Raw genomic sequence first — 115,343 nt, 5'->3', positions numbered from 1 at the left:
AGGCTATTACAGAGCCTCGAAAAACATGATTGATTATAAACCTGGGGCTGACTTCCTTTTGCAACAGTTTCCCGAAACGCAGCTGGTACAAGGTACAAGCGATTCATATGGCCTGGAATTTATGTTTTCAAAGAAAAAAGGAAACCTAACTGGCTGGACAAATTATACATATGCCCGAACGTTCAACCAAGTATATGCCAATACCAATGTGCTGGAATTGGTAAATAACGGCAATCCTTACCGAGCCAACTATGATCGGCCACATACCTTCAATACCTCTATTGACATAGCGGTAGACAAGCATAATTCGTTCTCTTTCAACTTTGTATTGAGTTCGGGAAGGCCATATTCTAAGCCAGTAGGTTTTGTGAGTTTTCAGAATAGTTACTATCCGTTTTATGACGAGCGAAACAATGAGCGAATTCCAACTTACCATCGTTTGGATTTATCATGGAACATATCTAATCCAACCATGAAAGACAGGCGATACGTGGGTAATTGGGCATTTTCGGTATATAATCTTTACGGACATCGCAATGCATATTCTGTATTTTTCAAAACAGAGAATAATAGCATAAAAGGCTATACATTACAAATTTTTGGAGCTCCGATAGTGTCCTTGGCTTACAACTTCAAATTCGAATGATGACTTAAAACCATCATGTTGTCATTGTTTTTTATGACCAAATAATGTGTTTTACCTGCTATCTTTATAGGCCTTATCCGCCTGACTTGCCCTTTTATAGGTAAGTTACTGATGGGTGTTTTTATCGTTTGTCCATTTTTCAATGAGAAAATGTTGCCTTGGTCTGCATCGTACAATCCCATCTGAATATTACACTCGTAAAAATTTCCCATCATCAAAAATTCCCCTTTTTTGTATTCTGAAATACTCTGAGCGGCATAATAAGGCGTAAACTGAGCATTTCCTCCGAGTGCTTGAAGTTCAAAAGTGCCATCGCCTTTGTTTATCAAAACAGCGTTTTCAAAATAATTCGCTTCAAAAATCTCAGCATCACCAATTTTTGCTTTTCCAAATACGTCTTCCAAGCTCGCCTTGGCGAAATCTCTTGAATATATAAATTGCTTTTTTACATATGGCAACTGTTTTTCAATCTCCCGTTTATCAGCAAAAATTGTCTCCTTGCCCATCATATAAATCGTAATGATTTGGTCAAGCCTACCGTTCTCATCGATGTCTTTAACATACATTTTAACAGGTTCCTTTTCTGTAGCATGCAAACGACTATTTTTTCCGAGATTCCCACAAACGAAGTCCATCTTCCCATCTTGGTTAACGTCCATAGGATATACAAAATTCCACCAACCTTTCTTGTTTGTTAGATCTGTTTGTTCATATTTCTTACCAGATTTCTTAAAGGATTTTATACCGCCCCAGTCATAAGCCACCACCAATTCATCTATCTTATCGTTGTCATAATCGGCCCAAACCGCATGCTTTACCATCCCCGATTTTTTCAATTCTGGGGCTAACAGGTCGGTTTTGTCAGTAAATTTTCCACTACCATCATTTACCAATAAATACGAACTCGGCATCTCACCATAAGCCCAAGAAACCCCTCTGGAACCTAAGAACAAATCCGGCTTTTTGTCGTCGTTTATATCTTTTACCAACACCACAGAGGCAGTCATCAATATGCCCGAAAATGCATCATTTTTCTTTATAAAAACGCCTTTTCCGTCATTCAGATAAATTCTGGGGGCCAAATATTCAGACTTTCCATAGTATTCATTTCCACCTGAAGCAACAACCAAATCTAGTTTTCCATCACCGTTGAAATCCGCAAATTGTGCATCAACGTCTTCATAGACACTGTCAGCTTCAATACTTTTTTGCTGGGTTTTTACGAACTTTCCATTCGTATTTTGAACAAAAATCTGTGACTTTGTCTTTTTTGAACTTCCCAAAAATAGGTCTTCCAATCGGTCGCCATTCACATCAGCCACTGCTATGGCCGGCCCTTCTGTTGACATCATATTAGGAATTAATGCCTCCCGGTCAAATTCATTGTATTGGTTTTCTTCATGGCGAATATCTAATCCGACGCTGGCAGCAATATCAACGAATTCAGGCTTTCCTTGATGAAAAACAGTATAGTCAAACTTTGGCAAATTGGTTTTATAGTTGACTGTAAAAGTGGCATTTGACTTTATGTTTTTATACTTTTCAAAGGTATTATCTGGCCAAATAATTAGTACAGAATCTACTTTATCACTTTTACCCAAACCAAAGTTTAGCGGAATTTCCATGGAAGATTGAAAACCTCGAACAGGAATTTTTTCTTGATAAAACTCTTTATCGCCCACATATAAAATGCATTTTGTCCCAATCGCATTATTATTTTTCTCGCTTCCAACCAACTTTATATTCAGGTATTTATTCTCTGGTTTTAAAGTATTGGATTGGTTTTCATACAAAAAAGCCGACTGATTGATATTGTTCGTAATCAAATCGAGATCACCGTCATTGTCCAAATCTACGTAGGCACAACCATTAGAAAATGAACCTACATTGCCATTAATGTTTTCGGCTATATCATTGAAAGCCAAGTCGGTTCCGTTTGAATAAAACTTATTAGGAATCTTTATTTCTGGCAAAAGGTCTACCAAAGATTCATCCGATTCATCAAATCTTTTCTCTGATATTTTCTGTTGGATTTCGTCACTTGACACAAAGTTGATGTAGTCCAAATCATTCATTCGTTTGTTAATTCCATTTGAAATGAAAATGTCCTTTTTACCATCATTTTCAAAATCAAAAAGAAGTGTAGACCATGACCAATCTGTAGCATGAACACCAGAATACATCCCGATTTCAGAAAAATAACCATTTCGGTTGTTGAGTTGAAGGTTATTTCTCGCAAACTGAATGTTATACCCTTGCGAAAGTTTGAATTTAAAGTTGTAAAAAGCATCTTCGCCCTCGGATCTTTTCAAAATTTCGGGATCATAAGGAAGCATATCCAAAGTGAAGATTTCAGGAAAAACGTCATTGTTCAAATCCGCCATGTCGACTCCCATCGAGAATCTACTGGTGTGGTCAATTTTGTCCAGCATTTCATCCGCATATTTCCCATTTTTTTGGTTGATATACAAATAATCATTTTCATGGAAATCGTTAGCAACGTACAAGTCTGGGTATCCATCGAGGTTTATGTCAGAAATACCCAAGCCCAATCCATAGCCAATTGCAGACGAATGAATGCCTACTTCTTTGGTTTTTTCTATGTATTTCCCTTCTATATTTTCAAAAAACCTATCACCCGCCAATGGGTGAAATGTATTTAAAAAAACTTGTCTTTGCCCATAAGTGCCGTTTTGATGCACCGAATGATTGAGTTGAAACATATCCAAATCACCATCCGTATCATAATCAAAAAAAGCCGCCTGCGTACCAAAGCCTACCAAATCCAGGCCATACTGCTTCGATACTTCTTGATATTGTGGTACACCATTCTTATCGATGTTTTGACAAACAAAAAGTAAATTATGGCCTTTCAATACTTCAAAATTTCCAACTCGACTCACGTAAATATCCAACAGGCCATCTTGGTTTATGTCCACTATTGAAACGCCAGTTGACCAACCTTTTTCAGCTTTGAAATTCGATTTTTCAGTAATATCCTCAAATTTCAGCGTGCCTTTATTTAAGAAAATCTTGTTTTGACTTTGGTTGGAAGAAAAAACCAAGTCTGGTTTGCCGTCGTTGTTCAAATCGCCTGCACCTACTCCACCACCGTTGTAAAAGTACATATAGTTGAATATATTAAGGTCAGCAGTTGGCTTTAGATCATTAGAAAAACTGAGGCCGGACTCTTCAGCCGAAATAACTTTAAAAAGCGTTTCTTTTGAATTTGAACAAGAAAGTGCAAAAACACCCAATATAATAAAGGATACTATTCTCATTTTTTAGATTGGGTTATTTCAAAAAACTGCGGTTTCTTGTTGTTTGCAAACGAAATCAAGTAAGGCTTTTTCCCAAAATTCATGAATTTCATATCTCTTACTTCACCCTCTGTCACATAGCCCGTATCTATATTTCTTTGACTTACAAATCCGCCTTTTTTATTGTTTAAAAGCACCACCCCACGGCAGGCATCTAGGCGAGTAAACTGTGGAATAAATCCGACAAAATTGCCTGCCAAAATAATATCCTTGAAACCATCTTGGTTTAAATCTATTGTTTCAATGGCGTTTATACAGCTTATTTGAGCACTCGTTGGTAGTTCTTTTACAGTAAAATTTCCTTTCCCATCATTTATTGCATAAACGGATTTCAAGGTATTTACCTCAGTTTTTTGTGATTTTTTCAGCAGATTCTTGTCGAATAAATCTTCAATCGATCTTTTTGCATATTCCTCATGCTTAAGATTTTGAGCCTTGAGCTTTGGAAACTGCTCCATCATTTCACGTTTTAAGAAAACCGGCACGTCTTTTCCCTCAAAAGTTTTTGTGAAAATTTTATCTAAGAGCTGATTATCGTCAAAATCCCCTACCCAAAGCTTTAAGGGTTCATTTTGCGTAGTTTTCAAGGCAAAATTCTCACCCATATTTCCTAAGATAAGGTCTTTGTCTCCATCATTATCAATGTCTTCAGATTTCAATACACCCCAGAAACCTTTTTGGTTTTCTAGACCCGTTTTCATTTCTGAAAATGCTTTATTTTTTACTTTATAAATTTTGGGGTTCATCCAATCTCCTACCAAAATCAGTTCCTTTATTTTATCTCCATCCACATCTTCCCAAATGGCTTTTCTAACCATTCCAGCATATTCTATTTCCTTAGCAAACGCCTTGGTTACGTTTTTAAAAATGCCTTTTCCGTCATTTTCCAAAATTTGCTGAGGTGGTGTCAATCCATATTTTTTTGGCTGCGATCTATTTCCCACAAAGAGGTCTATATCTCCATCATTATCATAGTCATGTGGAGCTACGCATGAAGTGTTCATTCCACTGAAAGGAATTGCTTTGTTGTTAAAAACGAAATTTCCTTTTCCGTCATTAACATATAATCTATTTATGTATAATCTTTCCTCAGGATTTGACTCATTTCCACCCGTTCCAACAAATAAATCTTGGTCGCCATCTAGGTCAGCATCAAAAAACTCAACCGCAGTATCTTCAAAAAATGCTGCATTGTCAAACTCTTTATTAGGTTTAAGAGTCAATTTCCCATTCTGCTGAATATATAATGCCCCAGCTTGGTTTTTGGCTCCACCCGCATACAAATCCATCAGTCCGTCACCATTCACATCGGCAATGGCGGCATTTGGACCCTCTTTTGAAAGCATCATCGGAATGTTTTTTTCTTCATAAAAGTCTTCATATTCATTCTCGGTGTGTGCTCGGATAGCCATAGAATTATCCATCAAAAAAGACGACATTCCTCTACTTTCAGATTCAAAATGATGATATGTACTTCCATCTTTTATATTCCATGTTTGCAAAGAATTGATTTTCGGGTTTTTGTACATTGACCTCGTATTATTTGGCCAAAAAACTACTACAGAATCTATGGCTTTAGATTGGCCTAAACCAATAGTTTGAACGTATTCTGTACTTGACTGAAAGCCTTTCGATGGGTTAATTTGCTTCACCAAAATCTCCTTGTTGCTGTACACAAATATCTTTGCCCCTACCGCAAAAGTATTATTTTCCGAACCTTCCAATTTAACTTTTATGTAATTGTTCTTTGGGGTCTTCTTTTCTGCATTATTCCTATAAACAAAACATGGTTGGTTTACATTATTGACCAACAAATCCAAATCACCGTCATTGTCTAAGTCTGCATAAGCAGCACCGTTCGAAAAAGAAGGCTCTGTGAAACCAAAAGCTTCTGCTTTTTCTGAAAACTTTAATTCCCCATCATTATGAAAGAAATTGTTGACGATAGGTCTTGATGGCATATGCTTAATGATGTTATCAAACTTTTCTTTTTCGCCAGAAAGAACCATCTTTTGATTAACTTCATTCGCAAAAAAATCGATAAAATCTTGGTCTATAACATCATGAAAAATACCATTACTCACATAAATATCCGTTTTCGAATCATTATCGGCATCAAAAAGTAGAGCACCCCAACTCCAATCACTTGCTGCAACATCGCTATAATTGGCTATTTCGCTGAAGGTTCCATCGGCATTGTTTAACTGTAGACTATTCTGCATGTATTGGTTATAAAAACCTTTGTCATGCTTTAGTTTAAATACATAGTTATTATCGAAAGAAGTAGTGGTTTTAAGCCTAACCTCATCTCTTGGCAACATATCAGTGACAAAAATTTCTTGATTACCGTCGTTGTTAATATCGCCCATGTCAGCACCCATCGAAGCCAAACTGGTGTGTCCTACCCTAGTTTCAAGTTCCTCACTAAACTTTCCATTCTTTTGGTTGATATATAGATAATCTTTTTCGAAAAAATCATTTGAAATATAAATGTCGGGGTAATTGTCGTTGTTAACATCCCCCACAGTTACACCCAATCCAAAACCTATCAAACTTCCATATATCCCAGCTTCTTTAGAAACATCTACGAATTTTCCATTTTCGTTTTTCAAAAGTTTATCCCCACCACCTTTTAGAAAATCCTTTACAGGCCAATCTTCTGCTCTCAAATCACGGTTATTGTCGTAATTGAGCGTATTTACAGGAATAAAACTGTTGTTCAGGATATAACAGTCCAAATCGCCATCTAGGTCGTAATCCAAAAAAGCTGCATGCGTGGAATATCCTTTGTCATCCAAGCCATATTCTGCGGCTTTCTCTGTAAAAGTAAGGTCATGATTGTTTATGAAAAGAGCATTTCCTTGCTTCTTTTTCCATTTATCAATACCTGCATTACAAATATAAATATCCAACCAACCGTCGTGGTTGATATCTACCATTACCACCCCGGTATTCCACTTATCGCTTTCAGCAATACCTGCTTTTGCCGTAATATCCTCAAACTTAAACGACTCACCTGGTTGATTACCTTTATTTATGTAGAGTTTATTTGAACCCATATTGGCTGTAAAAAGCACATCTTGTAGACCATCGTTGTTGATATCACCTACAGCCACACCGGCTCCGTTATAGAAGTTTCTGTAGTTAAAAATATTGAAATTCTCGGAGTTTTTTACTGTATTTATAAAGTCAATTCCCGTCTTTGAGGAATCCAAAAGTTCAAAAATAGCATCTGAAGATTTTTCCTTGCAAGAAAAAAGAAATGCTACAATACCGATAATTAAAAATGATTTCTTCATTTCTTTTTGATTGGAATTTCAATTCCTTTCCCTTCTTCAATATTATAATCTGGCTTTTTCCAGATTATATTTCCTTCAACACTAGATAACGGATCATCTCCAAAAGGTTTCTTTAAATTACCTTTTACATATACAACAAAAGCATCTTTTGAAATATATTTTATCTCAAAAAAACCATCATACAAAACATATCCTTCACCTCTATTTTCTGTTGTATTATTAATCTTTCCCGTTAAAAACGAACCCATTGTAGAAGAAGTTGGGTATCCATCCTTAAAGATAATCTTATATGGCTTGTTTTTAAACCAACTATTGCCTTCCAAGCTTACAATCACGTTTCCCATACTTTGGTCTCTTAGGCTAATTTTTACTCCTTTCTCGTCCACATATCCACCACCTTGAAAAACACTTGTATCTGCATAAAATGACTTCCCGTCAATCTCTAATTCTATTTTTGCTTGATTATCTTTTAACGAAGCCAATGTTGTATTGATTTCTCCATTTTCTGAATTATTGTTTGGAGAGCACGAGAACAGAATCGTTGCACTTAGTAGTGCAATTAAGTATTTCATCATAAGTTTTATAAAGTATTAAACAAAAATACTTCTTTATTGTAAATGAAAAAAGCCCAACCTAAAGGTTGAGCTTTTTTTCTAACAAAAATTTACTAAAATCTTAGTATCCTTTGTTTTGAGTTAAGTTAGGATTAGAAACTATCGCTGCAGAAGGGATAGGGAACAATACAGTATAAGCATCTTTTATCAAAGTACCTGTACCAGTTGTAAACTTACCATAACGAACCTCAACAGTTCTTTTTCCACCTTCCCAATATAATTCACGTCCGATTTCCTCAAACAATGCATTTTCTGTCAAAGAAGCCAAAGGTTTAGCTGCTCTTTTTGCTCTAAGGCTATTAACCAAAGCCAAACCATCAGCTGCCTTGCCACTTCTCAATAAAGCCTCAGCTTTCATCAAATAAGCCTCTGAATATCTCATCAAGATATACTTTCCAGCAGTTGCAGGGTGATATTTGATGGCACGGATACCTTTTTCAGTAGGAGTACCAGCCAAATTTACATCACGAGAAAACTGAAGTGGTTTTTTCGAACGTGAGTCAGTAATAGCTTGTCCTTTGTCATTGATTTGTTGTCCAATTAGGAAACCATAACCAATACCAGAGAATTCTTTACCATCACCTTTAGCTGGAATACCTTTACGAATATCACCAGTTTCAAATGTATCATAAAAATCAGCTAAAGTAGCAAAACCATTCCAACCTGAAGGATTTTGATCGTAGTGCAAAGTCATGAACCAACGGTTAGAAGGAGAACCTTCATCTGAGTTCAAGATTGTCTCAGTAGTAGCACTTGCAGTAAAGTTTTTGAAATAATCATCACTTACTGAATATCCATCAGCAGTAATAGCGTCTACAGCAGCGATTACTTGTGCCATATCTCCAGCAGCATGCGTATAAGGACCTTCTGGAGTAGCTGATTTGTAAACGGCTTTATTCAAATACATCTTAGCAATTAAGAAGTTTGCAGCAGCTTTATTCGCCTTAGGATTAACAGCACTTGGACCCACTTTAGCCAAGTTTGGAAGAGCCTCAGTCAAGTCTTTCAAGATATAATCAAAAGCTTCAGAACGCGTTAAGATTTTAGGATTAACATCCACACCATCTGTAACCTCTCTAATTGGCACTTGTCCCCAGAAATCCATTACGTGAAACATATTGAAAGCTCTTAAAAATTGAGCTTCTGCTTTTTGTGCAGGAGTTGGATTAGATGCAATAATCTCATTGCATTTAAATATCCTTTGGTTCAACTGATTCCATGAGTTAGTAACCCACGAGTGTGTAGCATCCCAAGTATGTTGGTCTAATGTACGCCATACACCATTATCACCCCAGTCAACACCACGTGTTGGTGGAATCATTTCTGCTGTTGTATGCTGTCCAAGAGCATAAATATTTGCTTGGTCAGTAAATGTACCAAGGTCTTTGTAAGCCGAAATCAATAGTTCTGAAGCATTACCAGGTGAGAAACCACCAGTTTCAGCTCTTACAATTGAATCTGTTTCTTCATTTACAAGATCAGTACAAGAAGTAGCGGCAAATAAGCCAATCCCTGCAATTAAAAATCTTTTTAAATTATTATTTTTCATCTTTTATTATTTTGAATAATTACTGATTAAAACGATATGTTCGCTCCAATAGTCCAAGTTTTAGCTCTTGGATAAGCTGTATAGTCTATACCAAACGATGGGATTCCGTTTAATGATTTATTTGTACTAACTTCAGGATCTTGACCACTGTATTTAGTAAATGTCATCAAATTTTGTCCAGTAATATAAAGTCTCATGTTTGTGATATTCTTCATACCTTTTGTTGGAACTCTATAACCAAGGTTAAGGTTTTGTAATCTAACAAAATCTCCTTTCTCTAAGAACCTCGTAGATACATCTGGTGCATTGAAAGGGCCCTCTTTAGTTGCTACTACATCAGCAGTAACGTTACGACCATTTGCCAACGAACCTTTAGTAAAGTATGCATTCGCAGTGTTTGAGTATATATAGTTACCAAAAACACCATTGAAAAATATACTTGCATCGAAGTTACCAAACTTGAAACTGTTGGTTAAACCGGCAGTTACTTTAGCATTTGGATCTGCTCCAATAAATGATTGGAAGTCACCATTAGGGTATAGTGAATTTCCTTCTGCATCGTATCCACCAAACTCACGTAAGAAAAATGCAAACATTGGTTGTCCTTCAGCCAAACGTTGAGCAAAAGCACCCGTTAAACCTTGTCCGTTAATTTCACCTGTATCATATACACCTGAAAGGTTTTTGATTAGGTTATTATTCAATGCACCATTTGCACTAACTTCCCATGTGAAAGCTTTGTTGTCAACAGCAATTACGTTCAATCCTAATTCTAAACCACGGTTTTGAATATCAGTATCTAAGTTTTTCCATGTAAATGGCGTAGGTGCAGGTTGAGCAGAAACTACTTGGAATAACAAATCTTTTGTATGTTTTTCATAGAATTCAATATTACCAGAAACTCTATTGTTAGCTAAAGCATAGTCCAAACCGATGTTCAAAGAAGAAGTAGATTCCCATTTCAAGTTAGGATTGTTAAATGCAACGAAATTTAAACCACCACCAGTAATATTGTCAGCAGCACCGTTGGTACCCCATCCTGAGTATCTTTCTCTTTTGTCATATAGGTTATGAGGAATGTTTTGATTTCCTACAAGACCATATCCAACTCTAAGAGCAAGGTCTGAGAATACATTTTTAGGAACGAAGTTTTCTTCAATCAATTTGTATTTCACAGCACCAGAAGGGAAGTATCCATATTTGTTGTTTCCACCAAACTTAGTTGAACCATCCACACGAAGTGTACCAGTCACCAAGATTTTTCCAAGGTTTAAGTTTACTCTACCAAAATAAGATTGTAATTCGTCATAGTCTCTATTAGAGTTATTCACGATATTACTTCCAACTTTTCCTGCGTTAGCAGATGCCAAGTTGTTTACCATTACATCTAAATTGTTTGTAGAGAAATTAGCCAAACTAGAAGACTTACTATACACGTCGAAGTTTTGGTATGAATAACCTAATACTGCGTTCAAAGTAGTTTTTCCGAATGCTTTGTCGTAGGTAAAGTAGTTTTCCCAAAGCCTATTGCTTATTTCAACATCTCTGATATAAAGACGACCAATTCCAGAAATTCCATCCATTACTAGATCTTTTGAATAAGCTGTTTTTCTTGAAGAAAGAGATTGGTCAAAACCTAAAACTGTTTTAAATTTCAAGCCTTCAAATATTTCTAATTCCGCTGCGATATTTCCTAAAGCTCTTAAAGTATTAGTACGATCTTTAGAAAGATTTACAATAGCCATAGGATTAGGTTCAGGAATACCTGGTTGATTGTAAACACCTGGAGATTTGAAAATTGCCATAGTTGGATTCGTTTTCAAAATAGCTGCCAAAAGGTCTCCTGTATATCCTGAGTTTTCAGAGATAGCAATACCCTTATCTTGGTTGTTAGCCAAATTCACTGATGAAGTAATATTCAATTTATTATTGATAAACTTCTTTGCACCATTGAAACCAACTGAATATCTTTTGATACCTGAAGTTAAAACTATACCTTGTTGATCTAGATAACCCAAAGAGAATCTATAGTTACCAGTAGCGTCTCCTCCACCATAAGATAGATTGTGTTGTTGTGTAGGGGCTGTCCTAAACAACTCATCCTGCCAATTGGTATCCCCTCCTTGATTTTGACTAGGGTTAGCTGCAGCAAATGCTTTTGCATCTAAAAGGTCATACTTTTTGGTGATACTACTCATACCCAATGAGTATCCGTAATCCAATGTACCTTTTCCTTTTCCTTTTTTAGTAGTAATTAAAACTACACCTTGTGCACCACGTGATCCATAAATAGCTGTTGCAGACGCATCTTTAAGGATGTCAATGCTTTCAATATCATCTGGATTCAAGAAGTTCAAAGGGTTTTTAGCTGGTGTACGACCAACACCTTGGTCACCACCACCACTTGAAGTATTATCTCCACTTAATGGCACACCATCAATTACAAATAAAGGCTGATTGCCACCATATACAGAAGAGGTACCTCTAACTCTAACGTTGATACCACCACCTGGCTCACCTGAGTTTTGAGTAATTTGCACACCTGCAACTCTACCTTGCATCAATTGCTCAGGAGAAGTAACGATACCTTTTTGGAAGTCTTTAGTTCCAATGGCATTTACAGCACCTGTAGCATCTTTTTTCTTAACAGTACCATAACCAACAACAACAACCTCTTCAAGAAGAGCGGCGTCATCAGCCAAAGTAACGTTGATAGTAGAACGACCACCAATAGCAACTTCCTGAGAAGTCATTCCAACGAATGTAAAAGACAAAGTTCCGTTAGCAGGAACGCCAGCAATTGAATAAGAACCATTCATGTCAGTGGCAACGCCTTTAGATGAACCTTTCAATTGAACGGTTACACCAGGAAGACCATCACCTGATTTGTCTGATACCTTTCCGCTCACTGTAATGTCTTGAGCAAGAACTGAAAATGAGAAAAACATTGAGATTAAAACTACTAAAGAGCTTTTGCTCGAAAGTTGATTTACCCCAAAGTCGAAGACCATTCGACCGCACTGGTAGAATCTGTTCATCATAGGTTAATTGTTTAAAAAATTAAAGTAAATTAGTTTTGCTTTTCCAAAAAAACATTTCAACATTTTGATTAAATGTTGCACGTTTTTAAGAATCAACCCACAAAACTACAAAAAGAAGTTTCTAAAGTCCAAAATTTTGAAAAAGAAATTTTTTTTATTTAATCATATTTTGATGGTTTTGGTGTTTGGTTTTTACGTCAAATTTCCTAAGATGGTTGTATTTCTTATCGAAATAAATTTTTAGATACTATCTTTGATACAATTTTCTAAATATGATTTTTTGATGAAAAGTATAAACTTCGAAATCCTTAAAAGCAATTTTAAAGGTGAGATTTTTGAAGATAAGGTAATGAGGACCCTTTACGCCACAGATGCCTCTGCTTACAGAGAATTCCCACTGGGCGTTGTTTTTCCAACAGACAACAAAGATATTGAGCAGCTCATTGCTTTTGCTATTGATCACAAAACAACCCTAATCCCACGAACCGCTGGAACATCTTTGGCGGGACAAGTAGTTGGCAATGGCATTATAGTGGATGTATCAAAGACTTTTACAGAAATATTAGAGGTAAATAAAGAAGAATCTTGGGTGAGACTGCAACCCGCAGTGGTAAGAGATGAGTTAAATATGTATCTCAAACCACAGGGATTATTCTTTGGACCCGAAACCTCCACAGCCAACCGTGCTATGGTAGGAGGCATGGTAGGGAACAATTCTTGTGGAAGCAACTCAGTGGTTTATGGCAGTGCAAGAGATCACCTAATGGAGGTACAAGGATATTTAAGCGATGGCAGTTTTGTCACATTCAAAGATATTTCTAAAAAGGATTTTATAGATAAAATCTCGGAAATTAAATCTAAAAATACACTTTCACTTGAAGATAAAGTGTACCAGAATGCATTCAATACGCTTTCTTTAAAGGAAAACCAAGAAGAAATAAGGGAGCAATTTCCCAAAAGGAGTATACCGAGACGTAATACTGGATATGCCATAGACGAACTTTTGGAAACCGAGGTTTTTAATGAAAATTCCGCAGAAAGATTCAATTTCTGTAAACTCATAGCTGGCTCTGAAGGCACGCTGATGTTCATTACGGAAATGAAATTGCACGTAAATCCACTTCCACCCAAGTTTCAAGGGGTGGTGGCGGTGCACTGTGAAACCATTGATGATTCTTTAAAAGCTAATTTGATCGCACTGAAATACAATCCCAGTGCAGTGGAGCTGATGGATCATTATATATTGGAGTGTACCAAAGCAAACAAAGAACAAATGGCCAATAGGTTCTTTGTTGAGGGTGACCCTGGAGCATTACTTTGTGTTGAAATTTCGAGAGACTCCATCGAAGAAGTTAAAGAATTGGCAGCATTTATGGAGGCTGAGATGCGTGCCGCCGGCTATGGTTATCATTTTCCGATACTTTTTGGTGATGATATCAAGAAATGTTGGACATTAAGAAAAGCGGGTCTTGGACTATTATCAAACTTGCCGGGTGATGAAAAAGCTGTGGCAGTAATTGAAGATACAGCCGTTGACGTAAACGATTTGCCAGAATTTATCAGAGAATTCAATGAGATTCTGACCAAAAACAATATGTATAGTGTGCATTATGCACACGCCAGTACCGGTGAACTTCATCTACGACCAATAATCAATCTAAAAACACAAGAGGGTAAATCACAATTCAGACTGATAGCTGAAGAGATTTCTACTTTGGTCAAAAAGTATAAAGGCTCGCTTTCGGGGGAACATGGTGATGGTAGACTTCGAGGCGAGTTTATAAAACAACAGATTGGTGAGAAAAACTATGCTTTAATCAAAGACTTGAAGAAAGTCTGGGATCCAAACAATGTCTTTAATGCCAACAAAATAGTGGATACACCACCCATGGATGAGTTCTTGAGATATTCGGCAGGACAGGTAACGCCAGATTTTGAAACTATGTTTAGGTTCAAAGACCAAGACATTTTGCAACATGCTGAGCAATGCAATGGCTCAGGAGATTGCCGAAAGTCGCACCTGAGCGGCGGCACCATGTGTCCATCTTACATGGCCACCAAAAGCGAAAAAGATACAACTAGAGCAAGAGCAAATATTCTTAGAGAAACGCTTACACAGTCAGATAAGCTCAACAGGTTTGATTCTAAAGAAATAAAAGAAGTTTTAGACCTTTGTTTGGTTTGTAAAGCCTGTAAATCTGAATGCCCTTCAAATGTGGACATGGCCAAGCTCAAGATGGAGTTTATGTATCAATACCAAAAAGAAAATGGTGTGCCATTACGTTCGAAAATGATTGGAAATTATCCAAAAATGTCGGCTTTGGCTTCTTATATCCCTTGGGCTTATAATTTTGTTTTCAAAAACGCATCTTTGAGAAAAATTGCCAACACAGTGGTCGGTTTTCATCCCGACAGAACAATGCCTTTGCTATCGGACACTACCCTTAGGGCTTGGTTTAAGAAAAACTATGGAACCAAAGCTGGAAATGGAAACAGAAAGGTGTTTTTGTTCATAGATGAGTTTACAAACTTCAACGATGTAGAAATAGGAAAAAAAGCAGTCGATTTACTTTTGAAGTTAGGTTATTCAATTGAAGTTCCGAACCATGCCGACTCAGGACGTTCCTATCTATCAAAAGGGATGTTGGACGAAGCAAAAGTTTTGGCAGATAAAAATGTGCGTTTGCTCTCAAATTTAATCAATGAAAACACACCTTTGCTGGGAATAGAACCCAGTGCTATTTTAACTTTCAGAGACGAATATCCCGAACTGGTTTCAGTGGAATTTGCAGAAAAGGCTTTGGAATTATCTAAAAATGTTTTGATGTTAGATGAATTCTTAGCAAAAGAAATGGATGCTAAACGCATAGAAAGTTCCAAATTTAAAAGTGAAAAGCGTTTGATAAAACTCCATGGGCATTGTCAACAGAAAGCGGTGGCATCGATGGTGCCAACCAAGAAAATGCTAAGCCTACCAAAAGGCTATGAAGTGCAGTTGATTCCGAGCGGATGTTGTGGAATGGCGGGCTCGTTTGGTTACGAAAAAGAACATTATGATATTTCTATGAAAATAGGCGAGTTGGTACTCTTTCCTACCGTTCGCCAGCAACCTGAGGATGTACTGATAGCCGCCCCTGGCACCAGCTGCCGCCACCAGATTCATGACGGCACGGGCAAACATGCAAAACACCCGATTGAAATTCTTTGGGAAGCTTTGGCGTAAAATAAAAGTGCACAGACAATTAAAATCCTTAATATTGTCTGTGCAAATTTTAACACCTATCTATTGTCCTACTCCTTTTAATAATCATATCTAAACCTACACCTATCAATAACAAAGGCCAAAGTTCAAATACCGAATTAAGTGAAAACTGGCTCAAATAAGCAGGATAGTAAAAAACAGTGGCTACTATTCCCCAAAAAATACCACTAAAAATTTTACCCTTAACCAACTCTCCGAAAGCTATAAAGACAAAAATAAGCTTCCAGCTGATAAGATTCTTTGGCAATTCAAACCACAACATATCGAAGTTTCTCATTAAAAATAGACTTCCGATAACGATTATAGCTACTGCCCAAATAACTGAAGATGTACTTTTTTGCGTTTTCATAATTGTAATTTCTTTGTTTTTTCTTCAAAATTATGTTCAAAAACAAAACAAGAATAGTGCTTTTCGTTGAATGATAAGCATTTTATCGTTGAATATTTGATTTTTACCGACGAATGGAAACAAGAGATTGAAAACATTTCAAAGTTTTACTAGTTTTAACTTTCAGAGCATCTTTTCGATTTGTATTTATCCAAGTTAAAAGCTCCAAAATATATAATATTTCCAATATAGCGGGTCATTTTTATTCTTCAAGCCCTCTAAATGTTTGTTAGAATCTTCAATAATACTATTTTTGCGACCCCGAAAATGTCAAATTACCTTATGAAATTAGATAGCGGCAGGATGTATGTAGAGGTAAACACTTTAGTAAACGACGACCGACCAGTGTTTTTGTCAGGAAGTTTTTGTAATTGGAACCCAAGAGACACTGATTTTTTGATGAAAAAAGTTGGTAATGGCCAATATCGCTTTGAATTTGAGAAAGATTTTACGCTAGACAATCCTTTAGAATACAAATATACCAAAGGCGGTTGGGAGCATGTGGAGCTTGATAGCTTTGGCAATACCAGCAAAAACAGAACCCTTCTACCTGTTTTTCGTCCGAATCTCGACTACGTACCTCTATGGAGACAAAACGGCTTTACGCCTTACTACAATGAAACCATGCCTTTGATAAAGACCATGGAAGTAGAAATACCTCAATTGAAAAAAGTCAGAACCGTCAGCGTAATTTTGCCCAGTGATTATGCCAAAAATACTGACAAAAAATACCCCGTGGTGTACATGCACGATGCTCAAAACCTTTTTGGTGAAGGCTCAGTGTATGGCAATTGGGAAATAGACAAACGCCTTTCTTTGCTCAAGAAACAAGGAAAATCTGATGTTATTATTGTGGCCATCAACCATGGCGAAGAAGATCGTCAGGTGGAGTTTTCACCATATAAAAATCATGTGAAAGGTCAGGGCATGCGTTATGCCACTTTCATAGTTAGAACCCTCAAGCCACTGATAGACAGCACTTACAGAACGCTACCCGAAAGACAACACACTGGAATTGGTGGAAGCTCAATGGGAGGATTGATCAGTATTTACACCGGTATGATGTACCCCGAAGCTATTGGACGCTTAATGGTTTTTTCTCCTTCACTATGGACTTCTCCGAAAATCTATTTTGATGCAGTCGAATTTTTTAATCCATTAGACACTAAAATTTATCTATATGGTGGTGGAAAAGAAAGTGCAAGCATGTTGCCTAATATTGAAAAACTAAAAGAGACCATTGATAACCAAGGCTTTGATTCAAACAAAATTCAGATTAAAGCCGAACTAGACCCTGAAGGTCAGCACAATGAAAAACGCTGGGGTCAGGAGTTTCCAAAAGCATTGGATTGGTTATATAATTGATGTCTGGTAATAAAATAAAAAGGTAGCAGGAGATTATTTGCTACCTTTTCTTTTTTTGAATATCAGCTCAATTTACCGCACATGATAAACATCAACCAAACTTTTTAACTCTTCAAAAGTTCTTGTTGGTTTTTGATAAGGTGATGGCACAGGCATTTTGCTATATTTCTGAAAATAAACCACCGAAGCATCTCGCCACCAAAGTGCTTCTTTGAGTTGGGTTTTGAGTCTTGCTTCCACATTTTCGAAAGTCTCGGAGTCTATTTTTCCTTTCAAAGAAGCCCAGTCTTTCTGCATGTTTTCTGCAGATTTCACTCCTTCATAATATCGAGTCACCATTTCGTCCCATACCGTTTTGCCATTTTGGAGTTTATGGGTCCAAGGGGCATGGTGAAACCAAAGTAAGAATTCAGGTTGAATAGTATTGATATCGCTATATTTATTTCTTAAGCCAAGGTGATATTGAGCCACTGAATTACTGCCTTTTTCGGTACGGTCAAAACCGATTCCAATGGAGTCTGCTCTGTGATAATATAAAGCCGTCCAGTCTGGACGAGGTGCTTTTTCTACCCAAGGTTCTGGTCCAAAATGATGGCTTTCTCCCATTACATGATGCACGCCAAGCGGATTGGTGTAGTTGGTATATATTTCTCTAGATTCCAGCATCAATTTCTTAATGGTTTCAGTTGATTTTGCATCCGTTCTGAAAGTCATCTTTACCCATTCATCTGCTATTTGGGCGGAGGTTATTTCGTGATTCCAAGCCATTCTACCGAGTGTGTACCAGTTGGCTTGGGCCATCGGATGACCTGTCCAGTTACGGTCTGAACCCGTATTGGCCACGCCAATCATGGAGGTTAATGGATATTTAAAAAGCTGTCCATCAATAACCTTAGCTACTGTAGACCCCTGTCCTTTGGCATAGGTATCAGTTTTTAGAACTTCCTCAAACATAGGAGCTTCATACACCCAATGAGTAGCCCAACCCAAATATTCTTGTGTTAATTGAAACTCCATTGATACGGGTGTTTTTTCCATAGCTCCAAAAAGTGGAGAAATAGGCTCTCTTACTTGAAAATCTATTGGGCCGTTTTTTACTTGAATAATAATATTAGCGTGAAATTCTCCATCAAATCTTTTGAATTCGTTGTAAGCTGCTGCAAAACGGTCGCCTTTCGGATCAAAATTATAGACAAATGCACGCCAAATAATCAGACCATTATGTGGGGCCATAGCTTCAGCAAGCATGTTAGCTCCGTCTTTATGCGTTCGGCCAAAGTCCATCGGACCAGGTTCGCCTTCTGAGTTGGCTTTTACTACAAATCCTCCAAAATCAGGTATAAGTTTATACACTTCGTCGGCTTTGTTTTTCCACCATTGCTTTACTTCGGGATCAAGTGGGTCGGCAGTTTTTAATCCACCCAAAATCTTTGGAGAAGCAAAATTTACGGATAAGAAAACCTTAATTCCATAAGGTCGAAAAACATCTGCAAGGGCTTTTACTTTACCCAAATACTCAGATGTAATAAATCTCGCTGAAGCATTAACGTTGTTTAAAACCGTTCCATTGATACCAATAGAAGCATTTGCTCTGGCGTAATCTATGTATCTGGGGTCAATTCTTTCAGGAAGTTCGTACCATTTCCACATCGACATGCCAGCATAGCCACGCTCAATGGTGCCATTGTTATTGTCCCAATGATTGAGCATTCGGAGTTGTATTTTTGGGGCGGAGGCTATCTTTATATTTTCAAGAGACGCTAATGTTTGCATTCTCCGAATCAATTCAAAAACACCATAAAGCACTCCTTTAGAGGTATTCGCAGTGATATTTATTTGATTTTTAGAACTTATTATTTCAAAAGCTTCAGCATTTTTGTTTGCTATTGAACCAACTTTCAAAACCAAATTGGCTTGAGAAGCACTAGTCATCGTTTTTGATGTAAAGCCCAATAAACCTGAGGTTGCCTTTTGAATTTCAGAAATGGTAACTTTAGCAGTTTCATCTGAAAAATTGGTGGAAACTGTAGTTAACTTTTGAGCATAGTTTTTCCTCAAAGTTTCGTTTTTAATAAGATCATATTTGAGCCAAAGCCGGTAGCCGTCGTCAGCAAATGAACCAAACGAAATCATGCTCAGAAGAAGCAAAATAATAATTCTCATGTTTTTCTTTAGTGATTGAATAGGACAAATATCGGAAGAATTGCCTTTAATTGAATTGAAAATCGGGATTATTTGATCGGATTGGTGAATTCAGCAAACCACACTTTGGACTCTTCGAGTGTGGATTGGCCAGAGGCTATTTTTAGGATGCAAACAACATTAAAATCAGGCAAGAGCCCTAAAAACAGCTTCATATTCTTTAAAGTTTTCCTCTAAAAGTTTATCAAATTCCATGTCCCTTTTCCTTCGTTTAATTTCTTTCATAACATCATTTAATAAAGAATTGACAAATTCAGATTCAACAAGTTCAATCAAGCATTTCTTCAATTCTTCTCTTTCTGCAATTGTCGTCATAATCGCTTTTTTTATTCTTAACAAACAATTCCTATCCAAATATACCAAAATCCTACAAAACCAAAAGTCCCTGCTCACGCATTTCGTTGATAGGTTTGGAGTACCAAAATAGCTCAAAATGCTCAAATTTAGTTTCGAATGAAGATTTTAATTCATTGAAAGTAATGGTTTTAACTTTCCGTACATCCATCAATTTTAAGTTTTCCAAAAACCACTCACCTTTTTCTTTTTCGATGTTTATACTGAAAGTCTCCATTTTTTCATGGAAAGTCAGGTGCAATGCCGGCCCTTTTTTAGTTTTCATTTCTTCTACAATCGGCTGATTTCCAATCCAGATAATCTTGGCGTTCGGTTTTATGAGGCTATGATCTTGCTCCTCAAGACATTCGGCTATAAAATCGGGGCGAATCTTGGTTTTGGGTATTTTGAAATCAAACCAATCTTGCAGCGGATATTCAAAACAAAGCCCATGCATGTAGTTGTATAGAGATTTTTTGAGCCCAAAGCTAAATTTGTCGTGGTCTATACCCGTTGAATCCTTGAATTGGATATCGTTATCAGCAAACGCAATGTCTTTGTAATCAGGCACTATGCCAAATTTTTCGGGATTTAAGCCAACTGGACTGTGGGCTGTTAGTGCAAACTGATGCCAAAAACCTGAGTGCAAAATACCCAACTCAAACATCTGCCGCACCATTTCGAGGCTGTCTACAGTTTCTTGTATAGTTTGGGTCGGATAGCCATACATGAGATAAGCATGCACCATGATGCCCGACTCCACAAAGTTTCGGTTTACTTTAGCCACTTGTGCTACCGTTACACCTTTGTCTATCAATGCCAAAAGTCGGTCTGAAGCCACCTCTAGCCCACCTGAAACTGCTATGCAGCCCGAGGATTTGAGCAAAACACAAAGGTCAGCTGTAAAGCTTTTTTCGAAACGAATGTTGGTCCACCAGGATACCACCAAGCCACGCCTTAATATCTCTAATGCCACTTCTCGCATTAGTGCAGGCGGAGCAGCTTCGTCTACAAAATGGAAACCGTTCTCGCCAGTTTGTTCGATCATCTGCTCCATTCTGTCTACCAGAATTTTGGCGGCAATAGGTTCGTAAAGTTTGATATAGTCGAGCGAAATATCACAAAAAGTACACTTGCCCCAATAACAGCCATGTGCCATGGTGAGCTTGTTCCATCGGCCGTCAGACCAAAGGCTGTGCATTGGATTGGCCAGCTCAATCACCGAAATATATTGGTCCAGAATCAAATCAGAATAGTCTGGCGTACCTATTTCGCTGTGTTTGTAGTCTTTTTGGGTGGAATTATTGATATATTTTACCTCCCGATTTTCTAGGCAAAAAGTTCGTTTAAACTCCGAACTTTCGCTTTTACCCAAAACATTTTTCGCCAGCAATTCTATCGGCAGTTCGCCATCGTCCAACGTGATGAAATCAAAATACTGAAAAACTCGAGCATCCTTTACACTTCTGAGCTCAGTATTGGCAAAGCCACCGCCCATGGCGATTTTTATTTCAGGAAAGTGCTCTTTTAAATAACCAGCACAACGAAAGGCACTGTACAAATTGCCCGGAAAAGGCACCGAAAAACAGACCAATTTTGGCTGGATTTCTACTAGTTTTTGCTTTAAAATCCTGAGTGTGATTTCATCAATAAATGTGGGTTGTTTTTGCACATGGCCGTACAGTTCATCAAACGAATTGGCACTTCTGCCTAACCGCTCGGCGTAGCGGCTAAAGCCAAAGTTTTCGTCGAGACATTCCACTATAAAATCAGATAAATCCTCGAGATATAGCGTAGCCAGATGCTTGGCTTTGTCTTGCATGCCCATGTTGCCAAAGGCCCATTCCAAGTCATTCTCCTGAGAAAACCTCGACGCCTGTGGCAGAAAATTCCCGCTACAAATTTGCCGGGCCAAAGTGGGTTTATGGCCTTGTAAAAAGGCAATTACCTCCTCTATGGTCTGAATATAATCACGCTTCAAACCGAAAATCCGTTGTGAATTTTCTGAAACTCCGTCCAAACTGGCCTTCTCAAAAATGGAAGCCAAACCGGTCTTAGAAAAAAGCTCCAAAATAACCTCAATGCCCAAGTCCATCTGAAATGCGGCAATACCCTTGGTATTCAAAAACCCCTTCAAATAGGCCGTAGCCGGATAAGGTGTATTGAGCTGAGTAAAAGGGGGCGTAATGAGGAGGAGGTCTTTCAAAAGGCTTTTTTTTGTGTAAAATTAGGGATTTGTTTTGGGAATGGTAAAAAACTAAATGCTTTTAGAAATTTTAGATATGAATATTATTCTAAAAAAATTAGCAAATCAATTTTAAAGTTGAATATTGTGATAAAAAGGCATTAAATTTGTATTTTAAAATTATTACTTGACTTTAAGAGAATCCGTCGAACAGTTTCTACATGATTTTAAATTGAAATTAAGAATCTACGATATCATCTTTTTGGACAGCAGAAATAAGAATCTTCAAACTTTAATTGATTTGGAAATAAAGCCATTGGAAAGAAGAAAAGTAATTGAAAACCTAAAAGTGGAGGATTATAGTGTTGGGCCTATTCCTGACCAGAATTTTGTAGGTAGTGACCTTTGGGTATTTGGTAAACAATTGAAAAACAAAGAAATATATATCAAGATTTCCATGGGACTTCCAAACAAAAAGACGATTTGTATTTCATTCCATACTGCAGAATTTCAGATGGAATATCCTTTAAAATAAATCCATTTTCATAAAATCTAAAATTTAGCGAACAAAATGAGAACAATAGAAAGCCCTTTTTCAGATAAGATTTTAACAGTAAAAACCAGATCCAGTCATTTGACTTTCAGGAAGGAGGAATTTGAAATAGTTTACCACTATTTTGAAGATATACTGCCAAATGGAGCGGTTCAGGAGTTCACTACCGACGAGTTAGACGAACTAAACCAAATCCAAATTTATAATCTCTTTCGCGAAAAACACCGTCTGCCTTTTCCTGCCCAGATTATAGAAACTCGCCAAAAATATGGACTTTCGGCCAGTAAAATGTCTGAAATTTTGGGCTTTGGGGCAAATGGTTACAGGCAATACGAAGCAGGTGAAGTTCCTAGTTTGTCGAACGGAAAGTTGATTCAAATGGCCGCAGATCCATTAAAATTTAGGTCTTTAATAGAAATCTCCGACCCACTAGAGCAAAAAGCAAAGGAAACATTACTCCAAAAAATTGACAAACTTTTAGCCATTGAGCAATCAGAAGAAGAAGGATTGGAACACTACTTGTTCAACACCGACTTACCCAACGAATACACGGGTTATCAAAAACCTTATATGCAAAAACTCGCCCACATGGTGATATACTTTGCAGAGAACCTAAAACCTTGGAAAACTCAGCTCAACAAACTACTTTTTTATGCTGATTTTCAGACATTTGCACTTACAGGTTTTTCTATGAGTGGCGTAAAATACCGAGCCATAGACATGGGGCCAGTACCGAATAATTTCAGCAGTATTTTTGAGTATATGTCTAACCAAAATTTGGTGGAGATAAAATGCACAAGTTTTGAAAACGGAGGAATAGGAGAACAGTTTTTACCGAAACCAGAGAATAAATTCAATAAGGAACTATTCACCGAAACAGAGCTAAAAGTATTATTCAACGTTACAGCAACCATCGCCCAGCTTAAAACCCAAGACCTCATAGCCCGCAGCCATCAAGAAAAAGCCTGGATTGAAAATTATCCTACAAAAGGTTTGATTAGTTATAGGTGGGGGTTTGAGATTGTTAACTAAATATTACGTATTAAATTGTCATTGAAGTATTATATATCTATTTAAACTAACGAATAGTACTATTATAACAATTATGAAAATTGAAAGAAATTTGTATTTTGCTTTACTAAATTTGGTAAAATAACGTAGGAATAAAAGATTATTAAGTTATAGAGTTGCATTTCTATTAATTTAAACCTTCAAGACACTTGAAGCTCAAAATTCTTCCATTTCAAGCTCAAAAGTTCAATATTGTGCTACACATACCTCAAAGACAATCATCAAAGACAAAGCCAATCCTATCATATACTCCAAATAATCCTATCATAACAAAAAGATATACTTTTAAACGTATCTTCTTAGACCAACACGAATTTGTAGAAAAAACCTATATTTGAAATAGCTCTTTCAGGATTATTTGAATTTTATTTCTTAAGTTTTTCCACCAATTCTTTTATCAAAAGTGCCGCTAAAGCTCCAATGGCAAATATCGAAAGAAACTGAACGGTGCGTATGTTTTCGTTACCCACTATACGGGTGAAATTACCTACAGAGAGCATTAATAATACTGCAAGAAGGACTAATCTTTTGTTTTTCATGGGCTTAGGGAGTTTGGTTTGTATATCAAATATAGTCATATTTTTTTTTAAACACATAGGCACATAGTTAGCATAGGATTTTTGATAGATTGAAATTTTATTTTGTTGAGGTGTTTTCCTTTTTAAATTGCGATATAAATTTTTTGAAATTACCTATGGGAATCTCTAACGAACTTTTGGCTTTCTTAAAAGACCTGAAAGCCAACAATAACAAAGAATGGTTTACTGCAAACAAAGGCCGATACGAAACCGCAAAGGCGGAGTTTGAAACTTTCATCACCGAACTTTTTGCTCGAATAGCGGTCTATGACCCAAGTATTGGTCATTTAAAAGCCAAAGAATGTATTTTCAGAATTTACCGTGATGTGAGGTTTTCTAAGGACAAGTCGCCTTACAAAACGCATTTCGGGGCTCATATTTCTATAGCTGCTAAAAAATCAGAGATACACACACGTTCGGGTTATTACATACACCTTGAGCCGGGCGAAAGCATGTTGGCTGGTGGGGCATATTTACCGCAAGGTGATTGGCTGAAAGGCATCAGGCAAGAAATTGACTATAATGGTGCCGATTTGGTAAAAATTCTAGAAAATCCAGACTTCAAAAAGACTTTTGGAGAAATAGAAGGCGAAAAATTGGCTAGAATGCCCAAAGGATATCCAGAGGATCATCAATACATTGAACTTCTAAAAATGAAAAGTTTCTTGGCTACTCACAAACTGAAGGACTCCGAACTTACAAAAGTCGATTTTACAGAAACTGCCGCAAAAGTATTCGAAACACTTAAACCATTGGGCGATTTTCTGAACAGAAGCTAAAAATATGTAGCTACATATAATGTAAATGAAAATATTTGCTTTTCTTTGAACTTTAATGTTGGTAAACTTAGTTTGATTAGAGAGTCTTGCTACTCAATGGTGTGTATTTCAACAAAATAGAAAATACCATCTATAGATTTTTTTGGAATAATTCAAATGAATATCTCAAGATTTAGAAGACTTTTGCCTAGCGTCATAGCGACCTAGCGGTTAAATTATATTCAAGATGAAAAGAAGAAATTTCATAAAAGCCTCAGCAGGCATAACCACAATGGCAACACTTAGTTCACTTAAAAATATAGCTGATAGTTTACCCGAAACTGGCCAAAAAATGCCAGTGCTTTTTGTAGGCCATGGCAGCCCCATGAATGCCATAGAAGACAACGAATTCAGCCAAAAATGGCGTCAAATAGCCAAAGATATCCCTAAACCAGTGGCTGTATTGTGTATTTCAGCTCACTGGCTGACACGTGGTACGTTTGTTACGGCTGCTCCTCAGCTCGAAACAATCCACGATTTTGGCGGATTTCCACAAGCACTTTTTAATGTAAAATATCCAGCTCCGGGTTCTCCGACATTAGCCGCTGAAACAAAAAATTTAATAAAGAACACTGAAGTAGGCCTCGACCACGACTGGGGATTTGACCACGGCAGTTGGAGTGTAGTCAAACAAATGTATCCTGAAGCCAACATTCCGATGATACAATTGAGTGTTGACTTCTACAAATCAGGCGAATACCATTATGAATTGGGCCAGCAACTGGCAGCTCTTCGCCACAAAGGCGTATTGATACTCGGCAGTGGTAACATGGTGCATAATCTTCGTATGATTAGCCTCCCCAAAAATGCTGATCCGTCCAAAGGCTTCAATGTTGAATATGGCTTTGATTGGGCTATCGAAATGAACGAATTGTTTAAGAAGCTAATTGCAGACAAAAACCACAAACCGCTTTGGGATTATAAAACTTTGCACAAAGATGCCCATTTGGCTATTCCGACACCCGATCATTATTATCCCTTGCTTTACACTTTAGGTGTTCAAGATGACAAAGACAAAATAGAGTTTTTCAATGACAAAGCCATCGCTGGTTCATTGACCATGACTTCGGTGAAAATAGGTTAACTTTAATATTTAGGGCCAAAATTATGCAAGATTTTGGCTTTTTTAATTACCTAAAAATTCTTTTGGGTACTAAAAATGAAAAAAATGATAAGTTTTTGGGTACTAAAAATGAAAAATAATTAATTTTCTGGGTACTAAAAATGAAAAAAATTATTACTTTTGGGTACTAAAATTGAAAATATGTACTTTAAGAGGTTTATAGACAGCTATTTAATCGAATGGAAAGATTCTTCAGAAAGAAAGCCTCTATTGCTTCGAGGTGCTCGTCAAGTTGGCAAGTCTTCTGCAGTTAAGAATTTGGCTCAACATTTTGACAATTATGTGGAGATAAATTTTGAAGAGAATCCAGGCCTAATTGAATTGTTTGAGGGAGATTTAAACCCTCAATTTTTGATTCAGAACCTTTCTGTTTTTTTGAATCAAGAAATTGTTCCCCAGAAAACACTTTTGTTTTTCGACGAAATTCAGGCTTGCCCAAGGGCATTGGCATCATTAAGGTTTTTTTATGAAAAAATGCCCGAATTGCACCTAGTTGCAGCAGGCTCATTGCTAGAGTTCGCACTTTCTGAACTCCCAACTTTCGGGGTGGGGAGAATACGATCCCTGTTCATGTATCCCTTTTCGTTTGACGAATTTTTAGGGGCTATGGGCGAAGACAAGTTGGTTAATGCAAAAAACACAGCCAATACCAGCACTCCTTTACCAACTGCCATTCATCAAAAAATAAATGATTTTCTTAAGGTTTATCTTTTGGTTGGCGGTATGCCTGAGGCAATTAGCTCTTATTGCAAAACAAAATCTTTGCTTAAAGCTCAAGAAGTATTGGATGATTTAATCGTTTCTATCAAAGCCGATTTTGTGAAGTACAAAAAAAGAGTGCCAGCAGCTCGAATCTCCGAAATATTTGATTCGGTAATCAGCCAAAGTGGTGGTAAGTTTGTGTATTCTAAAGTTGGCCAAAACGTAAATCATGGTCAGATAAAGGAAGCCTTGGAACTGCTGATTCAAGCTGGCTTAGTGTATCCAGTTACGCATACATCAGCAAACGGAATCCCTTTAGGAGCTGAAACAGACCCAAAAAAACGCAAAATGATTCTCTATGATACAGGTATTTTTCAGAGAATTTTGGGTCTTAATATTTCGGATTTTTTGTTTGATACCGATACTTCAGTCATCAACAAAGGTGCTATAGCAGAGCAGTTTTGGGCATTGGAATATTTAAAAAACAGCTTTCCACTGCAAGCAACAAGTTTATATTATTGGCACCGTGAAAACCCAAATGCAAATGCTGAATTGGACTATGTGATTCAGAAAGGGTCGGAAATATTGCCGATTGAGGTGAAATCTTCAGGGAAAGGCAGTATGCAAAGTCTAAGGCAGTTTTTGTCGGATAAAAACATTCCGTTCGGGTATCGTTTTTCTCTAGAAAATTATTCAGAATATCAGCAAATAAAAAGCTGCCCTTTATATGGCGTAAAAGCTTTTTTAGATGAATAATCAAGCCAACAATTCAGCCTCATGATTCATAATTTCTCGAAACCAAACCGTGAAATCTTCGGGATTTTGCAAGATCAGTTCTTTAGTTTCCGAAATCGAAACCCATTTATAATCAGCTACTTCGTCTGGATTAACAATAAACTTATCATTAAAAGTGCCAATATAAACATGATCAATTTCATTCTCAGTAAGGCCATTGTCAAAAAAAGCTTTGTATCTGAAGGTAAATTTGTGAGAGAGAACACAGTCAAATCCCATTTCTTCTTGTAGCCTGCGGTGAACGGCAGCTTCCATACTTTCGCCTTCATTGGGATGCCCACAGCAGGTATTGGTCCAAAGACCTGGAGAATGATATTTGTCAAAAGCCCGTTGATGAATCAGTATTTCTCCCTCATCATTAAAAACCAAAATTGAAAATGCTCGGTGAAGCCATCCTTTTTGGTGAACTTCCAACTTTTCGCCGTGGCCTATGATGTTATCGTCGTCGTCAACGAGCGGAATATTGATTATTTGCGGCATTCTAATGATTTGCATTTAATTGTAAACACAATGTTGCGTTTAAGTGTTTCGAATAATCAAAAAATTAGTAAATTGCCTAAAAAATTCAACCCGTGAAAATATACAATACTACGCAAGGCATTATTGCCGAAAAAGATTCAAAGTTTTTCAAAATTAGCGGCCTAGGTTGGGATGAGCTCGTCAACCAATCTGGATTATTTTCTTTTTTAACCGAGAAAATTCAGACCTCTGCAAGTATAGCTGAACTAGATGAAAGTACCATTTTAGCACCAATAGTTTCACAAGAAATCTGGGCTTCAGGTGTGACTTACCTCAGAAGCAAAACGGCCCGTATGGAGGAATCCAAAGACGCGGGTGGCGGCGATTTCTATGACAGAGTTTACGATGCCGAACGTCCTGAGATATTTTTTAAAGCCACCGCAGCTCGAACTGTTGGCCATTTGCAAAACATCAGAATCCGCAAAGATTCCAAATGGAATGTTCCTGAGCCAGAATTGACGCTATTTGTGAATAACCTAAACCAAATAGCCGGTTATACCATCGGTAATGACGTGAGTTCGAGAGACATCGAAGGTGAAAATCCCTTGTATTTGCCACAGGCCAAAAGCTACGATAAAAGTGCGGCTATTGGGCCATGCATTCTAGTTTTGGAAGAGCCAATAAGCAGAGATACAGACATATCGGTAGAAATTCTTCGTGGTGAAAAAACAGTTTTTGAGGGAAAAACTCAACTTTCTCAAATGAAACGTGAATTGCCCGAATTGGTGGAATATCTGACCAGAGAATGCAGTTTTCCGCAAGGCGTTTTCTTGATGACGGGTACGGGAACGGTACCTCCAGACGATTTCACGATGATCAGTGGCGACGTCGTAAAAATCAGCATTGACAACATAGGTACGCTCATAAATACAGTAGAATAAATGCAAGTTTTAGGAAAAAATCTAATCGGATTCACAGAATCTTCAGAAGGCACAGTCGGTATTCAGGCCATCAATCCAGCCTCAGGCGAGCCGATTGGTCCCTTGTTTTTCAAGGCAACCTTAAGCGAACTTGATTTGGCGGTTCATAAAGCCAATGCGGCCTTCGCCACTTATAGAAAAAAATCAGGTGCAGAAAAAGCCGCATTTCTTGAAGCCATAGCTGCAGAAATAGAAGCATTGGGCGACACTTTAATAGAAAGATACACTGCCGAAAGTGGCCTGCCCGCGGGCAGAGCACAAGGCGAAAGGGGCCGAACAATTGGCCAGCTCAGATTATTTGCCCAACTCCTGAAAGATGGGTCTTGGGTGAATGCCATCATAGACACCGCTCAGCCAGACAGACAACCACTTCCAAAACCAGACATTAGGGCAATGGAAAGACCTCTTGGTCCTGTAGGCATTTTTGGAGCAAGCAATTTCCCGTTAGCATTCTCTGTGGCAGGTGGCGATACTGTTTCGGCATTGGCTGCTGGTTGTCCAGTAGTTTTTAAAGGCCATCCCTCACATTTAGGTACTTCAGAATTGGCAGGTAGGGCTATACTTGCTGCTGCTCAAAAAACCGGAATGCCTGATGGCGTATTCTCCTTGGTTTTTGACGATACCATAGAAATAGGTCAAGCTTTGGTAAAACATCCATTGGTCAAAGCCATTGGTTTTACTGGGTCATTGAGAGGTGGCAAATCACTATTTGACGCAGCTGCTGCAAGACCAGAACCTATTCCGGTTTATGCCGAAATGGGTAGCACCAATCCTGTGTTTATTTTACCAAAAACTCTGAAAGAAAAAGGAGACGCTTTAGCTCAGAACTACATCAATTCCGTAACGATGGGCGTGGGTCAATTTTGTACCAATCCAGGGTTATTGGTTATTGAAAAAGATGAAGCTTTTATACAAAAATTGGAAAGTGTTTCAGCAGCATCAATGGGTGGTGTTATGCTCAATAAAGGCATACAATCGGTTTATCACAAAGGCATAGAGGAATTTGAAAAATACGCCAAAGTAATCAGTTTTGGTAAAAAACCAGAAGGCTTCACTGCCGCACATCCAGCCATTTTTAAGACAGATTATCAGTCTTTTAAAGACAACGAAACACTTAAAGAAGAGGTTTTCGGACCTTCAAGCTTAGTGGTAGAAGCCAGCAGTAGAGAAGAAATAATGGAAGTTGCTCATAATCTCTCGGGACATCTTACGGCCACTGTCTTCGGTTCCCCAGAAGAGTTAGCCGAATATGCAGATTTACTCGAACTTTTGGAACAGAAAGTTGGCAGGTTAATTATCAATGGCTTCCCTACAGGCGTTGAAGTTACGCACGCCATGGTGCACGGTGGCCCATATCCAGCTACTACAGACAGCAGAAGTACATCCGTAGGCACCATGTCCATCACCAGATTTACAAGGCCAGTTTGTTATCAAGATATGCCAGATGCTTTGCTTCCTATCGAACTTCAAAACGATAATACTTTGGGTATTTGGAGGAAAGTGAATGGGGAGATGGAGAAGTAGAAGACGAAAATAATATAATCAAATCGAGAATCCCCGTTTTTTTTAGAAACGGGGATTTTTTTTGTGTTCTACCTTAATCCATTAAGTAATCTAGTTTTAATAAAATTTAAGATTTATCAATTCTACCCACAAGCTTTAAAAAGCATATTATGCTAAATTTCACGGCAAGACACAGCCAATATTTTCACCAATTTTGCATTCCAAAAAATGTGCAAACCAAAAAATGTATCTCAATTGTCATTCATTTTATTCCATGCGGTATGGTACATTGTCGCCAGAAAAACTGGTCGTACAAGCCAAAAATTTGGGTATAAAAAGGCTCGCCCTCACAGACATCAACATCACTTCGGGAATTTTCGATTTTGTAAAAGAGTGCAAAGCTGTTGATATTGAACCAGTGGTGGGCGTGGAGTTTCGCAACGACGACCAACTCCGTTACATTTGTTTGGCACAAAACCATGCCGGATATGCCGAAATCAACGAGCACCTTACTGCACATTTGTTGTCAGAAACCGCCTTTCCTAGTCAATCACCAAATTTTCAAAATGTTTATGTCATCTATCCCCTCGAAACCCTCGACAGCTACCAGCACCTCCAACCCAACGAATTTGTGGGTGTCCGCTACTGGGAGTTCAACAAACTATTTCGTTACAGATCGAAGCTGGATGCCTCGAAACTCGTCCTCTGGCAGCCGGTTACGTTTCTGGACCGCCCAAATTACAACCTGCACCGCCTGCTGCGAGCCATCGACCACAATGTCTTACTGAGCAAGCTCTTACCAAGCAACCACGCCACAGCAAACGAAACATTCGTTGCACCCGAACGTCTAAAAGAGTTGTTTGAAGCCTATCCTGACCTCATAAAAAATTCAGAAAAACTTTTAGAAAAATGCAACTTTGAGTTTGATTTTAAACAAGCCAAGAACAAAAAAATATATACCTGTTCGGAAACGGACGACCTCGAATTGCTCCGAAAACTCGCCTATGATGGTTTGATTTATCGCTATGGAAAAAATCAAAAAGAAGCTAAAAAACGTGTCGACCGCGAGCTTAAAATCATAGAAGAACTGCACTTTGGTTCGTATTTTCTGATTACTTGGGATATCATAAAATATGCTAAATCAAAGGGTTACTACCACATTGGCCGAGGTTCGGGTGCCAACAGCATAGTGGCCTATTGCGTGGGCATTACAGACGTAGACCCCGTAGAGCTCGACCTATATTTTGAGCGATTCATCAATCCCCACCGTACTTCGCCACCCGACTTCGACATCGACTTTAGCTGGGACGAACGAGACGAAATCATTGACTACGTTTTTAAGCGTTATGGCAAAGAACACGTATCGTTGATGGCCACTTACAACACCTTCAAAGGACGCTCCATTTACCGTGAGTTGGGGAAGGTTTTTGGTTTACCCAAACCCGAAATAGACGAACTCGTCAACAATCCCTCGGGCATACACCGCAATGAACATACGCAATACATACTCAAATACGCCCCCATGATGATAGACTTTCCTGAGCATCTGTCTATTCATGCAGGAGGTATTCTGATCAGCGAAGAGCCTCTTACCCACTATTCGGCATTGCAGCCTATGCCGAAGGGTTTTCCAATCTGCCAGTTTGATATGTACGTAGCCGAAGAAATTGGCTTCGCCAAGTTTGATGTCCTGTCGCAGCGTGGGCTTGGACATATCAAAAGTTGTGTAGACATCGTGAAAGAAAACTACAACATCAACATCGACATCCACGCCATACAAAAATTTAAAAAAGACCCTGAAATTCGACGCCAACTCGTAAACCACGAAACCATGGGGGCTTTTTATGTGGAATCTCCCGCCATGCGGCAGCTGATATGGAAACTCCAGTGTGACAATTACCTCACACTTGTGGCAGCCAGCTCTATTATCCGACCGGGGGTATCGTCTAGCGGCATGATGAGCGAGTATATCAAACGCCACCACAACCCTGCAGCCACCACGTATATCCACCCAAAAATGGAAGACCTCCTCAAGGAAACCTATGGCGTAATGGTGTACCAAGAGGATGTTATCAAGGTGGCTCACCATTTTGCAGGACTCACCTTGGCAGAGTCGGACGTATTAAGAAGGGCCATGAGTGGCAAGTTTAGGTCAAAGAAAGAGTTTGACAGAATAGTGGAAAAATGGTATGCCAACTGCAAAGAACTCGGCTACCCCGACGACATAGCTCATGAAGTTTGGCGACAAATAGAAAGTTTCTCTGGCTATAGTTTTAGCAAGGCACATTCGGCGAGTTTTGCGGTAGAGAGCTATCAGAGTTTATATCTAAAAGCTTACTATCCTAGGGAATTTATGGTAGCCGTAATCAATAACTTCGGGGGATTTTACAACACCGAGATGTACGTACACGAAGCCCGCCGCTGTGGAGCAGAAATAGAAACCCCTGACATAAACCGAAGTACCTATCTCACACATATAAAAGGCATCACGATATGGCTGGGTTGGATACACATTCAAGGATTACAAGACAAAATGATAGCAGATTTGCTAGAAAACCGTGAGACAAATGGCGATTTTCTAAGCTTTCAAAATTTTCTTCATCGTGTACACATAGGCTTGGAGCAGTTGATTATCCTCATCCGTGTAGGGGCGTTTAGGTCATTTGGTAATGCTAAAAAAGAGCTGATGTGGGAGGCCCATTTCTTTCACAACAAATCGGCTCGAACGTCGGCATACACCCCTGCATTATTTGAAGAAGAAGAGCAAACTTTTGCTCTTCCACAGCTGATAAGCTATCAGCTCGAAGACCAATACGACGAACTTGAGCTGCTGGGCTTTCCGCTAGAATCGCCCTTTAAGATGATTTCAGAAAACCCATTAAGCCGACTCACCGCCGTTCACCTTGGGCAGCTGATAGGCAAGCACGTAAAAATATATGGCTACTTGGTTAACTATAAATCTATACGTACCAAGAACCACAAAAACATGGCTTTCGGCTATTTTATAGACCACGAAGGCGAGTTTTTTGACACCACACATTTCCCACAAAACATCGAGCGATACCCGTTCAGAGGCAAAGGCGTATATTTTATAGAAGGCAGAGTAGTAGAAGAATTTAGCTTTCCTTCCATAGAAGTCCTCAGCATGCGGAAATGCGGATTGAAGATGGATCCGAGGGCGGAGTGAGGTTAGCTAAATAATAAGAACGTTTAAGCATACTAATCACAAACACTCCCCGCTTTCCACATCACAACGCTCACCAGCTGCTATGCTAGTTTCGGCGGCCATTTCTTGTTGTATCTGACGCAATGTATCTGCCAACACTTGTGGCGGCTGAGCTCCGCTGATACCATATTTTTCGTTGAAAATAAAGAACGGCACAGCACTCACCCCCCTCGACTGAAAATATGAAATCTTGGCTTTTACTTCTTCCAGCATTCCGGTGTTCTCAAGTATGCCATTCACTTTTTCAGCACTCCAGTCAAACTCCGCCACGATTTTTACTATATTTTCGGTCTTGCTCAAATCCGTAGCTTCTTCAAAATAAGCTTTAAAAAAACGCTCTTTTAGTTTGGCTTTAAATCCTTCTTTTTCGGCTTCTAGCATCAGCACATGCAGAGGCAGGGTGTTCATAGTTCGCTCCATTTTACTAAAGTCAAACGCTATCCCTTCTGCATCGCCCACGCTTTCCATGTGTTCAAAAATCTGCTGTACTTTTTCTGCACTTCCAAACTTCGCCTCATAGTAAGGCTTCAAATCCCTTCCCTCTTTCGGCACGGTAGGATCCAACTGAAAAGGCTGCCAAGTAATATCTGCATTGATTTCTGGCACCATGGCCAATGCTTTTTCCAAGCGACTTTTACCCACATAACACCACGGACAAGCCACATCTGAAACAATATCTATTTTAATATTCATATTTTTTACTAAATTTCGCAATCATCTTAATCAACAATACAAAAAAACGATGCGAAAAATTCTATTTCTACTCCTAATTAGCCATTTTTCTTTTGCTCAAAAAGAGAAAATTCAAGTAACAGACCTTACCAAAATCAAAAACGTGGTAGCGATAGTCAGCAACAATGAGAAGGCCATTTATGCCTTAAAAACCATTGAAGCCGCACCAGAAAAGCCTTTGGAGTACGATTACGTAACGAACCTATATCTGATAAATCTCCAAAATCCGCAAAAACACATCGCCCTGACAAGAGGAAATGAGGGTGCTTCTCAGCCAGCTCTTTCTCCAGATGGCAAAACAGTGGCATTTACCCGAACCGTAAAAGATAAATCACAAATATTCATTTTGCCACTAGAAGGCGGAGAACCTTGGCAGCTGACCAATACCAAATATGGAGCAGCCTCACCGCAGTTTAGCCCAGACGGCTCTAAGATTCTGTTTACCTCAAGCCTGAGTTTGAATGAAATCCTGACCGATTCTGTATTTAATGCAAAAAAAGAACTACCAGCGTGGTCTTTCGAAAAACCTGGCTTTAGTTCAAATAGTTTTTTGGTCGAAAAGAAAGGCATAAAAGCCAATCCCGACGGAAATATTGAAGAAATAAGGGCTTATCTCAACAAAGACGTGGTAGACAAAAAAGCCAAAGTCCTCAATCGCCTGAATTTCCAAGGCGAGGCCACTGTAGAGCCTGAAATGCGTTTCAATCATTTATTTGAAATCGAAATTACCGAGAACGCAAAAGCCAGAGCCATTACTTCGGGTTATTGGTCGTTTCAAAACGCCTACTATGCTCCTGACAGCAAAAAAGTATACGCAACCACTGCAAAAGACGCCAATCAACACCCTGACCGTGAACAGGAGAACAAAATTATCGCTATTGATTTGGCCACTTTAAAACAAATCACGGTTTTAGAAAAAGATGGGAGAAGCTTCGGAGGACTGAGTTTGTCGCCAAATGGAAGCAAAATAGCATTTGTAATGAACACCGCCAATGTGATGTCACATGGGCAACTTTGCTTAATGAATATTGACGGAACGAGCTTCAAAGAAATAAACTTTGACAGAATCCCCAACGACATGGAATGGAATCAAGATGAGAAGAGTTTGTTTTTTGCAGCAAATTCCAATGGCGGAGTACCTGTTTTCAAACTTGATTTGACCACTGGGAAAGTAGAAAAACTAACAGACTTTGAGTCAGGAATTGGTGCATTAGAAGTTTTGAGTTCAGGCAAAACGATTTTTGCAAAAAATGATGTTTCTAATCCCCATGAAATTTATATTTCTGATTTAAGCTTTAAGATTCAAACCAAAGTCAGCGATTTAAATACATCTTGGATAAAAAACAAAAAACTAAGTTTCCCAGAAAAACGAACTTTCAAAAACTCCGCTGGTCAAGAGATAGAATTCTGGATAATGAAACCGACCGACTTTGTGGCAGGCAAAAAATATCCACTTTTACTCCAAATGCATGGAGGGCCAACCGCCATGTGGGGGCCAGGAGAAGCTTCTATGTGGCATGAGCTGCAGTATTTTGCAGCACAAGGTTATGGCGTAGTTTACCCAAATCAAAGAGGGTCAGGAGGATATGGAAAGGATTTTCAGTTTTCAAACTATCGTGACTGGGGCACTGGTCCGCAAGAAGATGCATTGGGTGCTTGTAATATTGCAGCCAAAGAATCTTGGGTAGACACCTCCAAGCAGGTCATCACTGGCGGGTCTTATGCTGGATATTTAACCGCTTGGATTGTTGCTCATGACCACCGATTCAAAGCCGCATTCGCTCAGAGGGGCGTATATGACCTAACCACTTTTATGGGCGAAGGCAACGCTTGGAGACTTACGCCAAACTACTTCGGTTTGCCATGGGACGATGAAGCAAAAACTAAAATTGATGCCAATTCACCTTATACTTTTGTAGATAAAATAAAAACCCCCCTACTCATAAAACATGGAGAAAACGACCTTAGAACAGGTGTAATTCAATCAGAAATGATGTTTAAAAGCCTTAAATATCTGGGGAAAGAGGTGGAGTATGTAAGGATGCCAGGAGGAACTCACGAACTTTCAAGGACTGGCAATGTGCGTCAGAGAATAGATAGGATATTGAGAATTTATGAATTTTTTGAGCGATACATTTCCGAAAAATAAAATTTGTGAATAATTAAATTTATTTATTAAATAATATTTTTTATATTTGCAGTATAAGTGAGATTTAAAACATCACCCTTAATACTAAGGTGATTTATCATAGGTTAAAGTATTTTCGTCTTGGAAAGGCATTTGGGTCTCCCGAATGTCTTTTTTATTGTACTAATACATTCATTTACAAGACTAAATTGTTAATTTTGTGTCCAGATAATTGATAATTATGAAGAAATACCTGCTTTTCGTGTGTTTTCTTTGGACGCTTAGCTCATGTATGAGTAAGCTTAGTCCGGCTAAAGAGAGCAAAAATACAGAGAAAATTACAGAGTATTCTGAGGATTTGTCAGTGTTTAGACCAAAATACGAATCGACTCAACCCGCAATCATAGAAAAAACGGAGTCACCAAAAACGCCAAATGCACCGTCAAAGTCAAGTTCTACCCTAAAAAATGAGAACGATGCAGTCGAGGCAATGTTGGTTCATATAAAAGAAACCAACAAAAAACTTGCTGAAGGCAAAGGTTTTAGAATTCAAGTTTTTTCGGGAAATAACAAAGCTGATTTTGAATCGGCAAAAAGTTATTTGTATAGAAATTTCTCAGAACTTGAGCTTTATGAATCTTATAGCCAACCTACCTATAAAATAAAAGTTGGCGACTTTATAAGTATCGATGAAGCATCAAGGTATCAAACAGATCTAAAAACAAAATTCAGCACTGTAAGAATTATAAGCGACAAAATAAACGTAAAAAAAGCACTCGAAATTAAATGAAAAAAGCACTCATAACTGGTGTAACTGGTCAAGATGGAGCCTATTTGGCAGAATTTCTTCTTCAAAAAGGCTATGAAGTTCATGGTATAAAAAGAAGAGCGTCATTGTTCAATACTGATCGTATCGATCACCTTTATAAAGATTTACACGAAACAAACGTAAAGTTCATACTTCATTACGGCGATTTGAGCGATTCGACCAACATCATTAGAATCATACAAGAAGTAAAACCCGACGAAATCTATAACCTTGGAGCAATGTCTCACGTCAAAGTGAGTTTCGACGAACCAGAATATACCGCAAACGTAGACGGAATTGGTACGTTAAGAATATTAGAAGCCGTGAGGCTTTTGGGTCTTACAGATACCTGTAGAATATATCAAGCATCTACATCAGAACTATACGGTTTAGTTCAGGAAGTGCCTCAGTCAGAAACTACCCCTTTTTATCCTAGATCACCCTATGCTGTAGCCAAATTGTATGGCTATTGGATTACGGTAAACTACCGCGAAGCTTACAATATGTACGCTTGTAATGGTATTCTTTTTAACCACGAATCTCCACTCAGGGGCGAAACTTTTGTAACAAGAAAAATAACAAGAGCTGTTTCACAAATAGCTTTGGGACAAGAAGAATGTTTGTTTTTAGGAAATCTTGATGCAAAAAGAGACTGGGGTCATGCCAAAGATTATATTGAAGCAATGTGGTTGATTCTGCAACAAGATGTTGCTGAAGACTACGTAATTGCCACAGGAATAACGACTACCGTAAGAGATTTTGTAAAAATGGCTTTCGGAGAAGTGGGAATTTTACTAGAATTCAAAGGCTCTGAAGACAAAGAAGAAGCTTTTGTGGTAAGTTGTTCAAATCCAGAATTCCAATTGGAAATTGGCAAGAGAGTGCTCGCTGTTGATCCAAAATATTATAGACCAACCGAAGTTGAGCTACTCATAGGTGACCCCACAAAATCTCAAACAAAACTGGGCTGGGTACCGAAATATGATTTGCCAGCATTGGTAAAAGAAATGGTTGCTGCAGATTTAGACTATTTTCAAAACCAACCCGTTTTCAATAAAGCGGGAATAAAAATTAGGTAATCGAGGAGATTTTCAATAAAATATACGATTTAAAAAAATGATTTATCCTATAGTAGCATACGGTGCCCCTGTATTAAGGAAAGTTTGTGTTGATATTAAGAAAGGAGAATTTGACGTCAAAAAAGTATCTGACGACATGTTTGAAACTATGTATTCAGCATCTGGCGTTGGTTTGGCCGGTCCACAAGTAGGTTTGGCTTACAGAATATTTGTGGTTGATGGTGAAATCATGAATAAAGGAGCAGAAACAGAAGATGAAATAGATCAGTCTTTGATAGGCTTCAAAAAGACTTTTATCAATGCCCAAATTTTAGAGGAAAAAGGAGAAAAGTGGGCTTATGAAGAAGGCTGTTTGAGTATTCCTGGCATCAGAGCAGATGTTTACAGGTCAGATACCCTTATTATCAGATACTTAGATACTGATTTTGTTGAATACACTGAAGAGTATTCGGGATTAGCGGCACGGATAATTCAGCACGAATATGACCATATTGAAGGTGTTCTGTTCACAGACCATTTGGCTCCACTGAAAAAGCAAATGCTGAAGAAAAGACTCGGAAATATCCAAAAAGGAATAGTAGATGCCGACTATAGAATGAAATTTGCATAATTTACAATGAATCAGAACCTCAATATTAGCCTGATTCAAACGGATTTAGTTTGGGAAAACCCCCAAGCCAATTTTAGGAATTTCGAAGAAAAAATATATACCCGCACAGATAACCCCGATTTGATAATCTTACCTGAGATGTTCAATTCGGGGTTTTCTATGAATTTTTCAGAAAAAAGTCCTTCGAAAAGTTTGGAATGGATGACAAATGTTTCCAAACAAAAACAGTCGGCAATTTACGGTTCTGTGGCAATCTCCGAAGGCGAGTATTGTTTCAACAGAGGTTGTTTTGTAATGCCCAATGGCGAGCAAACTTTCTATGATAAAAAACATTTGTTCAAATACGGAAAAGAACACGAAACTTATACACCAGGTTCTGAATCTGTCACCGTTTCATACAAAAATTGGAAAATCAAACCTCTTATATGTTACGACTTGAGGTTTCCAGTATGGAGTAGAAATACAGTTCCATACTATGATTTGCTTATCTATGTGGCTTCGTGGCCTATGGCTCGTATAGAGGCCTGGAAAACGCTTTTAAAAGCCCGAGCAATCGAAAACCAATGCTATGTGGTAGGTGTCAACAGACTGGGACAAGACGGCAATGGTCTTTCCTATAATGGGCAATCACTCGTTATTGATTATGCTGGCGAAATCTTATGTGATTCAAAAGAAGATGATGCCTTATTTTCAACTACACTATCACTTGAAAACCTCCAAACCTTTAGATCAAAATTTCCTTTTTTAGCCGACGCCGACCCATTCATACTGAAATAAAATAGGGATTTTTGGCATTAGAAAGGGCCTGACGCTTACTTTTTAAACATTTTTTATTATTATTGCTTTTCGAAAAAGAACCTTTAAAAATTTATACTATAAACCGTTAACAAGTCTATAGCCCTTGAAGATATTTTTACTACTTATTATAATTTTATTTAGCCTAACACACACAAAAGCTCAAAATATTTCAGTCGATATTTTGCAGCAAGGTAATTCTTTTGCAGATTCTTCCTACTATGACATCATAAAAGTAGAAAACAAGTATTGGATTGGCGGAAAGTATGGTATTTTGAAATCTCTAGATGCAGACGGTAGAATAGAAAACATTTCATATCCTTCTGAAGGGTTAGATATTTATAAACTCGAAAACTTAGATGATGAAACAGTGCTTGCAAGTGGAGATAAAGGCACACTGTACATTCATAGCCTAAAAACCAAAACTTGGAAATGTATCAAAGTAAAAAATTACGAAAATGCCTGTTTTTATAACCTAGCGGTTGACTCACAAAAAAACATTTATTTGAGTGGTGGAAATTCCAAAATAGCTCATTCGGGAAAAAGTATTCCAAATGGTTTCGTTTTAGTATCGTCCGATATGGGAAATACTTGGAGACAAATTTACAGAAACACATTTAACATGGTCTGGTGCGTAAAAAACAATCCTTACGACAATAAAATATATGCATTGATGTATTCTCCCAACCGCACCAACCTAATGGTATATGAAAATAAGCAGTGGGTGAAAAAACAAAAACTCGGAAACAGTATTTATCACGAAGTACAATTTGAAGGAGAAAATCAATTTGTTGCGACTGGTGGGTGGATTGGAAAAAAAGGCAGAATTCATAGTACAAATCACAAAAAGGTCTTTAATGATGCTGGATTACTTTGGAGCAGGATAAAAAACGAAAAATATACGCTTTTTACAGGATGTAACGGCAATATAGTTTTAGAAACTTCTAATCATAAGACAATGGTTCATCATACAGATCTCAACAAACCTTTTAGTCTTTATGAAGCGATATTTATTGACCAATCAACCGCATTTGCAATTGGTTCTGGACGCACATTGCTGAAGATTTCTATCACTGAAAATCCAAAATTTCAGGCTAAAAATAACTAAGATTTTGGATTAAAAAAGCTCCAGTCTTTTCTTCTCATTTCTTTCTTTTAAAATAGACTTATTCGTATTTTGGTTATAACTTCTGTGCTATATCTAACAAAATTGTCGCATATCTTTTTATTATACGTTGATATTTGATAAATTTTCCATAGCTTTGCATGGCAAATAATAAAACTGAATTATTTGCCATATGTTAGACTCATCAAAGCTTCTTTTTGAAGCACTTACCTACGACGACGTACTCCTTGTTCCTGGCTATTCTGAGGTGCTTCCAAAAGACACCAACACCAGAACTAAGCTCACAAAAAACATCGAAATAAATATTCCATTGATCTCTGCCGCAATGGACACCGTTACTGAACACGAAATGGCTATCGCTATAGCACAAGAAGGTGGCATTGGGATTATTCACAAAAACATGAGCATACAACAGCAAGCCGATCAAGTCAGGCGTGTAAAACGTTCAGAAAGTGGCATGATAAGCGACCCAATTACACTCAATATCAATGCGGTAGTGGGCGATGCTCTTAAAATCATGCGTGAATTCAAAGTTGGTGGAATTCCAGTAATCGACGAAAACGGGACGTTAAAAGGAATAGTAACCAACCGTGACTTGAGATTTCAGACTGATATGGGTTTACCCATAATTGAAATTATGACCATCAATAACTTGGTAACGGCAAATGAGGGAATCAGCCTAGAAGATGCAGAAAATATATTGATGCATAAGAAAATCGAGAAACTTCCGATAATTGATGCAAACCACAAATTGGTGGGTTTGATCACCTACAAAGATATTCTTAAAAAGAAAAACAAACCAAACGCCGCCAAAGACAAAAGAGGTAGATTGTTGGCAGGTGCAGCTGTAGGTGTAACCTCAGACTTGGAAGAAAGGGTATCTGCACTAGTAAAAGCAGGAGTTGATGTCGTAAGCATTGATACCGCTCACGGACACTCAAAGGGTGTTATAGACGCACTGAAAAGCATAAAAGCTAAGTTTCCTAATTTAGAAGTAATATGTGGCAATGTAGCGACTGGTGAGGCTGCCAAAGCACTTGCTGACGCTGGTGCAGACGGCGTGAAAGTAGGCGTTGGCCCTGGAAGTATCTGTACAACGCGTATTATTGCAGGTATCGGAATGCCTCAACTATCAGCCGTTTATCTTTGTGCCAAAGCCTTAGAAGGAACTGGCGTACCAGTAATAGCCGATGGAGGAATCAGATTCTCTGGTGATATAGTAAAGGCCATAGCAGCGGGAGCAGGTACTATAATGATGGGCTCTATGTTTGCTGGAACAGAAGAATCTCCTGGCGAAATAGTGATTTTTGAAGGCAGAAAATTTAAATCTTACCGTGGAATGGGTTCTGTTGAAGCTATGGAAGACGGTTCAAAAGATCGCTATTTTCAAGATGCTACTGACGATGTAAAGAAATTGGTACCTGAAGGAATTGTAGGTCGAGTACCTTTCAAAGGTTTGGTAAGAGAAATAATTTACCAGATGACCGGAGGATTAAAAGCTGGAATGGGCTATTGTGGAGCTGCAAATATAGCTGCTTTGCAAGAGGCCAAATTTGTAAAAATCACCTCCTCTGGAATGAAAGAATCTCATCCACACGATATTCAAATTACGAAAGAAGCCCCAAACTATTCTACAAGATGATAAAAACAATAACCCCAATTTTCAGGAGAAATTGGGGTTAATATTTTAAAAATATCAACTACATCAAACCAAGAAGTTTGGCGTATTTCATCATAGCGGCAGGATTTGATATTTTTATTTTTCCCATCATCATTGCCATCATTGGATTGGTGTCTCCATTGATTATCGACAACAAATCTTCCTCCTTTGCTGTGATGCTAACTTCTGCTTCATCAGCAAGTCCTTCATTGGCTGTAAGCGTTCCATCTTTTACCACCAAATGCATTTCTTTACCTTTCAAATCAAAATTGATTTTGGTAGAAATCCCTTCCAAATCGGAAGGATTTATCTTTGTAGTTAATTTTTCGAAATAATCGTTAATGGTCATTTTTGCTAAATGTATTATTTTTTACAATATTATGCAAGCATACCTTATTTTCGAAACTTTAGTCCAATTTAATTAAAAAAAAGTCCTTTTTAGTCAATAAAAAAAACTAAAATCAACATAACTATTTACTATTCAATATATAAACTTACCTATATCAAGTATTGCATATCAGATGAATAACAATTAAAAATAAATACTTAATTTTGTATGCTTTCTCTATGGCAATCTTAAAGCCATACTCTGATATCCATACCATAAAGTTACTTTTTTAAAAAAATTGGTCAAAATTGAAGAACTCAAGATTAAATCATCTAAAAGACGAAGAATTAGCCGCCCTTTATGTTGAGACCCAACGTAACCTTTATTTCGAAGAGATTTACGAAAGGTATGCCAACAAAGTTTATAGAAAGTGTTACTCTTTTGTATATAATCAAGCTAAGGCGGAGGATTTTACGCACGATATTTTCTTAAAATTGATTGTAAAAATCGGCACTTTTAAAGAAACTTCTAAATTTTCAACTTGGCTTTATTCGATAACTTACAATTATTGTATGGATCAGATAAGGGTAAACAAGAAAAACATGGAAGTAGCCTTAGAAGGAAATCATGACATAATCGATGACAACGAAGATGACGACCTCATGAATATGCACGAGCATCAACTAGGAAAAAGTCTAGAAAAGATTCCTAGCGATGAAAAAGCATTAATTTTGATGAAATACCAGGATGATTTTAGCATCAAAGAAATAGCGGATACCCTGAATATCACTGAAAGTGCAGTAAAAATGAGGCTATTACGAAGTAAAGAAAAACTCAGAAAAATCTACCTAGAAAACTTAGTGATTTTCGCATTAATAGTATTAAAATTGGTCTTTTTCTGGAAAAAATAAATACAATGGAAGACTTTGATGATGATGATTTAAAAGCCCCCGAAGCTCTAAAGGATATGCTAATATCTGAGATAGAGCTCATCAGAGAAACTATGGTAATCGTCAACATGTTTTTAGGCGAACCTATGAAAGCCACAGTAAATTATTTACAAGAATTCGACCCAAAAAAAACAAAGGATAATGAATAAACTACCCAATTTAAAAGAAATCTTAATTGATACGTTTTCAAAATTAATTGAACAATTCAGCACTTTCACTTCAAATTTCATCAGTGCAATTGTTATATTGCTCATAGGCTGGATAATTGCAAAAACTGCCTCTATTGTTATAAAAAACGTACTTTCAAGAGTTGGGATTGACAAAATAGGTGACAAAATAAAAGACATTGAAGCCATCAAGAAATTCAATCTAGATTTCAAGTTGAGTAATATTGTTGCTTGGATTGTCTACGTTTTCATTATGTTATTCTTGTCAGTTTCTGCTGCTGATAAACTTGGCGTACCAGCCATCTCAAACATGTTTTTGATGTTGGTTAACTTCATTCCAAAAGTCATAGTAGCTGGTGTAATGACCCTAATTGGTTTGTTCCTATCAGATCTCGCACGAAATTTCGTCGTGGCACTCTGCAAATCATTTAACATAGCCTCAGGAAAGCTCATCGGTATGGGTATTTTCTTTTTTCTATTGTTTATTACAGTCATATTGGCTTTGGGCCAGGCAGGAATAAACACTGCTCTATTGGAGTCAAGTTTTAACATCATTGTAGGAGGAATGGTACTAGCTTTTTCTATCGGATATGGCTTTGCTTCAAAAGAAATTCTGTTAAATATCTTAAGCTCATTTTATTCTAAAAATAAATTTGTAGAAGGCCAAATAATAGAAATTCTAGATGTAAAAGGAAAAATTCTAAAAATTGATAATACGAGTATTGTATTAGAAACAGAAGGTGGGCAAACAATTTTCCCTCTTAAAGTTCTTCAATCAGAAAAAGTGACTTTATTCAATTAATTCAGTCGAAAAGGCCAAGTTAACCAAACATATAAAAATGAAAAAACTTGTACTATTCATAATTTTCAATCTCGTAGCGGCTAGTTTATTTGCTCAAAAACCTGAGAAACCAATCTTAAAAAACATCGAAGATTCGCTTAAATATGGCTATTGGACAAAAGGAACTCAACTTGGAGCCAATTTAAGCGGTTCAGCTTTTAGTCAATCTTGGCAAGGTGGTGGTGTTAATAACGTTGGCATGGGTGCTGTTTTCAGTAACAAAGCCCAGTATTTTCGTGGAAAAGGCGTCTTCACGAATGACTTACAACTTCAATTGGGCTTTTTGAATAACCTTCCAAAAGTTAACGGGAAGGTAGAAAGAGAGTTTAGAAAAAACTTAGACCGTTTGTTTTTAGATTCTAAATATGCTCGAAAAATTAACCCAAAACTTAATTGGTACGCAGGATTAAATCTTCTGTCACAATTTATCAGAGGTTATGACTACGCCAATACCAGTAAACCTGTGATTTCTAATCTATTTGCACCAGCCTTTTTGTCAGAAGGCTTGGGTTTAGAATATAAAGCAACACCTCATTTGTTGCTATCTTTTGGTGGTGCCACCTTGCGTCAAACTTTTGTGCTAAATGATGAGGTATTTGAAAATACCAAGAAGGCAGGAAAGAATAAAGCGGGCAAAGATACATTTTACTCTTATGGTGTTGAGCAAGGCAAAAAAATGTTATTCGAAGCTGGTTTTCAAGGCGTAGCAGCTTATGATAAAAACATCACTAAAAATTTGAATATCAAAGGCAGATGGCAATCATTTTATGCTTATGCTCCAGTATCAAAAGCCGTAGACCACAATGTAAACCTCATAGCAACTGCCAAACTAAACAAATATGTTAATGTCAATTTTGGATTGATAGGGATTTTCGACAGAGATCAAGTATCGAAAGCAGAAGTTGATGCTAATAAATTCAATAGCACTTGGCAGCTAAATGGAGGAGCTAATTTAGGCTTCGGAATTCAATTGTAACCTATTTTTCACTAAAAATAATATAGAAATGATAAAAGAATTTAAGAATTTTATAATGACAGGCAATGTGATTGACCTCGCAGTCGGTGTCATTTTAGGTGCGGCCATTGGTGCGGTTGTAAACGGTTTCGTAGCGGATATAGCCATGCCATTCATCGGGCATTTTACGGGCGGTGTTGACTTTTCAGAACTCAAATATGTTTTGGACGAGGCTGTAATTGGCACAGACGGAGCAATAGTAACACCTGAAAATGCGATAAAATTTGGTTCTTGGATCAATACAATTATCAAATTAATAGCAGTAGGTTTTGTATTATTTTTAATTGTGAAAGTTTACAATAAAACTAAAAAAGCGGTTGAAGCAGCTCCTGCAGGTCCATCAGAAATAGACCTACTCACTGAAATTAGAGATGCTCTGAAAAAATAAAATTCTGTCGTGATTTTTCAAAAAGGGGAAATCAAGCGAGATTTCCCCTTATTTGTTTTCGATTCATTATATTTTAGAATAATTGCTAATTTTTTCAGAATTAATAATTTATTTTTGTTTTGAAAACATTTAGTTTTCTACGTGCTAATAATATAAAATTCTATTTCGATGATTCACTTCAAGTTGAAGAACCATCTGCAAGGCGACAAGCAGATATGGTGGATATTATTGCTTTTGTCTCTCATTAGCATTGTGGTGGTTTACAGCTCAGTTAGTGCTCTTGCATACCGTAAAACGGATGGAAATACAGAATTTTTCCTACTTAAACACACCTTTTTCCTACTTATCGGTCTTTCGATTACCTTCATCATTCATAAGTTTGACTTTACACAATATGCTGGTCTTGCCCATGTTTTTCTCTGGTTTACACCTTTTTTGATTCTATATACCTTGATGTTTGGTATCAGTGTGGGAGGAGCTAGACGCTGGGTTTCCATTCTTGGCTTCTCTTTCCAAACCTCAGATTTTGTACGGTTAGTTCTTATAACCAACCTTTCCGCCATGCTAGCAAGGAGGCAGCATATTGAATACAAAGCCAATGACCTTTGGATTATGATATTTTGGTCAGGTTTGATAGTTGGTCTTTTATCTATTTCAAGTTTTTCTACATCTGTTATTTTAGGTATAACCTGTTTTCTTATTATGTGGATTGGTCGTGTACCCAATCGCTTTTTGGTAAGAATGGTTATAGTATTGGTAGTTGGCTTGGCCAGTATACTCACCCTCGGCCTAGTAGTAAAACGAGCTACAGGAACAGAGCTTGGACGTGTACAAACGGTTATAGACCGAACAGAGAGTTTTATAAACAAAGATCTCGATGGCGACGATGCTGTTGGTGGTGAACATGGAAGTGTAAGTGAACAAAAAAACTATGCCCTGATAGCAATAGCCAGAGGCGGCATATTTGGCATTGGACCTGGAAACAGCAGCCAGAAAAATATTCTTCCAGATGCTTTTTCAGACTTCATTTATTCTATTTTGATCGAAGAATGGGGCTTAATTGGAGGAATGGTGGTAATGGGTTTATATCTGTGGCTATTATACCGCGGCGTTTGGAATATTGAAAACACCAAAAGAGCCTTTGGAGGCTTGCTAAGTGTAGGTCTAACTTTGAGTATCGTACTCCAAGCCTTTGCACATATGTTTATTAATGTGGGATTAGGACCAGTAACGGGTCAGACACTCCCCTTAATCAGCATGGGAGGTACCTCAGCATTGTTTACTTCCGTAGCCATTGGGATTGTTTTAAGTGTTACCAAAAACGTGGATAAGGCATGAAAAACGAATTAAGGATTGTCATATCTGGCGGTGGTACTGGTGGGCATATTTTCCCAGCTGTAGCCATAGCCAATGAGATAAAAGCTCAAAAACCTGAAGCAAAAATTCTTTTTGTAGGGGCATTGGGCAAAATGGAAATGGAAAAGGTGCCAAAAGCGGGATACGAAATTATTGGTTTACCCATAGCGGGATTTAATAGATCTAATATGTTGGCCAATGTCACTTTCCCTTTTAAATTGTTAAGAAGTCTATTTTTGGCTCACAAGGTTTTAAGAGGATTTAAGCCTGATATAGCTATTGGGGTTGGTGGTTTTGCGAGTGGTCCAACTTTAAGAGTGGCCAATCTTCTCGGCATAAAAACACTAATTCAGGAGCAAAATTCCTATGCTGGCGTAACGAACAAAATCCTGTCTAAAAAAGCTGAGAAAGTTTGTGTGGCGTATCCAAACATGGAAAAATTCTTTGAAAAAGATAAGATTGTTTTCACTGGTAATCCTGTAAGAGGCGATTTGGCTAAAATAAGCATAAGTCCTTATGAAGCAAAAAAATCTTTTGGATTAGAGCCTGACAGAAAAACCTTGCTTATTATAGGGGGAAGCTTGGGAGCATTAAGTATCAACAAGGGAATAGCTAGCGGACTGAAAAATTTGCTGAATGCGGATTTACAGATAATCTGGCAAACAGGAAAAACATTTGTAGAGCAAGCCAAAGAAACGGTTGCCAATCTTCAGAGTCAAAGAGTATATGTCTCCGATTTTATTTATGAAATGGACAAAGCATACGCTGCGGCTGACTTGGTAGTTTCTAGAGCTGGAGCATTATCCGTGTCGGAGCTATCCTTGGTTGGGAAAGCCGCTATACTCGTTCCCTACCCTTTTGCAGCTGAAGATCACCAGACACAAAACGCCCTTAGCCTTACTTCCAAGGAAGCAGCTATACTTGTAAAAGATAATGAAATAGCCGACCATTTAGTAGAATCTGTAGTTGAATTGGCGGAAAATGCAACAAAGCTCAGAGTATTGTCAGAAAATATACTGAAATTTGCAAAACCTTTCGCTGCTAAAGAAATAGTAGATGAAATATTTAAAATTACCCAAAAATGAAAGTCTTTTTTTCAGAGAATAATGTCGACTACGGCACTTATACCTTCAACTATGCCATCTACGCTCAAAAAGAGTCGCAGGAAGAGTTGACTGAAATTTACGAGAAGGGCTTTTTACCTTACACAGGTAATACTAATATTGAAAGCGAGTTATTCTACCTTGCGAGAAGTTTAAGAGTTAATCTCGAACACTTTGAGGATACTTCAGAAAATAGACGAGTTAGTAGGCTAGTTGAACCTCTTGATATAAAATTGGAAATTTTAGACAAAACCAATTTTGATACAAAAAATCCGGAATTTGTAGCTTTTTGTTCGAATTATATCAACGAACGCATAGGCGAAGACAACATGAGCCTTGAAAGATGGGATTATATTTTAAAACAAGAGACAGGCACACACTTCTTCAAATTCAGCAATTCAGAAAAAACATTGGGATACGTTTTAGCGTGTGTAAACGAAGAATTGGTTCACTATTGGTTTGCGTTTTTTGACACAGAGTACATGCGTACACACTCTCTTGGCAAATGGATGATGTGGAGAGTAATACGCTGGAGCAAAGACAATAACAAGAAATATACTTATTTAGGAACAGCCTACAAACCAGCCGCTCTATACAAAATAAGAGACCACAAGGGCTTAGAGTTCTGGGATGGAAAGAAATGGAATACAGACGCTAAAATCCTTAAAGATTGGTGCCAGACAGATTTGGATTCCAAAGCCGCAGATAGGTTTAAATTATTAGAAGAACCCAATAAATTTTTGAGTGAGCTATGAAAATACCAAAACTTAAAAAAACCATAAATTATGTAATTGGAGGATCGTTGGCGGCTTTTGCTATATTTTTGATATTGGCAGCAACTAAAAACAACGCCCAAAGAAGATGTCAAGGACTTGAAACCAAAATAAAAGATAATTCAGAGCAGTTTTTGGTTACGAAAGAAGACATAGATAAATGGGTGACACAGTATGGAAACGACCCATTTGAAGGAAAAATAATCGAAAACATTAACCTGGAGAAGGTCGAAAAGCGTGTTATGGAAAGTGGGACCATAAAATCTTGCAAAGCTTTCTTTGACCTTCAAGGATTTTTGGTTTTAGAAATAGAAGCTTACAAACCAGTGGCAAGGATACTCAATCCCTACCAAACCGGGGATAAATTTATCGATAATGAAGGCAATATTTTCCCTTTTTCACAACACTTTAGCCCTACTGTTTTGCTTATAAGTGGTGACTATGTAAGTCGGCTTAAAAGTCTGAAGTCTGAGAAAAATAGCGATTTGCTAGAACTTATAAACAGAATTAGTGAGGACGAATTTTGGTCGGCTCAAATCACTCAAATCGACGTAAACAAGAATAAAGAGGTAAAAATGCTTCCATTGATGGGAAAAAATATCATAGAATTTGGGAGGCCAGAAAACATAACTTCAAAATTTGAAAAACTGTTGGTTTTCTACAAACAGATTTTACCTCAAAAAATCTGGGGGGACTTTTCGACAGTAAGTGTAAAATATGAAGGTCAAATAGTTTGTAATTAAGTGATTTTAAATAAGTTTGTATAAATATTAGTTTGCAGTTCAATAATATAAATCTGACATGGAAGAAGATAATCTGGTAGTAGGACTCGATATAGGTACCTCAAAAATAAGTGCCGTGGCAGGTTCATTGCAAAAAGATGGAAGCATTAAAATCAATGGTTTTGTAGAGAGATCTGTGGTTCCAAAGGATGAAGTGCTTAGAAATGGGGAAATCGAAAATGCTCACCGTACTATCGAAATAATTGATGAGGTTCTTGAAGAGCTTTCTGACAATTTGACCATCAACCTTGAATCTGTAAATGTTAATATTTCGAATCCTGAAATCAGCGGCCATTTTCATAAAGGAAAGGTAACAAAATCCGGAGAAAATAAGCAGATTCAGCAAGCTGATGTAGACAAACTTGCCGACGACGTAAGAGTAACTTTTAAAGCGTATCCTGGGCGAACAGTACTACACGCCATGCCACAAGATTTCTATGTAAATGATGTAAAAGCTGGTGAAAAAGTAGTTGGGAAATTTGGTGTACAAATAGGAGGTGACTTCTTTTTTCTAACCTCAAAGTCTGAAAGTCTAGAAAACCTGTATTACACGCTGAAAAGTGTAAAAGCAAAAACTGACGATCCAAAACAACCTTTTATCCAAATCGACAGTGTTTTGCTAAGTTCAGTGGCTGATTCATTTGCCTTGCTAGACAATACCATTGACGACAAGCGAAATGGTGTAGCGATAGTTAATATTGGAGCCGAAATGATGGAGATGTGTATATATCTCAAAAACGGTATCCGATTCTTTAAAGCCTTACCAATTGGAGGAAATTCTATAACCAAAGATCTTGCTGATACTTTCCATATTAGTTTTGAGGAAGCAGAAATTCTTAAAAAAATATGTGGAAATATTCCAGCTTCAAGTATCAGTGATTCTGAGGTAGCCATCATTGAACGAAAAAAAGACCTTGCTCCTGTAGAAATAATTCTGAAAAATGCTTCTACAGTAGTGGAGTGGCGTTTAAAAGAGATGGCGGCAATCGTGAAAAGTGAGTTGACAAGGTCTGGCTACGATGGCATGCTTACCAATGGAATTATACTAACAGGAGGTACAGCTTCTATGGGAATCATCAAAGAGATTTTTGTGGAAGTTTGCAAACTGAAGAGCATAAGAAAAGCCAAGATTAGTAATAAAATCAATTTCAATGGTCATGAATTTCTGAATAAACCTAAATATTCTACCATGCTTGGGCTTTTAATGGCACCTAACTACCATTTTGACAGTAGACTTGACAACAGAATACTCAAACATGCTTCTGTAAAAGCCGTTGAGGTTGAAATTCCTGAGAAAAAAACTATACATAAATCAGAACCAAAAACACCTAAAAAACCGATTTTTGAGATGTTAAAGGATTTGATCATCGATAAAAAAATGAACGATGAATACATAAATTAAGGCCAAAAAAGAATTGGCAAACTATGGTATTAGAACCTAAATATAAAATTGAATTTAAGTCCAGTATGGAAAAAATAATAAAAGTAATTGGTGTAGGTGGTGGTGGCGGGAACGCCATGCTTAACATGTACAACCAAGGAATGCACGATGTTGATTTTGTAGCTTGCAATACTGATGCTCAGGCACTTAAGCAATTTCCTGCTGATGTTATTCAACTCCAGTTGGGAGCAGAACTCACTAAAGGATTAGGTGCCGGCACAGACTGGAAAGTAGGTAAGCAAGCAGCCATTGAAAGCGAAAAAAGCATAAATGATATACTTGCAGACCCTACAGAAATGGTCTTCATAACCGCAGGTATGGGCGGAGGAACTGGTACGGGTGCCGCTCCGGAAATAGCCCGATATGCAAAGTCTAAAAACAGATTGACGATTGGAGTGGTTACAGATCCATTTAGACATGAAGGCTTGGACAAGTTTGAACAAGCTTCAAATGGTATTGCCAAACTAAAAGAATATTGCGATACTGTTTTAGTAATCAAGAATGACCGCTTGGTAGAAATGTATGGCGACCTTGATATAGAATCTGCCTACAAAAAAGCCGACGAAGTTTTAGCAAATGCTGTTAGAAGTATAGCTGAACTTATCACTCGACCAGGTATAGTAAACCTAGACTTTGCTGACGTAAAAACGGTACTTGGAGATGCTGGACATGCCGTAATGGGATCTGCTGAAGCTACTGGGCCAGACAGAGCGTCCTTGGCCATAGAAGCCGCCTTAAATTCTCCGCTATTGGAAAACAACAATATCAAAGGTGCCAAGCGAATTTTGGTTTCGATAGCTTATTCTGATGAGTTGCCAGAATACAAAATTAAAATGTCGGATCAAGCCAAGGTGACTGATTTTGTAGAAAGCCAGATTAAGTCAAGAGCGAAGATATTTAAACATGGTTTTGCTATTGACAGAACACTCAAAGATAGGGTTAGAGTGACAATAGTTGCTGCTAGGTTTGACGACACTGTGGAAGAACCCGAAATCATTGAGCCTCCAAAAGTTGAGGAACAACCATTAGTAGTGGGCAAAGGAATAAATGCAATTATCCCTGAAAAACCTGCAAAAGTAATCGTTCCTAAACCAAACAATCAAATTGGACTTTTTGAACAAGAGGATAAGTTTTTGATGGGCTTAAATGATTTCACAAAAAATGGTGTAATAGTAGATGACTTGCTGGATTCACCTGCCTACAAACGATATGGTGTTCAGCTAATTGACATTGCTGAAGTGGGAGAAGAAAATCTCGATAAGATAAATTTAATGGATCTTTATACTGAGCTAAGCAACCAGAAACTTATAGATTAAGTCCAAAAAAAAATAAATTTAAAGCTCTGAAATGAAAGGTTTCAGAGCTTTTTTTTAAAACATTTCATTAGAAAAGATTCAAGCAACAGTATAATAAATGGAAGTATTAGAACATAGATATTTTATTCTCAACAAACCTTACAATATGTTATCTCAATTTATTGGCGATAACTTTGGCAATAATATGTTGGGCAAAATCGACTTTGACTTCCCAAAAGGTACGCACGCTATTGGTAGACTGGATAATTTATCGGAAGGCTTGTTGATATTGACTACCAATAAAAAAGTCACTAAGTTGCTCTTTAACAGCAAAATTCTTCACAAACGAACCTATTTAGTACAGGTAGATGCCACCATTACTGATCAAGATATTTCAGATTTGAAATCAGGCGTACCCATTTTGTTAAGAGGCAACATCATGTGGACAACTAGCCCTTGCGATGTAGAACGAATAGAAAAGCCGGACGAATGCTATAATATAGTTAACACATTGCACCCTAGACATCCCCATGCGTGGCTGAAAATAACACTCACAGAAGGCAAATACAGACAAATAAGAAAGATGATAATTGCTGTAAACAACAAATGTAAAAGACTAATCAGAACTTCGATAGAAGACCTAGAATTGGGCAACTTACCAGTTGGTCAAATACGCGAATATTCTGAGAGTGCCTTTTTTCAAATGCTAAAAATTGAATACTAAAAATAGCTTCCAATTAGCTATTTCAAAAAACTAGCTTCGTGTTTATCACATTTTATAATTACTCTTCTATATTTTTGTAAATAGCTAAACTTCGAATATTACTCAACCCTCTTAATTATGCTCATTGTAGATGCTCACCTTGACCTTTCTATGAATGCTCTTGAATGGAATCGAGACCTTACTCAAGAAATATCGGAAATAAATGCCAGAGAAAAAGGGATGAACGACAAACCAGACCGAGCCAAGGCAACCATTTCACTCATCGAACTTCGAAAAGGAAATATAGGCCTTGTGGTAGCCACTCAAATAGCAAGATTTGTGAAACCTGAAAGCACCTTGCCTGGCTGGAACTCTCCAGAGCAAGCTTGGGCACAAACCCAAGGGCAATTGGCATGGTACGAAGCAATGGTGGCCAAAGGAGAAATGAGAATGATAAAAACTTCGATGGATTTGCAAAGCCATTTATCCATTTGGGAAAATGATAAAAAAGTAATAGGATTTGTATTAAGCCTAGAAGGTGCCGACTCGATTATTGATATCAGCCATTTAGAAAAAGCCTATAATAATGGACTAAGAGCCATTGGGCCAGCTCATTATAAAGAAGGTCGATATGCCAATGGAACCGACTCCACTGGTAAAATGGGCAAAGCAGGTTTAGATTTATTGAAAGAAATTGAGCGTTTATCAATGATTCTTGATATGACTCACCTTTGTGATGATGCTTTTTGGCAAGCATTAGAAAACTACGATGGTGCATTGTGGGCAAGCCACAACAATTGTCGAAAATTTGTAAATCATAACCGCCAATATGCTGACGAACAAATAAAAGCCATTATTGAAAGAAATGGAATAATTGGGGTGGCTTTAGATGCTTGGATGATGGTACCGAATTGGACCCGTGGCATTTCAGACCCTAAGACTACGGGTTGCAATCTAGAAATAGCAGTAAATAATATTGACCATATCTGTCAACTTGCAGGCAATACAAACCACGTTGGCATAGGATCAGACCTAGATGGGGCTTTTGGAAAGGAACAATGCCCTTATGATTTAGAAACCATTGCGGATTTACAAAAGATAGGAACAATCCTAAAATCTAGAGGATATACCGAAAATGATATTTCGAAAATTATGCATCAGAATTTTATCGATTTTCTAATAAAGAATCTCCCATAGAGCGATTTCACTTCCCCTCTCAGAATCATATTTGCCTTGACTAAATGAGTTGTTCTTTCAACACCTCAAAAGCTTTAAGTAAGCTTTGATTTTTGTACAAAACACCATAAACAAAATCTAAAATGGGCATTTTTACCTCAAGTTTCTTGTTAATTTCATGAATACTTTTGGTGGCATAATAACCTTCTGCTATCATTTTAAGCTCCATTTGTGCAGTTTTTACAGAATACCCTCGCCCTATCATGTTTCCAAAAGTACGGTTTCTACTAAATTGGGAATAAGCCGTAACCAACAAATCACCGAGGTAGGCCGAAGCGTTTATTTGTCTAGCATTTGGAGAAATTTTGTTTACAAACCGCTCAATTTCTAACATAGCGTTGGAAACCATCACTGCTTGAAAATTATCTCCAGCACCTAGCCCATGTGTTATTCCGCAGGCCAAAGCCACAATGTTTTTCATTACAGCTGCATATTCTACTCCATCAATATCCGTTATGTAGGCTGTTTTTACAAATCTACAAGACAACAAATCTGCAAAACCTTGTGCCGTTTCTAATCCGTCGGAAGCAATCGTAAGGTAAGATTGTTTTTCAAGGGCAACCTCTTCAGCATGGCATGGACCCGCAATGGCCGCAATTTGATTTTTATCTATATTGAATTTCTCAGAAAACCAATCTGTCACCAGTTTGTTGCAGGATGGCACCATTCCTTTTACACCAGAAACAATTTTTTTTCCAACAAAAAGGTCTGCATTTACGTCTATCAGTGCTCCTTCAATAAATGCTGCAGGAATAGCCAATATGACCCACTCGCTATTCTTTAAAGCTTCCTTTAGATTGTTATAAGGTTTTATCTTTGAAGGGTGGAGCTCTACACTACTCAAATATTGTGGATTGTGGTGATGCTTTTTAATATGGGCTATTGCCTCCATATCACGCAACCACCACTTTATTTTTATGTTTTTCTCAGAAAGTATCTTTATTAAAGCCGTAGCCCAACTACCTCCTCCAATAACGGTTACGCTCATTTGTCTTGAAATGTTTACGCAGCAAAATTAGGTTTTTTTAAGCAAACTAATCGCAAAAAAAAGAGTGACAACAATTTGCCACTCTTTCCTGTCTATAATAAATTATGACTTACTTCTTAACTTCGGCTTTCTTTTTTATCACCTTGTCGCCATCTTTGAGTTTTTTAGAAACTTCCAAAAATGGACCAGAAATTATCTCCTCATTGGCCTTAAGTCCTGAAGTAACTTCTATAAGACCTGCACTTGTATCAGTGATACCAGTCTTCACTTCACGTTTTTTGGCAATTCCTTTGTCATTAATAAACACAATCTCTTTTGGCTTCTCTTTTTTAACATCTGTTTCTTCAGTAACAGCCCCCAAGCCCATTCCATCCTCATCTTCTGGTTTTTTATCTTTACCTTTGCCTTCAACTCTTGTAGTCACCGCTGAAATTGGCACAGACAATACCGAAGGTTTTGTGGACGTTACGATGTCTACTGTGGCAGTCATTCCTGGTTTAAAAGGATATTTCTTTCCCTTTCTTAGGTCAATCAATTCACGATAAGATGAAGGAAGGATTTTGATTCTAACCTCAAACTCAGTAACAGATTCTGTTGAGTTACTTGTAGCTCCAGTTAGCGAACCACCCGCTCCGTTGGCTGTATTTGCCACTTGGGTAACAAGGCCCTTAAATTTCTTACCAGAAGCAGAATATGCATCTACATCCACAATTACTGTATCGCCCAACCCAACTCTGATGATATCGTTTTCGTTTACATTTACCCTCACCTCCATGTTGTTGAGGTCAGCTATTCTTAATAATTCAGTACCTGCCATTTGTGAAGTTCCTACTACCCTTTCACCAAGTTCTACGGCTAATTTTGACACAATACCGTTCATTGGAGCGTAAATATTGGTTTTTCTTAGATTTTCAGAAGCGTCTTTCAAGGCTGCTTCTGCACTATTAATGCCAAATTTTGACGCTTCATAATTAGATTTTGACGCTTCTACATCTTGCTTTGCTATTTTAAGATTTGTTTCGGCGGTTTCAAAATCTGACTGTGAAATCACTCTGTCTTCCAATAATCTTTTCTGACGATTGTATTCCATCTGGGCTCTCAAAAGTTGAGATTCAGCTCTTGAAATACTCGCTTTCGTTTGTTCGGCAGTTGCTCTTGATTGATTCACTCCTGCTCTAAATCTATCGACAACAGAAACATAATTTTCTGGCTGAATTTTTAGCAACAATTGGCCTTTTTTAACAGAATCTCCTTCTTTTACATAAAGTGCAATGATTTCACCTGGTACGTCTGGAGATATTTTAACCTCTACTTCCGGTTGAATCTTTCCAGATGCAGAAACAGTCTCTACCAAAGTTACTGAACTCACTTTTGAGAGTTCAACTTCTGTGGGTTTTTCGGCCATTATCCAGCCTTGTTTTTTGGCTACTAAGAATGCAATCAACAGCACTACCACCACACCCAATAATATCCACCATATTTTATTCGATTTCTTTTTCATTTGTCTTAAAATTCTATTGGTTTATTCTGATAAAAGTCTAATATTTTTATTCTAAAAATGTAATCGTATTTTGCTACAATAAGGTTTGATTTTGCTCTGTCAAGATTTGTTTTTGCTAAATTATAATCAACAAAATTACTAGCTCCTGCATTATATCTGGATTCGGCAGCTTTGAATGACCTCTCTAAAGCGTTGGTTTGAGCCAAAGTCGCTGAGTACCTCTTTTGAGCATTTAGCATCGTTATGTAAGCTTGATCTATGTTTTGCTTAATCTGCAATTTGGTGCCTTGATTTTGCAAATCCACCTGCATTTTCTGGATTTTGGCTGCTTGGCTTTGGTATTTCTGATTATAGCCATTAAAAATTGGGATTCTAGCAGAAATTCCGACGTTGAGATTTTGGTTATTTCCTAATTGCTTAAAGTAAGGTATACCATCTGAAGCATAGGTAGTTTGAGGAAAATTAATTACAAAAGGTATGGTCTGCCCTTCAAACTGGGCAGAAACCGGAATTTGATTAGAGGTAGTTCCAGTTTCGGTGAGTGTTTTTGCTACGCTAGAGAATGCGGTACCCCAGCTTGTGCTGGCAGAAATACTAGGCAGACCTAAGCTTTTGGCAATGGCAATATTTCTGTCGGCCGCTTTTAATCTAATCTCGCCCGCTTTTATTTCAGGTAAATACCCACTGCAGTTTGATAAATGCTATTTGCATTTTCTCCATAATTAACAATATTCGGATCTGGAATTTCTATTCTTGCCACTTGAATGTTCAATTCTACTGGAGCATTCATCGCTTGCTTAAGTGTCAAAATCGCAGACTCAAGGCTGTTTTGGGCATTTATAAGACTAAGCTCATCGTTTGCAGTTTGGGCATCCAAATCAAACAGGTTGGTTTCAGGCAAGGAGCCAGCATTCACCAACTTTTGAGTACGTTCATATTGCAACCTTGTAACGTCTAACTGTCTTTGAGCCACGTCTATTAAATCTTCAGCGGACAACACGTTGAGATAAGCCACAGAAACTTGTAGCGAAACGTTGTTCTTTTGGGTAGCCACATCCATTTGAGCCGCTTCCAAGTTAAGTTGGCTACGCTCTACGGAATTCTTGTTTCTGCCTCCATCAAAAATTGGCATACTTACACCCAATCCCATGTTGTTGGTTCCGATGGTATTCGTTACGATTCCGTTTGTAAACGGATCAACGTTTCTACCTGCATTGCCATTTAAATTAAACTGTCCGTTGACTGTCGGCAATTTGGCCACTTTGGATTGACTGAGTTGAACGATGCCACTTTCGACTGCCATCTGAGACTGCTTGAGACTCACGTTGTTGCTAATGGCATAGTCAATACAGGCTCTCAAAGAGTATTTTTGAGCTACTTCCGAACCAGTAACCTTTGTTTGTGCAAAGCTATTGGCTCCGTAAATTAGAAAAATAGAAAAGAGTAATTTTTTGAATTTCATACACTGATTCAATAATTGAATACAATTTTAATAAGGATACGGCAATAGTCGCTATATAATTTATTTGAACGGTAAAATATGGGCGAGTGAGTGGTTTAAAACTATTTGGCTACTTTGTTGGGAGTGTGTCCATATTTCTCTTTGAAGCTTTTTATAAAATGCGAAACGCTTTCATATCCAATGGTTTCGGCTACTTCTTCCACATTTCCCATTTTGTTTTTTATAAGAAAAGCCGCATGCTCCAATTTTTTATCTTTTATCCATTGCCCAGGCGACTGACCGAATAATTCCTGAAATTCTCGTTTAAATGCTGAAAGGCTTCTTCCTGAAAGTTTGGCTAATTCGTCCAGATTTAAAGGTTTCAAATAAAATGTATTGAGGATAAACTCTAGGTCAGCCTTTTGGCCAGTGTATATAGAAAAGAGTAGGTTCTTGAGTTGATTATTGGGATCAAATTCCAATAAGTGTAAGAGCAATTCCTGTACTTTCAGTTTCAAAAATTGATTGAGATATTTGGTTTTGCTTTTGAAATATGGCAATATAGACTCTATATATTTACCAAAGGCCTCGTTGGATTTTAAAGTAAGAAGCCAAGAACTGTTGGGGTCTAAAGAAGTAGTATTCTCAAAAAGTTCAAGGTTCTGACTTACAAATTCCTTCAATATTTTTTCATCAATGAAAAAAACCAAGCTTTTATAAGCTTCATTGATAGATTCTGACATCAAGTAATAACCTCGCTTCACAAAAAGTACATCGCCTTTCTGCACACGCACTTCGGAGTTAGAACTGCTGAATAATTTGTCCCCTTCAAGCACATAAATCACAGCGTTTTCTTCAAAAAAAACATCGTTTTTAGAGGGATACACATCACTCCGATAAGCCACAAAAGTATTTTCTTGAATCTTGAGAGACTCAAATTGGTGTGCTTGTATTTCGGAAGGAATTCGGAGCATAGAATTTTGTCTACATCTTGCGATGAAAGCTTTTTCATAAAAATCGAGAACGCAAATATTCTAAACAAGATAACTTCAGCAAACAAATTGAAGATTTCTTTATGAAAAATCTAAAAATCCGTGTTTATCTGTTTTCCTTCTTTCGTTCAATTATAAGGGATTCAATTACCCAATTTCCCTTCACCCGCCTTTTTAATTCCTGGCTGAAGAATTTCAAAGTTTTCTTCTTCTTTTGCTTTTTTAACGATGGCTTTTACGTCTTCCAGCAATTTCTTAGCGTCATAAACAATACCATCTTTTACGGTATATTTCACTCCACCCACTCTTATCACTTCGTTTTTATCATTTACTTTTATAGCTCCTGTGCCATAGAGGGTCTTCAAGTTGGCCAATGGATTTTCTTCCATTATCGCAAAATCCGCCAATTTGCCAACTTCCACAGATCCTATTTCTTTGTCCATTCCTAACGCCTCTGCACCTTTAATAGTAGCAGCTCTTATAACTTCCAATGGATGAAAGCCCGCCTCACGTAGCAATTCCAATTCACGGATATATGCAAAACCATATAGTTGATAGATAAATCCTGAATCGGAGCCAGTAGTAACTCTGCCGCCTTTGTTTTTGTACTCATTCACAAACCGCATCCAGATTCTATAATTTTCTTTCCATTGCACCTCTTGCTCTGTTCCCCAATTGAGCCAATAGCTACCATGAGAAATACGACTAGGGCCATAAAAACGCCAAAGCGACGGTAAGGTGTACTCATCGTGCCATTCGGCTCTGCGAGCAAGCATCAGCTCTCTATTGGCTTCATAAATATTAAAAGTTGGATCGAGTGTAAAATCTAATTTTAATAGCTCGTCCATCACTTTATACCATTTTTCTGAGCCTGGCTCGGCAGCCTGTTTCCAAAGTTTTCCGGCTTCCTCAAACCTGTGTTGTTCGTTATTGTAGTTATAATCGGCTGGGTAGTTTTGTAAAGTTCTTTCATCAAAAAGTGCCTCTGGCAATCCGTACCAATGCTCCATCGATGTCAATCCAGCCTTTGCGGTAGCCAAAACGTTCATTCTTGCCACTTCTAACTGTGCATGATGACAGGCCGAAGGCAAGCCCAGCAATTTGTTTTCGCCCAAAGCAGCCCTAAAAACATCAGGTTCTGCTCCAAAAAATTTAATGCCGTCGGCTCCTTTTTTGGCGTTATTTCGCACCCATTCTTTGGCTTGCTCAGGTGTGGTAATGGGAGTGTCGGAGCCCATTCCAAAGGCCGTATAGGCCAATATCCTTGGTGCTACAATTTCGTTTTTAAGACTTTTTTGTTTGTGTTTCAAGGTCCAGTCCAGTCCATTTCCAGCTGAAGGGTCACGAATGGTGGTGATACCATGACCCATCCAAAGTTTAAAGACATATTCAGACGGAGTGCCTTGCGAACTGCCCCCAATGTGGCCATGCATATCCACAAAACCCGGTGTTAGATACATCCCCGTGCAATCCAATTCTTTATCACCTGCTTCGGCTTTTGGCCTACGTTTTGGGTCAATGGGTACGCCAGGATAGCCCACTTGCTTTATCTCTTTTATGCGGTTTTTTTCTACCACTATATCCACCGGGCCTACCGGTGGTGCACCAGTGCTGTTTACCAAAGTCACTCCTCTGATGATGAGTTTATTATAAGGTCCATCACCTTCTGTTCTATTGGGGGCGTCTTTTATTTGGGCAAAGGCAAAAAATGGGGCAAAAAAGCAAAATGCGATAAGTTTTTTCATTTTAGATGAGGCAAGGTAATTTGATGACCTCAATTTATAAAAAAACTTTTAGAAAGGTGGGTTTTGAGCAAAAAAAAGACCTTCGGATTGCTCCAAAGGTCTTTTCTTTTATTAATTCGAAAAAATATCAATCTACATATTCTCTCTTACGTGGCTCAGCCATTCTACGGGCATTGGCTGCTTCTATCTCTTCTACAGTGTTTACTTGTATGTTTTGATAGGTTCTGCGGCCTGTACCTGCTGGTATTAAGTGACCTACGATTACGTTTTCTTTCAAGCCCGCCAACTCGTCACGCTTACCTTTTACGGCAGCTTCTGACAATACTTTGGTGGTCTCTTGGAACGACGCTGCAGATATAAACGACTCAGTACCCAACGACGCAGTGGTGATACCCTGCAATATCACTTGTGATACAGCGGGTTGAGCATCTCTTACGGTCATTTGTTTTTTGTCTTCGCGTTTCAATCTACCGTTTTCATCTCTAAACTCACGGTTGGTGATGATCTGACCAGGTTTGAAGTTTTCAGATGCACCCGCATCCATTACTACTTTCTTGTCAATGATTCTATCGTTTTCCTCTCTGAAAGTCCACTTGTCAACGGCTTGCATTTCAAGGAACATCGTATCACCAGCGTCAAGAACGTCAACTTTCTGCATCATCTGACGTACAATCACTTCGATGTGTTTGTCTGAGATTTTCACACCTTGCTGACGATATACCGCTTGTGTTTCGTCTACCAAATACTCCTGAACGGCAGTTGGTCCTTTGATTCTCAAGATGTCAGCAGGCGTAATGGCTCCATCAGAAAGTGGCTCACCAGCACGGATATAGTCACCCTCTTGCACCAAGATAAGTTTAGAAAGTGATACCATATATTTCATTTTGGTACCGTCTTTTGCTTCTACAAATATCTCTCTGTTACCACGTTTGATAGTTCCGTAAGAAACTACACCGTCGATTTCAGAAACCACAGCTGGATTTGAAGGGTTACGTGCTTCGAAAAGCTCGGTTACCCTTGGAAGACCACCCGTGATGTCACGGTTCATATTGATAGCTCTTGGTATTTTGGCCAAAATCTGTCCCGCTTTTATTTGTTGTCCATCTTCTACCATCAAACGGGCGTTTACAGGAAGGTTATACTCCTTGTCTTCGTCGCCACCAGTTTTAACAATAATCGATGGGTTTTTAGCTCTGTCTTTAGAATCTGTGATTACTTTATCACGGAAACCAGTTTGCTCATCGGCTTCTTCACGGAAAGTAATACCTTCTTCAATCGAATCATATTCTGCAACTCCGTCAAACTCTGACAAGATAACGGCGTTGAACTGATCCCAGTGACAGATAGGCTCACCTTTAGCAATTTTCTGACCGTCTTTCACTTGTAAAGTTGAACCGTAAGGTACGATGTTAGAAATCAAGATTTGCTTGGTAGCTTCGTCGATGATTCTTACTTCACCTCTACGACCGATGACGATAGTAGCTGGATTTCCTTCTTTGTCAACCGACTCTACAGTTCTGATGTCGTCAAAATCAAGTTTACCATTGAATTTGGCTTTGATGTTAGCTTCTACTGACACGTTCATGGCTGTACCACCGGTGTGGAACGTACGAAGTGTAAGCTGAGTACCTGGCTCACCAATAGATTGTGATGCAATAACACCCACGGCTTCACCCACATCGGCCATACGACCAGACGCCAAGTTTCTACCGTAACATTTACCACAAACACCTGTTTTGGTTTCGCAAGTAAGTGCCGAACGTATTTCGATGGTTTCTATCGCAGTTTCATCAATTCTCTCTGCTATTTCTTCAGTGATTTCTTCGCCAGCCAACAGAATAAGCTCTTTGGTGATTGGATCAATGATATCATGCACTGAAGCTCTACCCAAAATCCTTTCTGATAATGGCTCTATAATATCGTCGTTTTCTTTCAAAGCCGACACGTTGATACCTCTTAATGTACCACAGTCTACTTCGTTGATAACTACGTCTTGGGCTACGTCATGCAAACGACGAGTCAAGTAACCAGCATCAGCAGTTTTTAGGGCTGTATCGGCCAAACCTTTACGAGCACCGTGTGTAGAGATAAAGTACTCAAGAACGTCCAAACCTTCTTTAAAGTTAGAAAGGATTGGGTTTTCGATGATTTCACCTACAGAACCTGCAATGTTTTTCTGTGGCTTAGCCATCAAACCTCTCATACCACCCAACTGACGAATTTGCTCTTGCGAACCACGGGCTCCAGAGTGCATCATCATATATACCGGGTTAAATCCTTGACGGTCATCTTCTAATTGACGAAGTAAGGTTTCTCTCAAACGAGTGTTTACACGCGTCCAGATATCGATGATTTGGTTATAACGCTCACGCTCAGTAATGATACCAAACATGTAGTTGTTTTGAACCTCTTCTACCTCACCTCTGGCGTTTTCAATCAATGCTTGTTTCTCTTCTGGAATCATGATATCTCCCAAACCGATTGACAAACCACCTTTGAAGGCCGATTGGAAACCAAGTTCTTTGATTTCGTCCAAAAATTGAGCTGTACGAGCAAAACTTACTTCTTTGAATACTCTACCGATAATTCCTTGAAGTTTTTTCTTCGTCAAAAGCTCATTGATATAACCAACTTTCTCTGGAACACACTGATTGAATAATACTCTACCAGCTACAGTTTCGATAATTTTCTCAACTATCTGACCTGTTGTTTCGTCTTTGATTTTGGTTTTAACATTGATAATCGCATGCTTCGAAAGTTGTCCCTCATTGATAGCAATGATAACTTCTTCAGACGAATAAAATGTTTTCCCTTCACCAATAATTGGCTCTTCAGGAGTTGATCTTTTACCTTTTGTTACATAATATAGACCCAATACCATGTCCTGAGAAGGTACCGTAATAGGTGCTCCGTTGGCAGGATTAAGGATGTTATGCGACGAAAGCATCAACACCGAAGCTTCCATAACTGCCTCTTGACCTAGTGGTACGTGCACCGCCATCTGGTCACCGTCAAAGTCAGCGTTGAAGGCTGTACAAACTAACGGGTGCAATTGGATAGCTTTACCTTCTACCAGTTTTGGTTGGAAAGCTTGAATACCCAAACGGTGAAGCGTAGGAGCACGGTTTAGCATAACTGGGTGTCCTTTCAATACGTTCTCAAGGATATCCCAAATCACTGCATCTTTACGATCTACAATTTTCTTAGCAGATTTTACCGTCTTAACTATGCCTCTTTCTATCAATTTTCTGATAACAAACGGCTTAAATAACTCAGCAGCCATGTCTTTTGGAAGACCACATTCGTGCAATTTAAGCTCAGGTCCTACTACAATCACCGAACGGCCAGAGTAGTCAACCCTTTTACCCAATAAGTTTTGACGGAAACGTCCTTGCTTACCTTTCAACATATCTGAAAGTGATTTCAAGGCACGGTTACCATCTGATCTTACGGCGTTTACTTTACGGGAGTTATCAAAAAGTGAATCTACGGCTTCTTGCAACATACGTTTTTCGTTACGTAGGATTACTTCAGGAGCTTTGATTTCCAACAATCTTTTCAGACGGTTGTTTCTGATAATTACTCTTCTGTAAAGGTCATTTAAGTCAGAAGTCGCGAAACGACCACCATCTAGCGGCACCAAAGGACGCAATTCTGGTGGAATAACTGGTACCATACGGATTACCATCCACTCAGGTCTGTTGTCAATTCTGGTACGAGAATCTCTGAATGATTCTACAACTTTAAGTCTTTTCAAAGCCTCCGCTTTACGTTGCTGAGAAGTATCAGTGGCTGCTTGGTGACGCAATTCGTACGAAAGTTCGTCCAATTTGATTCTAGAAAGCAACATATACAATGACTCAGCACCCATCTTAGCGATGAATTTGTTTGGATCTTCATCAGGAAGCATTTGGTTTTCTCTTGGCAATTTGTCCAAAATATCCAAATATTCTTCTTCTGTTAAGAAGTCCATTTTGGCTATACCGTCTTCTTCTTTGATACCGGCCTGAACTACAACGTATCTCTCGTAATAGATAACCTGATCCAATTTTTTAGAAGAAAGACCTAGAATATATCCGATTTTGTTCGGTAAGCTTCTGAAATACCAAATGTGAGCTACTGGAACGACCAATTCGATGTGGCCCATTCTTTCTCTTCGCACTTTCTTTTCAGTAACTTCTACACCACAACGGTCGCAGATAATTCCTTTATAACGAATTCTTTTATATTTTCCACAGTGACACTCCCAGTCTTTTACTGGTCCAAAAATACGCTCACAAAACAAACCGCCCATTTCTGGCTTGTAAGTTCTGTAGTTGATAGTTTCGGGTTGAGTAACCTCACCATATGAGCCTTCCAAGATAGATTCTGGAGAAGCCAAACTAATGGTTATGCTATCAAAATCGCTGTTGAGCTTTTTATTTTTCTTTAATGACATTTTCTAATGCTTTTAATGAAAATGATATATTTTAAATTATACAAGAGTGATTTCTAATGCAAGTCCTCTTAATTCGTGCACCAAAACGTTGAATGACTCAGGAATACTTGCTTTCGGAAGATTCTCACCTTTAACGATTGCTTCATAAGCCTTAGCCCTACCTAACACGTCATCTGACTTGAGTGTCAAGATTTCACGTAGTACGTGAGATGCTCCAAATGCCTCAAGAGCCCAAACCTCCATCTCTCCAAAACGCTGACCACCAAACTGAGCTTTACCACCCAATGGTTGTTGCGTAATCAATGAGTATGGTCCGATAGAACGAGCGTGCATTTTATCATCTACCAAGTGGCCTAGTTTAAGCATATACATGATACCCACGGTTACTTTCTGATCGAAAGGCTCACCAGTAAGACCATTGTAAAGCTGCGTACGTCCGTATTCTGCCAAACCTGCTTCTACAAGCTCTGCCGAAACCTCGTCTGCAGATGCTCCATCGAAGATAGGAGTAGCATATTTACGACCAAGCTTACGTCCAGCCCAACCCAATACCACCTCATATAACTGACCGATGTTCATCCTTGAAGGTACACCAAGTGGGTTCAGAACGATGTCCATTGTATTTCCGTCTTCTAGGAAAGGCATGTCTTCGTCACGAACGATTCTTGCTACAACACCTTTGTTACCGTGACGACCCGCCATCTTATCACCCACTTTCAACTTACGTTTTTTAGCGATATATACTTTGGCCAATTTCACGATTCCTGCAGGAAGTTCATCACCTACTTCAAGTACAAATTTCTCTCTTTTGTAGATACCGATTAACTCACTTCTTTTGGTCAAATAGTTTTTAACCAATGAAACCAAAAGACCGTTTGTTTCTTCGTTATTTGTCCATCCTTCCAAAATTATATCTCCTAAAAGGTTAGCTTCTTCTGGAACGTTATAAGAACTTTCGTCAACAAACGGGTTTTTGTCTGGGAATAAATTATTGGCAATGTTAGATTTATTAAACTTAACACCTTTAGAAATTAATTCCTCGCCAAATTTATGCTTAACACCATTACAAGCCTCATTGTCAAGCAATGCCACCATTTTGTCAATCATGATAGACTTAAGTTCCATCAATGATTTACTGTGATTTTTGGCCAATACTTTAAGCTCTTCTTTGTGTTTTACTCTTTCTTCTTTTGAAGGACGAGAGAACAATTTGGTATCAATAATTACACCTCTTAAAGAAGGAGATGCTTTTTTAGAAGCGTCTTTCACGTCACCTGCTTTGTCACCAAAGATGGCTCTAAGAAGTTTCTCTTCTGGGGTTGGATCAGACTCTCCTTTTGGAGTGATTTTACCAATCAAGATATCACCTTCTTTGATGTGTGTACCTGTTCTAACAATACCGTTTTCGTCAAGGTTTTTAACTGCCTCTTCCGATACGTTTGGTATCTCAGCAGTTAGCTCCTCTTCTCCACGTTTTGTGTCTCTTACTTCAAGGTCAAACTCTTCGATGTGAATCGAAGTAAAGATATCGTCACGAACCACTTTTTCAGAAATTACGATCGCATCCTCAAAGTTGTATCCTTGCCAAGGCATGAAGGCAACCTGTAGGTTGCGTCCAAGTGCAAGTTCACCACCTTGTGTAGCATATCCTTCTACTAAAATCTGCCCAGCTTTAACTTTTTGTCCTTTCAAAACGATAGGACGCAAGTTTATACAAGTATCTTGGTTGGTTCTTCTAAACTTAATAAGATTGTAAGTCTTCATATTCGTATCGAAGTTTACAAGTCTTTGGTTATCAGACCAATCGTAGTTAACCACGATTTTCTGAGCATCAACGTATTCTATAACGCCTTCGCCGTCAGCTACAATCAAAGTACGAGAGTCACGAGCCAATTTACCTTCAAGGCCAGTACCCACGATAGGTGCTTCTGGACGCAACAAAGGCACAGCTTGACGTTGCATGTTCGAGCCCATCAAGGCACGGTTGGCATCATCATGCTCAAGGAAAGGAATCATCGAAGCGGCTATAGATACAATCTGGTTTGGAGCAATATCCATGTATTCAATCTCTTCAGGACGCTTCAATGGGAAGTCACCTTCAAATCTACATTTCAACAAGTCTACACTAAAGTTTCCGTCGTTTTTGGTATCGGCGGTTGCCATTGCAATGTGCTTACCATCCTCTTCTTCTGCCGTAAGGTACTCGATAGTTCCAGTCATTTTGCCACCATCTATTTTCATATATGGCGTTTCGATGAAGCCCATTGAGTTGATTTTCGCATAAGTACAAAGCGAAGAAATCAAACCGATGTTTGGACCCTCTGGAGTTTCGATAGTACAAAGACGACCGTAGTGCGTATAGTGAACGTCACGAACCTCAAAACCTGCTCTTTCACGAGAAAGACCGCCTGGTCCTAAAGCCGAAAGACGACGTTTGTGGGTAATCTCGGCCAATGGATTGGTTTGATCCATAAACTGAGAAAGTTGGTTTGTACCAAAGAATGAGTTAATAACCGATGACAAAGTACGAGCGTTGATCAAATCAACTGGCTTGAAGTCTTCATTATCACGAACGTTCATTCTTTCTTTAATTGTACGGGCCATACGAGCAAGACCTACGCCAAATTGGCCAGAAAGCTGCTCACCTACTGTACGTACACGTCTGTTTGAAAGGTGGTCAATATCATCGACAACAGCCTTAGAATTGATAAGACCAATCAAATATTTAACGATAGAGATGATATCTTCTTTGGTCAAAACCGAAGTTTCCAAAGGAGTATCAAGGCTCAATTTGGTATTTACTCTGTATCTACCAACCTCACCTAAGTCATAACGTTTGTCAGAGAAGAACAAGCCTTGGATGATTTCACGAGCGGTAGCTTCATCTGGTGCTTCAGTGTTTCTCAACTGACGGTATATTTGCTCAACAGCCTCTTTTTCAGAGTTTGAGCTATCTTTTTGTAAAGTATTATAGATGATATTGAACTCAGACACGTTGGCATCCTCACGGTGGATAATCACCGATTTTGCTTGTGTATCCAAAATAAGATCAACGTCATTTTCGGAAATTACTGAGTCTCTTTCAAGAATCACCTCGTTTCTATCAATAGAAACCACCTCACCGGTGTCTTCATCAACGAAATCTTCCGTCCAAGTTTTCAAAACCCTCGCAGCCAATCTACGACCAACTACCGCTTTCAGGTTTTCTTTTGTTGAAGTGATTTCTTCTGACAATCCGAATAAATCCAAGATGTCTTTGTCAGTACCATAGCCAATAGAACGAAGTAGCGTAGTTACTGGGAATTTCTTTTTACGGTCGATGTACGCATACATGACGTTGTTTACGTCAGTTGAGAACTCGATCCAAGAACCCTTCATAGGTATTACCCTGGCTGAGTAAAGTTTGGTACCGTTGGTGTGCTTGCTCATTGAGAAGAACACACCTGGCGAACGGTGCAATTGCGATACAATTACCCTTTCAGCACCATTGATGACGAATGAACCACGGCCAGTCATGTAAGGGATATTTCCCAAGAACACTTCTTGCTCGATAGTTTCAAACTCCTCATTATCAGAGTCATTGCAAAGCAATCTTAATTTTGCTTTCAATGGCACAGAGTAAGTTAGGCCTCTGTCGATACACTCATCTACAGAGTATTTTGGTTGGTCGATTGTGTAATCAACGAACTCTAGAACATAGTTCTCCCGTGAGTCGGCAATCGGAAAATTATCCATGAATGTTTGATACAAACCCTCAGCTCTACGGCTTTCGGCAGGTGTATCAATCTGGAAAAATTCGGTGAACGATTGCAACTGGATATCCAAAAAGTCAGGATACTCAAGTACGGGCTGAACGCTTGCAAAGGACTTCCTTCCGGTTTCTGTCAATTTCAAGGTTTTAAATTGTTTTAATGAAAAATATTTTAAAAAACTTGATGATATTCTAACGCATGGTTAGACCTATCATGAAAAAATCGCAGTGAAGAAAAACGATTCTACCCCTTTGCATCTGCCCTACGAAAAACAGAAGTGTATCGGGTAAAAAGTCTTGTCGGAGTGTGAGCTCCAAATGTTTCTAAATGTTGTGGTTTTTTGTAGCTTTTAGCTTTTAGCTTTTAGCTTTTAGCTTTTAGCTTTTAGCTTTTAGCTTTTAGCTTTTACGAAAGTGTATTCGTTGAAAAAGGGTTCAGATATGGTAAAATCACCTTAAAAAACTGAGTCTTTTTTAAACGACAAAAAGACTCGGCCAGAACTATAACGCTCTGACCTGAGTCTGATTGTAAATGCTTTACGAGAAATTATTTAATTTCTACTTCAGCACCAGCTTCTTCTAACTGAGCTTTAAGAGCTGTAGCTTCGTCTTTAGCGATACCTTCTTTCAATGCTTTAGGAGCTGAATCAACTAATTCTTTAGCTTCTTTCAAACCTAAACCTGTAAGGTCTTTAACCAACTTCACAACTTGAAGTTTGTTAGCACCACCTGATTTAAGGATTACGTCAAATGCTGTTTGCTCAACAGCAGCTTCAACTTCAGCACCAGCAGCTGGACCAGCTACCATTACAGCACCAGCAGCAGCTGGCTCAATACCATATTCGTCTTTGAGGATAGCTGCAAGCTCATTAACCTCTTTTACTGTCAAATTAACTAATTGTTCAGCGAATGCTTTCAAATCTGCCATTTCTATAGAATTTTATTTTTATAAACAATATTTAAAAATTGAATGCTGCACCTTGCGGCATCCGGTTAAAAAAATCAGGCTGCTTCTTTCTCTGAAAGAGTTTTAAGAATTCCAGCCAGTTTGTTGCCACCACTCTGCAATGCACCAAGTACATTTTTAGCAGGCGATTGTAGCAATCCGATTACTTCGCCAATCATTTCAGCTTTAGATTTCAAGTTCGTTAGAGCGTCTAATTGGTCGTGACCAACAAACAATCCACCGTCTATTGAAGCTCCTTTAAGCTTGATTGAGTCTTTGTTTTCTTTCAAGAAATCCTTGATCAATTTGGCAGCAGCTTTACCCGATTCAGGGTGAAACATGATACCTGAGAATCCTTTAAGAACCGACTCGTTGAAAGCCGTGTAATCTGTGTCGAGCGTCTCAAGAGCTTTCTCGATAAGCGTGTTTTTCACTACCATGTATTCTATACCTCTGTCGAAACAAAGACGTCTAAGTTTGTTGGTTTTAGCAACAGACATACCGCTTGCATCTGTGATATAGAAATAAGGAATGTTGGCAAACTTTTCGGTAAGACTCTCGATAATGAGTGCTTTTTCTTCTCTTCTCATGATTACAGTCCTATTATAGTTGATTTGTCAATCTGAATACCTGGACTCATGGTGCTAGACAAAGCTATGCCTTTTACATAAGTACCTTTTGCTGAAGAAGGCTTAAGTTTAACCAATGTTTGGATAATCTCGTTTGCGTTATCAGCAATTTTCTTTGCATCGAAAGAAACCTTCGCAATACCTGCGTGGATAATACCAGTTTTATCAACTTTGAAGTCAATTTTACCAGCTTTCACCTCTTGAACCGCTTTACCTACCTCAAGTGTTACTGTGCCTGATTTAGGGTTTGGCATTAAGCCTCTTGGACCCAATACTTTACCTAAACGACCAAGTTTCGCCATAACAGTTGGCATTGTGATAATCACGTCGATATCTGTCCAGCCTTTCTCGATTTTTGAAATGTACTCATCTAGACCAACGTAGTCAGCACCTGCTGCTTTAGCCTCTTCTTCCTTGTCAGGAGAACAAAGAACCAATACGCGAACAGTTTTACCAGTTCCGTGAGGAAGTGCAACAACTCCACGAACCATTTGGTCTGCTTTACGAGGGTCAACACCTAATCTAACGTCAATATCAATTGATGAGTCAAATTTGGTGTAAGAGATTTGTTTCAAAATTTCAGCTGCTTCTACCAAGCTGTACGATTTTGTCGCATCAAACTTCGATAGAGCCTCTTTTCTTTTTTTGCTTATTCTAGCCATAATTTTGGTAGTTAACGTCATACGCTAGGCATGACTCCCATTTTGTTTAATTAATTAAAACGGACTTGCACCTGTAATGGTGATGCCCATGTTTGCTGCAGTACCTGATACCATTTTCATGGCCGACTCTATCGTGAAGCAATTAAGATCTGGCATTTTAGTTTCGGCAATTGCCTTCACTTGATCCCAAGTAACCGAACCCACTTTGTTACGGTTTGGTTGGTCTGACCCTTTCTTCACTTTAGAAGCCTCTATAAGCAACACAGCTGTAGGAGGGGTTTTGATAACGAACTCAAATGATTTGTCTGTATAGTATGTAATCAATACAGGAACCACTTGGCCCATTTTATCTTGTGTTCTAGCATTAAACTGCTTACAGAACTCCATGATATTGATACCCTTCGAACCCAAAGCTGGACCAATAGGAGGTGCTGGGTTGGCTTGGCCACCCTTAGCTTGTAATTTTAAGTATCCTGCGATGTCTTTCGCCATTGTCTTTTTACATTTAAAAATTTGAGAAATACGAACTAACGAACTCAATCTACCGCCATAGCTTTGTAGTCACAATCCAAAGCCTGAAAAACAGATGGTCATCCGATTCTCCAAAGTTTTTTCTCTTACTCCTCAGGGGAAGCCTAACATATTGATAATATGACAAGAGACAGAGAAAAACTTCGCCAAAATGGGCAAGCTGCCCAAAATGGACTGCAAAGGTAGAAAATTAATTTTTTATTGCAAAAGTTTTTTGGGAAATATGTTTGGGGAATTTAGGTGTGGTTTGTGGGGACACATTCTCGGCCAATGATGAAGTTTGTAGGGACACAAACTTAGACAATCATAAATTTTATGGCAAAATAAACCTTGAAGAAGCTTTCATTGAGCTTCCTCACTCTTCATAAACAAAAACGCCCAGCCTACATACATCAATATACCTGTCGGCATTTGGCCCAATATACCATTGCCATAGCTGGCCATATATATGCCTATCATTCCTGAAAAAATAGCGATGAGTTTTTGCCTCAAGGGGCTGATGGGCATTTTCCACAAAACTATGCCCGCTTTTATGGCAATAAAAAACAAAATAGCCAAGTGTAGGGTAAGGCCAATCATCCCTTCTTCAGCCCATATTTTTACAAACCAACTGTCTGTGGGTGTTTGGGCCAAAAAAGAGTTGGGGCTAAATCTTAAACCCCAGCTTCCAGCAGAGCCTATGCCACCACCAAAAGGCCTAGAGGCCAAATATGTAGAAAGCTTCTTTTGATTTTCTAATCTCACAAGCAGCGAGGCATCGTTGGGATCAAGAGCTGTCCTCATTCTATTTACGGCGTAAACTCCTTGAGCAATTTTAGTAAATTTTAGAAAAACAAAAACTGCAGCACCAACCATAACACCAGCTCCAAAAACTTTGAAGTTTTTGCTGAGCAAAAAATACGTCATAAAACCGAGTGCAGGCACTGCCATAGCTCCTCGGGTTCCGGAAATCATCATACCATATAGCGACAAGAAAAAAGCTGACAAATAAAATATTTTTCTTCGAAGTGACAGATTGCCTCCTAAAAACAAAATCATAGAAACTACCATGGCGTGGCCTTGGGCGGCACCGAATTGGCCTGCATCTGAGTAAAAAGAAAACACTCGAAGCTTACCGAACAAAATATGTTGCTTAGCTGCTCCGGCATCAAGCCAAGCTTGTTCGTAACTATCTACTCCAATTATCAATTGTTTCATTCCAGCCAAAGTGCCCAAAACAGACATGATCAACCAAATGTGAAGAAATTTATCGAGGTCATTTTTTGAGTCGAATAAAACCAAAACCAAAGGAATGGCCAATAACATATAAAGAGAAACGCCACGCATGGCATAGAACCAAGCTTCAAAACTTCTAGCCTCGGGATTAAAAATCTGAAAAAAACTATAGGCCATCCATATTATGGCAGCGTAGGTGAGTCCGTTTTTCGCTTTTGACCAATCGTATTTTTCTTTTTTAAAATATATGGCCAAATATGTGAGTACCAACAAGGCGTCAATAGCCAAACCAAGAGGGGCATTTATATAACGTGTGAGTCCATTGGCTGCAAAACCCATGAAAACGGTACTGTAAAGACCAAATTTTGGATAGGTAAAAAGAAAGTATAAAAAGTAAAATAAAAACGGTAAAATAAGTAAAGTCAAACCAATGAGAATGCCGAGTTTAGACAAAGCATAAGAAACAGCAATAGCAAAAGCTATTATGCAAATTAATATTGGAATCTTTCTGAGTGTATTGTTACTTTGAGTTTGCTGGAATGAAAAATTTGTCATTTTGCTCACTAAGTTTTTTGTTCATAAAAAACAATCCAACAAAAATGCCAAATAAAGTATTGACAACTGTCACCATAGCCACTGCAGACAATTCTAAGTGATGAGAAAGTATATACCAATCTCCAAAAATATTAAGAGAAGCCATCAAAACAACCTTCATGCTGTTAATATGGGGTAAATTGACACTGTCAAGAGCAATACCAAGATACCTGTCGAGTGGCATGACTAAAAGGTAAATGGTGAAAACTTTAAGAATGGGAGACGCTGCTACAAATCCTTCTCCTGCGTATAGGGTAACGATTTGTTCCGAAAAATGGAATGCTATTCCAAGAAATGGCAAGAGCAAGAATGTAAAATATTTAACCTCTTTCGTAAAATTGGACTTAAGCTGGGCGAAGTTTCCGTCAGAAGCAAGCTTTGAAAGCCTTGGGAAAGCCGACATTGCCCAACTTCGGAGTGGTATTTCTACGACCTCTAATAGCTTGAGCGGAATATTGTAAATGGCTACCATTGTAGGCCCCAAAAAGGCATTGATTAATATAACGTCAGCACTTTTCAAGACATTGGTACTGATAGTAGTTAAAACAGTAAACTTGCTGAATCCTAACAATTGCTTGATGCTTGTCCAGTCGAGTTTTAGTCGAAAAGTAAATTTAAAATCAAAGAGACAAAGTAAACAAACCAAACCTCTTACTAAAGCGAATACCCATAAGATTTCAGTCAATTTGGAGTTTTTGAATATGAAAATTATTAACAAAAAAGGAAAACTACTTAAAAAGTTTATCAACCACATTTTGAAATATTTCTGGTTGGCATGAGCTACCCAAACGGACATATTGATGGGCAACATCAACACCAAAATAAATGGATAATACTGAAAAAATAGATCAAAATGATGGGCTTTGATACCGGCTGAAAATAGAAATTGTGAAATGAAAATTAGGAAAGCCAAAATAACCGATAACAAGATGCTAATTTGCCAAGCGGCATTGGTCACTCTTTGGCTATCCTGTTCATTATCAGCACTCGAAACAAATTTTACAAGAGCCTGATAAACAAATCCCGAGCGTATCATTTCTACAAAACCCATGTTAGTTACGAAAATAACCCACGAGCCAAAATCGTTGGCACTAAGTGTGCGAGCCAGAATACCAATGCTTAAAAATCCAAATCCCGCATTGAATATATTGCCTACCATTAGCCAAAATCTCGAGTTTTTCAATATTTTTTTCATATCAACCAAAAACTACTATTTCCTTAGTAATTAAGAATTTGAATATTCCAAAATTGATATTTTTATTGCTAAACCAAGTGTATCTATTGAGCCTTGAATGACTCTTTCTGTATTTCAAATTCAGACCAATATTGTCAATAATCCTGCTCAAACGGTTATGATTGAGGTGATTAAGTTCATAATATTCTTGCATAATGGTCTTTTTCCCAACCAATACTCTGTCTTTATTCGCCATGATTTTTTTCAACATGAAGTCTGGCAAAAACTGACACCAAGGTAAGCCTAAAACATGATTGAGGTGAGAAGCATAAGGGCCTTCCCATGGTGGATAGCTTAGAAAAATGCCTCCGCCAGGAGCCAATGAGGCTTTGAGTTGAACCAATATTTTGTCTAAAATGTCCATTGGGATGTGTTCTGCTACATCATTCAAAATGATATAGTCGTATTTCTCAGTCAATGGTTTTTCCAATACATCTCTTAGCTCAAAATTTACATTTTTCACTTTGTGCTTGGTCTTTAATATTTCGGCTATTTCTATGTGGTTGGCGTCCACGTCTACACCATGAACGGTACAGTTCCATTGCGTGGCATACCACAGGGTCATCCCTCCCATTCCACATCCAAAATCTAGGATTTTTTTATTCGAAAAATCAAAGTTTTCCTTGATTAGTTTTTTGTCCAAATTTAGGTGGCTATTTTCACCTTGAAATGCATTCTCGGCATATTTGCAGCCCTCATTTAATAATTCGATTGTCATGATTGTAGTATTTTTGAAAGTTCTAATGCTTTGTTTTTCCAAGAATTGCTCATAGAAAATGAGATTCTCTCGTTAAATTTATAATCGTTTTCCTCTAAAACAGCCCGGCCCAATTGCTCCACAAATTGGTTGGATGACCCTTGATAAATAAGGTCTCCAAAGTCATCTAAATTGGCAAAATCTGTGGAGACTACAGGTATTCCAAATGCCAAGTATTGGTTGATTTTCATCGGAAATATATTTTTTGTAAACTTGTTCTTTACAAATGGAATAATTCCTACCTGCATATTTTCTAAATAAAAACCCAATTCCTCTGGTTTTTTTGCACCTACAAATCTTACATTTTTGTAATTTTCTAAAGCCTTAAAAACTGTATCGTCGGTGATTCTTCCAACAAAGATGAAGTCTAAATGAGGAAATTTTTCGATGGAATCTTTCAAAGCAGGCACATCCATTCTGTTGTCTATCGTCCCCAAATATCCCACTACATTGTTTTTTACGGGCTTTGTTCTTTTTGTATCAAACAATTCCATTTCCACTCCATTCTGAATCATTTTAGTATTTATCTGATACTTACTCTTGGTGTTTTTAAGACCTTCAGAAGTTACAATTGCCCCCTTTACTTTACTTAGAAACTCCTTTTCATAATTTGCATTGTGCTTTTTACACCAGTTGGCTTCGGTCATTTCATCATAACAATAATAGTAGGCCGCCTTTTCATGAAGTTTTCCTAAGAGCTTTAATCCAAAAGCAGGTTGAAAAGCATTTAAAATAATCGGGTTGTTAATATCCAATTTCTGCATAGCTTTCAAAATCGAGTTTTGCAAAATTTTGGAGTTCAAGCCTAAAACTTTATCATACACTTTTGGACTATCAATCCAATTCATAGGAAAAGTAGATGGAGGAGTAAGAACATTGATCACATCTCCATTTCGAGAATACTTCTTCGTCAAAACAGCACCTTTTGGAATTTTTGTGTCTTTCAAAGTTCGGGTATATTCTACATAAAGAATTCTATGTGAAGCACTTAGCTCTTTCATCAACTCGATGGTAGATTTTTGGTAGTTACCCTCCCATTGAGGCAGACCCAAACATACAATATCAGCTTTCATAGCAAAATCAGTTTATAAATTCTTTATTGTGAAACTCCAATCTGAACACTCTTTTTATTGCACTTTTCCATTTAGGGTTTTTAATTTCGCTTTCGGCTACCTGATCCTCTAGTGAATCCCATGATACGCCATTTACGAGTATTTCAACTGGCAAATGATAGGTTTGCAATATTTGTACAGCTTTTTTATCTGCTTTTTTCCAAGACCTATTGGCTGATACTGTTAGAATCGACAAATTGGCATTTTGCAAAATTTGAGTTGGTACATTTCCGCTCAAAAGCGACGGAATTTCTAACAAACAATAATCATAATCGTTGGGATCTATCCAAGAGCTGATAAGCTCAGAAATGTTTTTCATTTCACTTAAATATTTTGATTTTGGATAGATCAATTTTCCATTTTGTAATACCGTACTTTCTGTATCTCCAGAAACAATCAAAAGCACAGAAGCTCCAGACTTCCTAAGATGTTCAGCAATCTTTTCACTTATAAATGTTTTTCCTTCAAGTACTTGCGTACTACTAAACAAAATTAATGGTGTAGATGAACCCAATCTATTGGGGTTTATCTTAAGTTTACAGTTGGTCACAATTTGCCCAAGTAAAGTCTCCGAAATTTTCTGATGTTTTGGATTATTCTTATTTAAAATAGGCAATGCTCCTACTGCCTCTAAACCTGTCATTTCAATAGCTCTTTCAATGGTTTTGATGGTTTGGTCGCTGATTTCTAAAACCACCAATCCTGCCAGGATCCCAACAAAACCTACTAGTCCAGATAAAATAACTAGCATCAATTTCTTTGAAGGCAACTCTATGGTCATAGGTTTGTCTATGACGTTAAGTTTTGATGAAAGCTCGATACTTTGTTTTCTCAGCAATGCTTGATTGAGGTCATGTAAAATTTGGATGTATGCTCTTTCATGAACGTCTATTTCGCGTTCAAGTCTTGACAATCCAGAGCCCAAGGGAGCAAACCGTGCATAATCTCTTCTAATTTCACCCATTCTACTATCCAAAACTTTTACCCTGGCTCTATTTTTTTCCACTAAAATCATGTTTTCAAGCCAAGAATCTAACAGATTCTTGATTTGGACATTTTCTGTGGAGTGCGTGCGAGCATACAGATTTCGGACGCTTTCAGTCAATGTTTTTTCTTGCTGTTTTACTTTTTCGGTCAGGTTATCCTGCCCCGAATAGTTTGGATTCAAAGAATTCTTTGCAATCTCCGACGTGAGGTTTGAAATCGCCTCTTTCTGCGTCAATAAATCATTGTTTTTAAAAAATGACTCCCTATTAATTGCGAGCTTTTGCTCTAGTTTTCTTAGAGAATTATCTGCTGCATCTAGCTCTCCATTAAGTCTACTTTGCTCATCTGTAATGTCTTCTTTCTTTCCTGCCAAGGCCTTTGTTTGTTCATAATAATTAAGGATTTGACCGTCTTCTCGGAATGATTTTAAACGATCTTCAGCCACATTGAGATCTTGTTTTGCGGTAGATAATTGGTTTTGAAAGTACTCTACAACATTTCCTGTTTCAGACACTTTCAATCCTTTATATTTTTCCATAAAAATGTCTATGAACAAACGCAGTGTGGTTTCACACAAACCCTTGTCTGTGAGAGTATAAGAAAGCTCAATCATATCTGAGCTTCCTTTTCTCACTGCTTTTACTTCACTCAATGCTTTTAAGCTGAATGGACTATTTCCGTCGTTATATAATTTACGGATTTCCTTTGGATTCTCGTTGTCGTATGCATTTTGTAGGTTTATATAGGTTTGTTGTGGATTATTGGCCACTACTAATACTTTTCGAATATTGGCTGGTATCCATTCATTGACCTTTTCGAAAGTCTTTGGATTAGCTGTTTTTCCATCCGCTTTCTGCAAAACTAAAATTTGACTTAATAATTTAAAAGATACCTCTCGCATGGTTTGTTTTGACCGTATAGTATTCAGTATGTTCTCGAATGAATTATTGACAACAAACTGATCCTTACGCATTTCGCCAGTGCTTTCAATATTGAATCCAGTTGAAAGTCCAGTATATATCATGGCCGTACTTGTAAACTCTCTCTCCGAATTTTTTGTCAAAAAATACGTACTCACGGCCATCAAGATTGGCACAAAAATGAGTAGTAAGAGGTTCTTACGAATAAGACGGATAAACTCAATTAAATTCATTTCCTATTTTAGAGTTTTCAATCATTTTAAATTAGACAATGGAACTCCTATCAAAATCTCCAACTGAAAGTATAGTTTCTCATAAGTATTCGCAGCCTGCTCAAATTCCGCGTAAGCATTAGATGACAGTTCGATAACTCTACTCAACTCAGAAATATGAATTTGACCTTGCTGAAACTCCTTCTCTGCCATCTCTTTTTGAATAAACAATGCGTACTTTTTATCTGCTTTTATACTCAATAATTTGTAGGCCAATTGAGCATCTTTATAAGCATCAGTAATTCTGAATTTAACTTCTTGCCTCAAGTAAAGTGCGTGTTGCTCTGAAGCGATTTTTCGAAATTGTGCTTGCTGAATCAAGTTTTTCCTAGCAAATCCGTCGTATAAACTTAGTCTAACCGTCAGACCAAACCTGATAGAATTTTGATTTTGAAAACTAAGTGAATTAAATTCAGTATCAGAAACGTTATTGTTCACATTTAATACCGCACCGTTGTTTGCTCTTTGAGCACCCAAATCCATGAAGACTTTATCCATCCAAAGTTTTTGAGTGATTTTTTCGGTTTGACCATAATGATCCGTCATAGCCTCTTGTTCTTTTACCAAAGGCGAATTCTGGGCAGCATAATCCAATACTTTTTGTAAAGGAGGCAAACTAGCCACTGAAAGCTTCTCGGCCTTAACTTGAGAAAAAGCAGTAAAAGTCGAAATCACGGAGACAAACAATACGACGGCTATAAATTTCATTTTCGATATTCCATTTTACATTTGGTTTCTAAGATACCAAACCTATGCCACGAAGACTAATGACCTACTTATCAGCGATTTAAATATTTTCTTATGGTATTTGAGTTTCCAATTTTTGGAAAACAAAGATTTTTTTTGGAATAACATTTTTAGCATGATTTTTGAATTTAAATTTGCAAAGGTGGGTTCGAATCGTAATATCCAAATCGGTTATAAACCAACTTGATATTGAATTAGTCAATAATTAGCTTTCAAAAAATAAAATTAAATGTGCTATGAAAGGAATAGTATTCACAGAATTTTTAGAAATGTTGGAGGAGAAGTTTGGATATTCATTTGTAGACCAAATAATCAACGAGGCCAATCTTCCAAATCAAGGAGCATACACTTCAGTAGGCACCTATCCACATCAAGAAATGATAAGCTTAATCATGAGCGTTCATTTTCACAGTCAAATCCCTGTTGATGACTTGCTAAGAACATTTGGAAATCATCTATTTGGAGTTTTCAAAAAAAGTTATGCAGTCTTTTTTGACAAGTTTACTTCCGCTTTCGACATGCTCGAAAACATAGAAAACCATATCCATGTTGAAGTAAAAAAACTTTATCCCGATGCTGAACTTCCGAGATTTGAGACTGAAAGAACAAATGATAACTGTCTAAAAATGACCTATTATTCAGACAGAAAAATGGCAGCACTGGCCGAAGGCTTGATAGCATCTACTTTAGAGCATTTCCACCAAAAAGGAAGTATAAATATAGAAAAGGTAGAAAATGAAGGTAAAATTGTGACTTTTATAATTAAAACTGAAGGTTGATTTTGAAAGAGGAAATAGAACTTTTGAAACGAAAAATATCTAGGGAAAGAGACGCTAGAATTCAGGCAGAAAAAATTCTTGAAGCCAAGGCCTTTGAATTGTATGAAACCAATGAAAAACTTCAAAAACTTAACCTTGAGCTTGAGGCTAAAGTCCTTGAACGTTCAGAATCGTTGTTGAGGAGTCAAATTCAATACAAATTATTGATTCAAAATCTGCAATCAGCGGTGCTTTTAGAAGATGAAAATCGACGGATAGTAATTACAAATGATAACTTTTGTAAGCTATTTAATATCCCATTGTCGCCCGATGAGCTTATAGGAATAGATTGTACAACCTCTGCAGAACAATCTAAACACTTATTTAAAGAACCTGATAAATTCGTAGAAAGGATAGATTATTTGTTAAAGAATCAAATTATTGAAGTAAAAGAAGAACTTATTACTACTGACGACAGGATACTTGAGCGAGACTATTTACCCATATTCTCTGATGAAAAATATTTGGGAAATCTATGGCTCTATAATGACGTAACCGAGCAAAAATCTATTCAAAACCTCATTCAACAAAGCGAAGAAAAATATAGAGGCATCATGGAAAACATGGAGCTTGGGCTGATGGAGGTGGATAATAATGACGTAATCCAGAAAGTCTATCAAAGATTCTGTCAGCTTACTGGATATCAAGAAAATGAATTATTGGGCAAAAAAGCTGCTGACATTCTGCTTGCTAATGAAATTTTTAAAGGTCTAATATTAGAACAAAATGAAAATCGAAAAAGCGGGGAACCGGGTGCCTATGAATTGCCTTTGATGAAAAAAAATGGAGAGCTTATCTGGGTAATTATTAGTGGAGCTCCTATAAAAGACAGATATGGAAATGTAACGGGTTCTGTTGGCATTCACCTTGATATTACCGAAAGAAAACGGACACAAGAGGCGTTAGAAGAAGCCAAAGCTATTGCTGAGGATGCTAGAAAGTCTGAAAAACGATTCTTAGCAAATATGAGCCATGAAATTAGGACCCCAATAAATGCAATAATAGGTATGACACATCTCTTGTATGATACCAAACCAAATGAAAAACAAGTAGAATACCTTAGTGCGATAAATTATTCAACAGACCTACTAATTAATTTAGTATCGGATATTCTCGATATTTCAAAAATTGAGGCTGGAGAAATGAAAATGTCAGAAAATACATTTAACCTAAAAGATTTATTAAACAGCACCTTACAAACATTTCGAATACAAGCAAAAACAAAAAACATAGAGCTGACCTTTGAATATGATGAAGAAATAAGCAATGAAGTAATAGGTGACGCCACATTTTTGAGCCAAATTATGCTAAACCTGCTTAGTAATGCCTTGAAGTTTACGAAAAAAGGTAAAATTGGCATTCAGGTTTCTTTGCTTTGTAGATTAGGGGAGTTTTACATGACTGAGTTTAAGGTGTGCGATACAGGCGTTGGGATTTCTGAAGATGAAATCGATGGGATTTTTGATAGCTTTAAACAGGCCAATAGCAATATAAAGGCCAATTTTGGAGGAACTGGTCTTGGGTTAGCAATTGTAAAACAACTGGTCAATATTCATGGGGGTGAAATTACTGCAGAGAGTACCGTCGGTGAAGGAACTGTTTTTAATTTTACCCTACCTTTGAAAGATAGCGGGCAAAAATCCAAAATAGTAGCAGACCTTTCCAACAACATTTCAGAATCTTGGAAAAACTTTATGGTTTTGATAGTGGAAGATAATGAAATGAACCAAAAATATGTCACGGGTTTAATGGACAAATGGGGCTTAAAATACCGCTTGGCTTCTGACAAAGATGAAGTATTGGATTTGATTGAAACCCAAACTTTTGATTTGATTTTGATGGATATTATTCTGCCTGATACAGATGGCTATTGGCTTACTAAATATATTAGGTCTAATGAAAAAAATTCCAATCAAAATATTCCGATCATAGGTTTATCAGCCACAGCTATGAATGAGGAAATTGACCAAGCCTATGCCGTAGGAATGAATGGGTATATAACAAAACCATTTAGACCTGATCAACTGAGAGAGGCCTTAGAAGAAACGTTACAAAAAATAACCCCCAAATCCAAACTTCCTGAAGTCCAGGTCAATACCTATAATATTAGTGAAAACCTTAGACATTTATATGGCGACGACAAAGAATATGCTCGGGTAATGATTAATCTTTTCATAAAAACAGTACCGCTAGAAATTGAAAGAATAAGAACTTTAATGAAGGAAAAAAACTGTGATGCATTAGGGAAAGTTACGCATCAAATAAAGCCCTCCTTCTCGATGGTTGGATTTCCAGAACTTACTGAAGAACTTCAAAAAATAGAAAAAACCATAAAGGGAGGAGCTAAGTTTGAGGATTTTAGCCCCATGGTTGTAGATTTTCTATATAAATTTGAACCGTGCATTACGCTTTTGGAAGTTGAACTGGAAAAACTACAATGAACAATGCTTCATTAAAAATAGCTATTTTATTAAAACAAAAAAGCCCCAGAAATCTGGGGCTAAAGTTTATAGAGAAAAGGTTTATTGTATTTCTTATGAGTAGGAGTTCAGCATAACTGGCATCACTAGCATCAAAATATCTTCGTTTTCTTCTTTGTCAGAAGGGATAATCAATCCAGCTCTATTTGGCAATGAAAGCTCCATCGTAATGGTAGAAGAACTAATATTGCTAAGCATTTCGGCTAAAAATTTGGCATTGAAGCCAATCTCCATATCATCACCCACATACTCGCAAGAGATTTTTTCCACAGCTTCATTCGAATAGTCTAAATCTTCTGCAGAAATGGTCAACTCATCCGCAGTGATTTTTAATCTAATCTGGTGCGTAGTTTTGTTAGAGAAAATAGCAATCCTTTTCAATGAATTCAAAAATTTAGACCTCTCAACAGTCATACGGTGAGGATTAGCTTTCGGAATTACATTTTCATAGTCAGGATAACGCTCATCTATCAATCTACAAATCAACTTGATGTTACCAAAGCTAAAGAAAGCGTTCGAATTGCTAAACTCAGTAACTACTGGAACGGAGTTAGAAGGCAAAGAAATCTTAATTAAATTAAGAGCCTTACGAGGCAAAATCATGGTAGTTGGCGTAGAAGACTTGATGTCTGTCCTGCGATATCTGATTAATCTATGGCCATCAGTGGCTACAAACGTGGTGTTTTCTTCTTGAATATCGATATATACACCTGTCATAGCTGGACGAAGGTCATCCGTGCTAGTGGCAAACAAAGTATTGTTAATAGCTGCTGCCAAAATATGTGAGTCAAGCTCAATGTTGAAGTTTCTGTTTACCTGCGGGGCTCTTGGGAAATCCAATGGATTTTCACCAGCAATTTTAAAGCGACCATTGGAAGTAGTAATTTCTACGCCAAAGGTCTCGTTGCTAATGCTAACGCTTATGGGTTGCTCTGGAAGGCTTTTCAAAGTATCCATCAAAAGCTTGGCAGGAATAGCGACAGAAACCGTATCGCCCGAGTCCACCATTAAGTCTGCCACCATAACTGTCTGCATATCAGAAGCTGTCACAGTTAGCGATGTTTTATCTAATTCGAAAAGAAAATTTTCCAGAATCGGAACAAGAGGATTTGGAGCAATAACTCCACTTATATTTGAAAGATTTTTTACTAATTCAGAGGACGAAACGACAAACTTCATGTTGTTTTGTTTTGGAAAATGATTTGGTTAAAACTCAATTCAAGGCAAATTTAAGAAAACACACAATATTTTTAAAACGAATTTTTAAAATATTGATTATTAAATATTCCTCTAAAAAACTCTTCTTTTTGAGAACTTACCCGCAAAAATACCTAAAAATCTGATTTATTTACGTAAAAAGTCAATTTAAAATCCACCCGATTGCACTTTTTGTTTCTGCTCATTGTACAGTTTTTTTAAACTATCCAACTTACTATTGGAAGTAATCGTTTCTAATTTTTTAATGCCGTCCATGGCATATTCAAACTCAGATATATCAATAGCTTTTTTCACCAAAGTTTCCCAAATCAAAGCAGACTCGCTGTTAACTTCGGCCGCATAAAATGCCACATTATAGGCCTCTAGTTTTTTGTTCTTTGATGTCAGATAGTTCGAAATCTTTTCTATCAAATAAGGATTAAACGGGGCTTGATTCAGTACTTCATTATAATTCTTTCCAGTTATATTCGCCCCATATTTTTTAGATTGCAATTGAAGGTCTTTTTCTACTTTCTGTTTTAGGTTTGCGTTGGACAGCAAAGAAAATGACGAGCTATCACCCGCAGCTTTTAGCCTAAGCAGAGCTTGGTCCAAAACCCCCTCCTTCATCAACCATAAACCAAGATTTTGATTATAAATGTTCTTATATTTAGAATTGGCGTTGGCCAACAAATACAATTGCTTTATTCCTATAGTTTTTGATTGCCTAATATAGTTTTGCTGAGCATAAGTCCAGCTAAGCGACTCGAAAACGGGTTCATTGTATGGGTTATTTTGAAGTCTTTTAATAGTTTCGGCATCTATTTGTGTTTTATTTACGGTCTTAGTATGGCTTATGGCATTGAAAAGATAAGCAGCCCTGCTCATGTCAAGTGCAGAATCTTTACTAAGTTCAAACTTTTCAAATATTGTTTCTTTATCCAACATCCTGTTTATGGCAAACTGATTAGCTTTGATTCCATTATAATTTAACTTCTCTGCTAAATTAGACATCTCCTCAAGCTTTTCTGGCTTAGAGTTTTCAATCCAAAAAGCGAGAAAATTGGTGTTTTCAACTTCACATTTTTTGCAGTTTTTGAGGGATTTATCCAAATTAACGAGAACACTATCTGTAATTTTAGCTTTATCTTGTAAATAGGATAGGTTGGTGAGAAGCTGACTATTTTCAGGAAACTTTTTTAGTCCTTTTTGAAGTGCAAACAATGCTTCAAAATACAAATTTTCATTTTCTAAACTAGCACTTAGCCCAGCAAAAGCATAAGGACTGGGCTTATAATCAAGTGTTTGGTTGAAAAAAAACGCGGCATTTATTTTATCCCCCTGACTTAGAGCCATAGAGGCCAGAGACACGTTAGCTTTATGGTTTTTCAGATCGTTATGGGTCGATTCTTTGTAAAAAGTTTCGGCAGCTTTGAGGTCTCCTTCTACCAAATAAAAATCCCCTATGGCATTGCTAATCCCAGCCTTTGCCTGATAAAAAGAGTAGAAATTTTTAAGCGAAAACAAGAATAGAATTAAGAAAACCGAGATGGTTCTAGCGTATATAAGTTTATTGAATGGTGCTTTATAGAGAACTTTATGAACCTCTAAGCCCTGCTTAAATATTTGTAGGTAATTGATCAATACATAAACAATAAAACTCAAACTAACCGCTAACATTGAGATACTTACGAAATCTTCGAACAATTCGATAAGTGGATCATTGTTTGTTCCAAAAACAAAACCAACCGTTGCTAACGCAATGGAGGCCATTCCTAAATATATCCAAACGCCCGACATTTGATAGCTAAACCATGCTTTCTGATGTATAAATTGGCGAAATCCCCACAAGCCTAAAATGGCACTTATTAAAAACAAAACAATGGAAGGAATCACGAATGAACTCTTTTCTATTTTGTTAGAATTTTCTAAAAAAACAAGTAGAACATTTGCTAAAAAAATTATAGAAATAATCAAAAACTGTGGTAAAGAACTTTTCCCTTTTTGAGCATTTTTTGAAACCAACCAAACCAAGCCAGCTATGATTTCATGGGAAATTAAGAAAATGAATACCCCTGAAATAATCAAAAAGGCAACCAATCCGTAAGCCGCCAAGCTGAGATTTGGCTGATTTATAACTGAAAACTTATTTGCCAAAAACAATAATAAAGACCACAAAAATATCCAAATTATAAGAATCACGCTCGTGGTTAATTTCTGCCCGAAATTGTTAGAATAATAATAAAAGGAACCGGTAACCACAAATGCAACAAGAAAAGGCCAGTTTGAATTAGCCAAAAACACACTTTCCGAATGCATAGCAATTAAAACACCACCGAGCATCAGTGCTCCAATCAAGAACCAAGGACCTCTTAACCTTGCCAAACCCGTCAACAAAAATGTTAAACCCAAAAGAGAACCACCCAAAAGAGCATAAAATGTCAGTGTATTTACTTCGACCAACGATGGCATATAGCGTTCTTTGATATACCAAATAGGAGAGGAAGCAGAAAATTTAAATTCATCATAGAAAAACGAACTTGTGGATATAATTTTTTCGTGAAGTTCGCTCAGAACGTCCCAGTGGATAATGTTTTCAATTCCTTTAAACCAAGCAAAAACACCTCCTATAAGTAGAACTAACAACAAGAAAAATGCTATGAAAAGAGGCTGTTTTTCGTTTTTATGCCATGTTCTCCAGAAGTTCAAATTTTCATTCATAGATACCTAAAACTCTTTTTCAGAATTAATATTTCAAAAGGAAATCAATTATTAGAGAAAAAACACAAATATAAAAACGCTAAAATTGTATATTTGCGGAGTTTTTCTCAAAATCACTGACCCTACAATGACAATACATAAAGAAGGCACTGGCTCGCTAATAGTTTCAACGGTTACACTTGCAATCATCTATAGTTTGGTTAAATATTTTACACCAGACATGGAAGTATTGCACTATTTGGTTTTTGCAGTTTGTCTAATACTATTCTTTATTGTATTGCAATTTTTCCGCAAACCTACAAGAAAAACCCCAATAAACCCAAAACACATCATTGCTCCAGCTGATGGTAGAGTAGTCGTGATAGAAGAAGTGGTTGAGACAGAATATTTCAAAGAGAAGAAAATTCAAGTTTCTATTTTTATGTCCCCGTTAAACGTACACATCAACTTTAACCCTCTTTCCGGCATTATATCTTACTTTAAATATCATCCAGGCAAATATTTGGTGGCTTGGCACCCGAAAAGCAGCACCGAAAACGAACGCACAACGGTTGTAACCAAGCATCAGAACGGCACAGAGATACTTTTTCGTCAAATAGCGGGAGCTTTGGCTCGTAGGATCTGTTGGTATGTAAAAGAAGGCCAAACCGTAACCCAAGGAGAAGAGTTTGGATTTATAAAATTCGGTTCAAGAATAGATATTTATCTGCCTCTTGGCACTAAAATTTTGGTCAATCTTGAAGATAAGCCTGTAGGTGGTGAGACGGTGATTGCGGAACTTATGTAGTGCAAATTTCCAAAATTTACAAGGCAGAATCTTCAAAAAAACCAATTGCAAAGCGATTTACGAAAATCGCTTTACCTTTTTTCCAAAGCATAAAACCCAGCGGTAGCCACCACAGCCAATCCTCCCAAAAGCAGTAAAAGTGCGGTATAACCAAGGCCAGCAATTACCTGAGTACCAAGTAAAGAAGAACCAATTTGTGCGACTGGCCAAGACATAGCGTACACTGCAGAATACTGTCCTTGATTGTGTGACTTTGCCCTTTCTATGCTGTAAGTATTCATAAACGGCATAGCGAATATCTCAGAAAAAGTAGCAAAAGTAATGCCTATCAACATCCAGGCGTATGCGGTAAAATTGAGGTAGATAATATAATTGACAACCAACAGAAAACAGCCGAAAGTAATCAGTTGGAGCTTGGTATATTTGCCTTCAAGTTTATAAATGATGAGCATTTCTACCAAAGCCACCAAAAGGCCATTAATACCCATGAGAAGGCCTATTTGAAACTCCGACATATTGCAAATCTCTTTGTAATAAACTGGCAAAACCACAAATAAAGGAGAAAAAGACATCACATAAATGGTAGTAAAAACCATGAAAATCATAAATGTGCTATCTCTCCAAGGTGATTCGGCTCGATTGAGTTTTGCCTCCGCTTTTGATATTTTTGCTTTTTTTACATATTTGGAGTGAAGAAATATCAGTACAATAATGGCGGCCAAAATATTGGTAACGCCATCTGCCCAAAACAGGTATTTGTAATCTCTGGTAGCAAAAATCCCCCCCAACACTGGACCAACTGCCCAACCCAAATTTATGGCCAATCTCACCAAAGAAATAGACCTGGTGAACGTATCTGGCGTGCTGAGGTGTGCTATACTCACCGAATTGGCAGGTCTATAGGCTTCTCCAAATGCAGAAAGAACAAATGTAGCTACACAAAGCAGTTCGAAGGTTTGGATTTCGGCAACCACAAAAAATAATAATCCACCAATGAACAAACTTCCAAACTGAACGAAAAAGTAGCCAAAGACATCCGTAAGTTTTCCTCCTAAATAAGAGCCCAAAATCGCCCCAAAACCAAAGGACATCATAACAAAGCCCGCATTTTCTATCGAAAAGTGAAGTTTTTGGGTGGTGTAAACGGTCATAAAAGCAACCACCATAGTGCCAGCTCGGTTAATGAGCATCACCAATGCAAGTAACCATATTTTAGGTGATAACCCTCCGTAGGCGTTTTTCAGAAGCATTTAATAAATTAGTGGTTTCATTATTAATCGAAAAAAAAGGATTGAGGTTCAATGTTGCCTCTATTTTTCTCAATAACTGAATTTTTTAACCAAAATTGACTCAAGCCAAATAACAAATAGGCTATTGTTTTTTAATAAAACTGAATAGATAAATGATTAATGGCCGAATTAGATGGTGGATTAAAAATCCAATTATGGCCAAAATACTTCCAATTCCTGTTGGCAAAATTGCACCAAAAGTGAATGTCATGCCAATAACAAATCCCAAAAGGCATTCCGCTCGATAAACTGGAAAAAATAAGGAAATAAAAAAAACAGATAATATTAAATATTCTGGCATGCTCTCGTTGCCAAGTGTAAAAAAAACTGAAAGTGCTACGCCTAGTATCAAAGCACCTAAAAAACCTACCCAGACTTTTAGGGGTATTTCTAGGAACTCAGGGCTTTTTCCGTTGGGCAGATTTTCTCTTTTTTGAATTCTAAAAACTACAATCCACGTCAAAAGCGGCAGCAAAATTGCTCCCCACCAATTGGATATTTCGGGAAGATCTTCTCGTGCTAAAATATGGTGACTAGGTACTCCGCCATTAAAATAATACCAAGCTAAAAGGCTCCAAATGGCAATAGAAACAATACTCGTTAACAAGATTTGCGTCTTAATAAATTCTTTCTTTTTCATAATTTTACAAGGTATTTTAACCAAAAATAATGTAATTCTTCAGCGTCAATTCACTAGATTGGGCTAATTTATATAGGCGGTTTAATTCGGATTTAAACGTCTAAAAAGTAAAGAAAACTTATTAAAAATTCGGTTTTAAAATTGATTTGCTACTTACAATTCTTTCTAAGAAAACTAATTTGAATCTGACACTTTAGCTCAAAGAAATAATCGCAGAAGGGGTTCAATTAAGCAGATAATCAGGAATTGGAGAATTTAAATAAATTGAAATATTATCCACTAATCAGATAATTGATTGGTTTTTTGATAATATTTTTACACTTTTCAAACCAATAATGTGAAAACGATCGATAAATGCTCCTCCCCTATTTCAATAAAAACTATGTTGAAGCTGGCTTAGATGAGGCAGGCCGAGGCTGCTTGGCAGGTCCTGTAGTTGCTGCTGCTGTTATTTTGCCCAAAGACTATGAACATCCTTGGCTGAATGATTCGAAACAACTTACTAAAGACCAGCGACTAGAACTCAGGGCTGAAATAGAAAAAAGTGCTTTGGTTTGGGCGGTTGCAGAAGCCTCAAACATCGAAATAGACCAAATCAATATTTTAAATGCCAGTTTTTTGGCCATGCATAGGGCAGTAGATCAAATTTCTGTAAAAATACATCCTGAACACCTTTTGGTGGATGGTAATAGATTTGCTCCGTATCCGATGATTCCGCACACTTGTGTGATAAAAGGCGATGGTAAATACCTTTCCATAGCAGCAGCTTCTATTTTGGCAAAAACCTACCGCGACGAACTCATGGAAGATCTGGCACAGCAATATCCCAGATATAAATGGCATGAAAATGCAGGTTATCCAACCATATTTCATAGAAAAGCCATCCTAGAATACGGCTACACGCCCTTTCATAGGATGACTTTCAGAGTGAGAGTTTAAGCTCTAGCGGCTTTTTCCCAAGTAACTGCTTGCTGATTTGAATAGAATCTTTTGAAACCCAGAATGGCTGCGTAGTTCATAAACGAAAAATAATATGGAACATACAGAGCTTTAAATTTCTTCCCTTTTTTCTCAAAAACATAGCCTAAAATAGCCAAACTATAAAAAGCAACTTGGAAAAATAAACTCAATTGATAAAATGGATTATCCATTAAGAAAAGATTAACGATAGGCATCAAAACCAAGAAAACTGGTACCAAAGTCCATCTTAATACCCGATGCGACAAATACTGAAAAGTAAGCCATCCATGTTTAAATGGGTTGAGTAATGTTTGCAATCTAAGGACTGACTGAATACCCCCGGCACTAATTCTAACTTTCCTTTTAAGTTCTTCTGCTATATTTAAGGAGGCTGTCTCCATAGCCTTTGCACTTGGCTCGTAAGCTGTTACATAGCCTTTAGAACATATTCTTAAAGACAAAACAAAGTCGTCTAGCAAAGTATCTGTTTCAAGCGTTTGAAAAAGCGAAGTTCTAATGGCGTACAATTCACCTGCCGCTCCAACGGTAGAATATAGCTCAGAGTCAAGTTTTTTCAAGAAACTCTCATATTTCCAATACAGACCTTCTCCCACTTCTGCATTGTTTTCAGAAACTTTAATTATTTGTTTCTCACCCGCCACCACTCCGACTTTGGGATTTACAAAATGCTCAACCATACTTTTAATTGCATCTGTATTGAGCATGGCATTGGCATCAGTAAAAACGGTAATAGGACTCTTAATTAATGGCATTACTCGGTTGATAGCAGCCATTTTTCCCTTACGCTCATCGCTATGGTAAACCTTAACTTGCTCAAAAGATTTTAGCTTTTCTATAGAATCGTCGGTCGTACCATCTGTCACAAAAACTATTTTTAATTTGTCTGAAGGGTAACTTTGTGCAATCGTATTTTTGACTTTATCCACTACATAATCAGATTCGTTGTAGGCCGCTACTAACAAAGTAACCTCAGGCAACACCTGATTACTAAAGTTTGGCTTCTTAACAAACCAATTCTTAATTTTAACAAGTACATAAAGTAAGATTCCGTACCCCACATAGGCATAAAAAGTTATGCCAAGCATTATCCAAAAAGAAATTTCTAAAGTTTTCATTATTTAGTTAAATAGATATTCTGTGTTTGAAATGCGGTGTTTTTCCAAGAAAAATCTTCGGCACGCTTCAGTCCTTTTTCTTTGATGGCGGTATTTAGATCGATATTATTGGTAAGCTCGTTGATGGCTTTTGTAAGTTCGTCAACATTTTGAGGATCCACCAAATAAGCGGCATTTCCTGCCACCTCGGGCATGGCAGTTGTAGTAGAAGTAATCACCGGCGTACCACAAGCCATGGCTTCTATAATGGGTATTCCAAAGCTTTCTCTCAAAGAAGGATATAAGAAAAGAGTGGCCAAATTGTAAATTTTGGGCAAATCACAGTGCATTATATAGCCCGGAAGCGATATTTTATCTAAAATATCCAATCGTTTGATTTTTGCAAGATGATTTAAAATTTGCTCATGACTGCTTTCCAGAATGACCAACTGGGTTGGGTCGGGATTTTCATCCACATATTTTGAATAAGATTTCAGAACATTCACCAAATTCTTTTTAGGAGCTTCATTTCCTAAAAACAAAATGAAATCGTCGGGCAAACTGTATTTCTCTTTTATGAGGTTCAGTGTGTCTGTGTTGGCTATTTCTCTAAAAGTAGAACTGTATGCATTAGGAATCACCTTCAATTTACTATCACTGATATCCAAAGTTTTACTGATTTGAATCTTTTCAAAATCAGAGACCGTAAAAACATAACTAGCTTTTTTGGTTATTTTGGGTACAATAAATTTTCTATAAAAATGCCCCGCCGTCTGATAAATAGTGCCTCCTGAAAAAGAATGCATATAAATAATGTCGTGCAAAGTGACTACATAAGGTACAGGACTATTAAGCGGAGCAGTATTAGACGTGTAATGCATCACGTCGACACCAGCCGCCTTTATAGCTTTTGGCAACCATATTTGCTCCCAATCAACATAAGTAGCTCCTTTAACTTTAACCACCTTCATGTTTTCTGAAGAATGCAAACACACGTCTGAGTCAGGTTTTACAAAAACCACATACTCGTTGGTATGATCTAATTTTTGAAGTGCTTTAATAAGCTCCAAAGCATAGATATCCATCCCATGTTTTTTCTTTCTGAAAATCCTTTGGGCTTCTATTCCTATTTTCATTTCGAATAAGTGTTTAAATGTGGCGTATGAATAAATACCTTATTGGCTTTTTTGAATTTCAAAATAGCTTTTACCATGTACCAGAGACTAACTGGCACATATGAAAAATCTCTGAGTTTGATGGTTTTTCTGAGATATGAAGGAATGGCCAACCACAACCCAACTACGTAACCTACGACCAATCCAACATTCCACAGAATAAACGAACCTAAAAAAATATGAACAATTAATGATATGAAAACACTACCCAAAAGAATCAATCTAGGGGGAAGCAGAAATTGCAAAACTTTGTCGAAATAGTCAATATTGCCTCTAAAAAGAGCAATAAATGCACTAAAGAAATGTTTTTTGGCAAAATTAAACTGTGCAGAAATCCACCGTGTTCGTTGGTTTTCGAATACGGCACTTTCTCGCACTTTTTCATCTAAAACATAGGCTTCTTGCAAATACGTAATTTTCTGTCCTTTGTGTAGCAAGTCTAGTTCCAGCTGTTTATCAAAGCCACTGACTACATCAATTTCTGACATAAAATTCCTGAATTCTTGAAAATCCATGATCAGGCCTGAGCCAATCAAGGCAGAAGATAATCCTATATTGGCATGACCTTTTCTAAAGACTGAGTTGTTAATTTCTTCGCTTATGGCGTCCAAAAATGCAAAACGCGTGTCTAAATTTTTTGCAATTCTATGGGCTTGAATCACCTTATTTCCTCCCGCAAAAGCGGCTTTTGCTTTATTAATAAAGCCTGGAACCAAATGATTATCCGCGTCCAAAAGCACAACAGCATCAAAATCTGCGTGGATGGTGGAAAGAGCTATGTTTATTGCTTTGGCTTTCGTGCTTTTTTCCAGATTTAGAGCTATAATTTGAGCCTTCGAACTCTCCAGAATCTTTAAAGTGGCCTTTTGAAGGTGATCACCTATCACGATGATTTTGTCCTCCTTTGAAATATCAGGTTGATTTTCTAGACTTTTTACGGTTTCTATTATTACTCCGTCTTCTTTATAAGCAGGAATTAAAAACAAAAAACGACTTTTGGGGGACTTTTGTATTTTGATTTTTTTGCTTGAAAACAAAGCCATCAAACTAAAAAAAAGTACATAGACAACTCCAATGCTGAGATACGTTAATATTATTATCGACATGATATTACATTTTTTCCGACTGAAAAACTGCCGGGAAGGTTTTTAAAATTAGTTTGATATCATAAAGCCAATTGTGCTCTTGTGCGTAGGTGTTGTCTAAGTCCATTCGTTCTTTTTCAGACAAAGCGGCTTGGCCTCTTTTGGTTACCTGCCAAAGACCTGTTAGACCTGCTGGAGCCAAAAATCTTGCTGCTGATTCGTCTTTTGTAAGTTTTTCGGCTTCGTAAGGTGGAAGTGGTCTATTGCCCACAATCGACATGTCTCCTTTCAGAATATTGAAAAGTTGGGGTAATTCGTCTAAGCTCGAGTTTCTTAAAAAAGTCCCTAAGCGTGTAATACGTGGATCGTTCTGAAATTTCATAAAGGCAGCTTTGCTTTCTTTTTTTGTTTGAAGAGCCTGCTCGCTCATCCAGCCGCCATCATAAATGAGTTCTTGTTTGTCATTTTCAGACACTTCAAGTTCATCTTTTTTGTACATGTTGAAATCGTCCATTTTACTGATTTCCTTATCAGCGTTAACTTTCATTGTACGAAACTTATACAAGTTAAAAATCTTATAACCAGCACCTACACGTTTTGAAAGATATAGAAACGGCCCTTTAGAGTCTAATTTTATTAATACCCCTACCGTTATAAAAACGGGTAGGAGTATTAAAATGGCGGTCAACGAAAGCACCACATCAAAAGCTCTTTTTCGAAACGACATTTTCGGTTCAGGAAAAGTAAAATCCTCAAGATTTTCAATTTCCTCCAAAGCTTTGGCGTCTTCTTTAGAATTTAAAAGCTTGTCAATCCTTAATTTCAATTCTTCAGGATGAAACGGCTTTCCAACATAATCGTCAGCACCTGCACTGAGGCACTCAATTCTTGTCTCGCTTTTTTCGTCGCCAGACAACACTAAAATTGCAATATCCGAATACTTAGGATTCTTTTTCAGATACTTAATCAATGTCAGGCCATGCTCTTCTCCAAGATTCAAGTCCACAATGACTAAATCTGGCACATCGTCGTTTTTGATAAGTAATCTGGCAATTTTTAATGTCGGTGCTAATCGAAGATCATAATCATCCTTAAGCTTGTGATTGAGCAAGCCAAGAACCATCTGGTTGTCATCTACTATTAGAATCTTTTTTTTCATTATAATTATTGTTTCGTTAATTGTCCTTTTGCCATTATCACTCCAAAAAATTTAACTTATTAATAATGAGCATGTTGTGAAATTAAAAGTTCTTGGTTTTTTCCTAATTCTGGAAAAACCTTTTTTATTTTGGAAAAATTCTTACATTTGGATATAATTTATTATTAGACCATGAGCAAGCAATTTTCGATATTTATAGTTGAAGACGACGCCTTTTATGGCTCAATGTTGGAGTATCACCTTAACTTGAACCCTGACTATGAAGTGAGCAGATTTGAAAATGGAAAAAGTTTTGTAGATAATTTATACAGAAGACCTTCAGTTATAACACTGGACTACTCTCTTCCAGATATTGATGGTGAGACCATTCTCAAGAAAATCCAAAAAGACCATCCTGAGATTCCTGTAATAATTATTTCGGGCCAAGAAAACATCACCACGGCTGTTCAATTGCTCAAGCTAGGGGCATATGACTACATAGTAAAAGACGAAAACACCAAAGACAGGCTCTGGAATTGTCTTTTAAAAATAAGAGAAACCAAAGAACTCAAAGAAGAGATAACATTATTAAGAGAAGAGGTTCGCGAAAAATATGAGTTTTCCAATAGTATTAGAGGCAATAGTCCTCCTTTAAAGCGTGTATTTGCATTAATGGAAAAGGCAGCCCAAAGCCAGATAAATGTATCCATTTATGGAGAAACGGGTACCGGTAAAGAATTGGTAGCTAAGTCTATTCACTTCAATTCTGGAAGAAGTAAGAAACCATTTGTAGCTGTAAACATGTCAGCAATTCCAAGAGAACTGGTTGAAAGTGAACTATTTGGCCATGAAAAAGGGGCCTTCACTGGAGCTATGAATAGACGAATAGGGAAGTTTGAGGAAGCCAATGGAGGTACTCTGTTTCTAGATGAAATTGGAGAAATGGATATAACCATCCAAGCGAAAATTTTGAGAGCCTTACAAGAACAAGAAATAGTGAGAGTTGGTGGTAATTCTACAGTTAAATTTGATGCAAGGATAATAGTAGCTACCCACAGAAACCTTGGCGATGAGGTTCAAAAAGGGACTTTTAGAGAAGACCTTTACTACAGGCTTTTAGGCCTCAATATCCAGCTTCCTCCTCTACGCGAAAGAGGAAATGATATCATGATTTTGGCTAAATTTTTCGCAGAGGATTACTGCAAAAAGAATAAACTACCAGAAATTTCACTCACAAACGAAGCTTCACAGAAACTGCTACAATACGGTTTCCCAGGAAATATAAGAGAGCTAAAAGCCATAGTAGAATTGGCTTGCGTAATGGCGACAGACAACAATATAAGTGTGGAAGACATCAGTTTTAATTCTTTAAAACCGGAAGGTTCATTCTTGTTAGAAGAACTTACCTTAAAAGAGTATAATAAACGAATCCTTAGGCACTTTTTAGACAAATACGATAATGATGTCTTGCTCGTAGCTGACAAGCTGGATATTGGCAAATCTACTATCTACAATATGTTAAAAAGTGGAGAATTGTAAATCCAAAAAATAAACTTTCTTCCAAATTTTGGAATGTTAAATACTTATAAATAACTAGTTTTCAACCAAGTAACAAAACGGCACATTTTCTGTAATATATAATAAGTACTAAAACTTTGGATAAATGTATTTCAGCAGTTTTTCAGATATTTCTTTCTCAAGTATTGCGAATGCAGCAAAACCAACGGATTATCACCTGGTTTTTGTTGCAGAGAAATCTGCTGACGAAGCCCAATTGGTGATTGATGCCTTTAATAGCCACAATTTAAAACTCTTTGGGGGCATTTTCCCTACAATTTTCTCCGACTTACAAAATTACGATACTGGTTTTCTGATTCTACAAATCCCGCCAGTAGAACAAGTCATTAGGCTGTTAGCCAAAGATGATAATTTCTACGATACAAATGTGGACCTTGACACCGTCGGCACGGCCATTCTGTTAACAGATGGGTTGATGGGAGAGACAGATTCTTTTCTTCGAAAAATATACAACTTTTTCGGTAATGAAATGAACATCGTAGGGGGTGGTGCAGGTTTCATAACACTTAAACAAAAGCCATGTATTTTTACCAATGAGGGCATTTTTCAAGACGGGGGAGTGATGGCTCTTTTGAAATCTCATAGCCAAATTGGTGTTAAACATGGATGGGAAGTTTTTGAAGGGCCATTTATTGCAACATCTACCGAAAAAAACATTATTAAAGAACTCAATTGGCGACCTGCATTTGAAGTCTATAAAGAAGTCATAGAAGGTAATTCGAATTATAAATTTAATGAAGGCAATTTTTTCGATATAGCCAAGGTTTTCCCCTTTGGAATTTACAAAGAAGGTACCGAAATTGTTGTTCGCGATCCTTTCATTTTAAATGAAGATGGCTCCATTACTTGCATCTCTGAGATTCCTGAAAACTCTATGTTACAAATTCTTACAGGCAATCCCAATACGTTAATAAATGCAGCAAAAGAAGTAGCAGAAATGACCATAAACACAGAAACCCATTCTTGTCTATTGGTTTTTGATTGTATCACACGCGTGATGTATCTCAACGAACGATTTAAAGATGAACTCGCAGCCATGAAAACTGTTTTGGGGCCAGAGAGTTCAAAAATCAGGGGAGTGGCTACATTGGGTGAAATAGCCTCTAACGGCATGGGATTTGTTGAATTCTACAATAAAACTATCGTGGCGTGTAGCCTCAATTCCTGATGGAGACCAAACTTGAAATAGTTCGAGAACTCTCCCTCTTGTATGAGTTGTCACTTTCAATAGGTGGCACATTAGATCTAAAAAAAACAAGCGAAGACTTTCTGAAAGTCTGGATGCGACAAAAAAACATAGACTTTGGGTCAATTTGGATAAAAAACAAACATCTTGATTTAGAAAACCCCAACCAGTTTTCATTAATATTTGCTCATCCACATTTTTTGGTTATTGACCAAACAGAAACTCTTCCAGATGATTTTGCCGATACTTTGAAGCAACAAAAGGCTATTCAGGTAAATACTGAAGATACATATTTTCAATACTTTAAAAAAGAAAAAAACATAAAGTCAGGAAGTTATTGGTTTCTAGAAATTCCAAATTTAGGCTTTATAAAGTTCTTTTTTTATGAAAAAAATCCATCTCAAAAATCATTTAATTTAAGGGAAACCAAAAAAACAGAAAAGGTCCTTGGAAAACTAAGTATAGCCCTGCAATCGTGCCTGCTCCATAATAAAGTAATCACAGAAACTGAACAAAAAAATAAGTACCAAAAGGAAATCAAAAAATTGGCTTTGGTTGCCGAAAAAACCGACAACGCCATTATAATTACAGATGCAAAAGGACTTATTGAATGGGCAAATGATGGATTTATGCGTATTTCAGGATACACTATTGAAGAAGCCATTGGTAAGACACCGGGTTCTTTGTTGCAAGGTCCCGAAACCAATCAAGAAACCATAGCGTATATACGAAATCAAATAAAAGAAGAAAAGAGTTTTAGAGCAGAACTCCTCAACTATTCAAAAACGGGAAAGAAATATTGGATAGAAATTTCTATTCAGCCTATTTACGATGATAATGGGCTACTCATCAATTTTATAGCGGTAGAATCTGACATTACTGACCGAAAAAATAAAGAAGTAGAACTAAACGAAGCTAAGGAAAAAGCAGAAGAGTCGGGAAGAATTAAACAGGAATTTCTCTCTGTTGTCAGTCATGAAATAAGAACTCCTCTGAATGGAATCATTGGCATGTCCAACCTTCTTCAGAAAACGCAACTGTCGCCCCAGCAATCTGATTATCTAAACACAATCCAAATTTCTAGCGAAAACTTATCATTGATCATCAACTCAATTTTAGATTTTTCCAAAATCGAATCCGGATTGTTGAATATTCAAGCTATTCCTTTTAATCTTAAAAAGATTCTACAAAATATAATTAATAGCAATGAATTTAAAGCAGAGCAAAAGGGGTTAGGATTATTCCTAAAACTCGATCCAAAGGTAGACTCCCATCTCATAGGCGATGGTATCCGACTTAGTCAAGTTTTGTTAAATTTGATTAGTAACGCCATAAAATTTACAATTTCAGGGAAAATTGAACTTGAAATTAGGTTGGTTTCAAAAATGAATAATGCTCTAGTGCTGGAGTTCATAGTAGAGGACACAGGGAAGGGCATTCCAGACAAAATGCAAAAAATCATCTTTGAAAGTTTCACACAAGAAGATTCCAGTTTGGGTCGTAAATATGGAGGCACTGGCCTAGGTTTAAGTATTTCTCAAAAATTGGTATCATTAATGGGAGGAGAACTGAAGCTGACCAGTCAAGAAAATGTGGGTACAAAAGTTTCGTTTATATTGGGTTTTCCTATCAATCAGGAACCTACCAGTTTACCTGAAAAATCCACAGTTTCCGATAATGTTCTTATCGGCAAGAAAATCCTGTTGGTAGAAGATAATACTATGAATCAATTTTTTGCACAAAAACTTTTGGAAGGCTGGGGTATTAAAGTAGATATTGCCAACAATGGAAAAGAGGGAGTAGATATGTTCGGCAGAAAACACTATGACTGTATTTTGATGGATATTCAAATGCCTGAAATGGATGGATTTCAAGCCACTAAAATCATCAGACAAGAAAACAAATACATTCCAATAATTGCCCTTACAGCACTTTCAGTGGAAGAAGAAGCCGACAATTTCAAATCTGCTGGAATGAATGACTATATCACCAAACCATTTGAAGCCGAATACCTCAAAAAGAAACTAATTGAGTACATGCTTGTTTACCAAAGCTACTCCATTTCCAGTCCAAAAAGCAAGCAGATTATAACAGTACAAACCTATAACAATAGCCTGCTTACCCAAATGATGAAGGGAAATCAAGTACAAATAAGGCAGATGGAGCAGCTGTTTGTAAACCAAGCAGAAGAAGTGATGAAACAAATGCATCAGTACTTTTTACTTGAAAACTGGAAAGAAATAGGCTTAATAGCTCATAAATTAAAAGCCTCTATTGATATGCTACAGATCACAAATCTTAAGCAGGTGATCAGAAAACTAGAAAGTATAGAAAAAAACAAGACAGAAAAAAGAGTCGTAGACGAGCTCATTAACAATGTAACTGAAACTTTACAAAATGTTTGTTTATTAATCAAAAATTCGCATAAATGAAGCCACTTGTATCAATTATCACAGTAAACTTTAATCAAACGGAAGTTACCATAAGTCTACTAAAATCTTTAAGAGAGATAACTTATAAAAACATAGAAGTATTTGTCGTTGATAATGCTTCAAAGGAAAGTCCGAACATAAAAATCAAGGAGCAATTTCCAGAGGTTAACGTCATTTTGAGTAAGGTAAATCTCGGTTTTGCTGGAGGAAATAATCTAGCTATAGAGCAAGCAAAAGGAAAATACATGATGTTTCTCAATAATGATACAGAAGTTAAACCAGACTTCTTGGAGCCATTGGTTGAAGTGATGGAAAAAGATAATCATGTAGGCATTTGTTCTTCTAAATTGATATTTTATGCTCACCCAGATACCATTCAATTTGCGGGATCTAGTCCATTGCATCCTATAAAAATCCAGAGTTTTGCGGTTGGTTATGGACAAAAAGATTCTGAAAAATACAGCCAAACTGTAGAGACAGCATTGGCACATGGTGCAGCCATGCTTGTTAGATCAGAGGCAATATCAAAGGCAGGAAAAATGCCAGAGGAATACTTTCTTTACTATGAGGAGATAGATTGGTGTGAACGAATCAAAAAAGAAGGTTTCAAAATCATGTTTGTTCCTGATTCAGTGGTCTTACATAAAGAATCTATTTCTATAGGAAAACAAAGCTTCATTCAAGTTTTTTACAAAACACGCAACAGAATTTTACTCGCCAGAAAATGGAGAAAAGGCAATGAAAAAATCATTTCTTTGGCCTACTTGTCTGCAACAGTATTCCGTGATATTTTAAAGTATTTTACTCAAAGAAAAAACGACTTAGCCCGAGCAAGTTGGAAGGCTTTGTTGTGGAATATCCAAAACTAAAAATTGGAAATTATCCACTGGTTTTTACCAATTTTTGGAAAAATTATTTTCAAAAATCCTTATTCTGAAATTATAAAAATTCATAGATTTTATATTAAAACCATTGTTTTGATACCTCTTGATAATTATTACAAAATAAAGGCCTATTTTATGGTCATTTGGCGTAATTCATAATCCGAATTGGCAGGGTTATTGTCTTTTCTAAAGAAATTCGACATTGTATTTTCATGTTTTTTTCATGTTTTAACTGTTAAATATCAAAGGTGATTTATTTAAATCAATAAACATAAGCTCCTTGAATATATGGCAAAACAATGAAAATTCAACCGATAAAATATCAAAGCTATTTACAACCGAAAATTTTTAAATGATACATGAAAATTGAACAAAAAATAACCACTGACACCGGCTGGCAAACAGTCTATTCTCACGAAGGATTCAACCAAGAGCTCTGTCAAATTGTCTTGGTGTTGGGAGGAAAAAACAATATCACTTTTGAAGCTCTGGGTAAAATAAAAGTTGACTATCCAAACGCACAATTAATTTCTGCCACAACTGCTGGTGAAATCGCCAATTATGCTTTCTACGACGAGCAACTTTCTACTACTGCTATATACTTGGAAAAAACGCCTTTCGTAAGCAAGTTGGCCAATATAAAAGACTTTGCAAATAGCTACGATTTAGGACTCGACTTATTCAAGAACATGCCAAAAAATGACCTAAAATATATTTTTGTACTATCAGATGGTGGGCTTATAAACGGCACAGAACTTCTTGAAGGAATAAATTCAGAAAATAACGATGAAATACTCATTACTGGCGGCTTGGCAGGTGACGGATCGAGGTTTCAATCGACACTTGTAGGCGTGGATGCCAATCTTGAATCAGGAAATGTCGTGCTGATAGGTTTTTATGGAGAACACATAAAAGTTGGCCATGGCTCTTTAGGTGGTTGGGACGAATTTGGGCCAGAACGAATTGTAACAAAATCAGAAAAAAACGTGCTTTTTGAGCTTGACAATAAAAATGCTTTAGAACTCTACAAACAATATCTTGGTTCTTATGCAGATGAACTCCCAGGATCAGCTTTGCTGTTTCCTATTTCGATTTCAAATGACGCACAAGACACCAAAAATGTCCGAACAATCCTATCAATTGACGAGTCAAACCAATCCATGACATTTGCAGGTAATTTGCCAGAGGGTAGCAAAGTAAGACTCATGAAAGCGAATTTCGACAAAATAATTAACGCCTCAGGATCGGCAGCACAGCAAGCTGTTTCGTTTGATTTCGACAAACCAGACCTCGCTATTTTAATAAGCTGTGTGGGAAGAAAACTCATATTAAACGACCGAGTAGAAGAAGAAATAGAAATAGCAAAAGACATTTTTGGGGCAGAAACGTGTGTCTCAGGGTTTTACTCTTACGGTGAAATCTCTCCGTTAGTTAAATCTCAAAAGTGCGAATTACAAAACCAAACGATGACCATTACCACGCTTAAAGAAATTTGATACTATGGATTTACACCCTTTATTGGCAAAGCAAATAGCCAAACATTTAGGAGAAGATGCGATAAGCAACCCAGCGTTTACTTCGCTTATAAAAGTAGTGAGTGGGTCTTATGAATCTTACGAAAGAGACAAAAAAATCACCGAACACGCTTTCGAAATCAGTGAAAAAGAATACCAGGATGTACTTCAAAACTTAAAAAAAGAGAATACTCTAAAAAAAGAGTCTATAAAAAAAGTTAAGCAAACCCTAACAATTCTAGATGAAAACAATGCATCAAAACTAAAGGATTCCGACGATTTGGCCGAAATTATTGATTTATTAAACGACCAAATCAACATAAAAAATGAACTGGAACAAACCTTGGTTTTTGCGAAAGAAAATGCTGAAAAAGCCGCCAAAGCAAAGTCAGACTTTCTATCGGTGATGAGCCATGAGATTCGTACTCCTTTGAATGCCATAATCGGAAACATCCATATCTTAAAACAAGAGGTACATTTACCACACCAAGAAGAATTTATCAGCACACTCCATATTGCTGCCATGAACCTGATAAATTTAATAAATGACATTCTAGATTTTAGCAAAATAGAAGACGGAAAAATCAAATTTGACAACAAGTCTTTCTCTTTGAAAAACTTGCTCAGCGATGTCAGATCTACAAACAGATTTAAGGCAGATGAACATCAAAACACCATCAATCTAAACATTGACGAAAACGTCCCAGATTTGGTCTTGGGAGATTCGCTTCGCTTAGGTCAGCTGATGAACAACTTGGTTTCTAACGCCATAAAATTCACCAGCAACGGAGATATTAATATAAATATTTCGGTGGTAGGAGAAAGCCAAGATCCAACCTATGTCAAGTTCTCAGTAGTGGATAATGGGATTGGGATTGAAAAAGAAAATATAGAAAAAATATTTGAACGTTTTACTCAAGCAAATTCCAATATTACAAGAGAACATGGAGGGTCGGGATTAGGCCTTGCCATTATCAAAAAATTATTGGTGTTAATGGACGCTGATATCCATGTCGAAAGTGTTTTTGGCAAAGGCTCAAACTTTTACTTTACATTGCCTTTTGTGAAAGACAATAGTCTACCAATCCCTGAAAAAAGCATTGAATCAAATGAGAATGTACTGCTCGAAGGAATAAAAGTATTGCTTGTTGAAGACATAAAATTTAATGTTTTGGTGGCGAAAAAAATGATGGAAAACTGGAAAATTGACATTGATTTAGCAGAAAATGGACTTGTGGCAGTTGAAAAAGTTAAAAACAACAATTATGATGTCATTTTGATGGATTTACAGATGCCGATAATGGACGGACTTTCTGCTACTAAAAAAATACGAGAAATGGGAATAAATACGCATATCATAGCCTTAACAGCTTCAGTTTCTAACGACACTCAGTCTGAGGTTTATAGCTGCGGAATGAACAATTATCTAACAAAACCATTTAATCCAAAAGATCTACATGAAGCAATAAGAAGAGCCATATAAATCAAAAATATAAGATATTATATTTCTTCTAAAATGGATTCTCCTTCGGAACAATCGCCAGAGGTCCAACGCCATTTTTCATGTAATCTTACTTTTCCATTGGGCAAAATTTCAGGATTTGAAAAACAAATACCAGTCATCAATTCACCCTCTGAATTGATGTGGTGGTAACGCATATTAATAAGTCCTTGCTCGTTGACAATTCCAATCAAATGACCCACCAAAATTTTGCCTCCTGAATAATTAGAACTTAGCACATTTCCATTCTGTATATATTCAAAAATAGTTTCCGAGGAAGTATCGCCATTCTGCGTATTAGAGATTGCCTTAAATAATTTCTTGTTATAATTCATTTGATAAATTTTGACCTAAAACAAAAAAAGCCGCTGAATATTAATTCAGAGTACAAAGTACTTTAATTTTTCTTATAATCTAGTTCCAAAGAGAACGCTCTTACTCTTACAGGTAAATCACCCATTTTAGTAGCCATTTGGTTCTTAGTATTTTTATTCAATCAGCTAGTTAATTAATCGCAATTTGAAAGGTAAAGAAATTATTTTATCAAGACCAAAGAATTCTTTAACCCCTTAAGCTCAACAACTTCTGTATCACCAATTGCCTTTGGCTTTACAACTTTCCCGTTCAACATCCATACACTAAATTGGCCTTTAGGTTGAGAGAAAACCAGTTTCCAGTTGCTATATTTTTGATTAATATCGAAACTTTGGGAATCTGTTTTTTGAATAAAACTTAACGAGATTTGATTCTCTCCTATTTCCACATCTTGTATTTTTCCATCAACCAACTTGCTTGGAAGCAATGGCGAAATATGAATAGTTTTAAGATGTGCCAAAGGTTTTATTCCAAAAAACTGTTTGATAATGGGTTCCCCAAAAGCATACATGTTCCAAGCTTGTGAAAACATTCCAAAGTCAGGTGAAACTTCATAAATCGAGCCAGGAAGGGCAAAACTGAAGGATTTCATCATTCTTTTGAGAAGTGAATAGGCTTCGTCTGGTCTACCATAGTTATTTTCGGCCACGGCTTGTACGCCTGTTGGTAAGGTCATTACCGCACCGGTGTAAGTAAATACTTTCCGATTAGTCATAAACGAGCCTTCTTCCGTTCCCGCCGTTTCATCACGGTCGATGCCAGTGACAAACATCCCGTAAGGATTTGTAAACTTCTTGGCTGTTTCAAGAGCTTTTATAGCCTTTTCATTGTCTGCAACTCCCATTTCCATGGGTGTGTTCACTACCCAATTGTGGTGCATCACAAAACCTCTTTTTTCATTTTCTGAAAATGCCTCAATTTGTTTTTTAGAATTCTTGAGTTCATTAACTGCCCATGGTTTTTTTAAAGTATCCGCCCTAATTATGGCATCATCCAAGAGGTGCAACGCTTGCTTTTTTGTACCTATAAAATCGGCATAAGAGTTAAATTCCTCTACCCAAAAATCCTTGTTAATTTTTTCTTTGATTTTGTCAGCTTTGGATTGGTATTGATTGGCCAAATTTGTTTTTCCTAAAACTAAAGCCATTTTTGTAGCATCAGCAAAGGCTCTCTGAGAATAAACCGCCACATCTATCATCTCAGAATCCATGCCATGAATTTCCATCATTCCAAAGCCGTCAGGTAGAAGATTTCCGTCCTTATCGTTTTCCTTCAACAGCCAGTCTAATCCTTTTTCTATGGTTGGAAAGTATTTATTCAAGAAAGCTTTATCCCCAGTCCAACAAAATACCTCCCAAATCAATGAGGCAAATTGTGGTGTTTCGTTTACATTCCCATTATTAAAAACTGCACCGTTTGTGGATACCTCGTGAACAATTTTGCCGTTGCCATTTGTTTTCTCTGAAATGCCATGAATCAAATCTATTGTACTATATACCAGATCTTTACGACCTGTTGCAATCAAACCTTTCAGCGTATATTCATTGTCCACACCAAACCACCATGGGTAATCCGGCAAACCTGCACACAAGCCTCTGCCTTGTCCTTCCACATCTCTAATCAACCAATCGGTATTATACTTAATCCAGCGAAATCCTTTTTCCAAGTCTTTATCGCTGAGCGTTATCTTTGATTTTTCATTTACATTTAAAAGCCTAGTTTGCTTCTTTTGCAAAACCAAAGATGCATTTTGAGCTAATTCATTATAAGTATTCAAAGCCTCCATTTTGCTCTTTTCTGAACCCGAAATAATCAGTGGGAAATTACCGTTAGCTTTTGAAGAAATTGTCAGATTATATTGTGTTCGAGTGATAGAAGTATGGAGTTTATGCGAATGATTTTCTTTTTCTGAAACAACAATTCCTTTCAATTTTGAGCCATATACCACATACCAGGGATTCAATTTGTCTTTTACCAACCATTTGTTTTCTTTAAAAACAGCCTCGTCTTTACCATCAATCATATGGGTTCTTTCACCCAACCAAACGGGCATAAGATTGGAAATGGCTTTTAAATCTATCGAAACATTTAAAGCTTTATTGGTCTTATTTTTTATCAAGAACTCCATGTAAACTGCCTTCTTTCCATCTGGTACAAATTGATATCTTTCTATTACAAAATCAGGAGATAAACTATTGTAAGTAAGCTTATTGCCAAATGCATAATTTTCAAAAACATCGGCTTTGTTCAAAACATACTTTTGGTTATTTACCAGCATTTCCACCTCAAAACCATCCATGAGCTTGATTGGATGACACCATACTCCGCCCATTTCACCTTGCACATGCCAGCCCAAGTCTGGAAACGTACCGTCTTGATGACCGACCATATAGAGCCTATCGCCAGCTGCAGCATATGGACTAGATAAATATTCTGGTTTGCCTTGTATTTTTTCTGCACTTAGGAAAAGCGGGGAAATACTTTTACTAATGGTGTTTTGAGCAACAGAAAATTGAAAGAAAACAAATAGAAAGGAAAGCGTTTTATAAATATTCATTTTATCAAAGGTTAAAGTCAAATCTACGAATTTTATCGCACAAAAAAACAGCTCCCATTGCTGAGAGCTGCTCTTTTTATAACAATCTAAACGAAATCTCTTAGTTTCCTTTTTCTTTCTTAATAACACCTTCGGCGATGTTGTTAGGAACGAAATCGTAGTGAGAGAAAGTAAGGTTAGCTGTAGCACGACCTGAAGACATAGTTCTTAGGTCAGTTACATATCCAAACATCTCCGACAAAGGAACATCAGCCTTGATCACTTGAGATCCAGCTTTGGTGTCCATACCTTTCATCATACCTCTACGACGGTTCAAGTCTCCAGTGATTGGTCCAGTGTACTCATCAGGCGTCAAAACCTCCAGAGCCATGATTGGCTCAAGCAATTTAGCACCTGCTTGCTTACCAGCCTCACGGAAGCCCATACGAGCAGCCAATTCAAATGACAATGAGTCTGAATCGACGTCGTGGAATGAACCGTGGAACAATCTAACTTTGAAAGAGTCAACTGGGAAACCAGCCAAAGGACCAGTTTTCATAGCCTCTTTAAAGCCTTTCTCGATTGCAGGGATAAATTCACGAGGAATAACACCACCCACGATACCGTTTACAAACTGTAAACCAATTTTCTTCTCTTTTCCTTCTTCGTCGTCGTCTCTTGGACCGAATTCGAATACGATATCTGCAAATTTACCTTTACCACCAGATTGTTTTTTGTAAACTTCACGGTGTTCAACAGTCTTAGTAAATGTCTCTTTGAATGCTACTTGTGGAGCACCTTGGTTTACTTCTACCTTAAACTCACGACGCATACGGTCAATGATGATCTCTAAGTGAAGTTCACCCATACCTCTCATGATAGTTTGACCAGTTTCTTCGTTGGTTTCAACGGTCAAAGTTGGATCTTCTTCAATAAGCTTAGTGATCGCTTTAGAGAAGTTATCTTGATCAGCCGTTTTCTTAGGCTCAATAGCATAACCGATAACGGGATCAGGGAATACCATTGATTCAAGAACGATTGGGTGTTTTTCGTCAGAAAGCGTATCTCCTGTTTTGATATCCTTAAATCCTACAACGGCTGCAATATCACCCGCCTCAAGAGCGTCGATTTGATTTTGCTTGTTGGCGTGCATTTGGAATATACGAGAAATACGCTCTTTGTTACCCGAACGGTTGTTCAATATATATGAGCCTGAAGGCAATGTACCTGAATAAGATCTAACAAAACACAAACGACCAACAAATGGGTCAGTGGCGATTTTAAACGCTAAACCTGCAAATGGCTCTTTAGCATCAGGTTGACGGATGATTTCAGCACCCGTATCAGGATTAGTGCCTTTGATACCGTCTCTATCTAATGGCGATGGCAACAAGGCCATTACCAAGTCAAGCATAGTTTGTACACCTTTATTTTTGAATGACGAACCGCACAACATTGGTACAATCTTCATGTCAATCACAGCAGCACGCAAAGCGGCCAATATTTCGTCTTCGGTGATAGAGTTTGGATCTTCGAAGAATTTCTCCATCAAAGTCTCATCATAGTCAGCTACTGCCTCCAATAGATTCTCTCTCCACTCAGCTACTTCTTCCAACATATCTTCAGGAATCGGCACCTCTTGGAACGTCATACCTTTATCGTGTTCGTTCCACACCATTCCACGGTTGTTGATCAAGTCAACCACACCTTTGAAATTTTCTTCACCGCCGATAGGCAACTGAAGTGGAACTGCATTAGAGCCCAACATTTCTTTCACTTGCTTACACACGTTTAAGAAGTCAGCACCCGAACGGTCCATTTTGTTTACGAAGCCCAAACGAGCCACGTTATAATTGTTGGCCAAACGCCAGTTTGTCTCAGATTGTGGCTCTACACCGTCCACTGCACTAAACAAAAACACCAAACCATCCAATACTCTAAGCGAGCGGTTTACCTCAACGGTAAAATCCACGTGACCTGGAGTATCTATAATATTGATATGGTAGTCGTTGTCTCTGTATTTCCAACCAACTGTTGTAGCTGCAGAAGTGATAGTGATACCTCTTTCTTGCTCTTGCTCCATCCAGTCCATAGTAGCACCGCCGTCGTGTACTTCACCGATCTTGTGGTTAACACCAGCGTAGTAAAGAATACGCTCTGTAGTGGTGGTTTTACCGGCGTCAATGTGGGCGGCAATACCAATGTTTCTTGTAAATTTTAAATCGCGAGCCATTATTTGTAATTTGTTTACGGATATTCTAATCCAGATTACTATCGAAAATTTTTGATTTCAGTTTCGGGCTGCAAAATTATGAAAAAAATGCAGAAGATAAAACAAAAGCGGAGTAATAGTTTGATAAAAGCCAAAAATGTGCTAAGAATCTCATTTTTAGGCAGAAAAACGCATCAAATGAAGCAAAAAATTAACCTTATCTTAACTGTTGCGTAAGATTTTGAGATAATTTTTCGTTTATAAATAAACATTTCATAGCTTTGATTGACCAATAACGAATAAATAAAATGGAGGAAGAAGAAAATCAAATCAATATAGAACTGTCTGAAGAAATGGCCGAAGGTGTTTATGCCAACTTGGCCATGATAGCCCACTCAAACTCAGAGTTTGTGGTGGATTTTATCAGACTGATGCCCGGCGTGCCAAAAGCCAAAGTAAAATCGAGGGTGATTTTGACGCCAGAACACGCACAAAGATTGCTACTGGCACTGCAAGACAATATCAGAAAATACGAAGCCAATTTCGGTGAAATCAGACAATCCAATGACCCCGTTCCGTTTCCGATGAACTTTGGTGGGCAAATGGGTGAGGCGTGATGAGGGGTTCATTTTTAGGAAATTTTTGAAAAGAGCTTTTTAGGAGCTCTTTTTTTGCAGAATTGAATTATTTTGCTCTATGATGGTTCTTCCATCGTTGTGGTGAAAGGCAAGTTTTACTTGCTAAAACTGCAATTCATTTCAATAGAAATTACAGTGTTTTCAGGTCTGACCTAGCGGCCGACCGCTAATTGTTACGAATTCATTAATATTTCCCATCTGCCCCTGCCCCACCAGCATCTCCTCCGCCAAATTTAAAGGTGTCGTCAGATGTTTTGGTTTGAAAAGCTTGTGCTACTAAAATCGTCTCCAGTTTTTGTAACTTTCCTAGTTCTTCGGCTTCCGAGCTTAAGTTAAACTTAGGTGTTTTGAAATATTTTATACAAAATACCGAAACGCCTATCAATATTGCTCCGCCAACGGTCAAAGCCCATTCAATTGGCATAACCGAATAGTAACTCCGATAGGTGAAAACAGAAAAACCAATACCTAAAAGCCCCATTATGATGGCATTGCGTTGTTTTTTTCTTGCTCCTAAATAAAGATAAATGAATGGCACAAGAAAAGTAAATATCCAGAAAATAACTGAGAAAGGTATTTCTACCGACGGAGATTGATTGTTTAACAGGGCATTGGCTTCTCTCACCACAAAATAATTTCCGCTCAAATAAAACACTGCCAAGGCCATTGTTTCAATAACGAATTGTGCATCTGCATAATAAATGATTTTCTTCTGAGACTTTGAAATAAAATAAGCAGCGGCCGAAAGGGTCATCATTATAAATGGCAGCAATGTTTTTCCCCAAGAAAAGGTATTTGAAAACAGAAATATAAAGAAGAAAAAACTCACAAAAGCTCCAAAAGAAACTAATGGATCTGCGTAACGAATTAACGCCGGAATCAGCATCACTAAAAAGAGAAGTGGATACAAATAATCGATAAGATCGAAATTAAAGAAAGACAGTATGCCCGTAAACAAAAAGCCAATAGCAGAATACAATAATGCATTGTCAATACCCGAACGATAGAGTTTATTGCGTTTGATGAAATGTTCTAAAACAATTACGGCAAGCACAGAAAATATCACTAAAAACACACCCATAGTTATATTGTCAGACCCTACACCAAGCAATGCCAAAAATATACCTGACGAAAAGGAAATTGCAATCCCAGTAAATAGAAAAAGACCAATTTTAATGAACCAATTGGGGTCATAAAAATCTTCTGCTACTTCTTCATTACATTTTTCTAGTTCGGCTTGGCTAATCAAACCTTTTTTAAACCATTCGATAAACGATAATTTGTTTGCCAGGTTTTCTACCCAAGTTTCGTTATAGGCTTTCATACATTTTTTGATTTAGAAATTCCCAAAATCGATTTTACGTTGAATAAAAAATAAACCACAGCACCACAAGAAATCATGAAATAGAAAAAGGAGAAAAACAGATATTGGTCAAAATTGAAATTAGAAAAAACATAATAAGTGAAGCCAATGTAACCATAGATAATCCCCATCAGGAGCAATAAATAAGACTTGGTTTGGCGAGCATGAAATATGGCAACAGCACTCATAGCCAATAATAAAAGTAGATGAATAAACTTCCAATCAAAACTAAAAAGAGCTGTAAGGGTAGAAATAAAAGCCACATTGGCTCCAAAGAAATAATAGGTAAACGCAAAATGTTTTTTCTTGTCTTTCCATTCTGATAGCCAGCCTATCAAAACCAATAAAACTCCAAAAGCTATGCCTGTATAAACAAGGTCATTGGTAATAATATCGAAGGTTTTGAAAAGACTTATAGGTGCTATACTCAAGCCCAGCCACGAACCAGCTGCAGTTATAGCCATGGATAAAATGCCACGGTGGTCAAAAAAATAAGATACGCCAAAAAACAAAACAGCTGGAATAAATGTAGCCAAACCATACCTTTCACCAAAGAAATTGTATTGATATTGAAGATAACCCTCCAAAACCAAGAAAAGCACGCAAGCTCCGAGCAAAGAATATTCAGATAAAAAAGAAGCACTTTTGACTTCTTCCCAGGTAAAAGGCGTTCGGTGTTTATAAGAATACCAAAAACAAACTAAACAAAAAATAGCAATGAACCCAATCAGTACTGAATGACCAATGGAATCGATGTTTTGGTATATTAATATTCCCAAACCTCCACCTAAGCACGAAATGCCCAGATACAATAAACTCCGAAGTTCCCAGAAAATGGAGACAGGCTTTTGGTTTTCATATGCGATTATTTGAGACGCTTTCTCGCTCGAAATAATGTTCTTTTCGAGCAATCGATCTAGGAGTGTATGCATGATTTATCCTCATAATGGTTGCAACGAATTTACAACAAAAATTATAGGTTAAATCAGATTCTGTAAAATTCGTATTTGGAAAAGCTTTATTTATAAAAATAGAAATGCAAAAAAAATGGCCTTTCGGCCATCTTCTTATAATTCTTTAATCCTTATTTTTCTGAACGACACCATATCTCCGTGGTCTTGAAGGGATATTTTTCCCTTGGCGTGAGCTTGGGCATAAGGCCATTTTGCAAATTTGCTACCTGCCACATCATCTGCCCATTTTACACTTCCGTATTCATAAGAGGCAGTCTTAGTACCGTTTACAAAATGCTCAATTTTATTATTTTTGATAACCAATTTCCCTTTATTCCATTCGCCGGCTGGCTTTACTGCTTTCAAATCCAGCGGAGGCTGAATATCATAATTGGCACCAGTTTTTTGTACGTCTTTTATTTTGTCAGGATAATTTACATCATCAATAATCTGAAATTCTGGTCCAGAAGCATAAGGAGCAAAAAGCTCTTTGTTGTTGGCGTCTTCGATCACTTTATATATAACACCACTATTTCCTTTTGGAGCACATTTAAACTCAAACTCAAGAACATAATCGCCATATTCTTTGTCGCTAACCAAATCACCGTTGCCGCCATGTGTCATTAACACACCGTCCATTACATGCCAGCCTTTAACACCAGTTTGTTTCCAAGTATGCCATCCATTGGTAGTTTTTCCGTCGAAAAGGTTGACCCATTTATTCTTTTGGGCCGAAACAGATAAACTCAACAAAATCAATCCTGCTACAAATATTTTTTTCATCTTTAAGGTTTGTTTTTTTTATAAATATAAGTGTTTTTTTAAAAACTTACATAAAAATCGGATTTACGATTTGTTTTAGAATTCATACTTTAAAGCCAAGGCGGGCTCACTTTTGTATTTTTCTATCCATTTTTTTGAAATCCAAACGGTGGTTTTATCACCCTTGGTTTCCCATTTCAAAGTTTCTTTTTCACCAACTATCGTTATAATCGTTCCTTTTTTTGGAGAATTACCCTGCCAAGTAATCGTTTCCTTTAAATAATCTTCAGGGGTAATTTTTTGTATAGCATACGCAAAATTCTCCTTACTTTTTGTGAAGTAGACATTTCCAGATTGAAAATTTTCTAAACTTCGGGTTCCGTAAATCGCTTCTCCAAATTTACCCAGCCAAATGCCGATTTCGTTTAACCTACCAATTTGTTCTGGCAAAAACTCACCTTCGGCGGTTGGTCCTACCCCAAGTAGTAAGTTTCCACCTTTGGCGACAATCTCAATCAAAGTATGAATTACAGTAGAAGCTGGTTTAAAATTGTCATTTGGCACAAAGCCCCAAGCTCCTCCCAATGTTATACAACTCTCCCATGGATTTTCGGACCTTTCTTTGGGTATGGCCTGCTCCGGGGTACGGTAGTTTTCATATTCGCCATGTACGGTTCTGTCCACTATCAAAATACCATCTTGGTTTTTTCTAACCATATTGGCTACTTTGGTCATGTTTATTTCTTGGTCAAAATCTGGAATTGGAGCTCCCCAAGCCCTAACCTCATCTGTTACGGTATTTCTTGGCCTTACCCAGCCACCATCCAACCAAAGTATATCTATTTTGCCATAATCATTCGTAAGTTCGTTGAGTTGATTATAGGTATATTCTATGAATTTGTTCCAACGCCACGGATTTTTCCTGATGTCATAGTTCACATTTCTGTTTGGTGTAGCATGTCTGTCCCACCAAAAATACTGTGAGTGCCAGTCAGGTTTTGAATAATATGCTCCAATTAAGAAATTCTGTTTTCTAAATGCATCGAAAACAAACTTTGCCACATCGGCTTTGGGGTTTTCTTTAAAAGGCCCGTTCGAAATTTTAAAATCCGAAAACTTCGTATCAAACATATTGAAGCCATCGTGGTGTTTAGTCGTAAAAACCAAGTATTTCATCCCTGCAGATTTAGCAGCCGAAGCCCAAGAATCTGGAT

89 protein-coding genes and 1 pseudogene (2 of these 90 cut by a window edge) are annotated in these 115,343 nt (G+C 37.5%); 43 read left to right on the top strand and 47 right to left on the bottom strand.

Annotated elements, in window-relative coordinates:
• A protein-coding gene (locus EGI24_RS06075) for a TonB-dependent receptor domain-containing protein (RefSeq protein WP_255047465.1) crosses the window boundary here: on the top strand, nucleotides 1-646 show its 3' portion. 1,745 nt of this gene lie to the left of the window's left edge; the window shows 646 of its 2,391 coding nt (coding positions 1,746-2,391); its start codon lies off the left edge, out of view; its stop codon occupies nucleotides 644-646.
• Here the strand turns inward: EGI24_RS06075 and EGI24_RS06070 are convergent.
• The 5 genes from EGI24_RS06070 to EGI24_RS06050 all read right to left on the bottom strand — a co-directional run bounded on the left by EGI24_RS06070 (nucleotide 625) and on the right by EGI24_RS06050 (nucleotide 12,469).
• Nucleotides 625-3,927: a VCBS repeat-containing protein gene (locus EGI24_RS06070; RefSeq protein WP_255047464.1), complete on the bottom strand. Its 3,303-nt coding sequence runs from the start codon at nucleotides 3,925-3,927 to the stop codon at nucleotides 625-627. The two genes, EGI24_RS06075 and EGI24_RS06070, sit on opposite strands and share 22 nt — an antisense overlap.
• Nucleotides 3,924-7,265: a VCBS repeat-containing protein gene (locus EGI24_RS06065; RefSeq protein ID WP_255047463.1), complete on the bottom strand. Its 3,342-nt coding sequence runs from the start codon at nucleotides 7,263-7,265 to the stop codon at nucleotides 3,924-3,926. Before EGI24_RS06065 ends, EGI24_RS06070 begins: the two co-directional genes overlap by 4 nt.
• Nucleotides 7,262-7,840, bottom strand: a complete 579-nt coding sequence (locus EGI24_RS06060; RefSeq protein ID WP_255047462.1) for a hypothetical protein — start codon at nucleotides 7,838-7,840, stop codon at nucleotides 7,262-7,264. The genes EGI24_RS06065 and EGI24_RS06060 overlap by 4 nt, the downstream gene beginning before the upstream one ends.
• A gap of 100 nt (nucleotides 7,841-7,940) precedes the next feature.
• A complete protein-coding gene (locus tag EGI24_RS06055; protein WP_255047461.1) occupies nucleotides 7,941-9,428 on the bottom strand; it encodes a RagB/SusD family nutrient uptake outer membrane protein in 1,488 nt (495 codons plus the stop codon).
• A 26-nt stretch (nucleotides 9,429-9,454) separates the two neighbouring features.
• The gene (locus EGI24_RS06050; RefSeq protein ID WP_255047460.1) at nucleotides 9,455-12,469 is read right to left on the bottom strand and encodes a SusC/RagA family TonB-linked outer membrane protein; all 3,015 of its coding nucleotides are present in this window, start codon (nucleotides 12,467-12,469) and stop codon (nucleotides 9,455-9,457) included.
• 283 nt (nucleotides 12,470-12,752) lie between these two features.
• On the opposite strand from EGI24_RS06050, the gene EGI24_RS06045 reads away from it, so the two are divergent.
• The gene (locus EGI24_RS06045) at nucleotides 12,753-15,692 is read left to right on the top strand and encodes an FAD-binding and (Fe-S)-binding domain-containing protein (protein WP_255047459.1); all 2,940 of its coding nucleotides are present in this window, start codon (nucleotides 12,753-12,755) and stop codon (nucleotides 15,690-15,692) included.
• 49 nt (nucleotides 15,693-15,741) lie between these two features.
• On the opposite strand, the gene EGI24_RS06040 is transcribed toward EGI24_RS06045, so the two are convergent.
• Complete coding sequence (locus EGI24_RS06040; protein WP_255047458.1) at nucleotides 15,742-16,080, bottom strand: LiaF transmembrane domain-containing protein; 339 nt, start codon at nucleotides 16,078-16,080, stop codon at nucleotides 15,742-15,744.
• A 321-nt stretch (nucleotides 16,081-16,401) separates the two neighbouring features.
• On the opposite strand from EGI24_RS06040, the gene EGI24_RS06035 reads away from it, so the two are divergent.
• A complete protein-coding gene (locus EGI24_RS06035) occupies nucleotides 16,402-17,484 on the top strand; it encodes an alpha/beta hydrolase (RefSeq protein WP_255047457.1) in 1,083 nt (360 codons plus the stop codon).
• A 72-nt stretch (nucleotides 17,485-17,556) separates the two neighbouring features.
• Here the strand turns inward: EGI24_RS06035 and EGI24_RS06030 are convergent, their stop codons facing one another.
• The 3 genes from EGI24_RS06030 to EGI24_RS06020 all read right to left on the bottom strand — a co-directional run bounded on the left by EGI24_RS06030 (nucleotide 17,557) and on the right by EGI24_RS06020 (nucleotide 22,225).
• Nucleotides 17,557-19,647, bottom strand: a complete 2,091-nt coding sequence (locus EGI24_RS06030; RefSeq protein WP_255047456.1) for an alpha-glucuronidase family glycosyl hydrolase — start codon at nucleotides 19,645-19,647, stop codon at nucleotides 17,557-17,559.
• A 165-nt stretch (nucleotides 19,648-19,812) separates the two neighbouring features.
• Nucleotides 19,813-20,001: a hypothetical protein gene (locus EGI24_RS06025; protein WP_255047455.1), complete on the bottom strand. Its 189-nt coding sequence runs from the start codon at nucleotides 19,999-20,001 to the stop codon at nucleotides 19,813-19,815.
• A 52-nt stretch (nucleotides 20,002-20,053) separates the two neighbouring features.
• A complete protein-coding gene (locus EGI24_RS06020; protein WP_255047454.1) occupies nucleotides 20,054-22,225 on the bottom strand; it encodes a radical SAM protein in 2,172 nt (723 codons plus the stop codon).
• A gap of 211 nt (nucleotides 22,226-22,436) precedes the next feature.
• Between EGI24_RS06020 and EGI24_RS06015 the strand changes: the two genes are divergently transcribed.
• Both EGI24_RS06015 and EGI24_RS06010 read left to right on the top strand, forming a co-directional pair.
• Entirely contained in the window at nucleotides 22,437-22,739 is a 303-nt protein-coding gene (locus tag EGI24_RS06015; protein ID WP_255047453.1) for a hypothetical protein, read from the top strand.
• A 36-nt stretch (nucleotides 22,740-22,775) separates the two neighbouring features.
• Entirely contained in the window at nucleotides 22,776-23,789 is a 1,014-nt protein-coding gene (locus tag EGI24_RS06010; protein WP_255047452.1) for a type II toxin-antitoxin system antitoxin SocA domain-containing protein, read from the top strand.
• A gap of 404 nt (nucleotides 23,790-24,193) precedes the next feature.
• Here EGI24_RS06010 and EGI24_RS06005 read toward each other — a convergent pair whose 3' ends face one another.
• A complete protein-coding gene (locus EGI24_RS06005; RefSeq protein WP_255047451.1) occupies nucleotides 24,194-24,367 on the bottom strand; it encodes a hypothetical protein in 174 nt (57 codons plus the stop codon).
• A 155-nt stretch (nucleotides 24,368-24,522) separates the two neighbouring features.
• Here EGI24_RS06005 and EGI24_RS06000 point away from each other — a divergent pair, with 155 nt between their 5' ends.
• From EGI24_RS06000 to EGI24_RS05990, 3 genes are all read left to right on the top strand, one after another.
• Nucleotides 24,523-25,185 carry a DUF2461 domain-containing protein gene (locus tag EGI24_RS06000; RefSeq protein WP_255047449.1) on the top strand — a complete coding sequence of 221 codons (663 nt, stop codon included), beginning with the start codon at nucleotides 24,523-24,525 and terminating at the stop codon, nucleotides 25,183-25,185.
• A gap of 226 nt (nucleotides 25,186-25,411) precedes the next feature.
• Nucleotides 25,412-26,308, top strand: coding sequence for a 4,5-DOPA dioxygenase extradiol (gene ygiD, locus EGI24_RS05995; protein WP_409035469.1), 897 nt, complete (start codon nucleotides 25,412-25,414; stop codon nucleotides 26,306-26,308).
• A gap of 180 nt (nucleotides 26,309-26,488) precedes the next feature.
• The gene (locus tag EGI24_RS05990) at nucleotides 26,489-27,805 is read left to right on the top strand and encodes an ATP-binding protein (protein ID WP_255047448.1); all 1,317 of its coding nucleotides are present in this window, start codon (nucleotides 26,489-26,491) and stop codon (nucleotides 27,803-27,805) included.
• Here EGI24_RS05990 and idi read toward each other — a convergent pair whose 3' ends face one another.
• Nucleotides 27,806-28,324: an isopentenyl-diphosphate Delta-isomerase gene (idi, locus tag EGI24_RS05985; protein WP_255047447.1), complete on the bottom strand. Its 519-nt coding sequence runs from the start codon at nucleotides 28,322-28,324 to the stop codon at nucleotides 27,806-27,808.
• A gap of 92 nt (nucleotides 28,325-28,416) precedes the next feature.
• Here idi and EGI24_RS05980 point away from each other — a divergent pair, with 92 nt between their 5' ends.
• The 3 genes from EGI24_RS05980 (at nucleotide 28,417) to EGI24_RS05970 (ending at nucleotide 33,973) form a co-directional block, all read left to right on the top strand.
• Nucleotides 28,417-29,244, top strand: coding sequence for a fumarylacetoacetate hydrolase family protein (locus EGI24_RS05980; protein ID WP_255047446.1), 828 nt, complete (start codon nucleotides 28,417-28,419; stop codon nucleotides 29,242-29,244).
• Entirely contained in the window at nucleotides 29,245-30,807 is a 1,563-nt protein-coding gene (locus tag EGI24_RS05975) for an aldehyde dehydrogenase (NADP(+)) (RefSeq protein ID WP_255047445.1), read from the top strand. It begins immediately after the preceding gene.
• 223 nt (nucleotides 30,808-31,030) lie between these two features.
• Entirely contained in the window at nucleotides 31,031-33,973 is a 2,943-nt protein-coding gene (locus EGI24_RS05970) for a DNA polymerase III subunit alpha (protein ID WP_255047444.1), read from the top strand.
• Nucleotides 33,974-34,009: 36 nt separating this feature from the next.
• Here the strand turns inward: EGI24_RS05970 and EGI24_RS05965 are convergent, their stop codons facing one another.
• Nucleotides 34,010-34,705, bottom strand: coding sequence for a DsbA family protein (locus EGI24_RS05965; RefSeq protein WP_255047443.1), 696 nt, complete (start codon nucleotides 34,703-34,705; stop codon nucleotides 34,010-34,012).
• 49 nt (nucleotides 34,706-34,754) lie between these two features.
• On the opposite strand from EGI24_RS05965, the gene EGI24_RS05960 reads away from it, so the two are divergent.
• The 7 genes from EGI24_RS05960 to guaB all read left to right on the top strand — a co-directional run bounded on the left by EGI24_RS05960 (nucleotide 34,755) and on the right by guaB (nucleotide 42,932).
• Nucleotides 34,755-36,893, top strand: coding sequence for a S9 family peptidase (locus tag EGI24_RS05960; protein ID WP_255047442.1), 2,139 nt, complete (start codon nucleotides 34,755-34,757; stop codon nucleotides 36,891-36,893).
• Nucleotides 36,894-37,113: 220 nt separating this feature from the next.
• Nucleotides 37,114-37,662, top strand: coding sequence for an SPOR domain-containing protein (locus EGI24_RS05955; RefSeq protein WP_255047441.1), 549 nt, complete (start codon nucleotides 37,114-37,116; stop codon nucleotides 37,660-37,662).
• Nucleotides 37,659-38,759, top strand: coding sequence for a GDP-mannose 4,6-dehydratase (gene gmd, locus EGI24_RS05950; RefSeq protein WP_255047440.1), 1,101 nt, complete (start codon nucleotides 37,659-37,661; stop codon nucleotides 38,757-38,759). Before EGI24_RS05955 ends, gmd begins: the two co-directional genes overlap by 4 nt.
• Before the next feature lie 37 nt (nucleotides 38,760-38,796).
• On the top strand, nucleotides 38,797-39,369 hold the full coding sequence (gene def, locus EGI24_RS05945; RefSeq protein ID WP_255047439.1) for a peptide deformylase: 573 nt from the start codon (nucleotides 38,797-38,799) through the stop codon (nucleotides 39,367-39,369).
• A gap of 6 nt (nucleotides 39,370-39,375) precedes the next feature.
• Nucleotides 39,376-40,146 carry an amidohydrolase gene (locus tag EGI24_RS05940; RefSeq protein WP_255047438.1) on the top strand — a complete coding sequence of 257 codons (771 nt, stop codon included), beginning with the start codon at nucleotides 39,376-39,378 and terminating at the stop codon, nucleotides 40,144-40,146.
• A 124-nt stretch (nucleotides 40,147-40,270) separates the two neighbouring features.
• A complete protein-coding gene (locus EGI24_RS05935; RefSeq protein ID WP_255047437.1) occupies nucleotides 40,271-41,272 on the top strand; it encodes a VPS10 domain-containing protein in 1,002 nt (333 codons plus the stop codon).
• Nucleotides 41,273-41,462: 190 nt separating this feature from the next.
• Nucleotides 41,463-42,932 carry an IMP dehydrogenase gene (guaB, locus tag EGI24_RS05930; RefSeq protein ID WP_255047436.1) on the top strand — a complete coding sequence of 490 codons (1,470 nt, stop codon included), beginning with the start codon at nucleotides 41,463-41,465 and terminating at the stop codon, nucleotides 42,930-42,932.
• A 58-nt stretch (nucleotides 42,933-42,990) separates the two neighbouring features.
• Here guaB and EGI24_RS05925 read toward each other — a convergent pair whose 3' ends face one another.
• Nucleotides 42,991-43,299, bottom strand: a complete 309-nt coding sequence (locus EGI24_RS05925; protein ID WP_255047435.1) for an SCP2 sterol-binding domain-containing protein — start codon at nucleotides 43,297-43,299, stop codon at nucleotides 42,991-42,993.
• A 287-nt stretch (nucleotides 43,300-43,586) separates the two neighbouring features.
• On the opposite strand from EGI24_RS05925, the gene EGI24_RS05920 reads away from it, so the two are divergent.
• The 13 genes from EGI24_RS05920 (at nucleotide 43,587) to EGI24_RS05860 (ending at nucleotide 55,289) form a co-directional block, all read left to right on the top strand.
• Nucleotides 43,587-44,189, top strand: coding sequence for an RNA polymerase sigma factor (locus EGI24_RS05920; protein ID WP_255047434.1), 603 nt, complete (start codon nucleotides 43,587-43,589; stop codon nucleotides 44,187-44,189).
• Between the two features lie 5 nt (nucleotides 44,190-44,194).
• Entirely contained in the window at nucleotides 44,195-44,377 is a 183-nt protein-coding gene (locus EGI24_RS05915) for a hypothetical protein (protein ID WP_255047433.1), read from the top strand.
• Nucleotides 44,370-45,197 (top strand): mechanosensitive ion channel family protein, encoded by an 828-nt coding sequence (locus tag EGI24_RS05910; protein WP_255047432.1) that lies wholly within the window; start codon nucleotides 44,370-44,372, stop codon nucleotides 45,195-45,197. Before EGI24_RS05915 ends, EGI24_RS05910 begins: the two co-directional genes overlap by 8 nt.
• A 37-nt stretch (nucleotides 45,198-45,234) precedes the next feature.
• Nucleotides 45,235-46,212, top strand: coding sequence for a DUF3078 domain-containing protein (locus EGI24_RS05905; protein WP_255047431.1), 978 nt, complete (start codon nucleotides 45,235-45,237; stop codon nucleotides 46,210-46,212).
• 28 nt (nucleotides 46,213-46,240) lie between these two features.
• Complete coding sequence (gene mscL / locus EGI24_RS05900; protein WP_255047430.1) at nucleotides 46,241-46,639, top strand: large conductance mechanosensitive channel protein MscL; 399 nt, start codon at nucleotides 46,241-46,243, stop codon at nucleotides 46,637-46,639.
• Between the two features lie 168 nt (nucleotides 46,640-46,807).
• Nucleotides 46,808-47,977 carry an FtsW/RodA/SpoVE family cell cycle protein gene (locus tag EGI24_RS05895; RefSeq protein ID WP_255047429.1) on the top strand — a complete coding sequence of 390 codons (1,170 nt, stop codon included), beginning with the start codon at nucleotides 46,808-46,810 and terminating at the stop codon, nucleotides 47,975-47,977.
• Nucleotides 47,974-49,080, top strand: coding sequence for an undecaprenyldiphospho-muramoylpentapeptide beta-N-acetylglucosaminyltransferase (gene murG / locus EGI24_RS05890; RefSeq protein ID WP_255047428.1), 1,107 nt, complete (start codon nucleotides 47,974-47,976; stop codon nucleotides 49,078-49,080). The genes EGI24_RS05895 and murG overlap by 4 nt, the downstream gene beginning before the upstream one ends.
• Nucleotides 49,077-49,853, top strand: coding sequence for a GNAT family N-acetyltransferase (locus EGI24_RS05885; RefSeq protein WP_255047427.1), 777 nt, complete (start codon nucleotides 49,077-49,079; stop codon nucleotides 49,851-49,853). The genes murG and EGI24_RS05885 overlap by 4 nt, the downstream gene beginning before the upstream one ends.
• Nucleotides 49,850-50,614, top strand: coding sequence for a cell division protein FtsQ/DivIB (locus EGI24_RS05880; RefSeq protein WP_255047426.1), 765 nt, complete (start codon nucleotides 49,850-49,852; stop codon nucleotides 50,612-50,614). The genes EGI24_RS05885 and EGI24_RS05880 overlap by 4 nt, the downstream gene beginning before the upstream one ends.
• A 58-nt stretch (nucleotides 50,615-50,672) precedes the next feature.
• Nucleotides 50,673-52,055 (top strand): cell division protein FtsA, encoded by a 1,383-nt coding sequence (gene ftsA / locus EGI24_RS05875; protein WP_255047425.1) that lies wholly within the window; start codon nucleotides 50,673-50,675, stop codon nucleotides 52,053-52,055.
• Nucleotides 52,056-52,120: 65 nt separating this feature from the next.
• Nucleotides 52,121-53,410, top strand: coding sequence for a cell division protein FtsZ (gene ftsZ, locus EGI24_RS05870; RefSeq protein WP_255047424.1), 1,290 nt, complete (start codon nucleotides 52,121-52,123; stop codon nucleotides 53,408-53,410).
• A gap of 97 nt (nucleotides 53,411-53,507) precedes the next feature.
• Nucleotides 53,508-54,113, top strand: coding sequence for a pseudouridine synthase (locus EGI24_RS05865; RefSeq protein WP_255047423.1), 606 nt, complete (start codon nucleotides 53,508-53,510; stop codon nucleotides 54,111-54,113).
• Between the two features lie 117 nt (nucleotides 54,114-54,230).
• Entirely contained in the window at nucleotides 54,231-55,289 is a 1,059-nt protein-coding gene (locus EGI24_RS05860; RefSeq protein WP_255047422.1) for a dipeptidase, read from the top strand.
• A gap of 40 nt (nucleotides 55,290-55,329) precedes the next feature.
• On the opposite strand, the gene EGI24_RS05855 is transcribed toward EGI24_RS05860, so the two are convergent.
• The 18 genes from EGI24_RS05855 to EGI24_RS05770 all read right to left on the bottom strand — a co-directional run bounded on the left by EGI24_RS05855 (nucleotide 55,330) and on the right by EGI24_RS05770 (nucleotide 80,751).
• A complete protein-coding gene (locus EGI24_RS05855; RefSeq protein ID WP_255047421.1) occupies nucleotides 55,330-56,316 on the bottom strand; it encodes an NAD(P)H-dependent glycerol-3-phosphate dehydrogenase in 987 nt (328 codons plus the stop codon).
• A 109-nt stretch (nucleotides 56,317-56,425) separates the two neighbouring features.
• Nucleotides 56,426-57,817 (bottom strand): efflux RND transporter periplasmic adaptor subunit, encoded by a 1,392-nt coding sequence (locus EGI24_RS05850; RefSeq protein ID WP_255047420.1) that lies wholly within the window; start codon nucleotides 57,815-57,817, stop codon nucleotides 56,426-56,428.
• A gap of 5 nt (nucleotides 57,818-57,822) precedes the next feature.
• A complete protein-coding gene (locus EGI24_RS05845; RefSeq protein ID WP_255047481.1) occupies nucleotides 57,823-58,437 on the bottom strand; it encodes a TolC family protein in 615 nt (204 codons plus the stop codon).
• Between the two features lie 44 nt (nucleotides 58,438-58,481).
• Entirely contained in the window at nucleotides 58,482-59,279 is a 798-nt protein-coding gene (locus EGI24_RS05840; RefSeq protein ID WP_255047419.1) for a TolC family protein, read from the bottom strand.
• 101 nt (nucleotides 59,280-59,380) lie between these two features.
• Complete coding sequence (locus EGI24_RS05835) at nucleotides 59,381-60,232, bottom strand: AraC family transcriptional regulator (RefSeq protein ID WP_255047418.1); 852 nt, start codon at nucleotides 60,230-60,232, stop codon at nucleotides 59,381-59,383.
• Nucleotides 60,233-60,393: 161 nt separating this feature from the next.
• Entirely contained in the window at nucleotides 60,394-61,995 is a 1,602-nt protein-coding gene (locus EGI24_RS05830) for an amidohydrolase family protein (RefSeq protein WP_255047417.1), read from the bottom strand.
• Nucleotides 61,996-62,122: 127 nt separating this feature from the next.
• Nucleotides 62,123-66,433, bottom strand: a complete 4,311-nt coding sequence (gene rpoC / locus EGI24_RS05825) for a DNA-directed RNA polymerase subunit beta' (RefSeq protein ID WP_255047416.1) — start codon at nucleotides 66,431-66,433, stop codon at nucleotides 62,123-62,125.
• Between the two features lie 36 nt (nucleotides 66,434-66,469).
• On the bottom strand, nucleotides 66,470-70,327 hold the full coding sequence (gene rpoB, locus EGI24_RS05820; RefSeq protein ID WP_255047415.1) for a DNA-directed RNA polymerase subunit beta: 3,858 nt from the start codon (nucleotides 70,325-70,327) through the stop codon (nucleotides 66,470-66,472).
• Between the two features lie 404 nt (nucleotides 70,328-70,731).
• Entirely contained in the window at nucleotides 70,732-71,112 is a 381-nt protein-coding gene (rplL, locus tag EGI24_RS05815; RefSeq protein ID WP_255047414.1) for a 50S ribosomal protein L7/L12, read from the bottom strand.
• A gap of 74 nt (nucleotides 71,113-71,186) precedes the next feature.
• Nucleotides 71,187-71,720, bottom strand: coding sequence for a 50S ribosomal protein L10 (gene rplJ / locus EGI24_RS05810; protein ID WP_255047413.1), 534 nt, complete (start codon nucleotides 71,718-71,720; stop codon nucleotides 71,187-71,189).
• 2 nt (nucleotides 71,721-71,722) lie between these two features.
• Nucleotides 71,723-72,421, bottom strand: coding sequence for a 50S ribosomal protein L1 (gene rplA / locus EGI24_RS05805; RefSeq protein WP_255047412.1), 699 nt, complete (start codon nucleotides 72,419-72,421; stop codon nucleotides 71,723-71,725).
• A 54-nt stretch (nucleotides 72,422-72,475) separates the two neighbouring features.
• Nucleotides 72,476-72,913 (bottom strand): 50S ribosomal protein L11, encoded by a 438-nt coding sequence (gene rplK, locus EGI24_RS05800; RefSeq protein ID WP_255047411.1) that lies wholly within the window; start codon nucleotides 72,911-72,913, stop codon nucleotides 72,476-72,478.
• A 381-nt stretch (nucleotides 72,914-73,294) separates the two neighbouring features.
• On the bottom strand, nucleotides 73,295-74,722 hold the full coding sequence (locus EGI24_RS05795) for an O-antigen ligase (protein ID WP_255047410.1): 1,428 nt from the start codon (nucleotides 74,720-74,722) through the stop codon (nucleotides 73,295-73,297).
• Nucleotides 74,688-75,944 carry an oligosaccharide flippase family protein gene (locus EGI24_RS05790; protein WP_255047409.1) on the bottom strand — a complete coding sequence of 419 codons (1,257 nt, stop codon included), beginning with the start codon at nucleotides 75,942-75,944 and terminating at the stop codon, nucleotides 74,688-74,690. Before EGI24_RS05790 ends, EGI24_RS05795 begins: the two co-directional genes overlap by 35 nt.
• 13 nt (nucleotides 75,945-75,957) lie before the next feature.
• Complete coding sequence (locus EGI24_RS05785) at nucleotides 75,958-76,713, bottom strand: bifunctional 2-polyprenyl-6-hydroxyphenol methylase/3-demethylubiquinol 3-O-methyltransferase UbiG (RefSeq protein ID WP_255047408.1); 756 nt, start codon at nucleotides 76,711-76,713, stop codon at nucleotides 75,958-75,960.
• The gene (locus EGI24_RS05780; protein WP_255047407.1) at nucleotides 76,710-77,825 is read right to left on the bottom strand and encodes a glycosyltransferase; all 1,116 of its coding nucleotides are present in this window, start codon (nucleotides 77,823-77,825) and stop codon (nucleotides 76,710-76,712) included. The genes EGI24_RS05785 and EGI24_RS05780 overlap by 4 nt, the downstream gene beginning before the upstream one ends.
• A 7-nt stretch (nucleotides 77,826-77,832) precedes the next feature.
• On the bottom strand, nucleotides 77,833-80,004 hold the full coding sequence (locus EGI24_RS05775) for a hypothetical protein (protein WP_255047406.1): 2,172 nt from the start codon (nucleotides 80,002-80,004) through the stop codon (nucleotides 77,833-77,835).
• Nucleotides 80,005-80,025: 21 nt separating this feature from the next.
• Nucleotides 80,026-80,751 carry a TolC family protein gene (locus EGI24_RS05770; RefSeq protein ID WP_255047405.1) on the bottom strand — a complete coding sequence of 242 codons (726 nt, stop codon included), beginning with the start codon at nucleotides 80,749-80,751 and terminating at the stop codon, nucleotides 80,026-80,028.
• A gap of 275 nt (nucleotides 80,752-81,026) precedes the next feature.
• Here EGI24_RS05770 and EGI24_RS05765 point away from each other — a divergent pair, with 275 nt between their 5' ends.
• Nucleotides 81,027-81,569, top strand: coding sequence for a heme NO-binding domain-containing protein (locus EGI24_RS05765; RefSeq protein WP_255047404.1), 543 nt, complete (start codon nucleotides 81,027-81,029; stop codon nucleotides 81,567-81,569).
• 2 nt (nucleotides 81,570-81,571) lie between these two features.
• Complete coding sequence (locus EGI24_RS05760) at nucleotides 81,572-84,049, top strand: PAS domain-containing hybrid sensor histidine kinase/response regulator (protein WP_255047403.1); 2,478 nt, start codon at nucleotides 81,572-81,574, stop codon at nucleotides 84,047-84,049.
• A gap of 93 nt (nucleotides 84,050-84,142) precedes the next feature.
• Here EGI24_RS05760 and dnaN read toward each other — a convergent pair whose 3' ends face one another.
• Nucleotides 84,143-85,267, bottom strand: a complete 1,125-nt coding sequence (dnaN, locus tag EGI24_RS05755) for a DNA polymerase III subunit beta (RefSeq protein WP_255047402.1) — start codon at nucleotides 85,265-85,267, stop codon at nucleotides 84,143-84,145.
• 186 nt (nucleotides 85,268-85,453) lie between these two features.
• Entirely contained in the window at nucleotides 85,454-88,006 is a 2,553-nt protein-coding gene (locus tag EGI24_RS05750) for a hypothetical protein (RefSeq protein WP_255047401.1), read from the bottom strand.
• Nucleotides 88,007-88,133: 127 nt separating this feature from the next.
• On the opposite strand from EGI24_RS05750, the gene EGI24_RS05745 reads away from it, so the two are divergent.
• On the top strand, nucleotides 88,134-88,793 hold the full coding sequence (locus EGI24_RS05745) for a phosphatidylserine decarboxylase family protein (RefSeq protein WP_255047400.1): 660 nt from the start codon (nucleotides 88,134-88,136) through the stop codon (nucleotides 88,791-88,793).
• A 71-nt stretch (nucleotides 88,794-88,864) separates the two neighbouring features.
• On the opposite strand, the gene EGI24_RS05740 is transcribed toward EGI24_RS05745, so the two are convergent.
• Both EGI24_RS05740 and EGI24_RS05735 read right to left on the bottom strand, forming a co-directional pair.
• Complete coding sequence (locus EGI24_RS05740; RefSeq protein ID WP_255047399.1) at nucleotides 88,865-90,043, bottom strand: MFS transporter; 1,179 nt, start codon at nucleotides 90,041-90,043, stop codon at nucleotides 88,865-88,867.
• A gap of 121 nt (nucleotides 90,044-90,164) precedes the next feature.
• Nucleotides 90,165-90,722 (bottom strand): hypothetical protein, encoded by a 558-nt coding sequence (locus EGI24_RS05735; protein WP_255047398.1) that lies wholly within the window; start codon nucleotides 90,720-90,722, stop codon nucleotides 90,165-90,167.
• 354 nt (nucleotides 90,723-91,076) lie between these two features.
• Between EGI24_RS05735 and EGI24_RS05730 the strand changes: the two genes are divergently transcribed.
• On the top strand, nucleotides 91,077-91,661 hold the full coding sequence (locus tag EGI24_RS05730) for a ribonuclease HII (protein ID WP_255047397.1): 585 nt from the start codon (nucleotides 91,077-91,079) through the stop codon (nucleotides 91,659-91,661).
• Here the strand turns inward: EGI24_RS05730 and EGI24_RS05725 are convergent.
• The 4 genes from EGI24_RS05725 to EGI24_RS21875 are packed head-to-tail and all read right to left on the bottom strand — an operon-like array spanning nucleotide 91,658 to nucleotide 96,216.
• Nucleotides 91,658-92,818 carry a glycosyltransferase family 2 protein gene (locus EGI24_RS05725; protein ID WP_255047396.1) on the bottom strand — a complete coding sequence of 387 codons (1,161 nt, stop codon included), beginning with the start codon at nucleotides 92,816-92,818 and terminating at the stop codon, nucleotides 91,658-91,660. The genes EGI24_RS05730 and EGI24_RS05725 overlap by 4 nt on opposite strands.
• Nucleotides 92,818-93,933, bottom strand: a complete 1,116-nt coding sequence (locus EGI24_RS05720) for a glycosyltransferase family 1 protein (protein WP_255047395.1) — start codon at nucleotides 93,931-93,933, stop codon at nucleotides 92,818-92,820. Before EGI24_RS05720 ends, EGI24_RS05725 begins: the two co-directional genes overlap by 1 nt.
• On the bottom strand, nucleotides 93,930-95,078 hold the full coding sequence (locus EGI24_RS05715; protein WP_255047394.1) for a glycosyltransferase family 2 protein: 1,149 nt from the start codon (nucleotides 95,076-95,078) through the stop codon (nucleotides 93,930-93,932). The genes EGI24_RS05720 and EGI24_RS05715 overlap by 4 nt, the downstream gene beginning before the upstream one ends.
• A gap of 4 nt (nucleotides 95,079-95,082) precedes the next feature.
• Entirely contained in the window at nucleotides 95,083-96,216 is a 1,134-nt protein-coding gene (locus EGI24_RS21875) for a sugar transferase (protein ID WP_310586073.1), read from the bottom strand.
• 171 nt (nucleotides 96,217-96,387) lie between these two features.
• On the opposite strand from EGI24_RS21875, the gene EGI24_RS05700 reads away from it, so the two are divergent.
• The 6 genes and pseudogenes from EGI24_RS05700 to EGI24_RS21960 all read left to right on the top strand — a co-directional run.
• The gene (locus tag EGI24_RS05700; protein ID WP_255047393.1) at nucleotides 96,388-97,734 is read left to right on the top strand and encodes a sigma-54 dependent transcriptional regulator; all 1,347 of its coding nucleotides are present in this window, start codon (nucleotides 96,388-96,390) and stop codon (nucleotides 97,732-97,734) included.
• 124 nt (nucleotides 97,735-97,858) lie between these two features.
• Nucleotides 97,859-98,941, top strand: a complete 1,083-nt coding sequence (locus tag EGI24_RS05695) for an FIST signal transduction protein (protein WP_255047392.1) — start codon at nucleotides 97,859-97,861, stop codon at nucleotides 98,939-98,941.
• Nucleotides 98,941-101,391, top strand: a complete 2,451-nt coding sequence (locus EGI24_RS05690) for a response regulator (protein ID WP_255047391.1) — start codon at nucleotides 98,941-98,943, stop codon at nucleotides 101,389-101,391. Before EGI24_RS05695 ends, EGI24_RS05690 begins: the two co-directional genes overlap by 1 nt.
• Complete coding sequence (locus EGI24_RS05685; RefSeq protein WP_255047390.1) at nucleotides 101,388-102,260, top strand: glycosyltransferase family 2 protein; 873 nt, start codon at nucleotides 101,388-101,390, stop codon at nucleotides 102,258-102,260. The genes EGI24_RS05690 and EGI24_RS05685 overlap by 4 nt, the downstream gene beginning before the upstream one ends.
• Nucleotides 102,261-102,634: 374 nt before the next feature.
• Entirely contained in the window at nucleotides 102,635-103,771 is a 1,137-nt protein-coding gene (locus EGI24_RS05680) for an FIST signal transduction protein (RefSeq protein WP_255047389.1), read from the top strand.
• Nucleotides 103,772-103,775: 4 nt separating this feature from the next.
• Nucleotides 103,776-104,309, top strand: a pseudogene (locus EGI24_RS21960) (sensor histidine kinase); the annotation flags it as partial.
• Between the two features lie 33 nt (nucleotides 104,310-104,342).
• Here EGI24_RS21960 and EGI24_RS21955 read toward each other — a convergent pair.
• On the bottom strand, nucleotides 104,343-104,456 hold the full coding sequence (locus tag EGI24_RS21955) for a hypothetical protein (protein ID WP_409035471.1): 114 nt from the start codon (nucleotides 104,454-104,456) through the stop codon (nucleotides 104,343-104,345).
• Between EGI24_RS21955 and EGI24_RS21950 the strand changes: the two genes are divergently transcribed.
• On the top strand, nucleotides 104,409-105,272 hold the full coding sequence (locus tag EGI24_RS21950) for an ATP-binding protein (RefSeq protein ID WP_409035470.1): 864 nt from the start codon (nucleotides 104,409-104,411) through the stop codon (nucleotides 105,270-105,272). The two genes, EGI24_RS21955 and EGI24_RS21950, sit on opposite strands and share 48 nt — an antisense overlap.
• Before the next feature lie 17 nt (nucleotides 105,273-105,289).
• Here EGI24_RS21950 and EGI24_RS05670 read toward each other — a convergent pair whose 3' ends face one another.
• From EGI24_RS05670 to fusA, 3 genes are all read right to left on the bottom strand, one after another.
• Entirely contained in the window at nucleotides 105,290-105,625 is a 336-nt protein-coding gene (locus EGI24_RS05670) for a n-acetylglutamate synthase (RefSeq protein WP_255047387.1), read from the bottom strand.
• Nucleotides 105,626-105,825: 200 nt separating this feature from the next.
• Nucleotides 105,826-108,222 (bottom strand): glycogen debranching protein, encoded by a 2,397-nt coding sequence (locus tag EGI24_RS05665; RefSeq protein WP_255047386.1) that lies wholly within the window; start codon nucleotides 108,220-108,222, stop codon nucleotides 105,826-105,828.
• A gap of 100 nt (nucleotides 108,223-108,322) precedes the next feature.
• Nucleotides 108,323-110,434, bottom strand: a complete 2,112-nt coding sequence (fusA, locus tag EGI24_RS05660; RefSeq protein WP_255047385.1) for an elongation factor G — start codon at nucleotides 110,432-110,434, stop codon at nucleotides 108,323-108,325.
• Nucleotides 110,435-110,721: 287 nt separating this feature from the next.
• Between fusA and EGI24_RS05655 the strand changes: the two genes are divergently transcribed.
• A complete protein-coding gene (locus EGI24_RS05655) occupies nucleotides 110,722-111,030 on the top strand; it encodes a DUF3467 domain-containing protein (RefSeq protein WP_255037397.1) in 309 nt (102 codons plus the stop codon).
• A gap of 205 nt (nucleotides 111,031-111,235) precedes the next feature.
• On the opposite strand, the gene EGI24_RS05650 is transcribed toward EGI24_RS05655, so the two are convergent.
• The 4 genes from EGI24_RS05650 to EGI24_RS05635 form a co-directional block, all read right to left on the bottom strand.
• Nucleotides 111,236-112,375, bottom strand: a complete 1,140-nt coding sequence (locus EGI24_RS05650) for a hypothetical protein (RefSeq protein ID WP_255047384.1) — start codon at nucleotides 112,373-112,375, stop codon at nucleotides 111,236-111,238.
• Nucleotides 112,372-113,346, bottom strand: coding sequence for a DUF2157 domain-containing protein (locus EGI24_RS05645; RefSeq protein ID WP_255047383.1), 975 nt, complete (start codon nucleotides 113,344-113,346; stop codon nucleotides 112,372-112,374). Before EGI24_RS05645 ends, EGI24_RS05650 begins: the two co-directional genes overlap by 4 nt.
• Nucleotides 113,347-113,481: 135 nt before the next feature.
• Nucleotides 113,482-114,150: a DUF1080 domain-containing protein gene (locus EGI24_RS05640; RefSeq protein ID WP_255047382.1), complete on the bottom strand. Its 669-nt coding sequence runs from the start codon at nucleotides 114,148-114,150 to the stop codon at nucleotides 113,482-113,484.
• Between the two features lie 75 nt (nucleotides 114,151-114,225).
• Nucleotides 114,226-115,343 carry the 3' portion of an alpha-L-fucosidase gene (locus tag EGI24_RS05635; RefSeq protein ID WP_255047381.1) on the bottom strand. 325 nt of this gene lie beyond the right edge of the window, so the window shows 1,118 of its 1,443 coding nt (coding positions 326-1,443); its start codon lies beyond the right edge, outside the window — the gene reads right to left on this strand; the stop codon is at nucleotides 114,226-114,228.

This window comes from Lacihabitans sp. CS3-21, from assembly GCF_024343675.1.
In the GTDB taxonomy this organism is placed as follows: Bacteria; Bacteroidota; Bacteroidia; order Cytophagales; family Spirosomataceae; genus Leadbetterella.
The sequence above is the reverse complement of the archived record's forward strand: the minus strand, read 5'-3'. Positions and strand labels throughout refer to the sequence as shown.

Bases quoted from the DNA above. Each gene is read 5' to 3' on its own strand.
- EGI24_RS06070 (WP_255047464.1), bottom strand. From the start codon at position 3,927: ATGAGAATAGTATCCTTTATTATATTGGGTGTTTTTGCACTTTCTTGT.
- EGI24_RS06065 (WP_255047463.1), bottom strand. From the start codon at position 7,265: ATGAAGAAATCATTTTTAATTATCGGTATTGTAGCATTTCTTTTTTCT.
- EGI24_RS06060 (WP_255047462.1), bottom strand. From the start codon at position 7,840: ATGATGAAATACTTAATTGCACTACTAAGTGCAACGATTCTGTTCTCG.
- EGI24_RS06055 (WP_255047461.1), bottom strand. From the start codon at position 9,428: ATGAAAAATAATAATTTAAAAAGATTTTTAATTGCAGGGATTGGCTTA.
- EGI24_RS06050 (WP_255047460.1), bottom strand. From the start codon at position 12,469: ATGATGAACAGATTCTACCAGTGCGGTCGAATGGTCTTCGACTTTGGG.
- EGI24_RS06045 (WP_255047459.1), top strand. From the start codon at position 12,753: ATGAAAAGTATAAACTTCGAAATCCTTAAAAGCAATTTTAAAGGTGAG.
- EGI24_RS06040 (WP_255047458.1), bottom strand. From the start codon at position 16,080: ATGAAAACGCAAAAAAGTACATCTTCAGTTATTTGGGCAGTAGCTATA.
- EGI24_RS06035 (WP_255047457.1), top strand. From the start codon at position 16,402: ATGAAATTAGATAGCGGCAGGATGTATGTAGAGGTAAACACTTTAGTA.
- EGI24_RS06030 (WP_255047456.1), bottom strand. From the start codon at position 19,647: ATGAGAATTATTATTTTGCTTCTTCTGAGCATGATTTCGTTTGGTTCA.
- EGI24_RS06025 (WP_255047455.1), bottom strand. From the start codon at position 20,001: ATGACGACAATTGCAGAAAGAGAAGAATTGAAGAAATGCTTGATTGAA.
- EGI24_RS06010 (WP_255047452.1), top strand. From the start codon at position 22,776: ATGAGAACAATAGAAAGCCCTTTTTCAGATAAGATTTTAACAGTAAAA.
- EGI24_RS06005 (WP_255047451.1), bottom strand. From the start codon at position 24,367: ATGAAAAACAAAAGATTAGTCCTTCTTGCAGTATTATTAATGCTCTCT.
- EGI24_RS06000 (WP_255047449.1), top strand. From the start codon at position 24,523: ATGGGAATCTCTAACGAACTTTTGGCTTTCTTAAAAGACCTGAAAGCC.
- ygiD (WP_409035469.1), top strand. From the start codon at position 25,412: ATGAAAAGAAGAAATTTCATAAAAGCCTCAGCAGGCATAACCACAATG.
- EGI24_RS05990 (WP_255047448.1), top strand. From the start codon at position 26,489: ATGTACTTTAAGAGGTTTATAGACAGCTATTTAATCGAATGGAAAGAT.
- idi (WP_255047447.1), bottom strand. From the start codon at position 28,324: ATGCCGCAAATAATCAATATTCCGCTCGTTGACGACGACGATAACATC.
- EGI24_RS05975 (WP_255047445.1), top strand. From the start codon at position 29,245: ATGCAAGTTTTAGGAAAAAATCTAATCGGATTCACAGAATCTTCAGAA.
- EGI24_RS05970 (WP_255047444.1), top strand. From the start codon at position 31,031: ATGTATCTCAATTGTCATTCATTTTATTCCATGCGGTATGGTACATTG.
- EGI24_RS05965 (WP_255047443.1), bottom strand. From the start codon at position 34,705: ATGAATATTAAAATAGATATTGTTTCAGATGTGGCTTGTCCGTGGTGT.
- EGI24_RS05960 (WP_255047442.1), top strand. From the start codon at position 34,755: ATGCGAAAAATTCTATTTCTACTCCTAATTAGCCATTTTTCTTTTGCT.
- EGI24_RS05955 (WP_255047441.1), top strand. From the start codon at position 37,114: ATGAAGAAATACCTGCTTTTCGTGTGTTTTCTTTGGACGCTTAGCTCA.
- gmd (WP_255047440.1), top strand. From the start codon at position 37,659: ATGAAAAAAGCACTCATAACTGGTGTAACTGGTCAAGATGGAGCCTAT.
- def (WP_255047439.1), top strand. From the start codon at position 38,797: ATGATTTATCCTATAGTAGCATACGGTGCCCCTGTATTAAGGAAAGTT.
- EGI24_RS05940 (WP_255047438.1), top strand. From the start codon at position 39,376: ATGAATCAGAACCTCAATATTAGCCTGATTCAAACGGATTTAGTTTGG.
- guaB (WP_255047436.1), top strand. From the start codon at position 41,463: ATGTTAGACTCATCAAAGCTTCTTTTTGAAGCACTTACCTACGACGAC.
- EGI24_RS05925 (WP_255047435.1), bottom strand. From the start codon at position 43,299: ATGACCATTAACGATTATTTCGAAAAATTAACTACAAAGATAAATCCT.
- EGI24_RS05915 (WP_255047433.1), top strand. From the start codon at position 44,195: ATGGAAGACTTTGATGATGATGATTTAAAAGCCCCCGAAGCTCTAAAG.
- EGI24_RS05910 (WP_255047432.1), top strand. From the start codon at position 44,370: ATGAATAAACTACCCAATTTAAAAGAAATCTTAATTGATACGTTTTCA.
- EGI24_RS05905 (WP_255047431.1), top strand. From the start codon at position 45,235: ATGAAAAAACTTGTACTATTCATAATTTTCAATCTCGTAGCGGCTAGT.
- mscL (WP_255047430.1), top strand. From the start codon at position 46,241: ATGATAAAAGAATTTAAGAATTTTATAATGACAGGCAATGTGATTGAC.
- EGI24_RS05895 (WP_255047429.1), top strand. From the start codon at position 46,808: ATGATTCACTTCAAGTTGAAGAACCATCTGCAAGGCGACAAGCAGATA.
- murG (WP_255047428.1), top strand. From the start codon at position 47,974: ATGAAAAACGAATTAAGGATTGTCATATCTGGCGGTGGTACTGGTGGG.
- EGI24_RS05885 (WP_255047427.1), top strand. From the start codon at position 49,077: ATGAAAGTCTTTTTTTCAGAGAATAATGTCGACTACGGCACTTATACC.
- EGI24_RS05880 (WP_255047426.1), top strand. From the start codon at position 49,850: ATGAAAATACCAAAACTTAAAAAAACCATAAATTATGTAATTGGAGGA.
- ftsA (WP_255047425.1), top strand. From the start codon at position 50,673: ATGGAAGAAGATAATCTGGTAGTAGGACTCGATATAGGTACCTCAAAA.
- ftsZ (WP_255047424.1), top strand. From the start codon at position 52,121: ATGGAAAAAATAATAAAAGTAATTGGTGTAGGTGGTGGTGGCGGGAAC.
- EGI24_RS05865 (WP_255047423.1), top strand. From the start codon at position 53,508: ATGGAAGTATTAGAACATAGATATTTTATTCTCAACAAACCTTACAAT.
- EGI24_RS05860 (WP_255047422.1), top strand. From the start codon at position 54,231: ATGCTCATTGTAGATGCTCACCTTGACCTTTCTATGAATGCTCTTGAA.
- EGI24_RS05855 (WP_255047421.1), bottom strand. From the start codon at position 56,316: ATGAGCGTAACCGTTATTGGAGGAGGTAGTTGGGCTACGGCTTTAATA.
- EGI24_RS05850 (WP_255047420.1), bottom strand. From the start codon at position 57,817: ATGAAAAAGAAATCGAATAAAATATGGTGGATATTATTGGGTGTGGTG.
- EGI24_RS05840 (WP_255047419.1), bottom strand. From the start codon at position 59,279: ATGAAATTCAAAAAATTACTCTTTTCTATTTTTCTAATTTACGGAGCC.
- EGI24_RS05835 (WP_255047418.1), bottom strand. From the start codon at position 60,232: ATGCTCCGAATTCCTTCCGAAATACAAGCACACCAATTTGAGTCTCTC.
- EGI24_RS05830 (WP_255047417.1), bottom strand. From the start codon at position 61,995: ATGAAAAAACTTATCGCATTTTGCTTTTTTGCCCCATTTTTTGCCTTT.
- rpoC (WP_255047416.1), bottom strand. From the start codon at position 66,433: ATGTCATTAAAGAAAAATAAAAAGCTCAACAGCGATTTTGATAGCATA.
- rplL (WP_255047414.1), bottom strand. From the start codon at position 71,112: ATGGCAGATTTGAAAGCATTCGCTGAACAATTAGTTAATTTGACAGTA.
- rplJ (WP_255047413.1), bottom strand. From the start codon at position 71,720: ATGAGAAGAGAAGAAAAAGCACTCATTATCGAGAGTCTTACCGAAAAG.
- rplA (WP_255047412.1), bottom strand. From the start codon at position 72,421: ATGGCTAGAATAAGCAAAAAAAGAAAAGAGGCTCTATCGAAGTTTGAT.
- rplK (WP_255047411.1), bottom strand. From the start codon at position 72,913: ATGGCGAAAGACATCGCAGGATACTTAAAATTACAAGCTAAGGGTGGC.
- EGI24_RS05795 (WP_255047410.1), bottom strand. From the start codon at position 74,722: ATGACAAATTTTTCATTCCAGCAAACTCAAAGTAACAATACACTCAGA.
- EGI24_RS05785 (WP_255047408.1), bottom strand. From the start codon at position 76,713: ATGACAATCGAATTATTAAATGAGGGCTGCAAATATGCCGAGAATGCA.
- EGI24_RS05780 (WP_255047407.1), bottom strand. From the start codon at position 77,825: ATGAAAGCTGATATTGTATGTTTGGGTCTGCCTCAATGGGAGGGTAAC.
- EGI24_RS05775 (WP_255047406.1), bottom strand. From the start codon at position 80,004: ATGAATTTAATTGAGTTTATCCGTCTTATTCGTAAGAACCTCTTACTA.
- EGI24_RS05770 (WP_255047405.1), bottom strand. From the start codon at position 80,751: ATGAAATTTATAGCCGTCGTATTGTTTGTCTCCGTGATTTCGACTTTT.
- EGI24_RS05765 (WP_255047404.1), top strand. From the start codon at position 81,027: ATGAAAGGAATAGTATTCACAGAATTTTTAGAAATGTTGGAGGAGAAG.
- dnaN (WP_255047402.1), bottom strand. From the start codon at position 85,267: ATGAAGTTTGTCGTTTCGTCCTCTGAATTAGTAAAAAATCTTTCAAAT.
- EGI24_RS05750 (WP_255047401.1), bottom strand. From the start codon at position 88,006: ATGAATGAAAATTTGAACTTCTGGAGAACATGGCATAAAAACGAAAAA.
- EGI24_RS05745 (WP_255047400.1), top strand. From the start codon at position 88,134: ATGACAATACATAAAGAAGGCACTGGCTCGCTAATAGTTTCAACGGTT.
- EGI24_RS05740 (WP_255047399.1), bottom strand. From the start codon at position 90,043: ATGCTTCTGAAAAACGCCTACGGAGGGTTATCACCTAAAATATGGTTA.
- EGI24_RS05735 (WP_255047398.1), bottom strand. From the start codon at position 90,722: ATGAAAAAGAAAGAATTTATTAAGACGCAAATCTTGTTAACGAGTATT.
- EGI24_RS05730 (WP_255047397.1), top strand. From the start codon at position 91,077: ATGCTCCTCCCCTATTTCAATAAAAACTATGTTGAAGCTGGCTTAGAT.
- EGI24_RS05725 (WP_255047396.1), bottom strand. From the start codon at position 92,818: ATGAAAACTTTAGAAATTTCTTTTTGGATAATGCTTGGCATAACTTTT.
- EGI24_RS05720 (WP_255047395.1), bottom strand. From the start codon at position 93,933: ATGAAAATAGGAATAGAAGCCCAAAGGATTTTCAGAAAGAAAAAACAT.
- EGI24_RS05715 (WP_255047394.1), bottom strand. From the start codon at position 95,078: ATGTCGATAATAATATTAACGTATCTCAGCATTGGAGTTGTCTATGTA.
- EGI24_RS21875 (WP_310586073.1), bottom strand. From the start codon at position 96,216: ATGAAAAAAAAGATTCTAATAGTAGATGACAACCAGATGGTTCTTGGC.
- EGI24_RS05700 (WP_255047393.1), top strand. From the start codon at position 96,388: ATGAGCAAGCAATTTTCGATATTTATAGTTGAAGACGACGCCTTTTAT.
- EGI24_RS05695 (WP_255047392.1), top strand. From the start codon at position 97,859: ATGTATTTCAGCAGTTTTTCAGATATTTCTTTCTCAAGTATTGCGAAT.
- EGI24_RS05690 (WP_255047391.1), top strand. From the start codon at position 98,941: ATGGAGACCAAACTTGAAATAGTTCGAGAACTCTCCCTCTTGTATGAG.
- EGI24_RS05685 (WP_255047390.1), top strand. From the start codon at position 101,388: ATGAAGCCACTTGTATCAATTATCACAGTAAACTTTAATCAAACGGAA.
- EGI24_RS05680 (WP_255047389.1), top strand. From the start codon at position 102,635: ATGAAAATTGAACAAAAAATAACCACTGACACCGGCTGGCAAACAGTC.
- EGI24_RS21955 (WP_409035471.1), bottom strand. From the start codon at position 104,456: ATGTTCATCTGCCTTAAATCTGTTTGTAGATCTGACATCGCTGAGCAA.
- EGI24_RS05670 (WP_255047387.1), bottom strand. From the start codon at position 105,625: ATGAATTATAACAAGAAATTATTTAAGGCAATCTCTAATACGCAGAAT.
- EGI24_RS05665 (WP_255047386.1), bottom strand. From the start codon at position 108,222: ATGAATATTTATAAAACGCTTTCCTTTCTATTTGTTTTCTTTCAATTT.
- fusA (WP_255047385.1), bottom strand. From the start codon at position 110,434: ATGGCTCGCGATTTAAAATTTACAAGAAACATTGGTATTGCCGCCCAC.
- EGI24_RS05655 (WP_255037397.1), top strand. From the start codon at position 110,722: ATGGAGGAAGAAGAAAATCAAATCAATATAGAACTGTCTGAAGAAATG.
- EGI24_RS05650 (WP_255047384.1), bottom strand. From the start codon at position 112,375: ATGAAAGCCTATAACGAAACTTGGGTAGAAAACCTGGCAAACAAATTA.
- EGI24_RS05645 (WP_255047383.1), bottom strand. From the start codon at position 113,346: ATGCATACACTCCTAGATCGATTGCTCGAAAAGAACATTATTTCGAGC.
- EGI24_RS05640 (WP_255047382.1), bottom strand. From the start codon at position 114,150: ATGAAAAAAATATTTGTAGCAGGATTGATTTTGTTGAGTTTATCTGTT.